Source organism: Pseudomonas sp. SDI (genome assembly GCF_003105155.1).
GTDB lineage: Bacteria > Pseudomonadota > Gammaproteobacteria > Pseudomonadales > Pseudomonadaceae > Aquipseudomonas.
The window spans coordinates 1-102610 of sequence record NZ_QETK01000020.1 but is presented as its reverse complement, the minus strand read 5'-3'; the positions used below and the strand labels follow the sequence as shown (position 1 = coordinate 102610).

Below are 102610 nucleotides of genomic sequence, written 5' to 3'. Positions count from 1 at the left end.
GGAGCGGGCTCGTCCCGCGATAGGAACACCCCCGCCCCCACAGCCAGCCAGATCAGTCTTCCAGCAGCTCTTCGGCAGTACCCAGGATGTTTTCCAGGGTGAAGCCGAATTCTTCGAACAATGCCGAAGCCGGCGCCGACTCACCGTAGGTGGTCATGCCGATGACGCGGCCTTCCAGGCCGACGTACTTGTACCAGAAGTCTGCGTGGGCAGCTTCGATGGCAATCCGCGCGCCAACCTGCAGCGGCAGGACCGACTGCTTGTAGGCGGCGTCCTGGGCATCGAACACGCTGGTGCATGGCATCGACACCACGCGCACCTTGCGGCCTTGCTCGGTCAGCTTGTCGAAGGCGGCAACCGCCAGGCCCACTTCCGAACCGGTGGCGATCAGGATCAGCTCAGGCTCGCCGGCGCAGTCCTTCAGCACATAACCACCGCGGGCGATGTCGGCGATCTGGCCGGCGTCGCGGGTTTGGTGCTGCAGGTTCTGGCGCGAGAAGATCAGCGCCGATGGGCCGTCCTTGCGCTCCAGTGCGTGCTTCCAGCTCACCGCCGATTCAACCGCATCGGCTGGGCGCCAGGTGTCCAGGTTCGGCGTGCTGCGCAGGCTGGTCAGCTGCTCGATTGGCTGGTGCGTCGGGCCGTCTTCGCCCAGGCCGATGGAGTCGTGGGTGTAGACGTGGATGACACGCTGCTTCATCAGCGCCGACATGCGCACGGCATTGCGCGCGTATTCCATGAACATCAGGAAGGTCGCGCCGTACGGCACCAGGCCGCCGTGCAGGGCAACGCCGTTCATGATCGCGGTCATGCCGAACTCGCGCACGCCGTAGAACATGTAGTTGCCGTTGGCGTCTTCGGCGCTGACGCCTTTGCAGCCTTTCCACAGGGTCAGGTTGGAACCGGCAAGGTCGGCCGAACCGCCGAGCAGTTCCGGCAGCAATGGGCCGAAGGCGTTCAGGGTGTTCTGGCTGGCTTTACGGCTGGCGATGGTTTCGCCCTTGGCCGCGACGTCGGCGATGTAGGCCGCAGCCTTCTCGGCGAAATCGGCCGGCAGCTCGCCGCCCAGACGACGGGTCAGTTCGCTGGCCAGTTCAGGGAAGGCTGCGGAGTAGGCCGCGAAGCGCTGGTTCCACTCGGCTTCGAGCGCCTTGCCGGCTTCCTTGGCATCCCATTCGGCATAGATGTCGGCCGGGATTTCGAACGGACCGTGGTTCCAGTTCAGTGCTTCGCGGGCCAGGGCGATCTCTGCGTCGCCCAATGGCGCGCCGTGGCAGTCTTCCTTGCCCTGCTTGTTCGGCGAACCGAAACCGATAATGGTCTTGCAGCAGATCAGGGTCGGCTGCTCGCTCTTGCGGGCAGTCTCGATGGCAGTCTTGATTTCTTCGGCGTCGTGGCCGTCGACGTTGCGGATCACCTGCCAGTTGTAGGCTTCGAAACGCTTCGGCGTGTCGTCGGTGAACCAGCCTTCGACTTCGCCGTCGATGGAGATGCCGTTGTCGTCGTAGAAGGCGATCAGCTTGCCTAGGCCCAGGGTGCCGGCCAGGGAAGCGACTTCATGGGAAATGCCTTCCATCATGCAGCCATCGCCGAGGAACACGTAGGTGTTGTGGTCGACGATGTTGTGGCCTTCGCGGTTGAACTGGGCACCCAGCACTTTTTCCGCAAGGGCGAAGCCGACGGCGTTGGCCAGGCCCTGACCCAGTGGGCCGGTGGTGGTTTCGACGCCTGCGGTGTAGCCGAACTCCGGGTGACCCGGGGTGCGGCTGTGCAGTTGACGGAACGCCTTGAGGTCGTCGATCGACAGGTCGTAGCCAGTCAGGTGCAGCAGCGAATAGATCAACATCGAGCCGTGGCCGTTGGACAGCACGAAGCGGTCGCGGTCGGCGAAATTCGGGTTGGTCGGGTTGTGTTTCAGGTAATCACGCCAAAGAACCTCGGCGATATCCGCCATGCCCATAGGGGCACCGGGGTGGCCGCTGTTGGCCTTTTGCACGGCATCCATGCTGAGGGCACGAATGGCGTTGGCACGCTCACGACGGCTGGGCATCGCTTATCTCCTGGGGCTTGAAAGTAACGGAACAGAAAAAAGGCGGCCATTTTCGCCCAGGCACGTGTCCCGGGGCAATGACGGATGGACGTTGAGTGACGATTTTCCTGTGTTTGAGCGGCGAAACCGGCCATGGGCCGACGAAACAGCCGATTTTGTCGGTGCTGTCGGCAGATTTCGCTCCACTCATCGAGCAATATCAAAACTTTTTGATATTGCTATTGCGACGACCCGGCACCCTGACTAGACTGCGGCCCCATGAACCTGCGCGAACCTTCCCTCGACCACGAGCAAAGCGAGACCCTGGCAGCCCTGTGCAAAGCCAGCGGCGATTCGTTGCGGCTGAACGTTTTGCGCGTGCTGACCAACGATTCGTTCGGCGTACTGGAACTGGCGCAGATCTTCGCCATCGGCCAGTCGGGCATGAGCCACCACCTCAAGGTGCTGGCCCAGGCCGAACTGGTGGCAACACGCCGCGAAGGTAACGCGATCTTTTATCGCCGCGCCCTGCCCGAGCCCACGCGCCTGGGTGGCAAGCTGCATGCGGCGCTGCTCGAAGAAGTCGATGGGCTGACATTGCCGAGCGACGTACAACTGCGTATCGGCCAGGTGCAACAGCGCCGGGCCGCCACCAGCCAGGACTTTTTCGAACGCACCGAAGAGAAATTCCGCGCCCAGCAAGACTTGATCGCCGGGCTCGCGCAATACCGCGAAAGCCTGCTGGCGTTGCTCGACAAGCTCAGTTTCGCCGACACCGCCAGCGCGCTGGAAGTCGGCCCGGGCGATGGCGAATTCCTGCCGGAACTGGCGCGTCGGTTCAGCCAGGTCACCGCGCTGGACAACAGCCCGGCGATGCTCGAACTGGCGCGCCAGGTGTGCCAGCGCGAACGTCTGGCTAACGTTAACCTGCAACTGGCCGATGCACTGCATAGCAGCGAAGTGCAGGCCGACTGTGTGGTGCTGAACATGGTCCTGCACCATTTCAGCGACCCGGCGGCGGCTCTCGGGCGGTTGGCCGAACGCGTCAAACCAGGCGGCAGCCTGTTGGTTACAGAGTTGTGCAGCCACGACCAGAGCTGGGCCCGCGAAGCGTGTGGCGATCTCTGGCTGGGCTTTGAGCAAGACGACCTGGCCCGCTGGGCCAGCGCGGCGGGACTGGTTCCCGAAGATAGTCTTTATGTGGGCTTACGTAATGGTTTCCAGATCCAGGTCCGCCATTTTCAGCGACCGGCTGGCAACACTCACCATCGGTAAATTTTAGGAACCCGTCGAGATGAGCGAATACTCTCTTTTCACCTCCGAGTCCGTGTCTGAAGGGCATCCGGACAAGATCGCCGACCAGATTTCGGATGCGGTGCTGGACGCCATCATCACCCAGGACAAATACGCCCGGGTGGCCTGCGAAACCCTGGTGAAAACCGGTGTCGCCATCATCGCCGGTGAAGTCACCACCTCGGCCTGGGTCGACCTCGAAGAAATCGTCCGCAAGGTGATCGTCGACATCGGCTACAACAGCTCCGACGTCGGCTTCGACGGCGCTACCTGTGCGGTGATGAACATCATCGGCAAGCAGTCCGTGGACATCGCCCAGGGCGTTGACCGCAGCAAGCCGGAAGACCAGGGCGCGGGCGATCAGGGCCTGATGTTCGGCTACGCCAGCAACGAAACCGACGTGCTGATGCCAGCACCGATCTGCTTCTCGCACCGCCTGGTCGAGCGCCAGGCCGAAGCGCGCAAGTCCGGCCTGCTGCCGTGGCTGCGCCCGGATGCCAAGTCGCAGGTAACCTGCCGCTACGAAGGCGGCAAGGTGGTGGCCATCGACGCGGTGGTGCTGTCGACCCAGCACAACCCTGATGTGTCCTACAAAGACCTGCGCGAAGGCGTGATGGAACTGATCGTCAAGCAAGCCCTGCCTACCGAGCTGCTGACCAAGGACACCCAGTTCCACATCAACCCGACCGGCAACTTCATCATTGGTGGCCCGGTGGGTGACTGCGGCCTGACCGGCCGCAAGATCATCGTCGACACCTACGGCGGCATGGCCCGTCACGGCGGTGGCGCGTTCTCCGGCAAGGATCCCTCCAAGGTTGACCGTTCGGCCGCCTACGCCGGTCGTTACGTGGCCAAGAACATCGTCGCCGCTGGCCTGGCCGAGCGTTGCGAGATCCAGGTTTCCTACGCCATCGGGGTTGCCCAACCGACGTCGATCTCGCTGAACACCTTCGGTACCGGCAAGATTTCCGACGACAAGATCATCCAGCTGGTGCGTGAGTGCTTCGACCTGCGTCCGTACGCGATCACCACCATGCTTGACCTGCTGCACCCGATGTACCAGGAAACCGCGGCCTATGGTCACTTCGGCCGTCACCCGCAAGTGAAGACCGTCGGCGACGACACCTTCACCACGTTCACCTGGGAACGTACCGACCGCGTCGACCAACTGCGCGCGGCTGCCGGGCTGTAAAACACATCGCGGGACGAGCCCGCTCCCACAGGAAGTCAGTCGACCGCCTGTGAGAGTGGGCTCGTCCCGCGATGAATCCCCTGCAACATCCCCTGACAAGCTCCCCCCTCCCTATCTGCGCAGCGCTCCTAGGCTTGAAATTCCCCTTCAGCCGAGCAAGGACCGCTCGCCATGCCCATACTCATTCTCCTCCTGCTCTTTCTCTGGCTACCCCAGGCCCAGGCCCAGGCGCAACCCTGCCCGCGGTGGACCGCCAGCCTCGCCCTGGCGGAAATCGACCAGCTCCAGCAACGCCTGGCCCGCTGGGACGACCACTACCACCGCCTTGGTGTCGCGCTGATCGCCGACGAACTCTACGACCAGAGTCGCGCCCGCCTGCAGCGCCTGCGCAGCTGCTTCGCAACAGCCGCCAACGACAACCCGCTGCGCAGCGCCAGCGGCCCGATCCCGCACCCGATCCCGCACACCGGCCTGGACAAGCTCAGCAACGACAGTGCGGTGAAAGCCTGGCTACACGGCAAACAGGAGCTGTGGATTCAACCCAAGGTCGATGGCGTTGCGGTCACCCTGATCTACCGCGACGGCCAACTGCGCCAACTGCTCAGCCGTGGCGACGGCAGCCACGGTCATGACTGGAGTCGCCACCTCCCGGCCCTCGGCCGGCTCAACCAGCGCCTCCCCGACCACCGCGAACTGATCGTTCAGGGCGAACTGTTCTGGCGCCTTGACCAGCACGTTCAAGCCAGCAGCGGCAGCCTCGGCGCCCGCAGCAAGGTCGCCGGCCTGCTCGCCCGCACACAGATCAGCACCGAGCAGGGTGCACAGGTCGGCTTGTTCGTCTGGGACTGGCCGCAGGGTCCGGTCGGCATGCAGGCCCGGCTCGATGGCCTCCACGCCCTCGGTTTCGCCACCAGCAAGGCCTTCAGCCAGCCCATCAGCGGTTTCGCCGACGCCGCGCGCTGGCGCCAGCACTGGTTCAGCCAACCCTTGCCGTTTGCCAGCGACGGCGTGGTCATCCGCCAGGGCCGCCGCCCCGGCCCGGAACGCTGGCAAGCCCGCCCCCCATACTGGGCAGCGGCCTGGAAGTACCCGTTCAAGCAGGCCCTGGCCCAGGTTCGCGGCGTGCACTTCAATGTCGGCCGCACCGGCCGCATCACCCCGCTGGTGCGCATCGAACCGGTGACCCTCGACGACCGGCAGATCCGCCAGGTCAGCGCCGGCTCGCTGCAACGCTGGCGCGAACTGGACATCCGCCCCGGCGATCAGGTGGCCATCAGCCTGGCCGGGCACACCATTCCACGCCTCGACCAGGTGCTGCAACGCGGCCTCCAGCGCCCGCCGGTCGACGCCCCGCTGACCGAGGCCTTCCACCCGTTGAGCTGCTGGCAAGCCAGCCCCGCTTGCCGCAGCCAGTTTCTTGCCCGCCTGGCCTGGCTGGCCGGTAAACAGGGGTTGAACCTGCCCGGTGTCGGCCCCGGCACCTGGGCCGCGCTGCTCGACAGCGGTCGGCTCAATGGCCTGCTCGACTGGCTGACCCTGTCAGCGCACAGCCTGGAACAAGTGCCCGGTATCGGTAAGCGACGCAGTGCACAACTGCTGCAGGCGTTCGCCCAGGCCCGCAACCAGCCCTTCAGCCGCTGGCTGCGCGGCCTCGGTGTACCGGCACCGCCAACGCTGGCGCTGGGCAACTCCTGGGCGGAGCTGAGCGCTCGCGACCGCGCCCGCTGGCAAGCCGAGCCGGGCGTCGGTGAGCGGCGCGCGACACAATTGGTAGCTTTTTTCCAGGACCCGCAGGTCCAGTCCCTGGCGGCCCGGCTGGGTGAACATGCAATAGAGGGTTTCTAAATTTATCGGATCAAGGCAGCATCAGCGGTTCTGCCAGCCCGCGACAACGGAGCCCTTATGAAACTGCTTTCCCCGCTTGCCCTGTTCACCGCCTGTAGCCTGTTGGCCACGCCGCTGCTGGCCACCGAAGCGCAGCCAGGCCTGACCGGTTGTGCAGCGAAGAAGCAAGCCATCAGCGAACAGCTCGAACAGGCCCGCGCCCACGGCAACGCCGAGCAGCAGGCTGGTCTGGAAAAGGCCCTGAGCGAAGTGACTCAGCACTGCACCGACACCGGTTTGCGCAAGGAGCGCGAGCAGAACGTGCTCGACGCCCGCCACGAAGTGACGCAGCGCACCAAGGACCTGGACAAGGCCATGAAGAAAGGCGATGCGGAGAAGATCAACACGCGCAAGGACAAGCTGGCCGAAGCCAAGAAAGAACTGCAGCAGGCACTGGATGAGCTGGAGAAGTAAGACACAAGAATCGTGCTGAACTCATCGCGGGACTCGCCCGCTCCCACAAGGTATGGCATCACGCCGGCCACTGTGGGAGCGCACGAGCCCCACTATAGCGCGCTCAATGATTACGAAACTCGGTATGACACGCCTTGCACGCCGCCTCGACCTTGTCCATCGGCGCGCCCAGGTCGGCCGCGTTCAACGGCTGGCTGCGGGTCACCGCCACCAGTTCGCCGGTCACGCCCTCCAGTTGCCGGGCCAGCTCCTGGAAGCGCGCCTGGCGCTCCCAGACCTCGGCCCGCGCGCTGCTCTCGTCGTTGTCCTTGACCTGCGGAAAGTGTTTCCAGGGTTCATGCGACAGCGCATCGAGTTTCACCGCGCCGTCGGCGAATTTCTGCCCGTCGAACGGCAGCCGGCCACGCAACATGCCGCCCATGTCTTCGCTGGTCTTGAGCATCTGCTTGAAGATCGTCTTGCGTTGCCCCAGCGGCGAATTGGGGTCGACACCGCCACAGGCGGTCAGGGTCAGGCAGGCCAGCGCTACTACAGAAAGTCGCTTGAGCATCATGGTGAAGTCGGCTCACGGTAAAAAAGGCGGCCAGTATCCTCGTCTCGTCCACAAAGACCAATACCCTTATCAATACTACGGTTTGCCCGAACGGCTCTAGCCCAGGCCAACCGCAAGGAACAGCGTTCATGAAAGTTTCCAAGAGCCGCCTCGGCGCCACCCTTTCGATACTGGCCTTGCTCGCCGGCTGCAACGGCAGCGCCCCGGAAAAAAGCAAGCCACACCCGATTGCCACCTACACCCACGCCACCTGGCAAGACCTGCCCAGCGTCAGCGAAGCCGACCTGGTGGCCGGCTTCAACGCCTGGCGCAGCGCCTGCGAGCGGCTCAAGCGCGACCCGGTCTGGGCCAATACCTGCAGCGGCGCGCTGGCGGTGCCGAACGACGCCCGGCAGATCCGCGACTTCCTCGGCAACACCCTTGAGGTGTACAGCCTGCGCTCGGCCGGCAACAACGCCAACGGCCTGATCACCGGCTACTACGAGCCGGTCTACCCCGGCAGCCTGACCCGGACCGCCAAGGCCAGCGTGCCGGTGTATGGTGTGCCGGACGACATGATCGTGGTGGCACTCGACAGCCTCTACCCAGAGCTCAAGGGCAAGCGCCTGCGCGGACGCATCGAAGGGCACACGCTCAAACCCTACGACAGCGCCGAAGTGATCCAGCGCGATGGCGTGAAGGCGCCGGTGCTGGCCTGGCTGACCGACCCGATGGACCTGCAGTTCCTGCAGATCCAGGGCTCCGGGCGCATCCAGCTGGAGAATGGCCGGCAACTGCGCGTCGGTTATGCCGACCAGAACGGCCACCCGTATCGCCCGGTCGGGCGCTGGCTGGTAGAACAGGGTCAGCTGAAGAAGGAAGAGGTGACCATGGGCGCGATCCACGCCTGGGCCGAGGCCAACCCGACGCGGGTGCCGGAGCTGCTGGCGAGCAACCCGAGCTATGTGTTCTTCAGCACCCGCCCGGACAGCAACGAAGGCCCGCGCGGCTCGCTCAATGTGCCGCTGACCGCCGGCTACAGCGTGGCCATCGACCGCAAGGTGATCCCGCTGGGCAGCTTGCTGTGGCTATCGACCACGCGTCCCGACGGTTCGCCGGTGGCGCGCCCGGTGGCGGCGCAGGACACCGGCGGGGCAATTGCCGGCGAAGTGCGCGCCGACCTGTTCTGGGGCACCGGCGCCGCTGCCGGCCAGTTGGCCGGCGACATGAAGCAGCAAGGCCAGATCTGGCTGCTGTGGCCTAAAGGCGCACCGCTACCGGCCGTAGCGGAAGTGACCGACCAGTAATCAGGCCGAGACCACGAAGAAGCTGATGATCAGGCCCAGGCCGGCGAACCACACCAACGAACGCAGCGCCGCCCAGTCGGCCAGGTAGCAGATGATGTAGAGCAGGCGGCTGGTGATGTAGAGCACCGCCAGCACGTCCTGGGTCACCTGTTCGGCGTTGCCGAGGATGTCGGCGATGATCACCGCGGCAGCGAACGCCGGGAACGCTTCGAAACTGTTCAACTGCGCCGCATGGGCGCGGCGCGGCAAGCCTTCGAGCTTGTCGAGGAACGCCCGCGGGTCGTGGTTCTGGCGCAGGCTGAAGCGCCCGCTGCCGAACTTGGCAATGCTGGTGCAGAGGATGGGCAGCAGCAGCGCGATCAGTACGCACCAGAAGGCAACGGTCATGGCTATATCCTTATCAGGGTTGGGTCAGCGTTTCATGATCAGCATGCCGATCAGCAGCAGGGCGGTCGCTACCACGGGCCCGATCCTTGTCAGGGTGCTTTCAGGTCGGGTTGGCCGAGAACGCAGTTTTAACCAGTTGCAACAAAACAGCCAGTACGCGGTCAACGTCGGGTTCAAAAACCCATGTGCCCCGAGCCGGTCGGCAACGCATCCAACGTTGTGCCCGAGCCATTCGGGCATGACATTGGAAGCCACTACAGGACCTGGGATGCTTGAGTTAGTTGCCGCGTTTATCTGTCTGACCACCCTCCTCACGTATGTGAATTACCGCTTTATCGGCCTGCCACCGACCATTGGCGTGATGGTCACCGCCCTGCTGTTCTCGCTGCTGCTGCAAGGCCTGAGCGTGATCGGCTACCCCGGCCTGGAAGAGCGGGTGCAGAGCCTGATGAGCCAGATCGATTTCAACGACCTGCTGATGCACTGGATGCTGTCGTTCCTGCTGTTTGCTGGTGCGCTGCACGTGAACCTGGCCGACCTGCGCAGCTACCGCTGGCCGATCGGCCTGCTGGCGACGGTGGGCGTACTGATTGCCACGGTGCTGATCGGCTACCTGGCGCACTGGATCTTCGCCTTGTTCGGCTGGCAGGTGAGCCTGCTCTACTGCCTGCTGTTCGGCGCGCTGATTTCGCCGACCGACCCGATTGCGGTGCTCGGCGCGCTGCGTACGGCCAATGCGTCGAAGCCGCTGAAAACCACCATCGTTGGCGAATCGCTGTTCAACGACGGCACCGCGGTCGTGGTGTTTACCGTACTGCTGGGCATCGCCCAGCTGGGCGAAACGCCGACGGCGAGCGAAACCGCCGTGCTGTTCGCCCGCGAAGCGCTGGGCGGCGTGGTGTTCGGCGGCCTGATCGGCTACATCACCTACCGCATGATCAAGAGCATCGAGCAATACCAGATCGAGGTCATGCTGACCCTGGCGCTGGTGATCGGTGGTTCGGCGATGGCCTACGAGCTGCACGTCTCGGCGCCGATTGCGATGGTGGTGGCCGGTCTGATCATCGGCAACCTGGGGCGCAACCTGGCGATGAACGACATGACCCGGCGCTACCTGGACGGCTTCTGGGAACTGATCGACGACATGCTCAATGCGCTGCTGTTTGCCCTGATCGGCCTGGAACTGCTGCTGTTGCCGTTTTCCTGGATGCACCTGGCGGCAGCCAGCGTGCTGGCGCTGGCCATCCTGCTGTCGCGCCTGCTGACGGTGGCCCCGGCGATCGTCATGTTGCGCCGCTGGCGCGCAGTGCCGCGTGGCACGGTACGGGTGCTGACCTGGGGTGGTTTGCGCGGCGGTGTTTCAGTGGCGCTGGCGCTGTCGTTGCCACAGGGCAGCGAGCGTGACCTGCTGCTGAGCATCACCTATATCGTGGTGCTGTCGTCGATCCTGTTGCAGGGGCTGACCATCGGGCGGGTGGTGCGCGGGGTTACCGAGCAGCCCTGAGCCCGCTCCCACCAAGGCTTGCCTGGCCGCGGTAGGAGCTGGCTTTGTGGGCTCGTGAACTCACTCCACCGCCGTGTCGAACTGATCCTTGATGTACTTGATCTCGGTCCGCCCGTGCGGCGCCGGCAGGCCATCTTCGCCGAGGTTGACGAAGACCATCTTCTCCACCGTCAACACGCTCTTGCGGGTGATCTTGTTGCGCACTTCGCATTTCAGGGTGATCGAGGTCCGGCCAAACTCGGTCGCGGTAATGCCCAGTTCGATGATGTCGCCCTGGCGCGAGGCGCTGACAAAGTTGATCTCGGAGATGTACTTGGTGACCACTCGCTGGTTACCCAGCTGGACGATGGCGTAGATCGCCGCCTCCTCGTCGATCCAGCGCAGCAGGCTGCCGCCGAACAGGGTGCCGTTGGGGTTGAGGTCTTCAGGCTTTACCCATTTGCGCGTGTGAAAATTCATGCTTTTTCCTGACCGTCTTGCCAATCGATGCCGGTAATGATGGCAGAGCCTGCCGCCAGCCTCCATTTAACATCGACTATGGTCTCGATTAATCGACAGAAAGCCTTGGGCAGTTGCACGCGCGCGGCTATAATCGCCCACGCTTGAAAAACGGTCATCTGCACTTGATACCGTTCCCGCCACCTGTCCGAGGGGCGCTGCAGCAGGTTCGTCCTGTCAGGCTCGGATGGGGCGTTGTCCAGCACGGTTCGCCGGCAGACACTAAACGCACAACGGCGCCCATTCGCACTTAACGAATGGAGGCTCTTCATGAGCGCTGTAAACACGCCTGCTGGTTTTACCGATTTCAAAGTCGCTGACATCTCCCTGGCCGCCTGGGGCCGTCGCGAAACCATCATTGCCGAATCGGAAATGCCTGCACTGATGGGCCTGCGCCGCAAGTACCTGCAAGAGCAACCGCTCAAAGGTGCGAAAATCCTCGGCTGCATCCACATGACCATTCAGACCGCCGTGCTGATCGAAACCTTGGTTGCCCTGGGTGCCGAAGTGCGCTGGTCGTCCTGCAACATCTTCTCCACTCAGGATCAGGCCGCTGCCTCCATCGCCGCTGCCGGTATCCCGGTATTCGCCTGGAAAGGCGAAACCGAAGAAGAGTACGAGTGGTGCCTGGAGCAGACCATCCTCAAGGATGGCCAGCCATGGGACGCCAACATGATCCTCGACGACGGCGGTGACCTGACCGAGCTGCTGCACAAGAAATACCCGGCCGTTCTGGAACGCGTCCACGGCGTCACCGAAGAAACCACCACCGGTGTCCACCGTCTGCTCGACATGCTGGCCAAAGGCGAACTGAAAGTGCCGGCGATCAACGTCAACGACTCGGTCACCAAGAGCAAGAACGACAACAAGTACGGCTGCCGTCACAGCCTGAACGATGCCATCAAGCGCGGCACCGACCACCTGCTGTCGGGCAAGCAAGCACTGGTCATCGGCTACGGCGACGTGGGCAAGGGCTCGGCTCAGTCGCTGCGTCAGGAAGGCATGATCGTCAAGGTCTCCGAAGTTGACCCGATCTGCGCCATGCAAGCCTGCATGGACGGCTTCGAGCTGGTCTCGCCGTTCATCGACGGTATCAACAACGGCACCGAAGCCAGCATCGACAAGGCCCTGCTGGGCAAGATCGACCTGATCGTCACCACCACCGGTAACGTCAACGTCTGCGATGCCAACATGCTCAAGGCGCTGAAAAAGCGTGCCGTAGTGTGCAACATCGGTCACTTCGACAACGAAATCGACACGGCCTTCATGCGCAAGAACTGGGCCTGGGAAGAAGTGAAGCCGCAGGTACACAAGATCCACCGTACCGGCGCTGGCGATTTCGACCCGCAGAACGACGACTACCTGATCCTGCTGGCCGAAGGCCGTCTGGTTAACCTGGGCAACGCCACGGGCCACCCAAGCCGGATCATGGACGGTTCGTTCGCCAACCAGGTGCTGGCGCAGATCTTCCTGTTCGAGCAGAAATACGCCGACCTGTCGCCAGCCCAGAAAGCCGAGCGCCTGACCGTCGAAGTACTGCCGAAGAAACTCGACGAAGAAGTGGCCCTGGAAATGGTCCGCGGCTTCGGCGGCGTGGTCACCCAGCTCACGCCACAGCAGGCCGAATACATCGGCGTGACTGTCGAAGGGCCGTTCAAGCCACACGCCTATCGCTACTGAGAAGCCGCAAGCTTCAAGCTGCAAGCAAAAGCGGTGCACGCCGCTTCTGCTTGCAGCGCCCTGTCAACGCGCTTCCAACTTGCCGCTTGAAGCTTACAGCTTGCGGCTAATAGGCCTTCTATGTCTCAGGAACGTCGTTACAGCTTCGAGTTCTTCCCGACCAAGACCGATGCTGGACATGAAAAACTGCTCGCCACCGCACGCACGCTGGCCAGCTACAACCCGGATTTCTTCTCCTGCACCTACGGCGCCGGCGGCTCGACCCGCGACCGCACGCTGAACACCGTGCTGCAGCTGGAAAGCGAAGTGAAAGTCCCAGCCGCGCCGCACCTATCGTGCGTCGGCGACAGCAAGGCCGACTTGCGGGCCCTGCTGGCCCAGTACAAGGCCGCCGGGATCAAACGCATCGTCGCCCTGCGCGGCGACCTGCCGTCGGGCATGGGCATGGCCAGCGGCGAGCTGCGTCACGCCAATGACCTGGTCGAGTTCATTCGCCAGGAAAGCGGCGACCACTTCCACATCGAAGTGGCTGCCTACCCGGAGATGCACCCGCAAGCGCGCAACTTCGAAGACGACCTGCTGAACTTCGCGCGCAAGGCCAAGGCCGGCGCCGACAGCGCCATCACCCAGTACTTCTTCAACGCCGACAGCTATTTCTACTTCGTCGAGCGCGTGCAGAAACTGGGCGTGGACATCCCGGTGGTACCGGGGATCATGCCGATCACCAACTACAGCAAGCTGGCGCGTTTCTCCGACGCCTGCGGCGCCGAGATCCCACGCTGGATCCGCAAGCAGCTGGAAGCCTATGGCGACGATGTGCAAAGCATCCAGGCCTTCGGCGAGCAGGTGATTACCCAGATGTGCGAGCAACTGCTGCAAGGCGGCGCACCGGGCCTGCACTTCTACACCCTGAACCAGGCCGATCCTAGCCTGGCGATCTGGAACAATCTGAAGCTGCCACGCTGATGATCGGGCGATCTGCTCCGGTTTTGCCGGGGCAGTCGCCCGTTCTGCACGCGAGTACTAGCCTTCGCGCAATGCTCCGTCGTACTCTGCCGCCATGTCCGATTTCTCCCGTCTGTTCGCAGCCCTGCTTCTCACCTGCCTGAGCACGTTCGCGCACGCCGAAAAGCTGCGCATCGTCACCGATGCCTGGCCGCCGTACGTGTACGAAGAGCACGGCGAAGTGAAAGGCATCGACTACGAAGTCACCGCCGAGATCTTCAAGCGCCTGGGGGTCGAGGTGGATTGGCAGCTCCTGCCGTGGAAGCGTTGTCTGGCGATGATCGAGCAGGGCCTGGCCGATGGTGTGCTGGACATCTTCCAGACCGAGCAGCGCGACAGCCAGCTGTATTATCCCAACGAGCCGCTGTCGGAAGTCGAATTCGTGCTGTTCCAGGCCAGTGTCCGGCCGCACCCGGTCAACACCCTGGCCGACCTCAAAGGCCTCAACGTTGGCACTTCGCCCGGCTACACCTATGACCCGGCGTTCAGCGAATCGAGCGCATTTCGTCGCGAACCGGCACCGACCCACGAAGCCAACTTCGGCAAGCTGCTGCTGGGCCGCATCGACCTGCTGATCACCGACCGGCGGGTCGGCCGCTACCTGATCAAGACCCTCAACCTCAAAGGCCAGGTCAACGAGCTACCGCTGGTGGTCAGCCGCCAGGCGCAGTACCTGGCCGTGCGCCGCAATGTCGGCATGGACCTGCTGGCCCAGCGCTTTGCCGCCGAACTCAAGCGTTTCAAGCAGGAACCGGCCTACGCCGAACTGAGTGCACGTTACGCCAATGCCGATATCGTCTTCCCACACACCGTTGAGCAGCAGGAAAGCAGCACGCACTGATTGCTCTGTTATACTCCGGCCTTCCCGCCAGGCTTACGCCCGGACGCTCGGTCTTGCAAAAGGCATCCCAACCGGCAGGAGCGCGTGCCAAGAGCCCGCCCGCCAACACCGGATGCGCATTGAAGACCCAGCTGGACCGGACGCGATAGCATCAGCCGATGCCCGTCGCGCCAGGCAAGATTATCCCATTGGGCACAGCCCCCACTAGAACAGGATTACTCATGTCCTTTGCTTCCCTCGGTCTCTCCGAGGCTCTAGTCCGCGCTATCGAGGCAGCGGGCTATACCCAGCCTACTCCGGTGCAACAGCGGGCCATTCCCGCCGTGTTGCAAGGTCGCGACCTGATGGTCGCGGCACAGACAGGTACTGGTAAAACCGGCGGCTTCGCCTTGCCGATCCTCGAACGCCTGTTCCCCGGTGGCCACCCTGACAAATCCCAACGCCACGGCCCGCGTCAACCACGGGTCCTGGTCCTGACCCCGACCCGCGAGCTGGCCGCCCAGGTGCATGACAGCTTCAAGGTCTACGCCCGTGACCTCAAGTTCGTCAGCGCCTGCATCTTCGGCGGTGTCGGCATGAACCCGCAGGTCCAGGCCATGGCTCGCGGCGTCGATGTGCTGGTGGCCTGCCCGGGTCGCCTGCTCGACCTGGCCGGCCAGGGCAGCGTCGACCTCAGCCACGTCGAAACCCTGGTGCTCGACGAAGCCGACCGCATGCTCGACATGGGCTTCATTCACGATGTGAAGAAAGTCCTCGCCCGCCTGCCGGCCAAGCGTCAGAACCTGCTGTTCTCGGCGACCTTCTCGAAAGACATCACCGACCTCGCCGACAAGCTGCTGCACAACCCCGAGCGCATCGAGGTCACACCGCCGAACACCACGGTGGAGCGCATCGAGCAGCGCGTCTACCGCCTGCCGGCCAGCCACAAGCGCGCGCTGCTGGCGCACCTGATCACGCAGGGCGCATGGGAGCAAGTGCTGGTCTTCACCCGGACCAAGCACGGCGCCAACCGCCTGGCCGAGTACCTGGAAAAACACGGCCTCACCGCCGCTGCGATCCACGGCAACAAGAGCCAGAACGCCCGCACCAAAGCCCTGGCCGACTTCAAGGCCGGCAGCGTGCGGATCATGGTTGCCACCGACATCGCCGCCCGCGGCCTGGACATCGACCAGTTGCCACACGTGGTCAACTTCGAACTGCCGAACGTCGAAGAAGACTACGTGCACCGCATCGGCCGTACCGGCCGTGCCGGTCGCTCGGGTGAAGCCATTTCGCTGGTTGCCCCGGACGAGGAAAAACTGCTCAAGAGCATCGAGCGCGTTACCCGCCAGAAGATCCCGGATGGCGACCTGATGGGCTTCGATGCGTCCTTGGTCGAAGCCGAGAAGCCGGAAACCCGCGAACCGCGTCCACAGAACAACGGCCGTGGCCGTGGCCAGCGCGCCGACGGCAGCAATGCCGGCAGCGGCGGGCGCAAGGACAAAGGCAAAGACAAAGGTAAGGAAAAGGACAAACCGGCAGGCGATAAGTCTTCTGAAAAGGCCGCCAGTGGCCGTCAGGAGCGCAAGCCGCGTGATAAGAAGCCTCGTCAGACCCCGTCCGACCAGAGCGCAACCCCAACTCCAGCCTCGGCCAACCGCGACCCGGAAGAGTTCCTCGACGACGACGTCGATAACTTTGGCAACCGTGCCGACTACGTCAGCCCGTACCAGAACAAAGGTGGCCAAGGCCGCAACCGGCGGCCGGGCGCACCTGCCCAGGCCGGCAGCGGTGGCGCCGCTCAACCGCGTGGCGGCCAGCCGCGTAGCAACGGCGGCGGTCAGCGCAATGGCGCCGGCGGCAGCAACAATGGCGAGAAGCGCGGCGGTGCCCGCAGCGGTGGGGGTGGCGCGCGTGATGGCCAGCCACGTCGTGACGGTGGCGCCAGCAACAACCGCAACCGCCGTCCGGCACGTGACGACTCGTCGCGCCAGGAGCCAGCCGTACGCAACCCGCGCGAAGGCTCGCCACAGCCGAAGATCATGCACAAGGAATCGAAGATCGATCGGTTCCCGACCGCCGAGCAACTCGAGCAACTGCCAACCCGCCCACGCGGCGAGAAGCCGGCACTGCTGACGCGCAACCGCTAAGTGCAGTAACTGTGGCAACAAAAAACCCGGCTCAGGCCGGGTTTTTTGTTGCTACGACCTCGCTGTTACTTGGCTTTCACGCCTTCCAGCGAGATATCCAAGTCCAGCGTTTGCGAGGTAGGGCCTGGGCCTTTGATGCCGAAATCGTTCAGGTTCAGCGTGGTGGTGGCATTGAAGCCAGCACGCTCGCCGCCCCATGGGTCCTTGCCTTCACCGATGAAGGTCGCCTTGAACACCACGGGCTTGGTCACGCCGTGCAGGGTCAGGTCGCCGCTGACGTCAGCGGTTTTCTCGCCGGTCGATTTGACGCTGGTGGAAACGAACTTGGCTTGCGGGTATTTCTTCACGTCGAGGAAGTCGGCGCTGGCGATGTGCTTGTCACGCTCGGCGTGGTTCGACCAGACGCTGGCGGTTTTCAGGTCGACAGCGATCTTGCTGGCTTCCGGCTTGGCCGCATCCCAGCTGAAGGAGCCGTCGAAATCCTTGAAGGTACCGTGGATGAAGCTGTAGCCCAGGTGGCTGATCTTCCAGTCAACGAAGGCGTGCTGGCCTTCCTTGTCGATCTTGTAGTCTGCCGCCATGGCCTGGCCAGCCGAGAGCAGTGCAGTACCGAGCGCCAGAGCGGCAAAAGTCTTTTTCAACATGCGTCTATTCCTTTGGAGTTGAGGTTGAACATCAAGCTTTGCGGCCCAGCATGCGCGTCAGGGTCGCGTCACGGTCGATAACGTGGTGTTTCAGGGCTGCCAGGCCATGCAGGCCGGCGAAGATCACCACCCCCCAGGCCAGGTACAGATGGATCTCACCGGCAACGTCGGCCTGATCGGGCAGGTTGCTGACCAGGGCCGGCACTTCGAACAGGCCGAACACTGGAATACCGACGCCGTCGGCGGTGGAAATCAGGTAACCGGCGATCATCACCGCGAACAGGCCAAGGTAGAGCAGGCCGTGGCCGGCCTTGGCGGCGAGGCGGGTGAAGGCACTGTGGTTGGCCGGCGCTGGCGGCGGCGGGCTGACAAAGCGCCAGAGCAGACGCAGCAACATGATCGCCAGCAGGCTCAGGCCGATGCTCTTGTGCAGGTCGGGGGCGGTATGGCGCCAGGAACTGTAATAGTCCAGACCGACCATCCACAGCCCCAGGCCGAACAGGCCGAACACCACCAGCGCGACACCCCAATGCAGGACGATGCTGACCAGACCATAGCGAGAAGGAGAATTGCGCAGTTGCATTGCCGTGTTTCCCTGTAAGAACTGTGCTCAAGACTATCGAGTTATCTATCGAATTAAAGCGGAAAATTTCGCTTTGAAGCATCGAAAAATATGATGATTAGTGTGTAACGAGCGGGTTAAGGAAACATTAACTGCGTAGGAAGGATTGCTTAGGGCTGCTTTGCAGCCCATCGCGGGACGAGCCCGCTCCCACAGTTGAAAGCATGTGGGAGCGGGCTCGTAACTGACTTACTGTGCCTTGGCCTGGGCGTTGGCTGCCGGCTTTTTAACAGGCTCGGCCTTTGCCGCCGCCTTCTTCGCCGGGGCCGGCTTGTCTGCCACCTTCTTCGCCGGTGCAGCCTTGGCCACCGGCTTCTTCACCGGTTGCGCCTTCACTGGCGCGGGCTTGACCGGCGGCGCCTTGACTGGCTCTTCCTTCGCCACCGGCGCAACCGCTGCTGGCGCTGGCGCAGGGGCCGGCGCTGGAGCAACCGCCGCCTCGGCCGGCTTCACCACGTCCTTGGCCTTCGGCTCTTCGCCACCACCAAACATCCGCGAGAAGAACCCAGGCTTTTTCGCCTCGTCCTGCTTCGCCGCTGCCTTCACCGGCTCGGCTTTCGGCTTGTCAGCCTTGTCCGACGAACCACCGAACAGATTCGAGAAGAACCCGCCCTGCTTCGCCGCCACCGCACCCGCCGCAGCGGCCGCCACTGGCGCCGCCTTGACCGGGTCGAACGATTTGCCCGCCGCCAGCTCCTGCACCTGGGTGGCGGCACGCTGACCGCTGCGCAGGGCACCTTCGAGGGTGCCGGGGAACATCACGTCGGTGTGCTCACCGGCAAAGGCGATACGCTGCACCGGACGCTCCCACAACCGCCAGAACTTGCTGATCTGCCCCGGCCCGTAGGCCAGGTAGGCGCCGCCGGTACCGGCATCGGTGCTGTAGCGGCGCACTTCATAGCCGGTGAAGGCACCGCGCGCCTGTGGATAAAACGCATGCAGACGGATCAGCACCTGATCGACCATCTGCTTGTCGCCAAACGCCTGCAGCAGGCGCGCGTTGTCGCCGGACAGGTTGATCACGACGTTGGCGCCACCCTTGAGTGCAGGTTCGATCCAGAGCATGCCCAGGCCGGTGTTGCTGTAGATCTCGCCAGACATCCGCGCGCGGCTTTCCCATACCGGACTCTTGAACTTCAGCAACAACTGGTCGCGCCAGCCGTAGTTGGTGCCTTTGAGGGCGGCCAGGTGCTGGTTGTCCAGGCCGGGCGTCAGCTGGATCTTCGACAGTGCGCGCAGCGGCACGGCCATGACCAGGTAATCGGCCTGGTAACCGACCGCGCCAACCTTGACGGTAACGCCGTCCTTGTCCTGGCTGATGGCGGTCACCGGCGAGCTGGTCTTGATGGTTTTCAACTGCTTGACGAAGGCCTGGGCCAGCACCGGGCTGCCACCGGGCAGACGGGCAGCACGCAGGTCGCGGTCGTCGATGCCGCGGTAGACGCGCGACTGCTGGGCGAAATACAGCAGTGACAGGCGCGACGGCTCGTCGTAGCGGGTACGGATCTGCTGGTTGACCAGTTGCCGCGCAGTGGCCGGCAGTTGCAGCTTGTCCAGCCAGTTGGAGACGTTGATCTGGTCGAGGGCAAACAGCGTGCTGTTGGCCGCCGGGTTTTCCGGGTCGCTGATCGAGCGAGCCAGGTCGTCGAGGGTTTTCTCGTAGCGTTTGAGTGCCTCGGCAGTGGCTGGCTGCTTGGTGGCCAGGTCGCTGGCGCTGAAGTACTCGCCGTCGATCAGGTAACCGGGTTTACGCACGAACTCCGGCGCTGGCAGGGTCGCCAGCTTGAAGGTGTCGAGGTACTTGTTCAGTACCGGCTGGGTTTTGCTGTTGCCGATCCACTCGCTGGTGGCCAGGCCCGAGCGCCCGCCGATGCCCGGCTTGGCTTCGAGCAGGGTCACCTGCCAGCCCTTGTTCTGCAGCTCGTAGGCGGCCGTGAGGCCGGCCAGGCCGCCACCGATAACGATTGCCGTTGGCGGCTTGGAAGCAGCCATCGCCCCCACGCTGAACAGCCCTATCAAAACCAACGCGCAGGCGCGCAGCCAACCAGCAGACATTCGGCGAACTCCGGATCAAAAAAGGCAGAAAGTGCGGGGAAGAACGCCCCGGAAAGAACTCCGCGAAGGATACGCCAGGCCAGCCGACCTCGCCAGCAACGCGGAGCGCGAGGTCAACGCGTGCCCGGGAAACGCCTGTCGGTGCGTTCGCCGATCGACTTGCGGCACGCTGCGCAGGCCAATCGGCGCCATTCAAGGAGCGATGAACATGTTAAGCAAAATCGAAACCTTCGAAACCTTTCAGGGTCAACCTACCGCACTGGAAACCTTTCTTGTCGGTAAGACCTACCGAACCGAGCAAGGCCTGAGCATTCGCCTGTGGAGCGATGCCGACATCGATGGCGCCGAACCTTCCGGCTTTCGTAAACCCAGTGTTACGCACTATGGCGACGTCGAACTGGTGGTCGGCGACCTGAGCAGCGTGCGAATCGACTTCGGTGTCCCAGTCGAAAAGGTTGAGCTGTATTACTACGTCGCCAGCGACTATACCGAGTCCGACCTGGAGGCCGAGGGCCTGGAGCAGTTGGGTATCGACGTTGACGCGCTGTCCAGCGAAAACTTCCCCGATTTTTTCTCGGTGGCGTTCGTTGCCAAGCCCAACGAACCGTTCAATGCCACGACCCCAACAATTCTCAGCCTGAAACCGGGCGGCCCAACAGCGATAGATCTCACCACCTCGCGCGCCGGCACCGTGCACATTGCCTCGATTGCCTGGGAACCGGCGAGTAACGTCTGAACCCGGCGCGCGGCTTGCGCGCCTATTCCCGTTAGGCGCTGGCAGTGAGTGCTCATCAGCCCGGACATTTGCCGGTTGTCCTGCCACGGGGCTTTGCTTAGGCTTACGCGGGTTATCCGAACCCGCGTCACCAGGAGTAAAGCCAATGGGCCTGAATGATCAGTGGATGCAGCGCGACCTCAAGGTCCTCTGGCACCCCTGCACCCAGATGAAAGACCACGAGCAACTGCCGCTGATCCCGATCAAACGCGGCGAAGGGGTCTGGCTGGAAGATTTCGAAGGCAAACGCTACCTGGACGCGGTCAGCTCCTGGTGGGTGAACGTGTTCGGCCATGCCAACCCACGCATCAACCAGCGCATCAAGGATCAGGTCGATCAGTTGGAGCATGTGATTCTCGCCGGCTTCAGCCACCAGCCGGTGATCGAGCTGTCCGAGCGCCTGGTGAAGCTCACCCCGGACGGCCTAAACCGATGCTTCTACGCCGATAACGGCTCGTCGTGCATCGAAGTAGCGCTGAAAATGAGCTTCCACTATTGGCTGAACAAGGGCCAGCCGAACAAGAAGCGCTTCGTCACCCTGAGCAACAGCTACCACGGCGAAACCATTGCCGCGATGTCGGTCGGCGATGTGCCGCTGTTCACCGAAACCTACAAGGCGTTGCTGCTCGACACCCTCAAGGTACCGAGCCCGGACTGCTACCTGCGCCCGCAAGGGGTGAGCTGGGAAGCGCACTCGCGGACGATGTTCGCCGCCATGGAACAAACCCTGGCCGAGCACCACGACACCCTCGCCGCCGTCATCGTCGAGCCGCTGATCCAGGGCGCCGGCGGCATGCGCATGTATCACCCGGTGTACCTCAAGCTGCTGCGCGAGGCTTGCGACCGCTATGACGTGCACCTGATCCACGACGAGATCGCCGTCGGCTTCGGCCGTACCGGCACGATGTTCGCCTGCGAGCAGGCCGGCATCCGCCCAGACTTCCTCTGCCTGTCGAAGGCCCTGACCGGCGGCTACCTGCCGTTGGCGGCGTGCCTGACCACCGATGAGGTGTACAACGCCTTCTACGACGACTACTCGACCCTGCGCGCCTTCCTCCACTCGCACAGCTACACCGGCAACCCGCTGGCCTGTGCGGCGGCGCTGGCGACGCTGGATATCTTCGAGCAGGACAACGTGGTCGAGAACAACAAGGCCCTGGCGCAACGCATGGCCAGCGCCACGGCGCACCTGGCCGACCACCCGAACGTCGCCGACGTGCGCCAGACCGGCATGGCCCTGGCCATCGAGATGGTGCAGGACAAGGCCAGCAAGACCGCCTACCCCTGGCAGGAGCGGCGCGGGCTGAAGGTCTTCGAGCATGCCCTGAGCCGTGGCGCGTTGCTGCGGCCGCTGGGCAGCGTGGTGTATTTCCTGCCGCCGTATGTGATTACCCCGGAGCAGATCGACTTTCTCGCCGAGGTGGCCAGCGAAGGCATCGATATTGCCACGCGCAACAGCGTGAGCGTGGCGGTGCCGAGCAATTTCCACCCCGATTTTCGCGATCCGGGCTGACAGCTGTTTTGTAGGCGCTGGCTTGCCTGCGCCTACAGGTTTTCACGCCCAACCTGACACAACTTATTCAGAGCGCCCCATGAGACTCTCCCGCTTTTTCATCGACGCCCCGCTGAGCCTCGGCGAGCACGATCTGCCTGAAGCCCAGGCCCATTACATTGGCCGCGTGCTGCGCATGGCGGCCGGCGACGCCGTGCAGTTGTTCGACGGCAGTGGCCAGGAATTCCTTGGCCAGTTGCTTGAAGTCGGCAAGAAAACCGTGCGCGTCAGCCTCACCCAGGCCCTGCCCGGCCAGGCCGAATCGAACCTGCACATCCACCTCGGCCAGGGCCTGTCCCGTGGCGAACGGATGGACTGGGCGATCCAGAAGGCCACCGAACTGGGCGTCAACGCGATCACCCCGATCGTCAGCGAGCGCTGCGAAGTACGCCTCAAGGACGAACGCGCCGACAAACGTCTGGCCCACTGGCGCCAGGTGGCCATCAGTGCCTGCGAACAGTGCGGACGCTCCAGCGTGCCGTTGATCCACCCGCCGCTCACCCTGGCCGAATGGCTCAAGGCTGCCGACGAAACGCTGAAACTGGTGCTGCACCCGGTGGCCGAGCCACTGCTGAGCCATGCCAAGCCGGACAGCCTGGCGTTTCTGATTGGCCCTGAGGGTGGTTTGTCCGACGCCGAAGTGGAACAGGCCAAGGCCGCCGGCTTCCAGGCGGCGCGTCTCGGGCCGCGGGTGCTGCGCACCGAGACCGCGCCGGTGGTGGCGCTGGCGGTGGCTCAGCAGCTGTGGGGTGACTTCTAGATCGCCTCGCAGGCAAGGCCTGCTCCCTGCGCTTGTGTGGGCCGGCCTTGCCAGCGATAGGGCCAGCACACGCCTCAGAGCACGTAGAAAAACACCGCAATAAAGTGCAGCAAACTCCCGGCAATCACGAACAAGTGCCAGATGCCGTGCCAATGGCGAAACCGGCTGTCATAGGCAAAGAAGATGATGCCGATGGTGTAGAACGCACCACCGGCCGCCAGCCAGGCGAAGCCGGCGGTGCCCAGGCTGGCCAGTAACGGCTTGACCGCCACCAGCACGATCCAGCCCATCAGCGCATAGATCACGATCGACAGTACCCGCGCCTCCGAACGCGGCTTGATCTCCTGCAGCATGCCGACCACGGCCAACCCCCAGACCACGCCGAACAGGCTCCAGCCCCACGGCCCGCGCAGGCTGACCAGGCAGAATGGCGTGTAGCTGCCGGCAATCAACAGGTAGATCGACAGGTGATCGAGCTTGCGCATGATCACTTTGGCCCGGCCACGCACGCTGTGGTAGGCGGTCGAGATGCTGTACAGCAACAGCAGGGTGAAACCATAGATCGCCAGGCTGACGATCTTCCAGGGGTCGCCTTCGAAGCTGGCGACCACCAGCAGCCAGACGGCGCCAATGCTCGCCAGCACCGCGCCAACCAGGTGGGTCCAGGCGTTGAAACGTTCACCGTGATACATGCAGCAGGGTCCTCCCGAGAGGTGTTCGGCTACCACCCTACAACAAGGACTGCGTCAAGCGCATTACCCTGTGTGCTCCTGCAGGCTCAGGCGCCAGCCGTCTGCAACAGCTGTTCCAGGCTGACCAGGTCCGGCACCCGCGCCACCTGCTCGCCCACCTGCACCGCCGCCAGCTCCAGCGCATGCAGCGGCACGTCAACGTAATTGAGCTGGCTGTCGAGCTTGCACGAGCGCGGAATGCCCTGCACCAGCATGGCGAAGAAACGCCGCGGCGTGCCACCCAGCGCATTGAGCACAACGATCCGCGCCCGCTCGCCCACCTGCAACTCGCTGCCGCAGGCGGCTTCGAAGGCCAGCAGCGGCAGGCGCTGGCTGCGCCAGTCGATCCAGCCGAGCAGCCACGGCGGCAGCTCCGGCGCCGGGCGGCAGGCTTGATAGCCGATCAGTTCGGCCACCGCCACATTGGGCAGCACCAGGCAGCGGTCGCTCAACGGCAGCAGCAGGCCGGTGAGGCTGCTGCGCCGGCCGAAGCGCGCGGGTTGTTCAAGCATGGGCAGTGCTCCAGCGGGCAATGCTTTCGAGCAACACCGACTCATGGTACGGCTTGCCCAGGTAATCGTTGACGCCAATCGCCATGGCCCGGTCGCGGTGCTTCTGGCCGGTCCGCGAGGTGATCATGATGATCGGCAGTTCATGCAGGCGCGGGTCCTGGCGCACCAGGGTGGCCACTTCGAAGCCGTCCATGCGCGGCATCTCGATATCCAGCAGCATCACATCCGGGCGGTGTTCTTCGAGCACCGCCATGGCGTCGACGCCATCCTTGGCGGTGAGGACGTTCATGCCGTGGCGTTCCAGCAGGCGCCCGGTCACCTTGCGCACCGTCACCGAGTCGTCGACCACCAGCACCAGCAGCGGCCGCGCCGGGCCGCTGCCCTGCACGTCGCTACGCAGACGTGCCGCCTTACCCTGCTGCGACAGGCGCAGGTGCAGGCCGCGCAGTTGCGCCAGCAGGTCGAGAATCAGCACCACGCGACCATCGCCGAGCAGCGTCGCGCCCGCCAACCCATGCACCGCAGCAAACTGCGGGCCGAGGCTCTTGACCACGATTTCGCGGCTGGCGGCCAGGCTGTCGACCTGCACCGCGAAGGCCTGGTCGTGCGCATGCACCAGCAACACCGGCAACGGCAGCGTCTGGCCAAGCAGGCGCGGCTGCGCCTCGCGCTGGAGCATTTCGCCCAGGTAGCGCAGCTCGTAGCGGTGCCCGGCGTATTCGTAACGCGGCGGGTCGAGCTGGTAGCAGGCCTCCAACTCGGCCGGCAGCACCCGCACTACGCCTTCGATGGCATTGAGCGGCACGGCGTATTGTTCATCGGCGTAATGCACCATCAGCGCCCGGTTCACCGACACGGTGAACGGCAGGCGGATCAGGAAGCGTGCGCCCTTGCCGGGCACCGAGTCGATGACCATCGAGCCGCCGAGTTGCTTGACCTCCTCATGGACCACGTCCATGCCCAGCCCGCGCCCGGAAATCTGGGTGATCTTTTCCGCCGTGGAGAAGCCCGGCTGGAGGATGAACTGCATCACTTCGTAGTCGCTGATTTCGCTGGCCGGGTCGAGCAGGCCGCGCTTGATCGCCTTGTTGCGCACCGCTTCGAGCGACACCCCGGCACCGTCGTCGGACATTTCGATGACGATATCGGCCCCCTCATGCAGCAGGTTCAAGGCAATCAGGCCCTGCTCCGGCTTGCCAGCCTGGAGCCGCGCCTCGCGGCTTTCCATGCCGTGGTCGACGGCGTTGCGCAGCATGTGCTCCAGCGGCGCCACCATGCGCTCCAGCACGCTGCGGTCCATCTCGCCCTCGGCGTTGCCAACCACCAGTTCGACCTGCTTGCCCAGCTCGCTGGCCACCTGCCGCACCACCCGCTGCAAGCGCGGCACCAGCCGCTCGAACGGCACCATGCGGGTGCGCATCAGGCCTTCCTGCAACTCGCTGTTCACCCGCGCCTGCTGCTGCAACAGGCTGTGTGCGTCATGGGCACGCACGGTCAGGGTTTCCTTGAGGTCGAGCAGGTCGGACGCCGACTCGAAGAGTGCCCGCGACAGCTGTTGCAGCTGCGAATGGCGGTCCATCTCCAGCGGGTCGAAATCGTCGTAGCCGAGCAGGTCGCCTTCGCTCTGCTGACGGCTGAGGATGCGCCCCTGGGTTTCGGTGTCGAGCCGGCGCAGTTGGTCGCGCATCCGCTCCAGGGTGGTTTCCATCTCGCTCAGTGCGACCTGGGCGTCGTTCACCTGCTGCTCGATACGGCCACGGATGATCGAGTTTTCACCGGCCAGGTTGCCGAGGTCGTCGAGCAGCTCGGCGTTGACCTTGACCATGTCCGCCGGACCGCGCTCCGGGGCCGCTGCCGGGGCTTCGGCGAGCGCCGGTTCGCTGCTCGGCAAGGTGGCGGCGCTGTCGCTGAGCGCCGCACTGCTGAAATTGCGGATGTAGTCGATCAGCGCCGTGGCCGCGTGCAACGGCTGCTGCAAGCGTACCGCGTCGAGCATGTGCGCAAGGCGGTCGTGGCAGTTCTGTAACAGGCTGAACAGCGCCGGACTCGGCTGCAACTGGCCGGCGGCCAGGTGCTCGTAGAGGAATTCGAGCTCGTGGGCCAGGTCGCCAATCGGCGCGATCTCGACCATCCGCGCGCCCCCCTTGAGGGTGTGCAGGTCGCGCAGCAGGTTCTCCACCTCGACCGTGTTGCGCGGCTCGGCCTGCCAGCGGATCAGGGCGGCGCCGGCACTTTCGACAATGTCGAAACCTTCCTCGAGGAAGATCTCCAGCAGTTCCTTGTCGCCTTCCTGGGCCGGCGCGGCGCTGGTTTTTTCCTGCACGCCAGGGGCGGCGGTGTGGCGGAACTCGCGCAACCGCGCCAACTGCTCGACCACCGCCGCCGGCGCTTCGCCCTGCTGCAACTGGCCCAGCATCCGCGCCAACAGCGCATGGCTGCCCTTGAGCAGGCCCGCCAGCGCCGGCGACAGGCTATAGCGCCGGTCGACCAGCCCGGCATAGAGCATTTCCAGCTCCTGGGCCAGCACTTCCACCGGGCCGACCTCGGCCATCTGTGCGCCGCCCTTGAGCGTGTCCAGCTCCTGTTGCAACGAGGACAGCGCCGAGGCGTTGTCAGGCTCTTCGAGCCAGCGTTGCAGGGCCTGATCGGCATTCTCGAGGATATCCACTGCCTCTTCGAGGAACAGCAGTTCCATCTCCCGGTCCGGCGTCGGCTGCTCCAGCTGACGGGTTGCGGCGGCCAGCTCGGTGATGCTCAGCGGCTGTGCGCCCTGGCTGCTCACCAGGCCGACGGCCGACGGATCGAGGCTTTCGTCGAGCAGCTCGCGCAGGGCATGCAGACGCTCCGGGCGCGGGTCGACCTCTTGCCCGGCGGCAATCTGGTCGAGCATGTCGATCAGCGCTTCGTGGGCGTGCTGGGCTTCGAGGAAGAAGCGCTGGTTGACCGCCAGGCTGCTTTCCTCGACCGCGCCGTACAGGTCGAGCAGCGCTTCGCAGAGTTCGTCGACCTGCCACAGGTCGGCCAGGTGGGCGCTCTGGCCGAGGGTGGTCAGTTCATCCAGCAGTGCCGTCAATTCCTGGCGCTCGCCGGGGTGCTCCTGCCAGCGCAGCAACAACGATTCGGCGTCGAGCAGGATGTCCATGCCCTGGGCCAGGAAACTGGCGATCAACTGCGGGTCACGCTTGAGCCGCAGGCCGTGGCTGGGCGCATCGAGCAGCGCCTTGAGCCGGGCCTCGACCACCTGGTCGACCTGTTCGATGAGAATGTCGGCGCCGCCAATCGACGCCAGCGGCGCGCTGCCGAGCTGATCGAGACCGCGGCGCAACAACGGCTCGGCCATTTGCAGCAGGTAGATTTCGTCGAGGTCCAGGCCCAACTGATGCGCCTTGAATTCGCGCGCCAGCAGGTCCAGCGCGCCGGCCAGTTCGGCTATCGGCGTCACCCCGGCCATGGCCGCGCTGCCCTTGAGGGTATGCAGGGCCCGTTGCAGGTTGTCGCTGACCGGCGCCGGCAGGTGCTCTGCGGCGCCCTGCAGGTACTCGTCAAGGGTGGCCAGGTGAGTCAACGCCTCGTTGCGGAAGATCTCCAGCAGTTGCGGGTCGAGTGCTTCGGCAGGGGCTTCACTGCCGTTCGGGTCGTTCATCGCCAGCGCATGCAGGCTGTTGGCCAGGCGCTCGACATCGGCACGCGGCTGCGCCTGCGCCTGCGCCTCGGCGAACGCCAGCAGCAGCGGCGGCAACAGGGCCAGTGCCTGCTCCAGCAGGGCGAACACTTCGCGGCCCGGGCCGACGCGCCCTTCGAGCATGCGGTTGAGCAGGTGCTCGGCGGCCCACGCCAGCTCGGCCAGCACCTGCGCACGGACCATCCGGCCACTGCCCTTGAGCGTGTGGAAGCCACGGCGCAGCTCAACCAGCGCGTCGCGCAGGCGGGTGTCGGCACGCCAGCGCTTCCAGTGTTCTTCCAACTGCTGGAGGACTTCCTCGGCTTCTTCCAGGAAGATCTCGCGCAGTTCGTCGTCCAGCGGCGCATCCTCCAGCGCCAGTACCTGCGGCTCGATCAGCGGCGCCGGCAGGGTCGGGAAACCGAGCGCGCCAAGGGCGTTCTCGGCGCGGCCGAGCAATCCGTCGAGGTCAGCCAGCGGGTCGATGCTCAAGCCCTGCAAGTAACATTCGAGGCTGCAGATGGCGTCGGCGAAATGTTCCAGCGCGGCGGCATCGGGCGAGTCCTCGGCATCCATCAGGTGGCTGCCGGCAAATTCGTTGCAACGCTGCACCAACGCCGCCGGGCGCGGCAGCATGAGCATGGCCAGGGCCCCGCGAATCTGGCTGAACAGCGCCGGCAGCGGTTGCAGGCGCTGGCGGTCCCAGCCGGCCTCCAGGCAATCGGCAATCAGGTCCTTGGCCTGCAACAGCACGCCGTGGCACTCGTCGAGCACCAGTTGGCGGATCTCGGCCAGTTCGGTGCCGGGCAACGGGCTCTGGCCCACCGACTCCATCGAGCCGACCATGCCACCCAACGTGGCTTCGACATACAACAGCGCCCCGGCGACATCCATCAGCAGGGCGTCTTCCGGCGCCTGCTGGCCCTGGGCCAGGCCCTGCAACACCGCCACCTGGTCGATGATCACCCGGCGCGGCTGGGCAAAGCCGAGCACCGCCAGGGCATCGGCGATCTGCCGCAGCGGGGCGATCAGGACGTGGAGTTCTTCGAGCTGGCCACGGTCACCGCGCACGAACAGGTCGAGGCGCTCCTTGATCCGCACCAGGTCGTCGCGCAGCGCCGCCACTACCGAGCGCATCGCATCGCGGTCGGGACCGGCGTGCAACTGGTCGCGCAGGGTGCCCAGCGACAGGTCGAAGTTGGCCAGCTCGGCCGCCGCCGGCGTGCCCTGATCGACAGGCGCGGCATCCAGCAGGCTACGCTGGGCCTCGGCACCACGCGCCGCGCGTAATTGATTGAGCAGCGGCAGCGCCACCAGCGGCAGGTCGCCGCGGGCGCTGCGCAGCCGCTCCAGGTACACCGGCAACTGCTCCAGGCCGCGGAACAATGCGCCCAGCGCCTCGCCACGGGAGCTCGCACGCCCGTCGGCGAGGGCCGCGGCCAGTTGCTGCATTTCCTCGGCAAGCAGTGCCGCGCCCTTGAGCTCAAGCATCTCCAGGCAGCCGAACACCTGATGCAGCCGCTCGCTGAAGCCGCGCAAGGCGGCCTGCTCGCCGGGTTCGCTGGCAAATTGCTCCAGGGCCTGGCGCGCCAGCCCAAGGCTTTCATCGATGGCGCCCTTGACCCAGGCCAGGGCGACAGTGTCGTGCCGGTCAGCCATACCCACTCCAGTAACCATGATGCCTGGGCGCCGAATCAGCGCGCCTCCGGTGTTGATGGCAAGGTGAAGCCCGAAACCGAGCGGCGCATTTCGCTGGCCATCCGCGCCAGGTCGCCGATGCTCTCGGCGGTAGCGGTCGAGCCGGACGAGGTTTGTGCGGTGATCTGCTGGATGACCGACATCGTATGGGAAATCTGTCCGGCCGATGAGGTTTGCAGCTGCGCGGCATCGGAGATGCTATGGATAAGCTCGGCGAGGGTCTGCGACACGCCCTCGATCTCGGCCAGCGCCACCCCGGCATCCTGCGCCAGGCGCGCACCGCGCACCACTTCGGCGGTGGTCTGCTCCATGGAGATGACCGCCTCGTTGGTGTCGGCCTGGATCGCCCGCACCAGCGCCTCGATCTGCCGGGTCGCCGACGACGAGCGTTCCGCCAGGCGTTGTACTTCGTCGGCAACCACGGCAAAACCACGCCCGGCCTCACCGGCCATCGAGGCCTGGATAGCCGCATTGAGGGCAAGGATGTTGGTCTGTTCGGCAATGTCGTCGATCAGGCTGACGATGTCGCCAATCTCCTGCGACGACTCGCCGAGGCGCTTGATGCGCTTGGCGGTGTCCTGGATCTGCTCGCGGATGTTGTCCATGCCATTGATGGTGTTGTGCACCACCTCGTTACCCTTGTTGGCGATGGCCACCGACCGCTCGGCCACCTTGGCCGACTCGTAGGCGTGCGCGGACACCCGGTCGATGGACTCGGCCATGTCGCCGACCGCCATCGAGGCGTCGGCGATCTGTTCGGCCTGATGTTCGGAAGCCTTGGCCAACTGGGCCGCTGCGGCCTGGGTGTCCTGCACGGCCGCGGCGACTTCCTCGGCGCTGTGGTTGATGGTCAGCACCAGGTCGCGCAGTTGGTCGATGGAATAGTTGATCGAGTCGGCAATCGCCCCGGTGAAGTCCTCGGTGACCGAGGCGGTGACGGTGAGGTTGCCATCGGCCAGGTCCTCGATTTCGTCGAGCAGGCGCATGATCGCCTGCTGGTTACGCTCGTGCTTCAACGCGGTTTCGCGCAACTGACGGTTGGTTTCGCGGACCATCACCGAGCCGATCAGGATGATCGACGCCAGCGCCAGCAGGCCGAGCACGTAGCCGCCGACCGTATCCAGGGTGCGCCCGCTGGCAAGGTTTTCAAAACCGTTGGCCAGCCGCGAAGCCTCGTCGAGCAGGGTTTGCGAGAGGTTGAAGATACTCCCGGCCGATTCGCGGACGCGAAACAGCTCGGGTGAGGTTTCGAGAATCTCGTCCACCGAGCCGGCGACGAACTGGAACAGCTCGGCGATTTCCGCCAGACGGGCGCGGGCGTCGGGGTCCTGTACGCGGGTTACCTGAATGCCCGGGTTGCCGCCAAGCATGCCTTCGAGCACCTGGCCGAAGCGGCTGGCATCGCGACCGAAGGCATCGGCGGCGGCCACCGCCGTTTCATCGCCGGCCAGCACGGTATTGACCGCGCCGAGGATGCGTTCGGCCAGCAGCGCCTGGCGCTGGGCCACCGCCACCTGATTGGCCGGCGCGCCGCTCTGCAGCAGGATCTCGACGACCTTTTCGTATTCCACCTGCAACTGCGGCACGGTTTCGGCCAGGGTTGCCGCCACCTGGTGCAGCGACAGCACGGTCTGCTCGCTGGCGAGAATCGCGTCGGCGTTGCTGCGCAGGTTTTCCCAGTCGCGCAGCACCGCGTCCATCTCGTTGCGCACCGCCGCCGGCGCCGGCGGCAGGCCGGTGTTCGGATCGCCCTTCTGCAGGTAGCCCCAGCGTTGCTCGAAGTCGTTGCGCGCTTCGCTCAGCAGTTTGAACGCCCGCGGCTTGCCGGCGGCGGCCTCGGTGGCGTTCTTGGCGATACGTTGCGACAACACGCGCAGTTCGCCGGCATGGCCGATGTACTGCTTGTCGTGATTGGCCTGGGTATTGAGGTAGGCGAAGTTGGCGAACAGCAGCACGATCGACAGGATCAGCACGACGAACAATGCTGCGATCTGCGCGCTGCTGCGCGAGCCATGCACCGAAGTAGCGGTCTTGAGCTTGGTCACAGGTCTGGCATTCCTTTACAGCGCCACATCGAGAAAACCCGGCGCCTGGGCCAGGGCAAACGGACTGAAAATGCCCCAGCAGCGCTCGCGCTGAAAATGCCCCTGAACGAACGGCTGCGATGCCGGCAACAACGGCTCCGGCGGCGACAGTTCGAGGCTGTGCAGGGGGAAGTGCTGCAGACCGACCACTTCGTCGACCAGCAGGCCGGCGAACAACTCGTCGTGGTCGAGCACCAGCACCCGGCGCTGCTTGCGCAGCACCGACAGGCCCAAGCCGAGAAAGCCGCACAGGTCCATCACCGGCAGCAATCGCCCACGCAGGTTGGAAACCCCGGCGACCCACGGCTTGACCCCGGGGATACGGCTCATGCGTGGTTCCTGGAGCACCTCGGCCACTTCGCCCATGGGGGCGACGAACCAGTAGGCACCCATCCGGAAGCCGATGCCGCTCCAGGTTTGCAGGCGGGTTTCCTGCAACGGCAGGTCGGCCGCCAGCAGCCGGCAGCGACGGTCGATGTCCAGCAGCAGCTCGAAGGCCGTCAACGACTCGCCCATGGGCCGGGTGGTCACACCTTGAGGACTTTGTTGAGCACCTGGATCAGGGTGTCTTCATCGACCGGCTTGGTCAGGTAGTCGACCGCGCCCTGGCGCTGGCCCCAGACCTTGTCGGTTTCCTGATCCTTGGTGGTGACGATGATTACCGGGATATGCGCGGTGGTTTCGTCCTTGCTCAGCTGGCGGGTGGCCTGGAAGCCGTTGACCCCGGGCATGACGATGTCCATCAGGACCGCATCGGGTTTTTCATGCCGGGCCAGGGCCACGCCGTCGGCGCCGTTCTCGGCCTTGAGCACCTGGTGCCCGTGTTTTTCGAGCATTCCGGTGAGTTTGTACATCTCGGTCGGCGAGTCGTCGACAATCAGGATTCGGGCCATGCTGTTCCCCATAAAAGGAAAGACGCCGCGCTCGATGGCGCCGCGTCAGGGTGCGTGTTGTTCTTCTGCGGCGAAACCCGGCACATGGGCGCGGATTGCATCGAGCAGTTCTTCCTTGCTGAAAGGCTTGGTCAGAAATTGATCAGAGCCGGCGATGCGCCCGCGAGCCTTGTCGAACAGGCCGTCGCGCGACGACAGCATGATCACCGGAGTGTCCTTGAAGGCGCTGTTCTGCTTGACCAGGGCGCAGGTCTGGTAGCCGTCGAGGCGCGGCATCAGCACATCGACAAAGATGATGCTGGGGCGCTGGTCGACGATCTTGGCCAGCGCATCGAAACCGTCGATGGCCGTGATGACCTCGCACCCCGCTTCGCTGAGGAGCATTTCGGCAGTGCGACGAATCGTCTTGGAGTCGTCGATGACCATCACCTTCAGTGCCGTGTCGGGCTGTCCCATGATTGCTCCACCATCGCCTGTGAATAGCGCCGTGCAGGCCACGTGCCCGGCCTTTTTAGCATACTCCGGGGGCTGCGTTCCATCGGCCTGCGCGCAGCCCTGGCCGGGCCGCGTTTTTCCCTTGACCGGCGGCGCCGCGAGCGCCACCCTGACGCCACTTTTCATTCGAGCCACTGCGGCCCCCGCGCCGCCGAGAGGATATACCCCATGAGCGTTCGCCTCGGGATTGTCATGGACCCCATCGCGTCCATCTCCTACAAGAAGGACAGCTCGCTGGCCATGTTGCTGGCAGCGCAGGAACGCGGCTGGTCGCTGTTCTACATGGAACAGCAGGACCTGTACCAGAACGCCGGTGAGGCCCGGGCCAGGATGCGCCCGCTGAACGTCTTCGCCGACCCGGCCAAATGGTTCGAACTGGACGCCGAGACCGACGCGCCGCTGAGCGACCTCGACGTGATCCTGATGCGCAAGGATCCGCCGTTCGACATGGAGTTCGTCTACACCACCTACCTGCTGGAACAGGCCGAAGCCGCCGGGGTGCTGGTGGTCAACCGGCCGCAAAGCCTGCGCGACTGCAACGAAAAGCTGTTCGCCACGCTGTTCCCGCAGTGCACCCCGCCGACCCTGGTGAGCCGTCGCCCGGACATTATCCGCGCGTTCGCCGCGCAGCATGGCGACGTGATCCTCAAACCGCTGGATGGCATGGGCGGCACCTCGATCTTCCGCCACCGAGTGGGCGACCCGAACCTGTCGGTGATCCTCGAGACGCTGACCGCCCTGGGCACCCAGCAGATCATGGCCCAGGCCTACCTGCCGGCGATCAAGGACGGCGACAAGCGCATCCTGATGATCGACGGCGAGCCGGTGCCGTACTGCCTGGCGCGCATCCCGGCCAGCGGCGAAACCCGTGGCAACCTGGCCGCCGGCGGCCGTGGCGAAGCCCGCGAGCTGAGCGAGCGCGACCGCTGGATTGCCGCCCAGGTCGGCCCGACCTTGCGCGAGAAGGGCCTGCTGTTCGTCGGCCTGGACGTGATCGGCGAGCACCTGACCGAAATCAACGTGACCAGCCCGACCTGCATCCGCGAGATCGACAATGCCTACGGCACGCGGATTGGCGTGCAACTGATGGACGCCATTGATCGCAAGCTCAAGGCACGCTGACCGCCGACGCGGGGAAACCGCGCAGAGTGGGTTATCATGCCGGTCCTTTTTGAACCGGGCGCCCTGCTCTGCCGGTGTTCGCCGGCTGCTGGATAATCGATGACGCTTCCTGCCGACATTCCTGCCGACTTTTCCCCGCCCCGCGTCCGCCCGGCGGACCGGCTGGGCTTCACCTTGTTCATGGCGGCGCTGGTGCACCTGGCGCTGATCCTCGGGGTGGGCTTTACCTTCGCCAAGCCGGAGGAAATCCGCCGGACCATGGAAATCACCCTGGCCACCTTCAAGAGCGACAGCGCGCCGAAGAAGGCCGATTACCTGGCCCAGGACAACCAGCAGGGCAGCGGCACGCTGGAGAAGAAGGCGCTGCCCAAGACCACCGAGGTCGCGCCGTTCCAGGACAACAAGATCAACAAGGTCACGCCTCCGCCGGCCGCCCGACAGGAGGTGCCGCCGCAGCCGGCCCCGCCCAAGGCGGCGATTGCCACCCAGGCGCCGAAGGCCCAGAAGGTCGAGACCCGCCCGAAAGAAGTCAAGCCGCAGGAAAAACCCAAGGCCGCCACCCCGGACTTCGACAGCTCGCAGCTGTCGAGCCAGATCGCCAGCCTTGAGGCGGAGCTGTCGCATGAACAGCAGATGTACGCCAAACGCCCGCGCATCCACCGTTTGAGCGCGGCCTCGACCATGCGCGACAAGGGCGCCTGGTACAAGGACGAGTGGCGCAAGAAGGTCGAGCGGATCGGTAACCTGAACTACCCGGACGAAGCGCGGCGCCAGCAGATCTACGGCAACCTGCGCCTGCTGGTGTCGATCAACAGCGATGGCTCGCTGTATGAGGTACTGGTGCTGGAATCGTCCGGGCAGCCGGTGCTGGATCAGGCGGCGCAGCGTATCGTGCGCCTGGCAGCGCCCTTTGCACCGTTTACCGGGGACCTGGCCGATGTCGACCGGCTGGAGATCATCCGCACCTGGCGCTTTGCGCGGGGTGACCGGCTGTCGAGTAACTGAGTACAACTAGGAACTGCACGGTTTCTGTAGGCGCTGGCTTGCCAGCCCAGCGCCTCACCGCCACACTACAAACCATGAAAAACCTCAGTCCGAGTTACCTCAAGCATCAGTTCCTGATCGCCATGCCGCACATGGCCGACCCGAACTTCGCGCATACCCTTACCTACATCGTCGAGCACAACGCCAACGGTGCCATGGGGCTGGTGGTCAATCGCCCCCAGGAGCTGAACCTGGCGGATATCCTCGAACAACTGCGCCCCGACGTCGAACCGCCGGCCAGCTGCCTGCAGGTCCCGATCTACCTGGGCGGCCCGGTGCAGACCGACCGCGGCTTCGTCCTGCACACCAGTGAGAAAACCTACCAGGCCACCGTCGCCCTCGACGGCCTGTCGCTGTCCACCTCGCAGGACATCCTGTTTGCCATCGCCGACGGCGTCGGCCCGGAAAAAAGCCTGATCACCCTCGGCTACGCCGGCTGGGAAGCCGGCCAACTGGAAGCGGAACTGGCCGACAACGCCTGGCTCAACTGCCCGTTCGACCCGGAGATCATCTTTGGCATGGCCAGCGACAAACGCCTCAACGAAGCGGCGAAGATCCTCAAGATCGACCTGAGCCTGCTCACCAGCCAGGCGGGGCACGCCTGATGGCCGGGATCCGCTTGTTACTGGGCTTCGACTACGGCAGCCGGCAGATCGGCGTCGCCGTCGGCCAGGTCATCACCGGCCAGGCCCGCGAGCTGTGCACGCTGAAAGCACAGAATGGCAGCCCCGATTGGGCGCAAATGGAAAAGCTCATCAAGGAATGGAAGCCCGACGCCCTGGTCGTCGGCCTGCCGCTGAACATGGACGGCACGCCCAGCGAAATGAGCGAGCGCGCCGAGAAGTTCGCGCGCCGCCTGAACGGCCGCTTCAACCTGCCGGTACACACCCACGACGAACGCCTGACCACCTTCGAAGCCAAGGGCGAGCGCATGGCCCGCGGCGGTCAGCGCGGCAGTTACCGCGACAACCCGGTCGATGCGATCGCCGCCGCCCTGCTCCTGCAAGGCTGGCTGGAGGCCAATGCCGGGCAGTTGCAATCCTGATCACCGGTTTTACCGCCGGGTCAGCCCCGGCGCTTTGAGGAGCAAGCATGAGCCTACCCAATCCCGCCGAACTGATCCGGCAGATGGCTGTCGACCTTCGCGCCCATCTCGCGCGCCGCCAGATCGACCAACCGCGCTTCATCGGCATCCGCACCGGCGGTGTCTGGGTCGCCCAGGCGCTGCTGGCCGAGCTCGGCAGCGACACGCCGCTGGGCACCCTCGATGTGTCGTTCTACCGCGACGATTTCAGCCAGAACGGCCTGCACCCGCAAGTGCGCCCGTCGGAACTGCCGTTCGAGATCGAAGGCCAGCACCTGGTGCTGATCGACGACGTGCTGATGAGCGGCCGAACCATCCGCGCGGCCCTCAACGAACTGTTCGACTATGGCCGCCCGGCCAGCGTGACCCTGGTCTGCCTGCTCGACCTGGACGCCGGCGAATTGCCGATCCGGCCGAATGTGGTCGGTGCCACCCTGTCGCTGGCCGCCCATGAACGGGTAAAATTGCTCGGCCCCGCCCCGCTCGCCCTCGAGCGCCAGGACCTCGCTTCCGCTTCCGCCCTTTAAGAGTCCCCCGCGATGACGCCACTCGACGCCAAGCGCCCGCTGCAGCTCAATGATCAGGGCCAGCTGCGCCACTTCCTCTCGCTCGACGGTTTGCCCCGCGAGCTGTTGACCGAAATCCTCGACACCGCCGACTCGTTCCTCGAAGTCGGCGCGCGGGCCGTAAAGAAGGTGCCATTGCTGCGCGGTAAAACCGTGTGCAACGTGTTCTTCGAAAACTCCACCCGCACCCGCACCACCTTCGAACTGGCCGCCCAGCGGCTGTCGGCCGATGTGATCACGCTGAACGTGTCGACCTCCTCGACGAGCAAGGGCGAGACCCTGTTCGACACCCTGCGCAACCTCGAAGCCATGGCCGCCGACATGTTCGTGGTACGCCACGGCGACTCGGGCGCCGCGCACTTCATCGCCGAGCACGTGTGCCCGGAGGTGGCAATCATCAACGGCGGCGACGGCCGTCATGCCCACCCGACCCAGGGCATGCTCGACATGCTCACCATTCGTCGGCACAAGGGCGGCTTCGAAAACCTTTCGGTGGCCATTGTCGGCGACATCCTGCACTCGCGGGTGGCGCGCTCGAACATGCTCGCGCTGAAAACCCTGGGCTGCCCGGATATCCGTGTGATCGGCCCGAAAACCCTGCTGCCGATCGGTATCGAGCAGTACGGGGTCAAGGTCTACACCGACCTCGAACAAGGCCTGAAGGACGTCGACGTGGTGATCATGCTGCGCCTGCAGCGTGAACGCATGGCCGGCGGCCTGCTGCCGAGCGAAGGCGAGTTCTACCGCCTGTTCGGCCTGACCACCGCACGCCTGGCCGGGGCCAAGCCGGATGCCATCGTGATGCACCCGGGGCCGATCAACCGTGGCGTCGAGATCGAGTCGGCGGTTGCCGACGGCGCCCAGTCGGTGATCCTCAACCAGGTTACCTACGGCATCGCCGTGCGCATGGCGGTGCTGTCGATGGCCATGAGCGGGCAGACCGCCCAACGTCAATTCGAGCAGGAGAACGCCCAGTGACCCTCAGTATCCTCGGCGCCCGGGTCATCGATCCGACGTCTGGCCTGGACCAGCTCAGCGACCTGCATATCGACGCCGGCAAGATCGTTGCCATCGGCGCCGCGCCGGCCGGCTTCAAGGCCGCGCGCACGCTGGAGGCCAATGGCCTGGTCGCTGCGCCCGGTCTGGTCGACCTGAGCGTCGCCCTGCGCGAGCCGGGCTACAGCCGCAAAGGCAGCATTGCCAGCGAAACCCGCGCCGCCGCAGCCGGTGGCGTCACCAGCCTGTGCTGCCCACCGCACACCAAACCGGTCCTGGACGTGTCGGCGGTGGCCGAGCTGATCCTCGACCGCGCCCGCGAAGCCGGGCACAGCAAGGTGTTTCCGATCGGTGCCCTGAGCAAAGGCCTGGAAGGCGAGCAACTGGCCGAGCTGATCGCCCTGCGCGACGCCGGCTGCGTGGCCTTCGGCAACGGCCTGAAGAGCTTCGGCAACACCCGTACGCTGTGCCGGGCGCTGGAATATGCGGCCACCTTCGACCTGACGGTGATCTTCCATTCCCAGGACCGCGACCTGGCCCAGGGCGGTCTCGCCCACGAAGGCGCGATGGCCAGCTTCCTCGGCTTGCCGGGCATTCCGGAAACCGCCGAAACCGTGGCCCTGGCCCGCGACCTGCTGCTGGTCGAGCAAACCGGTGTGCGCGCACACTTCAGCCAGCTGACCAGCGCCCGTGGCGCCGAGCTGATCGAGCAGGCCCAGGCCCGCGGCCTGCCGGTCACCGCCGATGTGGCGCTGTACCAGTTGATCCTGACCGATCAGGCCCTGGCCGACTTCTCCAGCCTGTACCACGTGCAGCCGCCGCTGCGCACCCAGGCCGACCGCGACGGTTTGCGCGCGGCGCTGAAGTCCGGGGTGATCCAGGCGATTTCCAGCCATCACCAGCCGCATGAGCGCGATGCCAAGCTGGCGCCGTTCGGTGCCACCGAGCCGGGCATCAGCAGCGTCGAGCTGTTGCTGCCGCTGGCCATGACCCTGGTGGAAGACGGCCTGCTCGACCTGACGACTTTGTTGCAACGTTTGTCGACAGGCCCGGCGCAGGCGCTGCGTCTGCCAGCCGGTGAGCTGAAGGTGGGCGGCGCGGCAGACCTGGTGCTGTTCGACCCGCAAGCCTCGACGGTGGCGGGGGAGACCTGGCGTTCGAAGGGTGAAAACTGCCCGTTCATCGGCCACTGCCTGCCCAGTGCGGTGCGTTATACCTTGGTCGATGGGCATATCAGCCACGAGGGGTGATTGCCTACTGGCCTCATCGCGGGACGACTCGTCCCGCGATGAGGCCTACACTGGCAACCACTCATCTCCCACAGTTGAAATCCTTCCCCGCACCCCCATATGAGTCTGCATCGGCATTTTCGCCCCGCTGCGTGGAGACTCTCCCTTGACCACCATCGTTTCAGTTCGCCGCCACGGCAAAGTCGTCATGGGCGGCGACGGCCAGGTTTCCCTCGGCAACACCGTGATGAAAGGCAACGCCAAAAAGGTTCGTCGCCTGTACCACGGCCAGGTCATTGCTGGCTTCGCCGGTGCCACTGCCGACGCCTTCACCCTGTTCGAACGTTTTGAAGGGCAACTGGAAAAACACCAGGGCCACCTGATTCGCGCCGCCGTCGAGCTGGCCAAGGAATGGCGTACCGACCGCTCGCTGAGCCGCCTGGAAGCCATGCTGGCCGTCGCCAACAAGGATGCATCGCTGATCATCACCGGCAACGGTGACGTGGTCGAGCCGGAAGACGGCCTGATCGCCATGGGCTCCGGTGGCGCCTACGCCCAGGCCGCCGCGCGCGCCCTGCTGCAGAAAACCGACCTGTCGGCGCGTGAAATCGCCGAAACCGCCCTGAACATTGCCGGCGATATCTGCGTGTTCACCAACCACAACCTGACCATCGAGGAGCAGGACCTGGCCGAGTAATCAGCTGTTCTGGCGCCCAACCCCGGCGGTTGGGCTTTTCCACGCTGAATTACCGCGCCACAGGACCGACATCACCATGTCTATGACCCCCCGCGAAATCGTCCACGAGCTCAACCGCCACATCATCGGCCAGGACGACGCCAAGCGCGCCGTCGCCATCGCCCTGCGCAACCGCTGGCGGCGCATGCAACTGCCAGCCGAACTGCGCGTCGAAGTCACCCCGAAGAACATCCTGATGATCGGCCCGACCGGCGTCGGCAAAACCGAAATCGCCCGCCGCCTGGCGAAGTTGGCCAACGCCCCGTTCATCAAGGTCGAAGCGACCAAGTTTACCGAAGTCGGCTATGTCGGCCGTGATGTCGAATCGATCATCCGTGATCTGGCCGACGCCGCCATCAAGCTGCTCCGCGAGCAGGAGATGACCCGCGTCCAGCACCGCGCCGAAGACGCCGCCGAAGAGCGCATCCTCGACGCCCTGCTGCCACCGGCACGCACCGGCTTCAACGAAGACCAGGTCACCAGCCAGGATTCCAACACCCGCCAGCTGTTCCGCAAGCGCCTGCGCGAAGGCCAACTGGACGACAAGGAAATCGAAATCGAAGTGGCCGATGCCGTCGGCGTCGATATTTCCGCGCCGCCTGGCATGGAAGAGATGACCAACCAGCTGCAGAACCTGTTCGCCAACATGGGCAAGGGCAAGCGCAAGAACCGCAAGCTCAAGGTCAAGGAAGCGCTCAAGCTGGTGCGCGACGAAGAAGCCGGGCGCCTGGTCAACGAGGAAGAGCTCAAGGCCAAGGCCCTGGAAGCGGTCGAACAGCACGGCATCGTGTTCATCGACGAAATCGACAAGGTGGCCAAGCGCGGCAACGTCGGCGGCGCCGATGTCTCCCGTGAAGGCGTGCAGCGCGACCTGCTGCCGCTGATCGAAGGCTGCACGGTGAACACCAAGCTGGGCATGGTCAAGACCGACCACATCCTGTTCATTGCCTCCGGTGCCTTCCACCTGAGCAAGCCGAGCGACCTGGTGCCCGAACTGCAAGGCCGTCTGCCGATCCGCGTGGAACTCAAGGCACTGAGCCCGGAAGACTTCGAGCGCATCCTCAGCGAGCCGCACGCGTCGCTGACCGAACAGTACCGCGAACTGCTGAAAACCGAAGGCCTGAACATCGAGTTCGCCGCCGACGGCATCAAGCGCCTGGCCGAGATCGCCTGGCAGGTCAACGAGAAGACCGAGAACATCGGTGCCCGGCGCCTGCACACCCTGCTTGAGCGTCTGCTCGAAGAGGTCTCGTTCAGCGCCGGCGACCTGGCCAGCGCACATCAGGAAGCGCCGATCCGCATCGACGCCGACTACGTCAACAGCCACCTCGGCGAATTGGCGCAGAACGAAGACCTGTCCCGCTACATTCTGTAAGCGGCAAGCTACAAGCCTCAAGCTGCAAGCTGGACATACTCGTCTTGCAGCTTGTAGCTTGAAGCTTGTAGCCCAAGAAGCCCTCAAAAATGTCCCGACTCCCCAGCGCCATCAATCTGCACAAAGCCTCGAAAACCCTGAGCCTGACCTACGGGCCCGACGAGGTCTATCAACTGCCGGCAGAATTCCTGCGCGTGCACTCCCCTTCCGCCGAGGTCCAGGGCCACGGCAACCCGATCCTGCAAGTCGGCAAACTGGGCGTCGGCCTGACCCGAATCGAGCCGGCCGGCCAGTACGCACTGAAACTGACCTTCGACGACGGCCACGACAGCGGCCTGTTCACCTGGGACTACCTTGAACAGCTGTGCCTGCGCCAGCAGGCGCTCTGGGCCGATTACCTCGACGCGCTGGCCAAGGCCGGCAAATCCCGCGATCCGTCCGAGTCTGTCATCAAGCTGATGCTCTAGCTCACTAGTCTTCCTGTTTAGAGCGCATTTTCTAACGCTATCTGCTTGAATGCCTCTGGCAACGGCCAACGATTGGCCGGCTTGCGTAATACAGGAAAGTCGGGTAACCAATGGATCTGGCAAGCTCCCTGCATCGTCATCGGGCAGGGTCTGGCCGGTATGTAGAGGTCGCGAGCGAAAGCAGGCTGTCTTCACACGCAGAACACTCTGGCCCGTAATCAGGGCAACGCTCATCGTCGTTTGCATCCGGCCGCAGGACCGCAGTTCGTTATCACTGGTCACCCGAGCAGCAGTACCGGGCCTACGTCTGTGTCACGCTCACAGCACTCGCCGGTACTCGTCTCAGGACAACGGAGCGTCGTAGATGAGTAACAAGAATAACGATGACCTGCAGCGCCAAGCCTCGGAGAACACACTGGGCCTGAACCCGGTGATCGGCTTGCGCCGCAAGGATTTGCTGACTTCTGCTCGAATGGTGCTGCGTCAGGCCATCCGGCAACCGCTGCACAGTGCCAAGCATGTCGCGCATTTCGGCATGGAACTCAAGGATGTGATCTTCGGCAAATCCGGCCTACAGCCGGAGGGTGACGACCGCCGTTTCAGCGACCCGGCCTGGAGCCAGAACCCGCTGTATCGCCGCTACCTGCAAACCTACCTGGCCTGGCGCAAGGAACTGCACGACTGGATTGGGCAATCCAACCTGTCCGACCAGGACATCAGCCGCGGCCACTTCGTCATCAACCTGATGACCGAGGCCATGGCCCCGACTAACACCGCCGCCAACCCGGCAGCGGTCAAACGCTTCTTCGAAACCGGTGGCAAAAGCCTGCTCGACGGCCTGTCGAACCTGGCCAAGGACATGGTGCACAACGGCGGCATGCCCAGCCAGGTGAACATGGAGGCCTTCGAGGTTGGCAAGAACCTCGGCACCAGCGAAGGCTCGGTGGTGTTTCGCAACGACGTGCTGGAACTGATCCAGTACCGGCCGATCACCGAGCAGGTGCACGAACGCCCGCTGCTGGTGGTGCCGCCGCAGATCAACAAGTTCTATGTATTCGACCTCAGCCCGGAAAAGAGCCTGGCGCGCTTCTGCCTGCGTTCCACCGTGCAGACCTTCATCGTCAGCTGGCGCAACCCGACCAAGGCGCAGCGCGAGTGGGGCTTGTCGACCTATATCGACGCGCTCAAGGAAGCCGTCGACGTGGTACTGGCGATCACCGGCAGCAAAGACCTGAACATGCTCGGCGCCTGCTCCGGCGGCATCACCTGCACCGCGCTGGTGGGCCATTACGCAGCGCTGGGCGAAACCAAGGTCAACGCCCTGACCTTGCTGGTCAGCGTGCTCGACACCACCCTGGATACACAGGTGGCGCTGTTCGTCGACGAGCAGACCCTGGAGGCGGCCAAGCGCCATTCCTACCAGGCCGGTGTGCTCGAAGGCCGCGACATGGCCAAGGTGTTTGCCTGGATGCGCCCCAACGACCTGATCTGGAACTACTGGGTGAACAACTACCTGCTCGGCAACGAGCCGCCGGTGTTCGACATCCTGTTCTGGAACAACGACACCACGCGCCTGCCGGCCGCCTTCCATGGCGACCTGATCGAAATGTTCAAAAACAACCCACTGACCCGCAGCGATGCACTGGAAGTGTGCGGCACGCCAATCGACCTGAAGAAAGTCACCGCCGACATCTTCAGTGTGGCCGGCACCAACGACCACATCACGCCGTGGATGTCCTGCTACAAGTCGGCCCAACTGTTCGGTGGCAAGGTCGAGTTCCTGCTGTCCAACAGCGGGCATATCCAGAGCATCCTCAACCCGCCCGGCAACCCCAAGGCGCGTTACATGACCAGCACCGAAATGCCGGCGCTGGCCACCGACTGGCAGGAAAACTCGACCAAGCACACCGATTCCTGGTGGCTGTACTGGCAAACCTGGCTGGAAGAACGCTCGGGCAAACTGAAAAAAGCCCCTGCCAGCCTCGGCAACAAGGCCTACCCGGCCGGCGAAGCCGCACCGGGCACCTACGTTCACGAACGCTGACATCGGCGCCCCGTGGCCTGATCGCAGGCCACGGCGCTTCACTGACCACAGGGCACGCGCATGCCGCAACCGTACATCTTTCGAACCGTCGACCTGGATGGCCAGACCCTCCGCACCGCGGTTCGCCCCGGCAAGCCGCACCTGACGCCCTTGCTGATCTTCAATGGCATCGGCGCCAACCTGGAGCTGGTGTTCCCGTTTATCCAGGCCCTGGACCCGGACCTGGAGGTGATTGCCTTCGACGTGCCGGGCGTTGGCGGCTCGTCGACGCCGCGTCACCCATACCGCTTCCCGGGTCTGGCCAAGCTGACCGCGCGCATGCTCGACTACCTGGACTATGGCCAGGTCAACGTCATCGGCGTGTCCTGGGGGGGGGCCCTGGCCCAGCAGTTCGCCCACGATTACCCGGAGCGCTGCAAGAAACTGGTGCTGGCCGCCACCGCCGCCGGTGCGGTGATGGTGCCAGGCAAACCCAAGGTGCTCTGGCTGATGGCCAGCCCGCGCCGCTACGTCCAGCCGTCGCATGTGATCCGCATTGCCCCGGAGATCTACGGCGGTGCCTTCCGACGCAACCCGGACCTGGCCTTGTCGCACGCAGCCAAGGTGCGCTCCGGCGGCAAGATGGGCTACTACTGGCAGCTGTTCGCCGGCCTCGGCTGGACCAGCATCCACTGGTTGCACAAGATCCAGCAGCCGACCCTGGTGCTGGCCGGCGACGACGACCCGCTGATCCCGCTGATCAATATGCGCCTGCTGGCCTGGCGAATTCCCAATGCCCAGCTACACATAATCGACGATGGTCACTTGTTCCTGATTACCCGGGCCGAAGCCGTGGCGCCGATCATCATGAAATTCCTGCAGCAGGAGCGTCAACGCGCCGTCATGCATCCACGGCCCGCCCCGAGCGCCTGACCCCACCGCCCAGCACCCACCCCCCGACAGGATCGCCGGGTATGCAGGTACGCCAGCTGGGCTTGGTGTCGCTCTTGCATTGAATTGTTTGTTGATGGCTCGACGACGGAGTGTTGCCTGATGAAAGACAAACCTGCGAAGGGCGTGGCTGCAGCCCCCGCCAGCTATATCGATGTACAGAGTGCTATCACCGGCCTGCGTGGCCGCGACCTGGTTTCGACCGTGCGCAGCGTCAGCCGTCACAGCCTGCGCCACCCGTTGCACACCGCCAAGCACCTGCTGGCGTTCGGCGGCCAGCTCGGCCGGGTCCTGCTCGGCGACACCCCGCACCAGCCGAGTGAGCGCGACAACCGCTTCAGCGACCCGGCCTGGGCGCACAACCCGTTCTACCGGCGCGGCTTGCAGGCCTACCTGAGCTGGCAGAAGCAGACCCGCCGCTGGATCGACGAAAGCCAGATGAACGCCGACGACCGCGCGCGGGCACACTTCCTGTTCTCGCTGCTCAACGATGCCGTGGCGCCGAGCAATACCCTGCTCAACCCGCTGGCGCTCAAGGAGCTGTTCAACTCCGGCGGCCTGAGCCTGGTGCGCGGGCTGAATCATCTGCTCGACGATCTGCGGCACAACGAGGGCCTGCCGCGACAGGTTGACGAGAAAGCCTTCGAGGTCGGCCGCAACCTGGCCAGTACGCCGGGCGCGGTGGTGTTTCGCAACGAACTGCTGGAGCTGATCCAGTACAAGCCGATGAGCGAAAAGCAGTATGCACGGCCGTTGCTGGTGGTGCCGCCACAGATCAACAAGTTCTACATCTTCGACCTCAGCCCGCAGAACAGCATGGTTCAGTACATGCTCAAGAACGGCCTGCAGACGTTCATGATCAGTTGGCGTAACCCCGACCCGCGGCATCGCGAGTGGGGCCTGTCGAGTTACGTGGCGGCGGTGGAAGAAGCCATGAACGTGTGCCGCTCGATCACCGGCAGCCGCGACGTCAACCTGCTCGGCGCCTGCGCCGGCGGCCTGACCATGGCCGCGCTGCAGGGGCATTTGCAGGCCAAGCGCCAGCTGCGCCGGGTGCACAGCGCCACCTACCTGGTGAGCCTGCTCGACAGCCAGTTGGACAGCCCGGCCACGCTGTTTGCCGACGAGCAGACACTGGAGGCGGCCAAGCGCCGCTCCTATCAGCGCGGGGTGCTGGAGGGGCGCGAGATGTCCAAGGTGTTTGCCTGGATGCGGCCCAACGACCTGATCTGGAACTACTTCGTCAACAACTACCTGCTGGGTAAGGCGCCGCCGGCGTTCGACATCCTCTACTGGAACAACGACAACAGCCGCCTGCCGGCCGCGCTGCACGGCGACCTGCTGGACTTCTTCAAGTACAACCCGTTGGCGCATGCGGCGGGGCTAGAGGTGTGCGGCACGCCGATCGATCTGCAGAAGGTCACGGTGGACAGCTTCAGCGTGGCCGGCAGCAACGACCACATCACCCCGTGGGACGCGGTGTACCGCTCGACGCTGCTGCTGGGCGGCGACCGACGTTTCCTGCTGTCGAATGCCGGGCATGTGCAGAGCATCCTCAACCCGCCGGGCAACGCCAAGGCCCACTACATCGACAACCCCAAGCTGAGCAGCGACCCACGAGCCTGGTACTACGATGGCAAGCAGGTCGAAGGCAGCTGGTGGCCGCAGTGGTTGAGCTGGATTCAGGAGCGTTCGGGTGTGCAGCGCGACACCGACGCGACATTGGGTAGCGCCAGTTACCCGCCCATGGACCCCGCACCCGGGCAGTACGTTCTGGTGCGCTGAACAAGAAGTAACGGATGAAGACCCGCGACCGTATTCTCGAATGCGCCCTGCAGCTGTTCAACCAGCAGGGCGAGCCGAATGTCTCGACGCTCGAAATCGCCAATGAAATGGGCATCAGCCCAGGCAACCTGTACTACCACTTCCATGGCAAGGAGCCGTTGGTATTGGGCCTGTTCGAGCGCTTCGAGGACGAGCTGACACCGCTGCTCGACCCGCCGCTGGAGCTGCGTCTGGAGGCCGAGGATTACTGGCTGTTCCTGCACCTGATCGTCGAGCGCATGGCGCAGTACCGGTTTCTGTTCCAGGACCTGTCGAACCTGACCGGACGGCTGCCGAAGCTGGCGCGGGGCATGCGCAACCTGATCAATGCGCTCAAGCGCACGCTGGCATCGTTGCTGGCCAGCCTCAAGGCACAGGGCCAAGTGACCAGCGGCACCCAGGCGCTGGGACAACTGGTAGAACAGATCACCCTGACCTTGCTGTTCTCGCTGGATTATCAGCGGGTGCTGGCCAAGGATGGCGAGGTGGGGATCGTGGTGTACCAGGTGATGATGCTGGTGGCGCCGCATCTGGAGAACGGCTCGCGGCAGGCGGCGGAGCAACTGGCGTTGCGCTATCTGGAGGGCTGAAAAGCATCGCGGGACGAGTCGTCCCGCGATACGGCCCTGAAGATCAGGCCTGGCTGCTTGGGCTTGCTGCCACCGAGGTCGCTGGCGCTGCCGGTGCCGCCGAAGCGGTCGGTGCGGCGGCTGCCGCTGCTGGCTTGGCTGGGGCCTTCTTCACTGCAGGTTTTTTCGCCGCAGCAGGTTTGGCTGCCGGTTTGGCCGCTGCGGTTTTCGCTGCAGCAGGCTTGGCCGCTGGCTTGGCTGCTGCCGGTTTAGCTGCCGCTTTCGGCGCGGCCTTGGCCAGTGGCTTGGCAACGGTCTTGCTCGCTGCCGGCTTGGCCGAAACCGGCTTGACCGAAGCACCGGTCAGTTTCTCGATCTGCTTGGTCAGGGTGTCGACCTGCTGATGCAGCGCCTTGACCTCATTGCGGCTCGGCACGCCGAGACGCGAAATAGCGCTGTTCAAACGCTTGTCGAACGCCTCTTCCAGCTCGCTCCACTTGCCCAGCGCGCGGTCTTTGACATCGCCAACCCGCGACTTCGCCGACTTGGCAGAGGACTTCGCCGAATCTACCGTCTCGTCGACGGTGGACTTGGCCTGCTTCTCGGCCTTTTCGCCATCCTTGACCAGGGTGTCGAACAGCTTGGTGCCGTCGTTGCTGATCTTGGAGTATGCCCCCAGGCCTGCCAGCCAGATCTGACGCGAATATTTCTCGACCTCGCCGACCCAGGAGCTGCCTTCTTTCTCAACTTTCTTCTTGCCAGCCATCCTGCTCTCCTTATTGTTTGCGTGCGACACGTTCGAGCAACGCCGTCAGCTCTTCGAGCTTGGCAGAAAGTGCCTCCACGTCATGTTTAGACGGAATGCCGATGCGATTCAAGGCGCTGGCGACCCGAGTGTCGAAAGCCTTTTCGATTTTATCGAGTTGAACTTCGACCTTGCCCTTCACGCTGGTCAGTTCGCTCTTCACCGAATCGATCTCGCTGTTGGCGGCATCGAGTTCGGCATCGAGGCGTTTCTTGCCACGTTTTTCTACCGACTCACCAGCCTTGACCAGCTCTTTGAGGTAGTCGGCGCCTTCCTGACCGACGCGGGCGTAAGCGCCCAGGCCTGCCAGCCAGATCTTGCGGGCGTAGCCGCGCACTTCGCCAAGCGTCGTGCTGGCGACATCGTCTTTTTTCTTCAGGGTCACTTTGGCCATGCTCTGCTCCTCACACGCTGAATGGGAAGTAGGAACTGCCCTCGGATTCGGGGACTGAGCACAGGGTAGGGAGGAAAATTAGAATTCTCACCCTAGAGGGTAATTTGTGAGGTCCGCATCGCAGGTGCAGGCGCTGGCTTGCCTGCGACCGACTGCACAGCAGTCGTAAACCTGACCGCGCAGAGCATCAGGCAGATTGCAATCGCAGGTTTTGCTGCCGCTTCGTCCGCACGCGGCGCGGCCAGATCGCAGGCGAGCCGGCCCCTACAGGTACGGTGTAATCAGACCAGCGCCTTGTCCAGCGCCCGTTCGATCTCGGCCTTGATCGTGCCGCCCATCATCGACAGCATCATGCCGAGCTTCAGCTCGACACGGATCACATCCTCGCCAATCTGAATGCTGCCATTGGCGCCACTGCGCTTGATCTCGACCCGGTCGCCGTCCCAGCGCGCCTTCAGGTCATATTCACGCGCCAGCTTGTCCACCAGCGCTTCGGCTTTCTGCCGGGCAGCGTCGCGGCCCAGGCTGTGTTTACGTTCGACGCTGATCTGGGTCATTCAATCAATCCTGGCTTGAGGGGCATACTGCCTATTATGCCCATGCCCCAGCCGCGACACACCCCGCCAAGACAAATGCGGCCGTACGCCCTAGAATGGCGAGTAATTTTTTCCGGTGAAGCGATATGAACGACCAGCGCAAAGGCGACCACGCCGAACCCACCACTCACTTCGGTTACAAGAACGTCCCGGAAAGCCAGAAGGCCGAGAAAGTCGCCGAGGTTTTCCACTCCGTCGCGGCCAAGTACGACCTGATGAACGACGTGCTCTCCGGCGGCATGCACCGCCTGTGGAAACGTTTTGCCATCGAGCTGTCCGGCGTGCGTAGCGGCAACCGCGTGCTCGACATCGCCGGTGGCACGGGCGATCTGGCGGCCAAGTTCTCGCACCTGGTCGGCCCGACCGGTCAGGTCGTGCTCGCCGACATCAACGCCTCGATGCTCAAGGTCGGTCGCGACCGCCTGCTCGACCGCGGTGTGGCCGGTAACATCGAATTCGTCCAGGCCGACGCCGAAAAGCTGCCGTTCCCGGACAACCACTTCGATTGCGTGACCATCGCCTTCGGCCTGCGCAACGTTACCCACAAGGACGATGCCATCCGCTCGATGCTGCGAGTGCTCAAGCCGGGCGGGCGCCTGCTGGTGCTGGAGTTCTCCAAGCCGACCAACGCGCTGATGTCCAAGGTCTACGACGCTTACTCGTTCGCCTTCATGCCGCTGGCCGGCAAGCTGATCACCAACGACGCGGAAAGCTACCGCTACCTGGCCGAATCGATCCGCATGCACCCGGACCAGGAAACCCTCAAGGCCATGATGGTCGACGCCGGCTTCGACCGCGTCACCTACCACAACATGACCAGCGGTATCGTTGCCCTGCACCGCGGTATCAAGCCCTGATGCTGCTGGCCGGCCTTCTCGCCAGCGTCGAACACGGCCTCAACCGGGTTCTGCGCATGGACAGCACGGCGTTGCCGCGCCTGGCCGCGCTCGACGGCAAGGTGATTGCCATCGACTGCCGCCAGCCCGCGCTGCAGCTGTTCATCCTGCCCAGCGACGAAGGCCTGCTGCTGGCCAGCCAATGGGGCACGGCGGCCGACTGTACCCTGCGTGCACCGGCCGCCAGCCTCATGCAACTAGCCTTGCGCAAGGACAAGAGCGCGGTACTGCACAGCCCAGACGTCGACCTCGAAGGCGACAGCGCAGCGCTGCTCGACCTGGTCGCGGTGCTGCAGGACCTGGAGCTGGACTGGGAGTACGAACTCTCGCGCTGGCTCGGTCCGGTCGCCACCCAGCTGATCGGCGGGCACCTGAAAAGCCGCGCCCGCTGGACCCGCGAAGGCTTCGCCAGCCTCAACCGCAACCTGTCCGAATACCTCGCCGAAGAAGCCCGAACCCTGGTTGGCCAACGCGAAGCGGAAGCCCGCTTCAGCGAGCTCGACGCGCTCAAGGTCGACCTGGAACGCCTGGAGGCGCGCATCGAGCGCCTCGCCCGCACTTTTGATACCAGCGATAACGCATGAAGCTGCTTGCCGTCCGCCGTCTGTTGCGCATCCAGCGCGTCGTGATCCGCTACCGTCTCGATGACCTGCTGTTCGCCCTGCCCCTGCCCTGGTGGCTGATGAGCCTGCGTTACGCCATGCCCTGGCGCTGGCTGCCGCGCAAGCCGCTGGCGCTGAGCCGGGGCGCGCGCCTGCGGCTGGCCTTGCAGGACCTGGGGCCGATCTTCATCAAGTTCGGCCAGTTGCTGTCGACCCGCCGCGACCTGCTGCCAGCCGACATCGCCGACGAGCTGATGCTGCTGCAGGATCGCGTACCGCCGTTCGACCCGCAAAAAGCCATTGCCCTGATCGAAGCGCAACTCGGCGCCAGGATCGACGAAGTGTTCAGCCGTTTCGACGTCGAGCCGTTGGCCTCGGCCTCGGTGGCCCAGGTGCACGCGGCCAAGCTCAAGAGCGGCGAAGACGTGGTGGTCAAGGTGGTGCGTCCGGGCCTCAAGCCGATCATCGCCCAGGACCTGGCCTGGCTGTTCCTGATCGCCCGCGGCGCCGAGCGGGTGTCGGCCGACGCCCGCCTGCTGCACCCGGTCGAGGTGGTCAACGACTACGAAAAAACCATCTACGACGAACTCGACCTGCTCCGCGAAGCGGCCAACGCCAGCCAGCTCAAGCGCAACTTCGAAGGCTCGGAGATGATGTACGTGCCCCAGGTGTACTGGGACTGGTGCCGGCCGAAAGTGCTGGTGATGGAGCGCATCTACGGTATCCAGGTCACCGACCTGGCGACCCTCGCCGACCAGCGCACCGACATGAAGATGCTCGCCGAGCGCGGCGTGGAAATATTCTTCACCCAGGTGTTCCGCGACAGCTTCTTCCACGCCGACATGCACCCGGGCAACATCTTCGTCAGCACCGTCAAACCGTGGAGCCCGCAGTACATTGCGATCGACTGCGGCATCGTCGGCAGCCTGACCCCGGAAGACCAGGACTACCTGGCACGCAACCTGTTCGCCTTCTTCAAGCGCGACTACCGCCGCGTAGCCCAGTTGCACATCGATTCCGGCTGGGTGCCGGCGCACACCAAGCTCAACGAGTTCGAAGCGGCGATCCGTACCGTCTGCGAACCGATCTTCGAGAAGCCGCTCAAGGACATCTCCTTCGGCCAGGTGCTGATGCGCCTGTTCCAGACTGCCCGACGCTTCAACATGGAAGTGCAGCCACAGTTGGTGCTGTTGCAGAAAACCCTGCTGAACATCGAAGGCCTGGGCCGCCAGCTGTACCCGGACCTCGACCTGTGGAGCACCGCGCAGCCGTTCCTCGAACGCTGGATGCGCGAGCGGGTCAGCCCCAAGACCCTGCTGCAGAACCTGCACAGCCAGGTCGAACAAGTGCCGCCCTTGGCGAACATGACCCGTGATCTGCTGGAGCGCCTGTCGCAACCGCACCTGAACGATCCGCCAGCGCCATGGAAACAGGGCGATGGCTGGGCCCTGCGCCTGCTCGGCGCCGGCCTGCTCGGCGGTGGCGCAACCCTTGCCGCCGGCGCCGTCAGCCTCAGCGCCGTGGCGGCCTGGCCGGCCTGGCTGATGCTCGCGGCCGGGCTCTACCTGGTGGTGCGCCGATAGCCAGCGGCAATTGCGGCTGGCACACTAGCGCGCGGCATCGGCGCGGGACCGTGGGCATTTTTGGAGTCGAACATGAAAGACTGGCTGGACGAGATCAACTGGAACAGCGATGGCCTGGTACCGGCTATCGCCCAGGACCATAAAACCGGGCGCGTGCTGATGATGGCCTGGATGAACCGCGAGGCCCTGAGCCTGACCGCCGCCGAGCAGCGCGCCATCTACTGGTCACGTTCGCGTGGCAAACTGTGGCGCAAGGGCGAAGAATCCGGGCATGTGCAGAAACTCCACGAAATGCGCCTGGACTGCGACGCCGACGTGATCATCCTGATGGTCGAGCAACTCGGGCACATTGCCTGCCATACCGGCCGGGAAAGCTGCTTTTATCGTGTCTACGAGAACGGCGAATGGAAAACCGTCGATCCGGTACTCAAGGACCCGCATGCCATCTACAGCGCAGGACACTGACATGAGCGATACCCTGACCCGCCTGGCCGAAGTACTGGAGGCCCGTAAAGGCGCGGCCCCGGACAGTTCCTACGTTGCCAGCCTGTATCACAAGGGCCTGAACAAGATTCTGGAAAAGGTCGGCGAAGAGTCGGTCGAAACCATCATCGCCGCCAAGGACGCCGCGCACAGCGGCGATTACAGCGATGTCATCTACGAAACCGCCGATTTGTGGTTCCATAGCCTGGTCATGCTCAGTGCCCTGGGCCAGCATCCACAGGCCGTGCTCGATGAACTGGACCGTCGTTTCGGCCTCTCTGGCCACGACGAAAAGGCGGCGCGCCAGCCATCGGCGTAACTGAATTCATTCGAGGAAGTGCACCATGGGTATTTTTGACTGGAAACACTGGATTGTCCTGCTGGTCGTGGTGGTGCTGGTGTTCGGCACCAAGAAGCTGAAAAACTTCGGCAGCGACCTGGGCGAATCGATCAAGGGCTTCAAGAAAGCCATGAACGAGGAAGAAGACAAGCCTGCCGCCCCCGACGTGCAGCCTGCGCCATCGGTGCAGCCGCACGCCAGCGCGCCGCTGAACCAGCCGCAGACGTTCGAAGGCCAGGCCCACAAGGTCGAAGAGCCGGCCAGGAAAGAGTAACCACATGTTCGGGATCAGCTTCAGTGAGTTGCTGCTCGTCGGCCTGGTCGCGCTGCTCGTGCTCGGCCCCGAGCGCCTGCCGGGCGCCGCGCGTACCGCCGGGCTGTGGATCGGCCGGCTGAAGCGCAGCTTCAACGCGATCAAGCAGGAAGTGGAACGCGAAATCGGCGCCGACGACATCCGCCGCCAACTGCACAACGAGCACATCCTGTCCATGGAGCAGGAGGCGCGGCGCATCCTCAACCCGCAAGGGGTGGAACCGCAGCCTTCGACCACACCGGGTAGCGCGCCAGCCGCTGCCAGCGGCGTGCCCGAGGCCAGCGTCAGCGCCGCCCCCGCGGTGTCCCCAGCCGTCGAGCCGAGCCCCGCCGCCCCGACCTCCACCGAACCGACACAACCGCCGCGAGCCCCATGAGCGAAATCCCGGAACACGACCAGCCGATGCCGCTGGTTTCGCACCTCACCGAGTTGCGCACACGCCTGTTGCGCTGTGTCGCGGTCATCTTCCTGATCTTCGCCGGGCTGTTCTCCTTCGCGCAGCAGATCTACACCCTGGTCTCGGCGCCACTGCGCGCGCACTTGCCGGCCAACGCAACGATGATCGCCACCGACGTGGCCTCGCCGTTCCTCACGCCGTTCAAACTGACCATGATCGTCTCGCTGTTCCTGGCGATCCCGGTGATCCTGCATCAGATCTGGGGCTTTATCGCGCCGGGCCTGTACCGCCATGAAAAGCGCATCGCCGTGCCGCTGCTGGTGTCCAGCATCATCCTGTTCTATGCCGGCATGGCCTTCGCCTACTTCCTGGTGTTCCCGCTGATCTTCGGCTTCTTCGCCAGCGCCACCCCTGAAGGCGTGTCGATGATGACCGATATCGCCAGCTACCTCGATTTCGTCATGACCCTGTTCTTCGCCTTCGGCGTAGCCTTCGAGATCCCGGTGGCGGTGGTGCTGCTGGTATGGATCGGCGTGGTCGACGTGGTCTACCTGCGCAAGATCCGCCCTTACGTGATCATCGGCTGCTTCGTGGTCGGCATGATCCTGACCCCGCCGGACATCTTCTCGCAGACCCTGCTGGCGGTACCGATGTGGTTGCTGTTCGAGATCGGCGTGCTGTTTGGCGGGCTGATCCGCAAACGCAGCGAGCACCGCGAACACCCCGCGGATGAGCCAGACGACCAGCCGCCAGCGACCCAACCGTGAACCTGCTGTTACTGGAAGAGGCCGACTTCGTCGCGGCCGACCGTGTGGTGCTGGGTGACCGACGCTTTACCCACATGCAGGAGATCCACCGGGTGGCGGTGGGCGACACCCTGCGCGTGGGCCGTATCGGCGCGCTGATGGGCCAGGCCACGGTGCTGCGCCTGGAAGGCCACGAGGCCGAGCTGAGCGTCGGCTTCGACCAGCCGCCACCGGCCAAGCTGCCGTTGACCCTGGTGCTGGCCCTGCCGCGACCGAAAATGCTCCGGCGGGTGTTCCAGACCGTCGCCACCATGGGCGTGGCGAAGGTCATCCTGGTGAACAGCTACCGGGTGGAAAAGAGCTTCTGGCAAACCCCGTTCCTCGACCCGGCGGCCATTCGCGAAAACCTGATCCTGGGCCTGGAGCAGGCCCGCGACACGGTACTGCCGGACATCCTCATCGAGAAGCGCTTCAAACCCTTTGTCGAAGACCGCCTGCCGGCCATCGCCAGCGGCACCCTGGGCCTGGTCGGCCACCCCGGCAACCACCCGCCCTGCCCGCGCGGGCTCGATCAGCCGGTCACTTTGGCCATCGGCCCGGAAGGCGGCTGGATCCCCTACGAAGTCGATCTGCTCGGCAAGGCCGGGCTGGCCCCGGTACAACTCGGCGAGCGCATCCTGCGCGTGGAAACTGCCGTCACTGCGCTGCTCGCGCGCCTGTTCTAGGGCTTCAGTTTCGCCAGGCGGCGCCGATGCAGATGGCATCAAAATAAAAACCATCTGCCTCAACCGATCGCTATGGAGTGCCACCATGTACCGTTGGTTAGCCCAGCACCTGGGTAATGTGAGCGTCAACCTCAAACTCGGCATCGGTTTCAGCCTGGTCCTGCTGCTTACCCTGACCATCACCCTCACCGGGTGGCAGGGCTTGAACGGCATCACCGAGCGTGGCGATACCCTTGGCGAGATTTCCATGGTCCATGAGGCCTCGCAGGACCTGCGTATCGCCCGCCAGCTCTATGAGCGCAACCGCGACAGCGATTCGGCCGCCAAGCTTGAGCAGGCGCTGGCCATGCTTGAGCAACGCCAGCAAGCCGTGCAGCAGCGCATGGGCAAGCACGTCCCGGAGCTGCAACAGCAGGAAGAGGCGATCCGCGCTTATCAACGCATCTACGCGGACCTGAAACAGGCTGCGCAGGCCCGTGAAGGTGCTCGCGAGAACCTCGGCAACACTGCCGACCGCGCCGCTGCGCTGATCGCCAAGGTCGATGAGCAACTGGAACAGGGCGGCGACATCGGCCAGTTTGCCAGCGCCGTCGAAGTCTCGGCACTGCTGCAACAGGCGCGCTTCCAGGTGCGCGGCTACACCTACAGCGGCAAGGCGGAATTCCAGCAGACCGCGCTCGACGCCATCGACAAGGCGACCGGCCTGCTCAAGGCGTTGCCGGCCAAGGTGCCGGCCGAGCACGCTGCGGCGCTGGACGATGCGGCACAGGCGCTGGACGGCTATCGCGCGGCGGTGGTCGCCTTCGCTCAGGCCCAGCGCGCCGCCGAGCAGGCCCTGCAAGGCATGAGCGACCAGGGCAGCACCCTGCTGAAACTGAGCCAGCGCCTGACCGTTGCGCAAACCGTGGTGCGCGACGAAGAATCGGCGCATGCCAAATCCATGCTCGCCCTGGCCACCGGTCTGGCCTTGCTGGTCGGCATGATCGCCGCCTGGGCCATTACCCGGCAGATCGTCATCCCGCTGCGCCAGACCCTCAATGCCGTCGAGCGCGTCGCCAGCGGTGACCTGCGCCACGACCTCAAGAGCGAGCGCCGCGACGAACTGGGCCAACTGCAACGCGGCCTGCAACGCATGACCAACAGCCTGCGCGAGTTGATCGGCGGCATCGGCGACGGGGTCACGCAGATTGCCAGCGCCGCCGAAGAGCTGTCGGCAGTGACCGAGCAGACCAGCGCCGGGGTCAACAATCAAAAGGTCGAGACCGACCAGGTGGCCACCGCGATGAACGAGATGGCCGCGACCGTGCAGGAAGTCGCGCGCAGCGCCGAGGAAGCCTCGGAAGCCGCCGTGATGGCCGACCAGCAGGCGCGCGAAGGCGACCGGGTGGTGGGCGAGGCCATCGCCCAGATTGAGCGTCTGGCCGCCGAGGTAGAGCACTCCAGCGAGGCCATGGGCCAGCTGAAATCGGAAAGCGACAAGATCGGCAGCGTGCTCGACGTGATCAAGTCGGTGGCCCAGCAGACCAACCTGCTGGCACTCAACGCCGCCATCGAAGCGGCCCGTGCCGGCGAAGCCGGGCGCGGTTTTGCCGTGGTGGCCGATGAAGTGCGTAGCCTGGCCCAGCGCACCCAGCAGTCCACCGAGGAAATCGAGGAACTGATTGCCGGCCTGCAAAGCGGCACCCAGCAGGTGGCGAACGTCATGGACAACAGCCGCAGCCTGACCGGCAGCAGCGTCGAGCTGACGCGCCGGGCCGGCACCTCGCTGGAAACCATCACCCGCACGGTGTCGTCGATTCAGGCGATGAACCAGCAGATTGCCGCTGCGGCCGAACAGCAGAGTGCGGTGGCCGAGGAGATCAATCGCAGCGTGATGAACGTGCGCGATGTGTCCGACCAGACCAGCGCCGCCAGCGAAGAAACCGCCGCCTCCAGCGTTGAGCTGGCGCGCCTGGGCACCCACCTGCAATCGCTGGTGGGCAAATTCTCGCTGTAAGCAAACATCCCGTCTAAGCCCCTCCCCCCAGAGGCGCTGGCGTCGAAGCGTATAACCCGATTCGATGCCAGCGCGGTCTGACAGAAAGCACCAAAAGCACTCATTTTTCCCTCAAGATCCAGCGAATTTTCCTACTACAGATACAGGTCCAGCTTGGCGGTTTGCGGCCGATGGCACTCAAAGCCGCGCCTGGCTTGTGCTCGGCGCTACCGTCCTCACCTTGCAGGAGAACCGCCGTGTTCGGACCCTTAACTCGAATGCTGGGCAACATCAGTGTCCGGCTCAAACTCACCCTGGGCTTCGCTGTCGTACTGCTATTGACGCTGGCCACCGCCATCGGTGGGCGCGAGGCACTCAATCAGTCGATCGAGCGCGCGCAGAAGATTTCCGAGATTGCCGCACTCAACGACTTCGCCAAGGACCTGCGCGCCGAGCGCATCACCTACCGGGTGCTGGCCGATACGCAAAGCCATGACCTGGTCCTGCTGGCCCTGAGCAACCTCGACACGGTACTGCGCAGCATGCAAAAGCACTTTCTGCTGGCCGGTGATCTTGAGGTACTCAGCGACAACCAGGAGCGGGTGCAGCGGTACCGCCGCGAGTTCGCCGACTTGCAGGAAACCGTTGCGGTACGTCAGCAACGCCTCGACGGCCTGCACCAGCAGGAACGCCAGACCATTGCCGCCATCGAGGCGCTGGAGACCGGCATGGTCCGCAGCGACACGCTGGACAGCGAGCGCCAGGGTCGCGCCCTCGGCTTGCTGATGCAACTGGGTCGCGCGATCGAACTGGCCAGCCAGCAAGTCAAGACGCCGGCCTACACCCTGGCAAGCTTGACCGACTTCGAGCAGCAAGGCAGCAAGCCGCTGGCGGTGGCCGAGCAGGCCCTGGGGCAGCTTGGACCGTTGCTGGGCACGGTGCTGAGCAGCGAGCAACGCGGGCTGAAGATGATGTTCGACAGCTACCGCGAAACGATTGCGCAGTACCGCACCGTCGCCATCGAGGCCGAGCAGCGCCAGGCCAGCCTGGAGGCTATCGGCATCCAACTGCGCGACAGTAGCCGCGGGCTCAGCGATCACCAGATCGCCAAGCGCGACGAGGAAGCAACCCAGGCAATTACTGTGTTGTCCGCGCTGACCGTGGCCGCGATGGTGATCGGCATGCTGGCGGCCTGGCTGATTACCCAGCAGATCACCGCCCCGCTACAGGAAACCCTGCTCGCCGCACGGCGGATCACCCAGGGTGACCTGCGCAGCAGCGTGTGCCCGACACGCAAGGACGAGCTGGGCGAGCTGCAACGCAGCATGCACGAGATGACCCTGGGGCTGCGCGAGCTGATCGGCGGCATCGGCCAGGGCACCTCGCAGTTGGCCACTGCCGTGGACCAGCTGACCACGGTGGCCGAGCAGACCCAGTCGGTACTGGGCAACCAGCGCGACGAAACCGACCAGGTGGCCACGGCGATGAACCAGATGGCCGCGACCGTGCAGGAAGTGGCGCGCAATGCCGAGATGGCCTCCGAGGCGGCGACTACCGCCGACTTGCAGGCGCGCGAAGGCGACAAGGTGGTGAACGCGGCGATTTCGCAGATCGAGGAGTTGTCCGGGCAGGTCGACAGTTCGATACAGGCGATGCAGCAACTGGCGCTGGAGAGCGAGCGGATTGGCAGCATTCTCGATGTGATCAAGTCGGTGTCGGAGCAGACCAACCTGCTGGCCTTGAATGCAGCCATCGAGGCGGCGCGCGCCGGCGAGGCCGGGCGCGGTTTTGCCGTGGTGGCCGACGAGGTCCGTGGGCTGGCGCAGCGTACGCAGCAGTCGACCGAGGAGATCGAGGAACTGATCGGCAACCTGCATGGCGGAACGGCACAGGTGGTGCGCCTGCTCGATAGCAGCCGGACATTGAGCCGGGACAGTGTGGCATTGAGCTTACGCGCCGGTGAGGCGCTGGGGCAGATCACCGGGACGGTGTCGGCGATTCAGGGGATGAACCAGCAGATCGCCACGGCGAGTGAGGAGCAGAGTTCGGTGGCCGAAGAGATCAACCGCAATGTGATGAATGTACGGGATATCTCCGATCAGACGGCAACGGCGAGCAACCAGACCACCACGTCGAGTACCGAGCTGGCGCGACTGGGTGAGCACTTGCGGGGGTTGGTGGGGCGGTTCAGCCTCTAGGGCCTCATCGCGGGCCAAGCCCGCTTGCTCCCACAAGGTCACTGCTGATCCCTGTGGGAGTGGGCTTGTCCCACGAGGCGATCTTGACTAGAGCACCTGCCGCAAGAACGCCTGCGCACGCGGATCTTTCGGTGCAGTAAAGAACGCTTCCGGCGGCGCATCTTCCAGCAACTTGCCATGGTCGAAGAACAACACCCGGTCCGCCACTTCCCGGGCAAAGCCCATCTCATGGGTAACGCAGACCATGGTCATGCCCTCAAGCGCCAACGTCTTCATCACGTCGAGCACCTCGCCGACCATCTCCGGGTCGAGCGCCGAGGTCGGCTCGTCGAACAGCATCACCTTCGGCTCCATCGCCAGCGCCCGGGCAATCGCCACCCGCTGCTGCTGACCACCCGACAGGCGCGACGGGTACTCGTTGGCCTTCTGCGCAATCCCGACCTTCTCCAGCAACGCCCGCGCCTTGGCCTCACGCTCGGCCTTGCCACGCTTGCGCACCACCTTCTGCGCCAGGCACAGGTTCTCCAGCACGGTCATGTGCGGGAACAAGTTGAAGTGCTGGAATACCATGCCGACTTCACGCCGGTACGCATTCACGTCGGTCTTCGGGTCGGCCAGTTGCAGACCATCGATGGCCACCGTGCCTTCGTCGAACGACTCCAGGCCGTTCAGGCACCGCAGGAACGTCGACTTGCCCGAACCCGAAGGACCGAGCACCACCAGCACTTCGCCCTTGGCCACGTTGGTGCTGACATGGTCCACCGCCCGCACCACTTGACCACGGGTGTCGAAGACTTTTACCAGATCACGGACTTCAATCACTTTGTGCAAGCCTCCGCTCGAGCCGGCTGGCGAAATGCGACAGCGGCAGGTTGATCACCAGGTACAAGCCGGCCACGCAGAACCAGATCTCGAAGGTCGAGAACGAGGTGGTAATGGCCTCGCGACCACTCTTGGTCAGTTCGGTAATGGCAATCACCGACACCAGCGAGGTGTCCTTGACCAGGCTGATGAACTGCCCGGCCAAGGGCGGCAGCACGCGCTTGAACGCCTGCGGCAGGACCACGTGACGCATCGACTGACCGGCACTCAGGCCCAGCGACCGCGCCGCCTCGCCCTGCCCCTTGGCAATCGACTGCACACCGGCGCGAACGATCTCGGCCACATAGGCGCCGGTGAACAGCGCCAGTGCCGCGACCCCGGCAAACTCGCGCGAAAGGTTGAGCACGGTGCCGATGAAGAAGTAGAAGATGAAGATCTGCACCAGCAACGGCGTGCCACGCACCAGCTCGACATACACCGTCGACAGGTCGCGCAGGGTCGGGTTACTCGACAGCCGGCACAGCCCGGCAAACAGACCGACCACCAGGCCAAGCACACCGGACACCAGCGAAATCCAGATGGTGGTCCACAGGCCCCAGGCCAGCGGGCCCGCCGCCCAATGCCGGGTCACGCCGATCAGGTCGCCTTCGGCGACGTCGTCGCCCTTGGCCAGGCTCAGGCTGTTGCGGGCAACCTCCAGCACCTGCTGGTCGCCGTCCTCGCCACGCAAGGTGACACGGGCCATGTCGCCCTGCTCGGCAACGTTCTCGACGGTACCAAAGGCTGCCGCGCGCTGCGGCTCTTCGGCCTGGTAGGCGAAATACTGCGGTACCCGGTTCCAGTGCCACTCGTACGCCATCATCGAGGTGGCGAAATACAGGCTCACGGCCAGGCCGACCAGCACCAGGGCAGTCAGCCCGTGCCAGGGCCATTGGGCTTTCTTGTGTTTGATCACGTTGAGGGTACTTCCGTAAAAGCGAACGCGCAGGGCCAGCCTGCGCGTCGGGTTTCAAGCCTGGCGTGGTGCCTGGGCCTTATTCCATTTCCTTCAGCCAGTCGGTCTTCTTGAACCACTTGTCGTGGATTCGATCGTAGGTGCCGTCGTGCTTGATCTGGTGCAGGAAGTTGTTGATGAAGTTGATGCTGTCGTAGTCGCCCTTCTTCAGGCCAAAGGCCAGCGGCTCGAAGGTGAAGGGTTGGTCGAGGAACAGCAGCTTGCCGGCGCCGGCCTTGGTCACCGCCACAACGTTGTACGGGGCGTCGTAAACGAAGGCGTCGGCCTTGCCGTTGACCACATCCATGACCCCTTCCTGCTCGTTGTCATAGCCGTGGTACTGGGCTTTACCGATCAGTTTCTTGGCAACCAGTTCGCCGGTGGTGCCGAGCTTGGAGGTCAGGCGGTATTCGGCGCTGTTCAGGTCTTTGTAGGATTTGACCTTGTCGGCCAGCTCCTTGCGAATCAGCAGGGTTTGTCCGACGACGATGAACGGTTCGCTGAAGTTGAGCTTCAGGTTGCGTTCCTGGGTCAGGGTCATGCCGCTGCCGATCATGTCGAACTTGTTGGTCATCAACGCCGGGATGATGCCGTCGTAAGCCGTGGAGACGGTTTCGAGCTTGACGCCCATGGACTTGGCCATGGCCTTGAGGATGTCGACTTCGAAGCCGATGATCTCGCCACGCTTGTTGGTCATCTGGAACGGCATGTAGGTAGGGTCCATGCCGACCCGCAGGGTGCCGCGTTTGACTGCGTCGTCAATCGCGCCCGCCTGGGCAGTAGCTACGCCAACCATGGCAGCGACGCCAACCATCAGCATCGACAGGTACTTCTTCATCATCACCAAGTCCCCTAGCAAGAAAAGCTGCGAATTTTATTCTGGGCGCGTGAATGGTCTGTAGGACCAGCGCAGGATTCGGGGAGGGATGCTAACGCATGAACGGCGTGGCCCCTATAGTCCAAACCGACTTTGTTACGTATTCGCGGCAGAAAAAGCATCGCCGGCAAGGCCGGCTCCCACAGAGTTTTGTCTATACAACCAACCCTGTGGGAGCCGGCGTTGCCGGCGATTGCCTTACTCCGATGCAGCGATCAGGCGCTGACCAGCGCCGGCTGCCCGGCATGCTCCGGGTGCAGCGGCAGCAGCGGCGAGTGCGGGTCGTTGGCCTTGGAGGCGCGCCAGACACTCAGCCAGGCGTCGTTTTGCTGCGCCCAGACCTGGTCGTGCAGACGGCTCAGCGCCACCGGATCACTCAGCAGGGCCAGGCGGGTGTTGCCGTCCAGGCCCTGCGGCCCGACCTCCAGCGCCTTGGCGATGCGCTCGGCGCGCAGGGCCTCGATCGGTGCCGCGACGCCGTGCCGGGCAGTCGCCAGGGCACAGGCCAGGGCGTTCTGCTGCGGGTCGACCACCGCCCGGACAAAGCCGTCGTTCAGCGCATGCCAGCGGTTCTCGTGGGTGTACTGGTCGGTCGCCAGCAGCTCCTGCGGCGTAGCGTATTCCTCGGGAATCAGGAACAGGCGCTCGTCCTTGGCGCGCAGGCCGAGGTTGGTGCGGCTGGAAATCACCGACACCGGAATCGACAGCATCAGCGAGCCGACAATCGGCACCAGCCACCACAGGAAGCTCGGGTTCAACCACCACACCAGCAACGCCCAGCACACCCCCAGCAGGGTTTGCGGGCCATGCCGGCGAACCGCTTCGCTCCACGGCGTGGAGTCGTCGTCACGTTGCGGCGAGTTCCAGGTCGCGGCCCAGCCAAGGAACGCGGCGAGGACGAAACGGGTGTGGAAAATCATCCGCACCGGCGCCAACAGCATGGAGAAGAGCATCTCCAGCAACATCGACACGGTCACCTTGAAGCGCCCACCAAACGCTTTGGCGCCCTTGGCCCAGATCAGCACAATGCTCAGCAGCTTGGGCAGGAACAGCAGCACGATGGTGGTGGAGAACAGCGCGATGGCTTTTTCCGGGTGCCATTGTGGCCACAACGGGTAAAGCTGCCGCGGTTCGAGGAAGTATTGCGGCTCCATCAGCGTGTTGGTCGCCAGCAGCGCCGTCGACAGCACCAGGAAGAAGAACCACAGCGGCGCCGACAAGTACGACATGACCCCGGTAAGGAACACGGCGCGGTGCACCGGGTGCATGCCCTTGACCAGGAACAGGCGGAAGTTCATCAGGTTGCCGTGGCACCAGCGGCGGTCGCGCTTGAGCTCGTCGAGCAGGTTCGGCGGCAGCTCTTCGTAGCTGCCCGGCAGGTCGTAGGCAATCCACACGCCCCAGCCGGCACGGCGCATCAGTGCCGCTTCGACGAAGTCGTGGGAGAGAATCGCCCCGGCGAACGCACCCTTGCCCGGCAACGGCGCCAGGGCGCAGTGCTCGATGAAGGGTTTCATCCGGATGATCGCGTTGTGCCCCCAGTAGTGCGACTCACCAAGCTGCCAGAAGTGCAGGCCGGCGGTGAACAGCGGGCCGTAGACACGGGTGGCGAACTGCTGCATGCGCGCATACAGGGTGTCCATGCCCGAGGCTTTAGGCGCGGTCTGGATAATACCGGCGTCCGGGTTGGCCTCCATCAGGCGCACCAGGCTGGTCAGGCATTCGCCGCTCATCACGCTGTCGGCGTCGAGCACCACCATGTAGCGGTAGTCGCCACCCCAGCGACGGCAGAAGTCGTCGAGGTTGCCGCTCTTGCGCTTGACCCGACGGCGGCGGCGCCGATAGAAGATCCGGCCGAAGCCTTTGGCTTCACGGCAGACGTCCAGCCAGGCCTGTTGCTCGGCCACGGCGATGTCGGTGTCGTTGGTGTCGCTGAGCACGAAGAAGTCGAAGCGATCGAGATCGCCGGTGGCCGCCACCGACTCGAAGGTGGCGCGCAAACCGGCGAACACCCGGGCGACGTCTTCGTTGCAGATCGGCATGACCAGGGCGGTTCGCGCTCCGGCTTCGATCGGTTCGTTGCCGGCACTGCTGCCGGAAATCCGGTACTTGTCACGCCCGGTGAGCAGTTCGAGGAAGCCCATCAGCGCGGTCCAGAAACCGGCCGAAACCCAGCAGAAGAGGATACCGAAGAGAATCAGGATGCTGGTCTGCAGCGCATACGGCCAGACCTGCGCGGCCGTTTGCAGCAGCGGCTGGTGCATGACTTCGTCGAGGTCGACGAATGACCAGCCCTGGTACGGCAGGATGCCTTTCATGTACCAGCCGGCCACGATGGTCTGACCGATCATCAGCGCCAGCAGGATGTACCGGCGCATCGAACCGACCCAGCGCCAGCGGGCCTTGGGCAGCTCGCGTTTTTCCGGGGGCGGCGCGTTGGTGCGGCCGGTGATCCGACGCCAGGCGCGGACCAGGATGTTGGTACGCCACGGCTCCGGGATCACCCGGGTCCGGCGGATCGGCGGGGTGGCCTTCAGGCACACCCGGCCGCTGGCGTCGAGGCCGAGCATTTCGGCCTCTTCCAGTGCGGCGGCGCTGTCCAGGGTCAACCGGCTGCCCACCGAACCCTGGGCGGATTCGGTGTCGGCAGCCAGCGGCTGGGCAGACAGACGCTGGTGCAACTCGCTGAACGAGGAGCAGTTGGCGAGGTCCGCACGCTGCTCGTCGCTCAGGGGTAGATGGGCCAGGTATTCGCCAAGCGATTCTGGCCGTTCTGAAGAGTTACTCATCGGCAGGCAACTGGTAGCTCCAGGTCTCGGTCAATACCTGTTCGGTCTTGGCCGGTTCCCCGGTGGTGGAGGCCGCTTCGGCGGCGGGTTGCTCGGCAGGTTTTTCCTGCTTGGCGTGCTTGGCGGCTGCTTTGGCCGGTTTCTCGGCTTTTTCCTGCTTGGCCGGCTCGACCGGTACATCGCGGACCAGCGCAGCGCGCATTTCTACCGCTTTGCTCGGGTCCTTGACCTTCAACCGCAGGGTCAGGCGCCAGCCTTTGGTTTCCGGGTTGTAGCGCAGGTTGTTCTCAACCAGCTCGCCGTTGTCGCCCATGCTGACCTGGGTGCGGATCGCGGTATCTTCCGGCAGGGCCTTGAGCACCGGGCCCTCGAAGTCGATCAGGAAGGCCACGCTGCCGTCCGGTTGACGGATCAGGTTGGACTGCTTGACGTCGCCAGTGGAGCGCAGGGTCTGCTTGACCCAGCCCAGGTTCGGCGAATGCAACGCGGATTCGTCGATGGTCCAGTGCAGACGATAGGCGTACTCGAACGGGGTTCCTGGCTCAGGCAGTTTTTCCGGGCTCCAGAAGGCAACGATGTTGTCGTTGGTTTCGTCAGCAGTAGGAATCTCGACCAGGTCGACGGTGCCTTTGCCCCAGTCGCCTTTCGGCTCGATCCAGGCGCTTGGACGCTTCTGGTAGTTGTCGTCGAGGTCTTCGAACTGGCTGAAGTCGCGGTTACGCTGCAGCAGGCCGAAACCACGCGGGTTCTCCACGCTGAAGTTACTCACGGCCAGGTGTTTCGGGTTGTTCAGCGGGCGCCACAGCCACTCGCCGTTGCCGGCATGAATCGACAGGCCTTCGGAGTCGTGCAGGGCCGGACGGTAGTTGAGCACCTTGGACGGCTGGTTGCCGCCGAACAGGAACATGCTGGTCAGCGGGGCAATGCCCAGGCGGCTGACGTGGTCACGCAGGAATACCTTGGACTGCACGTCGACAATGGTGTCGCTGCCCGGACGCAGGGTCAGGCGGTAGGCGCCGGTGGAACGCGGCGAGTCGAGCAGCGCGTAGATCACCAGGTGCTTGTCGGTCGGTTTCGGGCGCTCGACCCAGAACTCGGTGAAACGCGGGAATTCTTCGCCGGACGGCAGCGCGGTGTCGATGGCCAGGCCACGGGCAGACAGACCGTAGACATGCCCCTTGCCGACGACGCGGAAGTAGCTCGCGCCGAGCAGGGTCATGATCTCGTCCTGCTTGTCGGCCTTGTTGATCGGGTACAGCACACGGAAGCCGGCGTAGCCGAGCTTCTCGGTGGCTTTAGGATCGAACTGGACATCGCCGAAGTCGAAGCGGCTTGGGTCGTACTTGATCTCGTCGACCGAAGTAGCGGTGACTTCGTTGATTTTCACCGGGGTGTCGAAGTGCATGCCCTGGTGGTAGAAGGACAGCTTGAACGGCGTCTTGTCCTTGGCCCACTCGGCTTTGTCTTCGCGGAAGCGGATCTTCTGGTAGTCGGCGAACTTCATGTCGCGGAACACCGCCGGAAGGTTGCTCTTCGGTGCTTCGTACTTCTGCCCGGCCAGATCCTTTGCCTTGGCGGCTACATCGTCAAGGTTGAACGCCCAGAGCTGGCCGGCGCTGAGCAGGCAGACCAGTGCCGAACCTGCCAACAGGGCCTTGCGCAGCCGATTGCCGGGCATTCTTGGTGCATTACAGGGACTTACAATCACGAGCAACCCTCGCCGAAAAACAGATCAAAGAACCAACGGCCAGCGACATATGCCGGGTTGGCGAGCACTGTTCGGACTCCGCAGGGGCGAAATGATTCCCCAAACGGTTCCAGTCAATGCTCAAGTCAGAGTGAAACAGACCAACGAACGCTGGCCTACATAGCGCGCGATTATCCAGCAGGCTGCGTTACAACGCATCAGGCCGAACCAACTATTTATGCTACAAAACCACTTGTTTTCGCGCAAACAAGGGTTTTTTGACCTCAGATTTGTAACATAAATGTTACGGGGCCATCATTCACCAGGTGCACCTGCATATCGGCACCGAACCGACCGCTGGCGACGCTCGGGTGTTTGAGTCGTGCCTGGGCCAGCAGGTAGTCGAACAGCTCAGCGCCGAGCGCCGGTGGCGCCGCGCTGGAAAAACTCGGACGCAGGCCACTTTGGGTGTCGGCGGCCAGGGTGAATTGCGAAACCAGCAGCAAACCGCCGCCGATATCCTTGAGCGACAGGTTCATCTTGCCGTCGGCGTCGCTGAACACCCGATAGTTAAGCAGCTTGTGCAGCAGTTTGTCGGCATGCGCCGGGGTGTCGCCGGGTTCGACCGCCACCAGCACCAGCAGGCCCTGGTCGATCGCCCCGACGGTTTGCCCCTCTACCTCGACCCGCGCGCCACGCACACGTTGCAGCAGCCCCTTCATGCTTCTTCCAGTGGCAGGTCGAGCAGGCGTCGGGCCATTTGGTCGGCGGCGCGTACCAGGGCGTCGGTGATGCCCGGCTCGGAGGCGGCGTGACCAGCGTCGCGGATCACTTTCAGCTCACTGTTCGGCCAGGCCTGGTGCAGCTCCCAGGCGTTGTCCAGCGGGCAGATCACATCGTAGCGGCCATGCACGATGACCGCCGGCAGGTGGGCGATCTTCGGCATGTCGCGAATCAGCTGGTTTGGTTCCAGGAACGCGTTGTTGGTGAAGTAGTGGCATTCGATACGAGCAATCGACAGCGCGCGTTGCGGCTCGGAGAAGCGGTCGACCACCAGCGGGTTCGGCCGCAGCGTGGCGGTGCGCCCTTCCCAGGTCGACCAGGCCTTGGCCGCGTGCATCTGGGCGATCTGGTCGTTGCCGGTGAGGCGCTTGTGGAAGGCGGCGACCAGGTCGTCGCGCTCATCGGCCGGGATCGGCGCAATGTAGTCCTGCCAGTAGTCGGGGAACAGGCGGCTGGCGCCGGCCTGGTAGAACCATTCGATTTCCTGCGGACGGCACAGGAAGATACCGCGCAGGATCAGCCCGTGTACACGCTCGGGGTGTTTCTGCGCATAGGCCAGGGCCAGGGTCGAGCCCCAGGAGCCGCCGAACAGCACCCACTTGTCGATGCCCAGGTGCTGGCGGATGCGCTCCATGTCTTCGACCAGGTGCCAGGTGCTGTTGTTTTCCAGACTGGCATGCGGGATGGAGCGGCCGCAGCCGCGCTGGTCGAAGGTAACGATGCGATACAGGTTGGGATCGAAGTAGCAGCGGCTTTGTGCGTCGCAGCCGGCACCGGGACCACCGTGGATGAACAGTACCGGCAGACCCTGCGGCGAACCGCTTTCATCGACATACAGTACATGCGGTGTTTCCACGGCCAGATCGTGCCGGGCGTAGGGTTTGATCTGCGGGTACAAGGTCTGCATTACGCACTCCGTGTGGGGAATTATTCTGCCGTTGGGCATCATAAACCTGAATTGCGCTTTGAGCATGTACCTGTGTCAGCTTCTGCGGCCCTATCGCGGGACCAGCTCGCCCACCGTGAGTTAGGGTGCTCTTGTGGGGGCGGGCTTGTCCCGCGATGAGGAGCTCAGGCCGGGTAGCGCTCGCGTCCCCACGCCAGCACTTCGCCGAGCAACCGCTCCAGCACCTGCTGGGTTGGCTGTGCCAGGTCTTCGCGGTAGGTGAACGGCTCGACCTCTTCCATATAGGTGCTCTGCGCCAGCTCCAGCTGCACCGCATGGATGTGCCTGGCCGGGTCGCCATAGTGCCGAGTGATATGCCCGCCCTTGAAGCGCCCGTTCAGCACGTGGCTATAGCCCTCGGCCTGGGCACACACGGCTTCCAGGCGGGCCGCCAGTTGCGGGTCGCAACTGGCGCCATTGAAGGTGCCGAGGTTGAAGTCCGGCAGCTTGCCGTCGAACAGGTGCGGAACGTGCGAGCGGATCGAGTGCGCATCCCACAACAGCGCATAGCCAAAAGTCTCGCGCAAGCGCTCCAGCTCTTGGCGGATGGTTTGGTGGTACGGCCGCCAGATGGTTTCCAGGTACTCCGCGCGCTCTTCCGGCGACGGCTCCTTGCCGGCCTTGAACAGCGGCTCGCCGTTGAACAGCGTGGCCGGGTACAGACCGGTCGTTGCACCTTTATATAGCGGCTGGTCGTCGTCCGGACGGTTCTGGTCGATGACGAAGCGCGAATACTCCGCCACCACCACGCTGGCGCCCAGGCCGCGGGCGAAGTCGTACAACCGCGGAATATGCCAGTCGGTGTCCGGCAGGCTCTGCGCCTGCTCCACCAGCCCAGCCTTGACCACCGGGGTCAGGCGCAGGCCGGCATGCGGGATGCTGATCAGCAGCGGCAGCGTGCCCTGATGAAAACTCAGTACCTTGTCCATAAAGCCTCGCTTCAATCGCTCAATTCAATGCCGTGGCGCACCACCCGCTTGTGCAGGTCGCCACCCAACCAATACGCCAGGTCGGCCGGGCGCTCGATGTCCCAGGCGACAAAGTCGGCCACCTTACCCACTTCCAGCGAGCCATGGCTATGGCCCAGACCGAGCGCCGTGGCGGCGTGCAGGGTGACCCCGGCCAAGGCTTCCTCCGGTGTCATGCGCAACAGCGTGCAGGCCATGTTCAGCATCAGGCGCAGCGACAACGCCGGCGAGGTGCCAGGGTTGAGGTCGCTGGCGATGGCGATTTTCACGCCATGCTTGCGCAGCGCGTCCATGGGCGGCAGCTGGGTTTCACGCAGGAAGTAGAACGCCCCCGGCAGCAACACGGCAACGGTACCGGCCTCGGCCATGGCGATGGCGTCGGCCTCGTCCATGAACTCCAGGTGATCGGCCGACAGCGCCTGATAGCGCGCGGCCAGGCTCGAACCGTGCAGCGACGACAGCTGTTCGGCATGCAGCTTGACCGGCAGGCCCAGCTCACGCGCCGTGAGGAACACCCGCTCGACCTGCGCCGGGGAAAACGCCAGGTATTCGCAGAAGGCGTCGACCGCATCCACCAGCCCCTCGGCGGCCAGCGCCGGGAGCAGTTCGTCGCAGATATGCTCGATGTAATCGTCGGCGCGCCCGGCGTATTCCGGTGGCAACGCGTGCGCCGCCAGGCAGGTGGCGCGCACGGTCAGCGGCAGTTGCTCGCCGAGGCGGCGGATCACCCTGAGCAGCTTGCGCTCGCTGGCCAGGTCCAGGCCGTAGCCGGACTTGATTTCCAGGGTGGTCACGCCATCGCGCATCAACGCCTGTACCCGCCGTAAAGCGCTGGCGTACAACGCGTCTTCGCTGGCCGCGCGGGTCGCGCGCACAGTGCTGGCGATACCGCCGCCGGCGGCGGCGATCTCGGCATAGCTGACGCCTTGCAGGCGCTGTTCGAACTCGCCGCTACGGTTGCCGCCGAACACCGTGTGGGTGTGACAATCGATCAGCCCCGGGGTGACCCAGGCGCCGCCCAGGTCCACCGTGTGCTCGACGGCGATGGCGCCCAGCGCCTGCCGTGGACCGATCCACTCGATACGGCTGGCGGAGGTGACAATGGCCGCGTCCTCGATGATCGAGTAGGCGCCTTGCGCCATGCTGGCCACGTGGCAATGCTGCCAGAGGGTTTTCATCCACGGTCTCCGTGATTAGTTGGAGGTCGATACCACCGCCGCTGCACACGCACGAGGCTTGCACCACAGGCGATAGGCAGCAACCAGGAACAGCACCCAGACCACACCGACGATCAACGCCGCCTGCGTATCCGGGAAGTAGCCAAGCACACCGAACACGAACAGCATGAACACGATGGCCGCCAGCGGGCCATAGGGCCAGAACGGTACCGGGAACTTCAGTTCGGCGATTGCTTCGCGGCTCAGCTGGCGACGCATAGCCACCTGGGTCACCAGAATCATCAACCACACCCACACGGTCGCAAAGGTGGCGATCGAGGCAATCAGCAGGAACACGTTCTCCGGGATCAGGTAGTTCAGCAGCACACCGCCGAGCAACGCCGCGCCCATGACCATCACGGTCATCCACGGCACCCCGTGCCGGGAGATCTTCGCGAAGCCCTTCGGCGCCTGCCCCTGCTGGGCCAGGCCATACATCATGCGGCCGGCGCCGAAGATGTCGCTGTTGATCGCCGAGACGGCCGCCGAAATCACCACAATATTCAACACCGTTGCGGCCGAGCCAATCCCCAGGTTGCTGAAGATCTGCACGAACGGGCTACCCTGGGTGCCGATCTGCGGCCACGGGTACAGGCACATCAGCACGAACAGGGTCAGCACGTAGAACAGCAGGATCCGCAGCGGCACGGCATTGATCGCCTTGGGAAGGACCCGCTGCGGGTCCTTCGCCTCGCCGGCCGTGATGCCGATGATTTCGATGCCGCCGAAGGCAAACATCACCACCGCCAGGGAGGCGATCAACCCGCCGACACCGTTGGGCATGAAGCCGCCATGGGCAGTGAGGTTGGCCAGGCCGCTGGCGGTTTCGCCCGTCACGTTGCCCAGGCCGAAGGCCATGATGCCGAAGCCGGCCAGGATCATCGCGATGATCGCCGCCACCTTGAGCAGCGACAGCCAGAACTCCATCTCGCCGAATACCTTGACGTTGCACAGGTTCAGGCCGCCGATCAGGAAGACGATGCCCAGCACCCAGATCCAGCGCGGCACCTCGGGGAACCAGAAGCTCATGTAGATGCCGAACGCCGTCACGTCGGCCAGACAGACGATGATCATTTCAAAGGCGTAGGTCCAACCCAGGACAAAGCCGGCCATCGGCCCCAGGTAGGTGCTGGCATACGCGCCGAACGAACCGGAGACCGGGTTGTGCACGGCCATTTCACCCAGCGCGCGCATCACCATGAACACCGCAGCGCCGCCGATCAGATAGGCTAGCAGCACCGCTGGCCCAGCCATCTGGATGGCCGCAGCCGAGCCGTAGAACAGCCCGGTACCGATGGCGGAACCAAGCGCCATAAAACGAATATGTCGTGCGGTGAGCCCGCGCGAAAGTCCTTGTGCTTGAGATTGCATTTCGCGTTCCTGATTCTTGTTGTAGGCGAAAAGCAGCGCGAACCCGGCGAGGGGTTCGCACGGCAAGAGGCCGGCCTTTGCGGCCGGCCTGATGGATCACAGGCTCGGCAGTACGCCGGCCGGTAGCAGGCTGGTCAGGCTGCCGGCAGCCAACAGCGCAATGGCCGCCTCGATGTCCGGCGCGAAGAAACGGTCCTTGTCATAGAACGCCACTTCGGCGCGCAAGGCCTGACGGGCCTGCTCCAGCTTGGCCGAGGTTTTCAGGCCCTCGCGCAGGTCCAGCCCCTGACAGGCCGCCAGCCATTCCACCGCGAGCACGCCGCGGGTGTTTTCGGCCATTTCCCACAGACGCTTGCCGGCGGCCGGCGCCATCGACACATGATCTTCCTGGTTCGCCGAGGTCGGCAGGCTATCGACACTGTGCGGGTGGGCCAGGGCCTTGTTCTCGCTGGCCAGGGCCGCGGCCGTGACCTGGGCGATCATGAAGCCGGAGTTGACCCCGCCATTGCCCACCAGGAACGGCGGCAGCTGCGACATGTGCTTGTCCATCATCAGCGAGATACGGCGCTCGCTCAGCGAACCGATTTCGGCAATCGCCAGGGCCATGTTGTCGGCGGCCATGGCCACCGGCTCGGCGTGGAAGTTGCCGCCCGAGATCACATCGCCCTCTTTGGCGAACACCAGTGGGTTATCGGACACCGCGTTGGCCTCGATCACCAGCACCTCGGCCGCCTGGCGCAGTTGGGTCAGGCAAGCGCCCATGACCTGCGGCTGGCAACGCAACGAATACGGGTCCTGCACCTTGCCGCAGTGCTCGTGGGAGGCCGACACTTCGCTGCCATCACCCAGCAGGTCGCGGTAGCACGCCGCCGCGTCGATCTGCCCACGCTGACCGCGGGCCAGGTGGATCCGCGCATCGAACGGCGAGCGCGAGCCAAGCACCGCTTCTACCGTCAGCGCGCCACAGGACATCGCCGCCGCGAACAGGTCTTCACCTTCGAACAGGCCACGCAGCGCGTAGGCAGTAGACGCCTGGGTGCCGTTGAGCAGCGCCAGACCTTCCTTGGCGGCCAGGGTCAGCGGCTCCAGGCCGGCCACCGCCAGTGCTTCGCTAGCCGACAGCCACTGGCCCTTGTGCCGGGCCTTGCCTTCACCCAGCAGTACCAGCGACATATGCGCCAGCGGCGCCAGGTCGCCGGACGCGCCGACCGAGCCCTTGAGCGGGATGTGCGGATAAACTTCGGCGTTGATCAGGGCGATCAGCGCGTTGATCACTTTGCGCCGGATCCCGGAGAAGCCACGGCTCAGGCTGTTGACCTTGAGCACCATGATCAGGCGCACCAGGGCGTCGCTGATCGGCTCGCCAACACCGGCTGCGTGCGACAACACCAGCGAACGCTGCAGGTTTTCCAGGTCGTGGCTGGCAATGCGCGTCGAGGCCAGTAGCCCGAAGCCGGTGTTGATGCCGTACGCGGTGCGGTTCTCGGCCAGAATCTGCTCGACACAGGCGACGCTGTCGTCGATCTGCTGGTCGGCGCTGCTGTCGAGCTTCAGCGTCAGCGGCTGCTGATAGATCGCGCGCAGCTGGGCCAGGGTCAGGGTGCCGGGTTTGAGGGTCAATTCAGTCACGTTGTTGCTCCATCCTTTAGGCGCAATGGCCTGCATGTATTCAGTATCAACCATTGGCCGCGGATCAGCCGGTAATCATTGGCAGGTTCAGGCCCTGCTCCTTGGCGCAATCGATGGCGATCTGGTAGCCGGCATCGGCGTGGCGCATCACGCCAGTGCCCGGGTCGTTGGTCAGCACGCGGGCGATACGCTCGGCGGCTTCGTCGGTCCCGTCACAGACAATCACCATGCCCGAATGCTGCGAGAAGCCCATGCCGACGCCGCCACCGTGGTGCAGCGAGACCCAGGTGGCACCGCTGGCGGTGTTGAGCAGGGCGTTGAGCAGCGGCCAGTCGGAGACGGCGTCGGAGCCATCCTGCATGGATTCGGTTTCGCGGTTCGGGCTGGACACCGAGCCGGAGTCGAGGTGGTCGCGGCCGATCACGATCGGTGCCGACAGCTCGCCGCTGCGAACCATTTCGTTGAACGCCAGGCCAAGCTTGGCGCGCTGGCCCAGACCGACCCAGCAGATCCGCGCTGGCAGGCCCTGGAAGCTGATGCGCTCGCGGGCCATGTCCAGCCAGTTGTGCAGGTGGGCATCGTCGGCGATCAGTTCCTTGACCTTGGCGTCGGTCTTGTAGATGTCTTCGGCGTTACCCGACAGCGCCGCCCAACGGAACGGACCGATGCCACGGCAGAACAGGGGGCGGATGTAGGCCGGCACGAAGCCGGGGAAGTCGAAGGCATGGGTGACGCCTTCTTCCTTGGCCATCTGGCGGATGTTGTTGCCGTAGTCGAAGGTCGGGATGCCCTGTTTCTGGAAGTCGAGCATGGCCTGCACGTGCACGGCCATCGATTGCTTGGCGGCTTTCACCACGGCGGCCGGCTCGGTTTGTGCGCGGTCGCGGTACTGCTCCCAGGTCCAGCCGGCGGGCAGGTAGCCGTTCAGCGGGTCGTGGGCGCTGGTCTGGTCGGTGACCATGTCCGGGCGTACACCGCGCTTGACCAGTTCCGGGAGGATTTCGGCGGCGTTGCCCAGCAGGGCGATGGAGATGGCCTTGCCTTCGGCGGTGTACTGGGCGATGCGTGCCAGGGCGTCGTCGAGGTCGCGGGCCTGCTCGTCGACGTAGCGGCTGCTCAGGCGGAAGTCGATGCGGCTCTGCTGGCATTCGATGTTCAGCGAGCAGGCGCCCGCCAGGGTGGCCGCCAGTGGCTGGGCGCCGCCCATGCCGCCGAGGCCGGCAGTCAGTACCCATTTGCCCTTGAGGCTGCCGTTGTAGTGCTGACGGCCGGCTTCGACGAAGGTTTCGTAGGTGCCTTGCACGATGCCCTGGCTACCGATGTAGATCCAGCTGCCGGCGGTCATCTGGCCGTACATGGCCAGGCCCTTGGCATCCAGTTCGTTGAAGTGCTCCCAGTTGGCCCAGTGCGGCACCAGGTTGGAGTTGGCGATCAGTACGCGTGGGGCGTTGCTGTGGGTCTTGAACACGCCGACCGGCTTGCCGGATTGCACCAGCAGGGTCTCGTCGTCATTCAGGTTGGTCAGGCTTTCGACGATCTTGTCGTAGCACGCCCAGTTGCGCGCCGCGCGGCCGATACCACCGTACACCACCAGTTCCTTGGGGTTTTCCGCCACTTCCGGGTCGAGGTTGTTCATCAGCATGCGCAGCGGCGCTTCGGTCAGCCAGCTTTTCGCGGTCAGCTTGGTGCCACGCGGGGCGCGGATCTCGACATCACGGAATTTGTTCAGGTTGTTGTCAGTCACGAAAAGGGCTCCTCAAGCGATCTATCCAAACCCGGCCCGATAGGCGGGCCAGTGGGTGGTTTCAACAGCGCAGAAGGGACGGCCTATCCACTCATACGCATACGTCTTTACTTGTACATACAAGCATATGCAATTGAGCGGCCAAGGCGCAAGCAGCGGTTTGGAAAAAAACGCGGAAACGGCTACAAGCCTTACGGCGCGCGGCGCGAGGCTTGTAAGAGAAGTCTGAAGGGGGTGGGGCCGGGACGTTCAAACCAAGGCAGCATTGCGCCACCTTGGGGTATTCGGTAACAACCTGTGCGGTTTGACGGCGTTACTCGGAAACGCCAGTCAGCTCAATGACGCAGCAGCGTCCGCTTGTTTCCAGTTGCAGCAGGTGCGTGTTGCCGTTCAGTTGCAGGCAGTCGTACAGGCCCAGGTGCTGCGTCGGATGGCCGCCGAGGCTGAGCGCCAGCGCATCCTCGGCACTGAACACCAGCAGCGTGCTCGCAGCACTGAACAGCTTGGTGGCGCCGTCGAACCATTGCAGGCGCGCCCGGTAACGCTGCGGCGCATAGATCAGGTTGAAGTCGCGGATCGGCCCACCGAGCAGGCGGCAGGCCACCTGGCTTTCGCCGCTGAAGGCAAACGCATCGAACGGCAGCAGCGGCCGGCTCGGCTGGTCGTCGACCTGCAACTGCATGCCCTCGCCCTGCAACACAGTGATGATCCGCTGATACCCGGCAAAGCTGGAGAAGCCGCCCGACTCGGCGATATCGGCAATCGACAGGCGCCAGCCAAAGCCGTCCAGCCCAGCGCCGCCGTCGCGGGTGATCTCTTCGGTGCTGCCGCCGCCGTTCTTCCAGGGCATACGGGGGTAATCGGCGGCGCGTAACAGGGTCAGCTGGCTCATTTACTGAAGCGTCCTTCCAAACGATGACGGGAACCGGGGTGGATCAGGCGGGCGGCCGTTACCGGCTGGCGGCCGGACCAGGTGCGCCGGCGAATCAGCAGGCACGGCTCGCCGGCTTCGATCTGCAGCAGCGCGCATTCGTCGGCATCGGCCAGGATGGCCTCGACCACGTGCTCGCCTTCGGTCAGCGGTGCCACCTGGGACAGGTAGGCGTAGGGCGTTTGCCGGGTGAAATCCTGATTGAGGTAGTCCGGGGCAATCTGCGCGTTGACGAAACGGTCTTCGATCTGCACCGGCACGCCGTTCTCGAAATGCACGATCAACGAATGGAACACCCGCTGACCTTCGCGCATGTCCAGCGCCAGGGCGCGCTCGGAGCCAGCCGTTTCCTCGGCCAGGGTAATGACCTGGCAGCTGTGCTGATGCCCGCGGGCAGCAATTTCGTCGGCGATGTTGTTGACTTCGAACAGCGCGGAACGGGTCTTGGGCTCGGCGACAAACGTACCTACCCCCTGCATCCGCACCAACAACCCTTCGGCGGTCAATTCGCGCAGCGCACGGTTGATGGTCATGCGGCTGAAACCCAGTTCGCTGACCAGCTCGCTCTCCGACGGCACCCGGTGGTGCGGGGGCCAGCTACCGTTCTGGATCTGTTGGGCGATCATCTGCTTGACCCGCGCGTACAGCGGCGCCGGCCCCTCGCCCATCTGGGCGACCAGCGTGGAGACAGGTGATGTCGGCACGGCGAAAATCCTTGAGTTCGATTGAATGAACGGTAGCTTGCCGGAGTTTACCCAGCAGGCAAACGTCTGTATATGTATATACAAATAATCCTGATGAGGTGTCTTGTCGATGTCCGTCTTTTTTGCCGAACGTGCGTTGCTACCTGATGGCTGGGCCAAGAATGTCCGCATCGAGGTCGGCGCCGATGGCCGGCTGGCCCGGATCGAAGCCAATGCCTCGGCAGAAGGCGCGCAGCACCTGGCCGGTCCGTTGCTGCCAGGCATGCCCAACCTGCACTCGCACGCCTTCCAGCGGGCGATGGCCGGGTTGGCGGAAGTGGCCGGCAACCCCAACGACAGTTTCTGGACCTGGCGTGAGCTGATGTACCGCCTGGTCGGCAAGATCGACCCGGAACAGTTACAGGTCATCGCCCGCCAGCTGTACATCGAAATGCTCAAGGCCGGTTACACCTCGGTTGCCGAATTCCACTACGTCCACCACGACCAGCAGGGCCAGGCCTATGCCGACCCGGCCGAGCTGTCGTTACGCATCAGCGCCGCAGCCCGTAGCAGTGGCATCGGCCTCACCCTGCTGCCGGTGCTCTACAGCCACGCCGGCTTCGGCGGCCAGGCGCCGAACGACGGCCAGCGACGCTTCATCAACAGCAGCGAAAACTACCTGAAGCTGCAACAGCAACTGGCCCCGCGCCTGGCGCAACAGCCGGCGCAGCAACTGGGCTTGTGCTTCCATTCCCTGCGCGCGGTGACCCCGCAGCAAATCGCCGACGTGCTGGCCGCCAGCGACCAGCACTGCCCGGTGCATATCCATATTGCCGAGCAGCAGAAGGAAGTCGACGACTGCCTGGCCTGGAGCGGGCGCCGGCCGCTGCAGTGGCTGTACGAAAATACCGAGGTCGACCGCCGCTGGTGCCTGGTCCACGCCACCCATGCCGAGCCCGACGAAGTGGCGAGCATGGCCCGTAGCGGCGCCGTGGCCGGGTTATGCCTGACCACCGAAGCGAACCTGGGCGACGGGATCTTCCCGGCGGTGGATTACCTGGCGCAGGGCGGGCGGTTAGGGATCGGCTCCGACAGCCATGTGTCGCTGAGTGTGGTCGAGGAACTGCGCTGGCTGGAGTACGGCCAACGCCTGCGCGACCAGCGCCGCAACCGCTTGCATGGCGCCGACCAGCCGATGGTCGGGCGCACCCTGTTCGATGCCGCGCTCAGCGGTGGCGCGCAGGCGCTGGGGCAGCCGATTGGCGCACTGGCGGTGGGCAAGCGGGCGGACTGGATTGTGCTCGACGGGCTCGACCCGTACCTGGCGACGGCCAGTGGCGATGGCATTCTCAACCGCTGGCTGTTTGCCGGCGGCGATCGCCAGGTGCGCGATGTGATGGTCAACGGTCAGTGGGTGGTGCAGCAGGGGCGGCATGCCGATGAGGAGCAGAGCGCTCGGGCGTTTGCGGCAGTCTTGCGGTCTGTGTTGAATTGAAAAGCATCGCGGGACGAGTCGTCCCGCGATGAGGCCTTTAAGGCTTGCCCGCGATATCCCGATCAGCCACCCGCCAGATCAGCCGCGAGGTGTCATAGCCCTGCTGCCGTGCCTTGGCCAGCAGGCTCTCGCGCGCCAGCGCCGGGATCGTCGGCGTGCGCGACAGAATCCACAAGTACTTGCGATTCGGGTTGCCGACCAGCGCCGTCTGGTACTCGCTGTCGACATACAACACCCAGTAATCGCCCTTCGCCACACCCGGCAACAGCGTCGAGAACCAGTTGTCGAATTCCACCCAGAGCTTGTCGGTCTTGCCCGGTACCTGCGCGGTCGCCGTCCCGGTCGCTTCCTGCCACTCGCCCTGCAACGTTCGGCAACGGTTCAGCACACCGACATTGCCATCCGCCTGCAGCGTGTAATGCGCCTCGGACTGCGCACAATCGCGCTGAAAGAACATCGGCAGACGCGCCAGCTCATACCAGGTGCCCTGGTAGCGCCTGAGATCGACATTGCCGGCGGTCTTCGGGTCCATTGGGTTGCTGCTGCCGGAGGTCGCGCAAGCGCTCAGCAGCAGGCCGGCACACACACCAAGCAGCACGCGAAGTGCGTTCATTTCAGGCCCTGCCCTGAATACATCAGCACCTTGTCGGCCGCGTACTGCACGCTGATGAACGACTGCTCGTCGCCCCAGGTACAACTGGACATGCCCAGCGCGCCGGAACACTCGGCCGGGCTGCCAAGCAACTGCTCGACGTCGGCCTTGCTCATGCCGGTCTTGAGGTGTGAATAGTTTTCCTGGTTGATCTTGTTACACGCGGTCAGAAACACGCACAACGACAACAGGGCGAGGGAACGCAACGACATGAAAGGTCACTCCTGGACAGGGGGGGCGCACGGCACGGAAGCCTGCGACGAGTTTAGAAGGAAAAAACCGGTTCCGGTTCCCCTGCCCGCGGATTTACTTGCTCTCAGCCTTTGGTCGCATACCTGCAAAAACGATTAATCTTTTGTCCGGCACGGACGACACAGGTAGGCGCTGCGACTATTGGTCGCGCCTCCCCGTAGACCCGCCTTGTGCAGACACCGTAATGACAAAAAACCTGAAGTTCAGCCACAAGATCCTGCTGGCCGCCGCCCTCGTGGTGGCGGTGGCGTTTACCTGTTTCATCCTGTTCAACGACTACCGCCAACGCCAGTCGTTGCGCAGTAACACCGAAGCCTCCATGCAGGCGCTGGGCGCACTGACCAGCGGCAACATTCAGACCTGGCTGGAAAGCCGTATCCAGCTGCTGCAATCGTTCGCCCAGCAAGTGGCCGTGGACGGCCCGGGCAAGGCCAGCCTGAACCGCAGCCTGGCCCTGCCGGTCTATGGCAGCAACTTCGCCCTCACGTATTTCGGCGGCCAGGACGGCGCCATGCAATCGGTGCCGGTCGGCAACCGTGCGCCAGACTACGACCCGCGCGTGCGCGGCTGGTACAAAGCCGCCAGCGCCGCCGGTAAAACCATCGTCACCGAGCCCTACGTCTCGGCATCCATGGGCAAGCTGGTGATCACCATTGCCTCGCCCGTGCAGCAGGCCGGCCAACTGATCGGCGTCAGCGGCGCCGACACCAGCCTGGACACCATCAGCCAGATCATCAACTCACTGAACTTCGACGGCCATGGCCAGGCCTTCATCGTCAACGGCGACGGCAAGATCCTGATCCACCCGGATAGCCAGCTGGCGCTCAAGAGCCTGGTCGACGTCTACGGCAGCAGCGCGCCGCAGATCGGTGCCGGGCTCAAGGAAATCAGCCTCGACGGTCGTCAGCAGTTCATCACCTTCACCCGCGTCAACGGCGTGCCGTCGGCCGACTGGTACGTGGCGCTGGTGCTCGATCAGGACGCGGCATTCGCCATGCTCAGCGACTTCCGTACCTCGGCCATCGTTGCCACGGTAATTGCGGTACTGATCATCATCGGTCTGCTCGGCCTGCTGATTCGCGTGCTGATGGAGCCGCTGCACCTGATGGGCCGCGCCATGCACGACATCGCCGAAGGCGAAGGCGACCTGACCAAGCGCCTGCGCATTCACGCGCATGATGAATTCGGTGCCCTGGCCACCTCATTCAACCGCTTTGTCGAGCGCATCCACGAGTCGATCCGCGAAGTGTCCTCGGCCACCGGCCAGGTCAACGAAGTGGCGCTGCGCGTGGTCAGTGCTTCGAACGCTTCGATCCACAACTCCGACCAGCAATCGAGCCGCACCAGCAGCGTGGCGGCGGCGATCAACCAGCTCGGCGCCGCCGCTCAGGAGATTGCCCAGAACGCCGCCCTCGCCTCGCAGCATTCCAGCGAGGCCCGCAACCTGGCCGAAGACGGCCAGCAGGTGGTCGACCAGACCATCAGCGTGATGCATCAGTTGTCGGCGAAGATCAGCGATTCGTGCGGCAACATCGAAACCCTGAACGCCAATACGGTGAACATCGGGCAGATTCTCGAAGTGATCAGCGGGATCTCGCAGCAGACCAACCTGCTGGCGCTGAACGCGGCCATCGAGGCCGCTCGTGCGGGCGAGGCCGGGCGCGGCTTTGCCGTGGTAGCCGACGAAGTGCGCAACCTGGCCCACCGCACACAGGATTCGGCGCAGCAGGTGCAGAAGATCATCGAGGAGCTACAGGCCGGTGCGCGGGTGGCCGTCAGCACCATGGTCGAAAGCCAGAGCCAGAGCGAGCACAGCGTCGGGATTGCCAACCAGGCCGGCGAGCGCCTGGGCAGCGTTACCCAGCGGATCGGCGAAATCGACGGGATGAACCAGTCGGTGGCCACCGCGACCGAAGAGCAGACGGCCGTGGTCGAGTCGATCAATGTCGACATTACCGAGATCAATACGCTGAATCAGGAAGGGCTGGAAAACCTGCAGGCGACGTTGCGCGCCTGCAACGACCTGGAGAGTCAGGTCGAGCGCTTGAAGCATCTGGTGGGCAGTTTCAGGATCTGAGGCAAACCCTATCGCGGGACGAGTCGGAGTGGCGATCCGGCTCGTCCCGCGATGAGGCCCTCGGCGTCAGAACCTGGACCCAGGCTCCAGCAGAAAGTCCAGCTCCTCGTCGGTACTCGGCCGCCCCAGCACCAGGTTGCGATGCGGGAACCGACCGAACCGCGCAATCACCCGCTGGTGCTGCTCGGCGTAGTCGAGGAAACCTTCGAACAGGCGGCGATCCGCTTCCGGTTGCGCGCCCAGCAACAGCTGGTAGCGCTCGACGCAGATGTTCTGCCAATCCAGCACTTCGGCATGCTCCAGCACCAGCAGGATGAACACCCGCTGGATCGGCAGCAGCTGATAATCCCAGGCCTTGTCCAGGCCCTGCATCACCAACACCTGCGCGCGCCGGTCGCCATCGAAGGCGCGCGGCGTGTCGCGGTGGATCATGCGCGGCAACTGATCGAGCAGCAGCACCAGCCCCAGCCAGCCCTGAGGGCTTTGCAGCCACTCATCGAGACCGCCGGCCAGCGCCTGCTCCATCAACTCGCCAAAGTACGCCTCGGCTTCGGCATCGTGATGCTTGCCGAACCAGAGGGTGCTCTTCTCGTCAGCGACCTGCTGGGGACTGGTGCCCCAACCGAACCACCACTCCAGCAACGGCTGCCAAGGTGCGAGCATGATTTACTCCTGGTGATAACCGGTAACGCGCTCGACTTCCTGCTTCGAGCCGAGGAACACCGCGACGCGCTGGTGCAGGCTCTCCGGCTGGATGTCGAGGATACGCTGACGACCGTCGGTGGACGCACCGCCGGCCTGCTCGATGATGAACGACATCGGGTTGGCTTCGTACATCAGGCGCAGCTTGCCCGGCTTGGAAGGCTCGCGGGCATCGCGTGGGTACATGAACAGGCCGCCACGGGTCAGGATGCGGTGCACATCGGCAACCATCGAGGCAATCCAGCGCATGTTGTAGTTCTTTTTCAGCGGGCCGGTTTCGCCGGCCAGCAGTTCGCCGACATAACGGGTAACCGGTGCTTCCCAGTGACGCTGGTTCGACATGTTGATGGCGAACTCGGCGGTGGTTTCCGGTACCTGGATGTTCTCGTGGGTCAGCACGAAGCTGCCCAGCTCGCGGTCCAGGGTAAAGCCCTTGACGCCATTGCCCAGGGTCAGGATCAGCATGGTCTGCGGGCCATAGATGGCGTAACCGGCCGCTACCTGCTTGGTGCCTGGCTGCAGGAAGGCCTGCTCGTTCAGGCTTTCGTTCTGGCTCAGGTACTCGTTAGGGCAACGCAGTACCGAGAAGATGGTGCCGACCGAGACGTTGACGTCGATGTTCGACGAACCGTCCAGCGGGTCGAAGACCAGCAGGTAGGCGCCTTTCGGGTACTTGCCCGGGATCTGGTAGGCGTTGTCCATTTCTTCGGAGGCCATGCCGGCCAGGTGACCGCCCCACTCGTTGGCTTCGAGCAGGATGTCGTTGGAAATCACGTCCAGCTTCTTCTGGACTTCGCCTTGCACGTTTTCGGTGCCCATGCTGCCCAGGACGCCACCCAGTGCGCCTTTGGAGACGTTATGGCTGATTTCCTTGCACGCACGCGCCACCACTTCGATCAGGAAGCGCAGATCGGCAGGGGTGCTGTTGCTACGGGTCTGCTCAATCAAATAGCGACTCAGGGTAACGCGGGACATGTAAGGCTCCGAAGAAGGGGAAGTAAAAACCCACGCAGTTTACAGGGAGAGCGCTGCGCGGGCGAGCAGTAGGACACGCCTGTCCGATCAGACGACACATCGACCCGAAGGTTCACGCCCACGGGCCGCGCGCCGTTGCTCAGTCCAGAGCCTTCCAGATCTCCCTGGCGTATTCGCGGATGGTCCGATCGGAGGAGAACCAGCCCATCCGCGCGGTATTCAAAACCGCCGAGCGCCACCACAGTTTAGGCTCATGCCAGAGTTCGTCGACCCGCCGCTGGGCCTCCCAGTAGGCATCGAAGTCGGCGCAGAGCAGGAAGCGGTCGTAGGCCACCAGCGAGTCGATCAGGCCCACATAGCGTGCCGGATCGTCCGGCGAGAACACCCCGCCGCGAATCGCCTGAAGCACGTCGTTGAGCCGGTGCGAAGCGGCAATCGCCGCGCCCGCGCCGAAGTCGCCACTGCGCTTGCGGGCTTCCACCTGCTGGGCGGTCAGGCCGAAGATGAACATATGCTCGGCGCCCAGGTGCTCGGACATCTCGACGTTGGCGCCGTCGAGGGTACCGATGGTCAGTGCGCCGTTGAGGCCGAACTTCATGTTGCTGGTGCCCGAGGCTTCGTAGCCGGCCGTGGAAATCTGCTCGGACAAGTCCGCCGCCGGGATGATGCTCTCGGCCAGGCTGACGTTGTAGTTGGGCAGGAACACCACTTTCAGCAGGCCGCGCACGGTCGGGTCGTTGTTCACCACCTTGGCGATGTCGTTGGTCAGCTTGATGATCAGCTTGGCCTGGTGATAGCTGGCCGCGGCCTTGCCGGCAAAGATCTTCACCCGCGGCACCCAATGGGTACTCGGCTCGGCGCGGATCGCCTGGTACAGCGCCACCGTGTGCAACAGGTTGAGCAACTGGCGCTTGTACTCGTGGATGCGCTTGACCTGCACATCGAACAGCGCCTCGGGGTTCACCGTGATCCCCAGGCGCTCCTGAATGATCGTCGCCAACGCCCGCTTGCTGTGCAGGCGCTGCTCGGCGAACTGCTTGCGAAAGCTCGCCTTCTCGGCAAACGGTTCCAGTGCCTTGAGGCCGGTTTCGGTGTTGTCGAGAATCTCCGCGCCCAACGCCTCGACCAGCATCGCCGTGAGCGGCGGGTTGGACTGGAACAGCCAGCGACGGAAGGTGATGCCATTGGTCTTGTTGTTGATCCGCTCCGGGTACAGCTTGTGCAGCTCGGCGAACACCGTGCTGCGCATCAGCTTGGTGTGCAGCCCGGACACGCCGTTGACGCTGTGCGAGCCGAGGAACGCCAGGTTACCCATGCGCACCCGGCGGCCGTTGTCTTCTTCGATCAGCGACACCGCGCGCAGCACGTCGAAGTCGTGGATGCCCTTGGCCCGTAGCGCGTCGATATGGAACGCATTGATCAGGTAGATGATCTGCATGTGCCGCGGCAGCATGCGTTCCATCAGGCCCACCGCCCAGGTTTCCAGGGCCTCCGGCAGCAGCGTGTGATTGGTGTAGGCGAGCGTGTCGACGGTCAGCTGCCAGGCGGTGTCCCATGGTACTTCGTGCTGGTCGACCAGCAGCCGCATCAGTTCGGCCACGGCAATCGAGGGATGGGTATCGTTGAGCTGGATGGCCACCGACTCGTGCAGGTTGAGCAGCGTGTCATGCATGTTCAGGTGGCGACGCAGCAGGTCCTGCAGCGACGCCGAGACGAAGAAGTATTCCTGACGCAGGCGCAACTCCTGCCCCGCTTCGGTGCTGTCGGCCGGGTACAGCACCCGCGAAATGCTTTCGGCCCTGGCCACTTCGGCGACGGCGCCGAGGTGATCACCGGCATTGAAGCGCTCCAGGTGCAGCTCTTCCAGGGCCCGCGCGCGCCACAGGCGCAGGGTATTCACACTGGCACCGCGCCAGCCCACCACCGGGGTGTCGTAGGCCACCGCGCGCACGGTTTCCGCTGGCCACCAGACCTGCCGTGGCTGGCCGGCGCCATCGTGCACGGTTTCGACGCTGCCGCCGAAACTGATCGGGTAGATCACCTCGGCGCGCTCGAACTCCCAGGGGTTGCCGAAATCCAGCCAGTTCTCGGTCTGCTCCTGCTGCCAGCCATCCACCACCGCCTGGCGGAACAACCCGTGCTCGTAGCGGATGCCATAGCCGTGGGCGGCGATGCCGAGGGTCGACATGCTTTCCATGAAGCACGCGGCCAGCCGGCCAAGGCCGCCGTTGCCCAGCGCCGCGTCCGGCTCCAGCAGGCGGATCCGCTCAAGGTCGACGTCGAGCCCTGTCAGCGCCTCGCGGGCGATGTCGAGCAGGCCGAGGTTGCTCAGGCTGTCGTAGAGCAGGCGACCGATAAGGAATTCGAGGGAGAGGTAATACACCCGCTTCTGGCTGCTGCGGTAGATCTGCCGGGTGTGGTCCATCCAGTGATCGACCATGTGATCGCGTGCGGCCAGGGCAATGGCTTCGAACCAGTCGTGCTCGAAGGCGTGTTCCGGGTCCTTGCCGACCGCGTAGGTCAGTTTATCCAGTACAGCGGTGCGAAAAGCGGCCACCTCTGCGTCACGTGCGAGTGGTTCCTGAGACATGCGATGTCCTCGGGCAAGTTGACGAATGCGGATGGAGACTCCTCAGCCTAGACGCTTCGACACAGAGCGAAAGCGCTGGTTCAGGTGTTTCTGTGCAAAAGCGGTACCTGTTATGCGCGCAACCGGGCAAATGGCTGTTCACATTTTGATCAACTCCGGTATGATCGCGCGCCCACCAGAACATCTAAACACCTGAGCCCGATGAAACCGACCCTGATTGCCGCCGCCGAAGTCGACCGCCTGGATACCTGGCAAAGGTATTCCAGCCATATGTGCGGGGGCTGCAACTCCACGTGCTGCACCTTGCCGGTGGAGGTCAAGTTGAAAGACTTGATCCGCATTGGCGTGGTGGACGAGTTCGAGAAAGACGAGCCACCGAAGAACGTTGCCAAGCGTTTGCAAAAGGAAGGGATTATCGAGCGCTTCAACCAGAAGTCGGGCATCTTCACCCTGACGCGGATGAGCAACGACGATTGCCTGTATCTGGACCGCAAGAGCCGCCTGTGCACCATTTATGACAAGCGTCCGGACACCTGCCGCAACCACCCGAAGATCGGGCCGCGGCCGGGGTATTGCGCGTACAAGCCCAAGCCGCTGGCGCGCTGAGTAAAGCATCGCGGGACAAGCCCGCGCCCACAAAGAGCACTGCAGCACCCTGTGGGAGCGGGCTCGTCGCGCGATAGCCGGCAACACATTTCCCCCAGACAAACAAAAACGCCCCCGGCCTTTCGACCGGGGGCGTTTTCGTTCAGCCAGACTTAGTTAGCTTTGGCTTTCTTGGCAGCGCGGGTACGCTCGCCTTCGTCGAGGATCTTCTTGCGAAGACGGATCGACTTAGGCGTGACTTCGCACAGCTCGTCGTCCTGGATGAACTCCAGAGCCTGTTCCAGGGTGAAGCGAACCGGCGGCACCAGCGCGATGGTTTCGTCTTTACCCGAAGCACGCATGTTGTCGAGCTTCTTGCCCTTGGTTGGGTTGACACCCAGGTCGTTGTCACGGCTGTTCAGACCGATGATTTGACCGTTGTAGATGTCCTGGCCGTGTTCGATGAACAGCTTGCCACGCGCCTGCAGGGTTTCCAGCGAGTAGGTCAGTGCCTTGCCGGTTTCAACCGAAACCAGAACGCCGTTCTGACGGCCCGACATGTGACCCGACTTCATGGTGTCGTAACGATCGAAGATCGAGGTCAGGATGCCTGCACCGTTGGTCAGGGTCAGGAACTGGTTACGGAAACCGATCAGACCACGGGCTGGAATGTTGTATTCCAGACGTACACGGCCCTTGCCATCCGGCACCATATTGGTCAGGTCGCCTTTACGCAGGCCCATTTCTTCCATGACCTTGCCCTGCGAATCTTCAGGGATGTCGATGGTGACGTTCTCGAACGGCTCCTGCTTGGTACCGTCGACTTCGCGGATGATCACTTCCGGACGGCCTACCGCCATCTCGAAGCCTTCACGACGCATGGTTTCGATCAGAACCGACAGGTGCAGCTCACCACGGCCGGAAACCTTGAACTTGTCAGCCGAGTCGCCTTCTTCAACGCGCAGTGCAACGTTGTACAGCAGCTCTTTGTCCAGACGCTCTTTGATGTTACGGCTGGTGACGAACTTGCCTTCCTTACCGCAGAACGGCGAGTCGTTGACCTGGAAGGTCATCGAAACGGTTGGCTCGTCGACGGTCAGCGGCTTCATCGCTTCGACTGCGTCCGGGGAGCACAGGGTGTCGGAGATGAACAGCTCTTCGAAACCGCTGATGCAGACGATGTCGCCAGCCTGGGCTTCTTCAACGTCGATGCGGTGCAGACCGTGGTGGCCCATCAGCTTCAGGATACGGCCGTTGCGCTTCTTGCCGTCGGCGTCGATAGCGACAACCGGGGTGTTCGGCTTGACGCGACCACGGGCGATACGGCCAACGCCGATAACACCGAGGAAGCTGTTGTAGTCCAGTGCGGAGATCTGCATCTGGAACGGACCGTCACGGTCAACCGCCGGCGCCGGTACGTTGTCGATGATCGACTGGTACAGCGGGGTCATGTCTTCAGCCATGTCGGTGTGGTCCAGACCGGCAATGCCGTTCAGAGCCGAGGCGTAGACGACTTTGAAGTCCAGCTGTTCTTCGGTAGCACCGAGGTTGTCGAACAGGTCGAAGATCTGGTCCAGAACCCAGTCAGGACGCGCGCCCGGACGGTCGACCTTGTTGATCACCACGATTGGACGCAGGCCGGCTTCGAACGCCTTCTTGGTCACGAAACGGGTTTGCGGCATAGGGCCGTCTTGAGCGTCAACCAGCAGCAGCACGGAGTCGACCATCGACATTACGCGCTCTACTTCACCACCGAAGTCGGCGTGGCCCGGGGTGTCCACGATGTTGATGTGGTAGCCGTTCCAGTTGATGGCGGTGTTTTTCGCCAGAATGGTAATGCCGCGCTCTTTTTCCTGGTCGTTGGAGTCCATCACGCGCTCGTCGTTGAGCTCGTTGCGCTCCAGGGTGCCCGACTGACGCAGGAGTTTGTCGACGAGGGTGGTTTTACCATGGTCAACGTGGGCGATGATGGCGATGTTGCGTAGATTTTCGATCACTTGTGTATCTCGATCAGAGGATTCGGGTTGCCGCTATTTTAAGCGGCGAATATGAATGAACGGCGCTCAGACTGCCCGGCGGTCGGGAGGGCGATGGCGGATGCTTCCGCCATACAGCCCCGGCGTCTTATGCCGGACGATAAACACGCACATTGGCATGTCCCTCGCTCAGCAGGTGGTGGGCATGCAGCCGACTCATCACGCCCTTGTCGCAATACAGCAGGTACTGGCGCGCTGGGTCCAGTTCCTTGAAGCGGCTGTTGATCGCATAGAACGGCATGACTTTGACTTCGATGCCTTCCAGTTCCAGCGGTTCGTCTTCCTGGGCATCCGGGTGCCGGATGTCGATCACCACCTGCCCGGCCAGCGCCTGGTCGACTTCTTCGACCTGGATGTCCTGGCTCAACTCGTCGATCACGTGGTCGATGGAGATCAGGCGGGCGCGCTCCAGGGCGCGCTCGAGCACGGCCATGTCGAACTGCTTCTCTTCATGTTCCATGCGGTGACGCTTGGCGTGGGTGGTCGGGTTAACCGAAATCACCCCACAGTACTCAGGCATGTGCTTGGCGAAGTCGGCGGTGCCGATTTCCACGGCCTGGTCGATGATGTCCTGCTTGTGGCTGGCCAGCAGCGGGCGCAATACCAGCTTGCTGGTGGCCGAATCGATGATCGACAGGTTCGGCAGGGTCTGGCTCGATACCTGGGAAATCGCCTCGCCCGTTACCAGTGCGTCGATCTCCAGGCGGTCGGCCAGTTTCTCTGCCGCACGCAGCATCATGCGCTTGAGCGTTACGCCCATATAGCTGTTGTCGACCTTGCCGAGAATCTCGCCGACCACTTCTTCGAACGGCACACTGATGAACAGCACGCGCTGGCTGCTGCCGTATTTCTTCCACAGGTAGTGCGCGACTTCCATCACGCCCAGTTCGTGGGCACGGCCACCGAGGTTGAAGAAGCAGAAGTGGGTCATCAGGCCGCGGCGCATCATCTGGTAGGCGGCCACGGTGGAGTCGAAACCACCGGACATCAGCACCAGGGTCTGCTCCAGCGCGCCCAGCGGGTAGCCGCCGATGCCCTTGTGCTGGTTGTGGATCACGTAGAGGCGCTTGTCGCGCACTTCGATACGCACTTCCACTTCCGGCGTGCGCAGGTCGATACCGGCGGCGCCGCACTGCTGGCGCAGTTGGCTACCGACGTAACGGTCGACGTCCATCGAGGTGAAATCATGGTGGCCGCCACGCTTGCAGCGCACGGCGAAGCGCTTGCCGGCCAGCAGCGGGCCGAAGTGCGCCTTGCACTTGGCAACGATATCGTCAAAGTCGCCCAGCGGGTACTCGTCAACCTGCAGGAAGTGGGCAATGCCCGGGGTGCAGGTCAGGCGTTCGGTCATCTCGCGCAGGACTTTCTCGTCCTCGATGCGGGTCACCACTTCGAGGTTATCCCAGACACCATTCACCACGAGCGCAGGATCGAGATCCTTGAGCACGTTGCGGATGTTGCGGGCCAGTTGACGGATGAAACGCTTGCGAACCGGCCGGCTCTTGATGGTGATTTCTGGGAAGACTTTTACGATTAGTTTCATGAAAACAGCGCGCGGACGGCCAGCCGAAAAAGAGGGGGCGCGGATTATAGCGGAAATTGCTCACGGTTTGAGCAACTTTTGTACAGAAGGTTTTCAATGCCCTATATTGGTGCGATTTACTCATAAAGCGCCTCCAAAGGGTGCAATAAAAATCCGGTTTAACCGCCTGGCGCCCGAAAACGCTTGGGATTGGGGCAGAAATCCCAGTTCGGGGCACTGGCATGCAATTTGCTCCCTTGTGAGGCAGGTTGCCTTGGCCGATATTCGCGCCCGGCATCACCCAAATTCAAGGGCTGCACAGGCACGCTCTATCCCCCCGGAGGACACCATGTCGAAGTCGGTTCAACTCATCAAAGATCATGACGTTAAATGGATTGATCTGCGCTTCACTGACACCAAGGGCACCCAGCACCACGTGACCATGCCAGCCCGTGACGGCCTGGACGAAGACTTCTTTGAAACCGGCAAGATGTTCGATGGCTCCTCCATCGCTGGCTGGAAAGGCATCGAAGCGTCCGACATGATCCTGCTGCCGGACGACTCCACCGCCGTGCTCGACCCGTTCACCGAAGAGCCGACCCTGATCCTGACCTGCGACATCATCGACCCGGCCAGCATGCAGGGCTACGATCGTGACCCGCGTGCGATCGCCCGTCGCGCCGAAGAGCACCTGAAAAGCACCCTGATCGGCGACACCGTTTACGCTGGCCCAGAGCCTGAGTTCTTCATCTTCGACGAAGTGAAGTTCAAGTCCGACATCTCCGGCTCGATGTTCAAGATCTACTCCGAGCAAGCCTCGTGGATGTCCGACCAGGACGTGGAAGGCGGCAACAAGGGCCACCGTCCAGGCGTGAAGGGTGGCTACTTCCCGGTTCCGCCGTTCGACCACGACCACGAAATCCGTACTGCCATGTGCAACGCACTGGAAGAAATGGGTCAGACCGTCGAAGTTCACCACCACGAAGTGGCGACCGCCGGCCAGAACGAAATCGGCGTCAAGTTCAACACCCTGGTGAAGAAGGCCGACGAAGTACAAGCCCTGAAATACGTTGTGCACAACGTTGCCGACGCCTACGGCCGCACCGCTACCTTCATGCCTAAGCCACTGTACGGCGACAACGGCTCGGGCATGCACGTGCACATGTCGATCTGGAAAGACGGCAAGAACACCTTCGCTGGCGAAGGCTATGCCGGCCTGTCCGATACCGCCCTGTACTTCATCGGCGGCATCATCAAGCACGGTAAGGCCCTGAACGGCTTCACCAACCCGGCCACCAACTCCTACAAGCGTCTGGTCCCAGGCTTCGAAGCGCCGGTCATGCTGGCCTACTCGGCCCGTAACCGTTCCGCATCGATCCGTATTCCTTACGTGTCGAGCCCGAAAGCCCGCCGTATCGAAGCGCGCTTCCCGGACCCGGCGGCCAACCCATACCTGTGCTTCGCGGCACTGCTGATGGCTGGCCTGGACGGCATCCAGAACAAGATCCACCCAGGCGATGCCGCCGACAAGAACCTGTACGACCTGCCGCCTGAAGAGGCGAAAGAGATTCCACAGGTGTGCGGCAGCCTGAAAGAAGCCCTGGAAGAGCTGGACAAGGGCCGTGCGTTCCTGACCAAGGGCGGCGTGTTCTCCGACGACTTCATCGATGCCTACATCGAGCTGAAGAGCGAAGAAGAAATCAAGGTCCGCACCTTCGTACACCCACTGGAATACGAGCTGTACTACAGCTGCTAATGCCGTGTGAATGAAAGAGGCCTCCTTCGGGAGGCCTTTTTTTTCCCTTTCCCGAAGTGCTCTATAGTGGTGCGCAAGGCAGCGCTACCCAAAGACCAGCAGCCCATTTTGGTTCAAAAAGTATCGCACCCCGCGCAGGCCAGTCATTTTTTGGGCACACAACGCCCGTATTCAGGCGTCTCCGCTTCTTTTCGGAGCCTTGGTTTGGTTCTTGCATTTTCTTCGCACACGCAGATCAACAGAGGTCGCCACGCCCCATGACCATCAGCGATGCACTGCACCGTCTGCTCCTGGACAACCTGACCACTGCCACCATCCTGCTCAACGCCGACCTGCGCCTTGAGTACATGAACCCGGCAGCGGAAATGCTCCTGGCCATCAGTGGCCAGCGCAGCCACGGCCAATTCATCAGTGAATTGTTCACCGAGTCGGCCGAAGCCCTCAATTCACTGCGCCAGGCAGTCGACCACGCGCACCCGTTCACCAAGCGCGAAGCCCTGCTCACGGCCCTCACCGGGCAGACCCTGACCGTCGACTACGCCGTCACCCCGATCCTCAGCCAGGGCCAGACCCTGTTGCTGCTCGAAGTGCACCCGCGCGACCGCCTGCTGCGCATCACCAAGGAAGAAGCGCAGCTGTCCAAGCAGGAAACCACCAAGATGCTCGTACGCGGCCTGGCCCACGAGATCAAGAACCCGCTCGGCGGCATCCGTGGCGCCGCACAGTTGCTGGCCCGCGAGTTGCCCGAAGAGAGCCTCAAGGACTACACCAACGTCATCATCGAAGAGGCCGACCGCCTGCGGAACCTGGTCGACCGCATGCTGGGCTCGAACAAGCTGCCGTCGCTGGCGATGACCAACATCCACGAAGTGCTCGAACGCGTCTGCAGCCTGGTCGAGGCGGAAAGCCAGGGCGGCATCACCCTGGTGCGCGACTACGACCCGAGCCTGCCGGACGTGCTGATCGACCGCGAACAGATGATCCAGGCCGTGCTCAACATCGTGCGCAACGCCATGCAGGCGATCAGCGGCCAGAACGAATTGCGCCTGGGCCGCATCAGCCTGCGCAGCCGGGCCATGCGCCAGTTCACCATCGGCCATACCCGCCATCGCCTGGTGGCCAAGATCGAGATCATCGACAACGGTCCGGGCATCCCGGCCGAACTCCAGGACACCCTCTTCTATCCCATGGTCAGTGGCCGCCCGGACGGTACCGGGCTGGGCCTGGCCATTACCCAGAACATCATCAGCCAGCACCAGGGCCTGATCGAATGTGACAGCCACCCCGGCCACACCACCTTTTCGATCTTCCTGCCGCTGGAACAAGGAGCCCCGTCCTCATGAGCCGTAGTGAAACTGTCTGGATCGTCGACGACGACCGCTCCATCCGCTGGGTCCTGGAAAAAGCCTTGCAACAGGAAGGCATGACCACGCAAAGCTTCGACAGTGCCGATGGCGTCATGAGCCGGCTGGCCCGGCAGCAGCCGGACGTGATCATTTCCGATATCCGCATGCCCGGCGCCAGCGGCCTGGACCTGCTCGCGCAGATCCGCGAGCAGCACCCGCGCCTGCCGGTGATCATCATGACCGCGCATTCCGACCTGGACAGCGCCGTCGCCTCGTACCAGGGCGGGGCCTTCGAGTACCTGCCCAAGCCGTTCGACGTCGACGAAGCGGTATCGCTGGTCAAACGCGCCAATCAGCATGCCCAGGAACAGCAAGGCCTCGACGTCGTTCCAGCCCTGGCCCGCACCCCGGAAATCATCGGCGAGGCGCCGGCGATGCAGGAGGTGTTCCGCGCCATCGGTCGCCTGAGCCACTCCAATATCACCGTGCTGATCAATGGTGAATCGGGTACCGGCAAAGAGCTGGTCGCGCATGCCCTGCACCGCCACAGCCCACGCGCGGCCTCACCGTTCATCGCCCTGAACATGGCGGCGATCCCGAAAGACCTGATGGAATCGGAGTTGTTCGGCCACGAAAAAGGCGCCTTCACCGGCGCGGCCAACCTGCGCCGCGGACGGTTCGAGCAGGCCGACGGTGGCACGCTGTTTCTCGACGAGATCGGCGATATGCCGGCCGACACCCAGACCCGCCTGTTGCGGGTACTGGCCGACGGTGAGTTCTACCGGGTCGGCGGCCATGTGCCAGTAAAGGTCGATGTGCGGATCATCGCCGCCACCCACCAGAACCTGGAAACCCTGGTGCAGGCCGGCAAGTTTCGCGAAGACCTGTTCCACCGCCTGAACGTGATCCGCATTCATATCCCGCGCCTGTCCGATCGTCGCGAGGACATCCCGACCCTGGCCCGACACTTCCTCGGCCGTGCTGCGCAGGAGCTGGCCGTTGAGCCGAAGCTGCTCAAGCCGGAAACCGAAGCGTTCATGCGCAACTTGCCGTGGCCAGGCAACGTGCGTCAGCTGGAAAACACCTGCCGCTGGATCACCGTGATGGCGTCCGGGCGCGAAGTGCATATCGGCGACTTGCCGCCGGAACTGCTGAACCTGCCGCAGGATGCCGCACCGGTCACCAACTGGGAGCAGGCGCTGCGCCAGTGGGCCGATCAGGCCCTGGCGCGTGGCCAGTCGAGCCTGCTCGACAGCGCGGTGCCGAGCTTCGAGCGGATCATGATCGAAACCGCGCTCAAGCACACCGCTGGCCGCCGCCGCGATGCTGCGCTACTGCTGGGCTGGGGGCGCAACACGCTGACGCGCAAGATCAAGGAACTGGGAATGAAGGTCGCGGGTGGCGATGAGGACGGCGACGACGAGGCGTGATCTTGCCGCCCAGGGCATTGTGGCCACCCTTTAGTGCAAGCACCCTGTTGCGTGCACGGCAATAAGGCAAAAAGCCGCCCGTTCATCCGCCGAAACCCTTGTACTAAAGCCTTTGCGCCCCTAAACACAAGGTTTTCGGCCATTCCCCGGCACTGCAACAAAACTGGCACACCCCCTGCATATCATGGTTACAACCCAGTTTTGGGGACCTTGGTACAGGCAGGCCGGGGAATCCCCTCTTTTATTCTTCGTGCAGCCGCACCTGCACCCGCCAGCGCCCCTGCGCCGCGTCGCCGACCCAGTCGCCGCGCAGCGCGCGGGCTGCCACCAGCGTCACCAGCAGGCCCTTGTCGCTGTGCTGCACGCGCCAGGTAACCGGCTTCCCCGCCAACTGCAACTGCCCCTTCTGCGTTTTCCCCTCGGCATCGAACAGCAAGGCCAGGGTACCGTCGACCTGCTCGCCGTGCAGTTGCGGTGCTTCGTTGAACCACAGGTTCAAGCCCGCCTCGACCACCTCCACCTGCTCCAGCACCCGCGGCTCGGGGGCGGTCAGGCGACCGATCATCATGCCGACCAACAGCCCGAACAGGGCCAAAGAAAACAGCACGCGCGGCCATGATTTCGAACGCGGGTCCGGTTCGGGGGTAGAATGCTCACCGTCTTTATGCTCGGAGCCGTGCATGTTTCACGTCATCCTTTTTCAACCAGAAATTCCGCCGAATACCGGCAACATCATCAGGCTCTGCGCCAACAGCGGCTGCCACCTGCACCTGATCGAGCCTATCGGCTTCGAACTGGATGACAAGCGCCTGCGCCGCGCCGGCCTGGACTACCACGAGTATGCCACCCTCAAGCGCCACACCGACCTGGCCAGCTGTATGGCAAGCCTCGGCCAGCCACGCCTGTTCGCCTTCACCACCAAGGCCTCGCACCCGTACCACGAAGTCGCCTACCAACCCGGCGACGCCTTCCTGTTCGGCCCGGAAAGCCGTGGCCTGCCGGCCGAAGTGCTCGACAGCCTGCCGGCCGAACAGCGCCTGCGCCTGCCGATGCAGCCGGGCTGTCGCAGCCTGAACCTGTCGAACACCGTGGCGGTGACGGTCTACGAGGCCTGGCGCCAGCAAGGCTTTGCCTGACCCATGAAAAAAGCGCCCCGTGGGGCGCTTTTTACTGACTGACCGAGGCTTATTGCAGCGACGGCGCTTCGCCAGCTTCCTGCATGCGTTGCATTTCCTGGGCATACAGGGCGTCGAAGTTGACCGGCGACAGCATCAGCGCCGGGAACGAACCACGGGTCACCAGGCTGTCCAGCGCTTCACGGGCGTACGGGAACAGGATGTTCGGGCAGAAGGCACCCAGGGTGTGGCTCATCGAAGCCGCATCCAGGTTCTTGATCAGGAAGATACCGGCCTGCTGCACTTCAGCGATGAAGGCCACTTCTTCACCGTTCTTGACGGTTACCGACAGGGTCAGCACGACCTCGTGGAAGTCGCCTTCCAGGGACTTCTGCTTGGTGTTCAGGTCCAGTGCGACGCTCGGCTCCCACTGCTGACGGAAGATCGCCGGGCTTTTCGGCGCTTCGAACGACAGGTCGCGCACGTAGATGCGCTGCAGGGAGAACTGAGGAGCGCTTTCGTCGGCTGCCGCAGCGCCGTTGTTCTGTTGTTCAGTCATGACAGATCCTTCTTGGCAGGGTCGTGTAGAGGGGTTGGGAATCAAGCGTTGAGCAGGGCGTCCAGCTTGCCGGCACGCTCCAGGGCATACAGGTCGTCGCAACCACCGACGTGGGTGCTGCCGATCCAGATTTGCGGCACCGAGGTGCGCCCGGCCTTCTGGCTCATTTCGGCGCGCACTTGCGGCTTGCCATCGACCTTGATCTCTTCGAACGCCACACCTTTGCTGTCGAGCAGGTGCTTGGCACGCGAGCAGTAAGGGCAGTAGTCGCTGGAGTAGACGATGACGTTGGCCATATCACTTCACCAGCGGCAGGTTGTCGGCTTTCCAGCTCGACACGCCGCCAGACAGCTTGGCCGCGTTGTAGCCGTCCTTGAGCAGTTCGCGGGCGATGGTGCCGGCGTGCTGACCATTGGCGTCGACGATGATCAGGGTCTTGCTCGCCTTGTGCTTGGCCAATTCGCCAGTACGGGCAGCGAACTTGTCCTGCGGGATGTTCAGGGCGCCGACGATGTGACCGGCGGAGAAGTCCTTGGTCGAGCGAATGTCGATGACCAGGCCTTTGTCGCTGTTCACCAGTGCGGTCAGCTCGCCGGTGCTCAGGCTACGGCCGCCCTTGCGCGCTTCGGTGACGATCAGCAAAACCAGCAGAACGACGAAGATAGCAACCAGCAGATAGTGATTTGTTGCGAATTCAATCAGGTGAGCAACCATCGGAGGGTGTTCCAGGCCATTAAAAATGTTGGCCAGTATACACAGCAGCCAAGGTCGGCCAAAGCCCGCTGCGGGCGCTTATCGACAGTAGTTCTCATCTATGCGCTACTGCCCGTCGGACGGCAGCTGCCGGCGCACAAGGTAAATTCGTCAGCGATGGCCAATTTGCCCTAAAATGCGTGCCTTTATCATCTGAACAACCGTGAGTTCTATTGATGACAAACCCGCCAAAACCCTTGGTCCTGATCATCCTGGATGGTTTCGGTCACAGCGAAAGCCATGAATACAATGCCATCTATTCGGCCAACACGCCGGTCTACGATCGCCTTCGCGCTACCCAGCCGCATGGCTTGATCTCCGGCTCCGGCATGGACGTCGGCCTGCCGGACGGACAGATGGGCAACTCCGAAGTCGGCCACATGAACCTCGGCGCTGGCCGGGTGGTGTACCAGGACTTCACCCGCGTGACCAAAGCCATCAAGGACGGCGCGTTCTTCGCCAACCCGGTGCTGTGCGACGCGGTGGACAAGGCGGCGGGTGCCGGCAAGGCGGTACACATCCTCGGTCTGCTCTCCGACGGCGGCGTGCACAGCCACCAGGACCACCTGGTCGCCATGGCCGAGCTGGCCGCCCAGCGTGGCGCCGAGAAAATCTACCTGCACGCCTTCCTCGACGGCCGCGACACCCCGCCGAAAAGCGCGCAGTCGTCGATCCAGTTGCTCGACGACGCCTTCGCCAAGCTCGGCAAGGGGCGCATCGCCAGCCTGATCGGCCGCTACTTCGCGATGGACCGCGACAACCGCTGGGACCGCGTCAGCACGGCCTACAACCTGATCGTCGACAGTGTTGCCGAGTTCACCGCCGACACCGCCCAGGCCGGCCTCGAAGCAGCGTATGCCCGCGGCGAGAGCGACGAGTTCGTCAAAGCCACGCGCATCGGCGCAGCGGTCAAGGTCGAAGATGGCGATGCTGTCATCTTCATGAACTTCCGCGCCGACCGCGCCCGCGAGCTGTCGAGGGTGTTCGTCGAGCCGGCGTTCAACGAATTCCCACGGGCGCGCCTGCCGAAACTGGCCGCCTACATCGGCCTGACCCAGTACTCGGCAAAAATCCCCGCGCCAGCCGCGTTTGCCCCGGGCAGCCTGAACAACGTGCTCGGCGAGTACCTGGCGAAAAACGGCAAGACCCAGCTGCGCATTGCCGAAACCGAGAAGTACGCCCACGTCACCTTCTTCTTCTCCGGCGGCCGCGAAGAGCCGTTCGAGGGCGAAGAGCGCATCCTCATTCCGTCGCCGAAAGTCGCCACCTACGACCTGCAGCCGGAAATGAGCGCACCCGAGGTCACCGACCGTATCGTCGAAGCCATCGAGCAGCAGCGCTACGACGTTATCGTGGTCAACTACGCCAACGGCGACATGGTCGGCCACAGCGGCGTATTCGAAGCTGCGGTCAAGGCCGTCGAAGCCCTCGACCTGTGCGTCGGGCGCATCGTCGAGGCACTGGACAAGGTCGGCGGCGAAGCGCTGATCACCGCCGACCACGGCAACGTCGAGCAGATGGAAGACGCGTGCACCGGCCAGGCGCACACCGCGCACACTACCGAGCCGGTGCCGTTCATCTATGTCGGCAAGCGCAACGTGCACGTCCGCGCAGGCGGCGTGCTGGCCGACGTGGCACCGACCATGCTCAAGCTGCTCGGCCTGGAAAAACCTGCAGAAATGACCGGCACCTCGATTCTGATCGACGGCTGATCGGTGGAATCCGGCCGCAATGGTCGGATTTCCGGACAAACGCCCCAATGCAGTTGCCTTGGGGCGTTTTTTTTGCCGCCCATGGCGGGCATACTAGGCCAGTCTCCATCCTGGTTATCGCCTACCCCATGCTTCGCGCCCTGATCCTACTCGCCCTGACTTGCCTGTTCGCCCCGGCCTTCGCCGACGAACGCGCGCAAACACAGCAACAACTGGACGCCACGCGCCAGGACATTGCCGAGCTGAAGAAGCTGCTGGGCCAGTTGCAGCAGGAAAAATCCGGCGCGCAGAAAGAACTGCGCACGACAGAAACCGACATCGGCAAGCTGGAGAAGCAGGTGGAGGCCCTGCGACAGGAACTAAAAAAGAGCGAGGGCGAGCTGGAGCGCCTTGATCACGAGAAAAAAAAACTCCAGAGCGCCCGCGTTGAACAACAACGGTTGATTGCCATCCAGGCCCGCTCGGCTTACCAGAACAACGGTCGCGAGGAATACCTCAAGCTGCTGCTCAACCAGCAGAACCCGGAAAAATTCGCCCGCACCCTGACCTACTACGACTACCTCAGCCAGGCCCGCCTGGCTCAACTGCGCCAGTTCAACGACACCCTGCGCCAACTGGCCAATGTCGAACAGGACATCGCCAACCAGCAGTCCGAACTGCTGGCCCAGCAGAACGACCTCGACACCCAGCGCCAGGCCCTGGAAAAAATCCGCGCCGAGCGCCAGGAGGTACTCGCCAAGCTCAGCAGCGACCTCAAGGCACGCGACCAGAAGCTGGCCGCCCGCGAACAGGACCAGGCCGACCTTACCCGCGTGCTGAAAACCATCGAGGAAACCCTCGCCCGCCAGGCCCGCGAAGCCGAGGAAGCCCGGCAGAAAGCCCTGCTGGCCGCGCAGGAAGCAGAAAAACAGCGCCAGCGCGAAGCCCTCGCTGCGCGCAACAGCGCCAGCGAAGAGGACGCCCCGAAAAAGCCCAAGGCACTGCCCGGCGCGCTGGTTTCCAGCGACGGCGCCACTTACGGCGGGGCTTTTTCTGCGGCCCGGGGAAAACTTCCATGGCCGGTCAATGGTCGACTGCTGGCGCGCTTCGGCGAAACCCGTGGCGACGATGCCCGGGCCAAATGGGACGGGGTGATGATCAGTGCCTCGGCCGGCAGCCAGGTGCACGCCGTGCACGGCGGGCGGGTGGTCTTCGCCGACTGGTTGCGCGGCGCGGGACTTCTGGTCATTCTCGACCACGGTAACGGTTACCTGAGCCTATACGGGCATAACCAGACCCTGCTCAAGAGTGCCGGCGACATCGTCAAGCCCGGCGAGGCGATCTCCACCGTTGGCAACAGCGGCGGCCAGGACACCTCGGCGCTGTACTTCGCCATTCGCCAGCAGGGCCGCCCGAGCGATCCGTCGCAATGGTGCCGTGCACAAGGATAGGCATTACCCCCTTATTTCACGTACCCGCCTAGTTGTGCCGGGTACGATGCTCCACACGGGGCAAAACCAGGATCAGGAGTTCGTTCGACATGCTGCATTCGCCTCGCCTTACCTCGCTGGCCCTGACCATTGCCCTGGTCACCGGTGCGACCCTGGCCCACGCGGCCGAGCCGACCCCAGCGGCGGTGGCACCGACCACGGTAACCGCCAAGGCGCCGCTGCCGCTCGATGAGCTGCGCACCTTTGCCGAGGTCATGGACCGTATCAAGGCCGCCTATGTCGAGCCGGTCGACGACAAGACCCTGCTGGAAAACGCCATCAAGGGCATGCTCAGCAACCTTGACCCACACTCCGCCTACCTGGGCCCGGAAGACTTCAAGGAGCTGCAGGAAAGCACCAGCGGCGAATTCGGCGGCCTGGGCATCGAAGTGGGCATGGAAGACGGCTTCGTCAAAGTGGTCTCGCCGATCGACGACACCCCGGCCTCGCGTGCCGGCATCGAAGCCGGCGACCTGATCGTGAAGATCGACGGTGCGCCGACCCGTGGCCAGACCATGACCGAAGCCGTCGACAAGATGCGCGGCAAGATCGGCCAGAAAATCACCCTGACCCTGGTCCGCGACGGCGGCACGCCGTTCGACGTGACCCTGGCGCGCGCGGTGATTCAGGTGAAGAGCGTCAAGGCGCAGATGCTCGAAGACGGCTACGGCTATATCCGCATCACCCAGTTCCAGGTAAAAACCGGCGACGAAGTCGGCAAGGCCCTGGCCAAGCTGCGCAAGGACAACGGCAAGAAGCTGCGTGGCCTGGTGCTCGACCTGCGCAACAACCCCGGCGGCGTGCTGCAATCGGCCGTGGAAGTGGCCGATCACTTCCTGACCAGGGGCCTGATCGTCTACACCAAGGGCCGTATCGCCAACTCCGAACTGCGCTTCAGCGCCGACGCCGCCGACGCCAGCGAAGGCGTGCCGCTGGTGGTGCTGATCAACGGGGGCAGCGCCTCGGCTTCGGAAATTGTCGCCGGCGCCCTGCAAGACCAGAAGCGCGGCGTACTGATGGGCACCGACAGCTTCGGCAAGGGCTCGGTACAGACCGTGCTGCCGCTGAACAACGACCGCGCGCTGAAGATCACCACCGCCCTGTACTTCACCCCGAACGGCCGCTCGATCCAGGCCCAGGGCATCGTCCCGGACATCGAGGTGCGCCAGGCCAAGATCACCAGCGAGCAGGATGCCGAGAACTTCAAGGAAGCCGACTTGCAGGGTCACCTGGGCAACGGCAACGGCGGCGCCGACCGGCCGACCGCCAAGGGCGCCAGCAAGAAGACCCGGCCGCAGGACGACGACTTCCAGCTGAGCCAGGCGCTGAGCCTGCTCAAAGGCCTGAGCATCACCCGCGACAAGTGATGCGCCGTCTGCTGCTTGCCCTGCTCTGCCTGTTGGCCGGCGCTGCTCCTGCGGCGCCGGTCGGCAAAGCCTACCTGACCCTGATTATCGACGACCTCGGCCAGAACCCGGCGCGCGATGCCCGCACGCTGGCGCTGCCCGGCCCGGTCACCTTGGCGATAATGCCCGACACCCCGCACGCCACTGACTTCGCCCGGCAAGCCCATCGCGCCGGCAAAACGGTGATCCTGCACATGCCGATGGACCCGGCCACCGGCCCCTATGCCTGGCACCCCGGCACACCGCTGCCGGAGCTGGAACGCCGGCTCGACGCGGCGCTGGCCAAAGTGCCATTCGCCAGCGGGCTCAACAACCACATGGGCAGCCGCATGACTGCCGAGCCGCAGGCGATGGCCTGGCTGATGGCCGCGCTGCAGCGCCATCACCTGTTCTTTGTCGACAGCCGCACCAGCGCCGCCACCGTGGCCGCCGCCAAGGCGCAGGCGCAGGGGCTGGCGAGCCTGTCGCGGGATGTGTTCCTGGATGACGTGCGCACCCCCGAGGCGATTGCCGGGCAGTTGCAACTGGCGATCGAACTGGCACGCAAACAGGGTTCGGCAGTGCTGATCGGGCACCCTTATCCACAGACTCTCGAGGTACTCGAACGCGAGCTGCCCCGGCTCAAGGCCCAAGGTATCGAGTGGATCGAGATTCACCAGATGATCGCCGAACGCAGCAACCGGGCGATGCCCGGCCACGGCAAGCACGGGACTTACAGGTAGCGGGCGAATGTTGCGTCGACGAAGCCGTCGCTGCGCATCTGCTCCAAGGCGTCCTGCAGCGCCTTGACCACCGCATCGGGCACTTGCTTGTTCAGTGCCAGGAACAGCTCGGCGCCGTGGAAGCGCAATACCGTGCGCAGCTCGCCGATGCCCACCTGCCGCGCCAGATAGCGCCCGGCCGGGTCACCGGTGGCCCACAGGTCGATCTCGCCGTTGACCAGCTTGCGCGCGTTGTCCTGGTCGCGCAGCACCAGCGCCGGGCGCAAGCCCTGCTTGCTCAGGTGCTGGGCGATGGCGTCGCCTTTGTAGGCGCCGATCTTCAAGCCACGGGCGTCGTTCAGGCTGTCCAGGGTGAGCTTGCTGTCCTTGCGCGCGAGCAGAATCCAGTCGTCCGGGCCAATCGGGCCGACCCATTTGAACAGGGTTTCGCGGTCGGGCTGGCGAGCGGTGACGAACAGGCCATAGCCAGGGGTTTCCAGCGCCTGCTTGTAGATGCGTTCCCAGGGGAAGCGCAGGGTCATGCTGTAGGGGATCTGCGCGCGCCTGAACATCTCGCGGACGATCTCGGCGGCGATGCCCTGGATGTTGTCTTCGCGGGCAAAGCTCTTGCCATCAGCCGACATGTTGTAGGGCGGGAAATTCTCGGTGAGCAACACCAGCGGTTCGGCAGCACGGGCGGTGCCGGCGAGGACCAGGGCGCTGAAGAGTACGACAAGCAAGCGACTTATCATGGGTAGGACTCCTTGTCGGCGGTGAATCTATCGCGGGACCAGCCCGCTCCCACACATTCTGTGGGAGC

The 102610-nt window shown here is 64.0% G+C and carries 93 protein-coding genes, 2 pseudogenes and 1 riboswitch; of the genes and pseudogenes, 51 read left to right on the top strand and 44 right to left on the bottom strand.

Annotated elements, in window-relative coordinates:
• Window positions 1-52 precede the first annotated feature (52 nt).
• Window positions 53-2050, bottom strand: a complete 1998-nt coding sequence (gene tkt / locus DCO48_RS14895) for a transketolase (RefSeq protein ID WP_116551374.1) — start codon at window positions 2048-2050, stop codon at window positions 53-55.
• A 258-nt stretch (window positions 2051-2308) separates the two neighbouring features.
• On the opposite strand from tkt, the gene DCO48_RS14890 reads away from it, so the two are divergent.
• From DCO48_RS14890 to DCO48_RS14875, 4 genes are all read left to right on the top strand, one after another.
• On the top strand, window positions 2309-3304 hold the full coding sequence (locus DCO48_RS14890) for a metalloregulator ArsR/SmtB family transcription factor (protein WP_116551373.1): 996 nt from the start codon (window positions 2309-2311) through the stop codon (window positions 3302-3304).
• A 19-nt stretch (window positions 3305-3323) separates the two neighbouring features.
• The gene (gene metK, locus DCO48_RS14885) at window positions 3324-4514 is read left to right on the top strand and encodes a methionine adenosyltransferase (RefSeq protein WP_116551372.1); all 1191 of its coding nucleotides are present in this window, start codon (window positions 3324-3326) and stop codon (window positions 4512-4514) included.
• Between the two features lie 171 nt (window positions 4515-4685).
• The gene (gene ligB, locus DCO48_RS14880) at window positions 4686-6359 is read left to right on the top strand and encodes an NAD-dependent DNA ligase LigB (protein WP_116551371.1); all 1674 of its coding nucleotides are present in this window, start codon (window positions 4686-4688) and stop codon (window positions 6357-6359) included.
• 57 nt (window positions 6360-6416) lie between these two features.
• On the top strand, window positions 6417-6812 hold the full coding sequence (locus tag DCO48_RS14875; RefSeq protein ID WP_116551370.1) for a DUF1090 domain-containing protein: 396 nt from the start codon (window positions 6417-6419) through the stop codon (window positions 6810-6812).
• A 103-nt stretch (window positions 6813-6915) separates the two neighbouring features.
• Here DCO48_RS14875 and DCO48_RS14870 read toward each other — a convergent pair whose 3' ends face one another.
• The gene (locus DCO48_RS14870) at window positions 6916-7362 is read right to left on the bottom strand and encodes a cytochrome c (RefSeq protein WP_116551381.1); all 447 of its coding nucleotides are present in this window, start codon (window positions 7360-7362) and stop codon (window positions 6916-6918) included.
• A gap of 131 nt (window positions 7363-7493) precedes the next feature.
• Between DCO48_RS14870 and DCO48_RS14865 the strand changes: the two genes are divergently transcribed.
• Window positions 7494-8651, top strand: coding sequence for a murein transglycosylase A (locus tag DCO48_RS14865; RefSeq protein WP_116551369.1), 1158 nt, complete (start codon window positions 7494-7496; stop codon window positions 8649-8651).
• Here DCO48_RS14865 and DCO48_RS14860 read toward each other — a convergent pair whose 3' ends face one another.
• Entirely contained in the window at window positions 8652-9038 is a 387-nt protein-coding gene (locus DCO48_RS14860) for an MAPEG family protein (RefSeq protein ID WP_116551368.1), read from the bottom strand.
• Between the two features lie 268 nt (window positions 9039-9306).
• Here DCO48_RS14860 and DCO48_RS14855 point away from each other — a divergent pair, with 268 nt between their 5' ends.
• A complete protein-coding gene (locus tag DCO48_RS14855) occupies window positions 9307-10542 on the top strand; it encodes a sodium:proton antiporter (RefSeq protein ID WP_116551367.1) in 1236 nt (411 codons plus the stop codon).
• Window positions 10543-10602: 60 nt separating this feature from the next.
• Here DCO48_RS14855 and DCO48_RS14850 read toward each other — a convergent pair whose 3' ends face one another.
• Together DCO48_RS14850 and DCO48_RS22740 are read right to left on the bottom strand one after the other, a co-directional pair.
• Window positions 10603-11001, bottom strand: a complete 399-nt coding sequence (locus DCO48_RS14850; RefSeq protein WP_116551366.1) for an acyl-CoA thioesterase — start codon at window positions 10999-11001, stop codon at window positions 10603-10605.
• Window positions 10998-11165 carry a hypothetical protein gene (locus DCO48_RS22740; RefSeq protein WP_165840777.1) on the bottom strand — a complete coding sequence of 56 codons (168 nt, stop codon included), beginning with the start codon at window positions 11163-11165 and terminating at the stop codon, window positions 10998-11000. The genes DCO48_RS14850 and DCO48_RS22740 overlap by 4 nt, the downstream gene beginning before the upstream one ends.
• A gap of 19 nt (window positions 11166-11184) precedes the next feature.
• Window positions 11185-11289, top strand: a riboswitch (S-adenosyl-L-homocysteine riboswitch).
• Between the two features lie 21 nt (window positions 11290-11310).
• On the opposite strand from DCO48_RS22740, the gene ahcY reads away from it, so the two are divergent.
• The 4 genes from ahcY (at window position 11311) to DCO48_RS14830 (ending at window position 16695) form a co-directional block, all read left to right on the top strand.
• Entirely contained in the window at window positions 11311-12720 is a 1410-nt protein-coding gene (gene ahcY, locus DCO48_RS14845; RefSeq protein WP_116551365.1) for an adenosylhomocysteinase, read from the top strand.
• 120 nt (window positions 12721-12840) lie between these two features.
• Window positions 12841-13686: a methylenetetrahydrofolate reductase [NAD(P)H] gene (gene metF / locus DCO48_RS14840; RefSeq protein WP_116551364.1), complete on the top strand. Its 846-nt coding sequence runs from the start codon at window positions 12841-12843 to the stop codon at window positions 13684-13686.
• Between the two features lie 94 nt (window positions 13687-13780).
• On the top strand, window positions 13781-14566 hold the full coding sequence (locus tag DCO48_RS14835; RefSeq protein WP_116551363.1) for an ABC transporter substrate-binding protein: 786 nt from the start codon (window positions 13781-13783) through the stop codon (window positions 14564-14566).
• Between the two features lie 221 nt (window positions 14567-14787).
• Window positions 14788-16695, top strand: coding sequence for a DEAD/DEAH box helicase (locus DCO48_RS14830; RefSeq protein ID WP_116551362.1), 1908 nt, complete (start codon window positions 14788-14790; stop codon window positions 16693-16695).
• Between the two features lie 65 nt (window positions 16696-16760).
• Here the strand turns inward: DCO48_RS14830 and DCO48_RS14825 are convergent, their stop codons facing one another.
• The 3 genes from DCO48_RS14825 to DCO48_RS14815 all read right to left on the bottom strand — a co-directional run bounded on the left by DCO48_RS14825 (window position 16761) and on the right by DCO48_RS14815 (window position 20016).
• Complete coding sequence (locus DCO48_RS14825) at window positions 16761-17339, bottom strand: YceI family protein (RefSeq protein ID WP_116551361.1); 579 nt, start codon at window positions 17337-17339, stop codon at window positions 16761-16763.
• 31 nt (window positions 17340-17370) lie between these two features.
• Window positions 17371-17922 (bottom strand): cytochrome b, encoded by a 552-nt coding sequence (locus DCO48_RS14820; RefSeq protein ID WP_116551360.1) that lies wholly within the window; start codon window positions 17920-17922, stop codon window positions 17371-17373.
• A gap of 228 nt (window positions 17923-18150) precedes the next feature.
• Complete coding sequence (locus tag DCO48_RS14815; RefSeq protein ID WP_116551359.1) at window positions 18151-20016, bottom strand: flavin monoamine oxidase family protein; 1866 nt, start codon at window positions 20014-20016, stop codon at window positions 18151-18153.
• 208 nt (window positions 20017-20224) lie between these two features.
• Here DCO48_RS14815 and DCO48_RS14810 point away from each other — a divergent pair, with 208 nt between their 5' ends.
• The 3 genes from DCO48_RS14810 (at window position 20225) to DCO48_RS14800 (ending at window position 23103) form a co-directional block, all read left to right on the top strand.
• A complete protein-coding gene (locus DCO48_RS14810; protein WP_116551358.1) occupies window positions 20225-20752 on the top strand; it encodes a hypothetical protein in 528 nt (175 codons plus the stop codon).
• Window positions 20753-20897: 145 nt separating this feature from the next.
• Window positions 20898-22304 (top strand): adenosylmethionine--8-amino-7-oxononanoate transaminase, encoded by a 1407-nt coding sequence (locus DCO48_RS14805; RefSeq protein ID WP_116551357.1) that lies wholly within the window; start codon window positions 20898-20900, stop codon window positions 22302-22304.
• Between the two features lie 79 nt (window positions 22305-22383).
• Complete coding sequence (locus DCO48_RS14800; protein ID WP_116551356.1) at window positions 22384-23103, top strand: 16S rRNA (uracil(1498)-N(3))-methyltransferase; 720 nt, start codon at window positions 22384-22386, stop codon at window positions 23101-23103.
• Window positions 23104-23177: 74 nt separating this feature from the next.
• On the opposite strand, the gene DCO48_RS14795 is transcribed toward DCO48_RS14800, so the two are convergent.
• The 7 genes from DCO48_RS14795 to pilG form a co-directional block, all read right to left on the bottom strand.
• Window positions 23178-23795, bottom strand: coding sequence for a hemolysin III family protein (locus tag DCO48_RS14795; protein WP_116551355.1), 618 nt, complete (start codon window positions 23793-23795; stop codon window positions 23178-23180).
• An 86-nt stretch (window positions 23796-23881) separates the two neighbouring features.
• Entirely contained in the window at window positions 23882-24346 is a 465-nt protein-coding gene (locus DCO48_RS14790) for a chemotaxis protein CheW (protein WP_116551354.1), read from the bottom strand.
• Window positions 24339-29666, bottom strand: coding sequence for an Hpt domain-containing protein (locus DCO48_RS14785; protein WP_116551353.1), 5328 nt, complete (start codon window positions 29664-29666; stop codon window positions 24339-24341). The genes DCO48_RS14790 and DCO48_RS14785 overlap by 8 nt, the downstream gene beginning before the upstream one ends.
• Before the next feature lie 35 nt (window positions 29667-29701).
• Window positions 29702-31750, bottom strand: a complete 2049-nt coding sequence (locus tag DCO48_RS14780; protein ID WP_116551352.1) for a methyl-accepting chemotaxis protein — start codon at window positions 31748-31750, stop codon at window positions 29702-29704.
• Window positions 31751-31765: 15 nt separating this feature from the next.
• A complete protein-coding gene (locus DCO48_RS14775) occupies window positions 31766-32320 on the bottom strand; it encodes a chemotaxis protein CheW (protein WP_116551351.1) in 555 nt (184 codons plus the stop codon).
• Window positions 32317-32682 carry a twitching motility response regulator PilH gene (gene pilH, locus DCO48_RS14770; protein WP_116551380.1) on the bottom strand — a complete coding sequence of 122 codons (366 nt, stop codon included), beginning with the start codon at window positions 32680-32682 and terminating at the stop codon, window positions 32317-32319. The genes DCO48_RS14775 and pilH overlap by 4 nt, the downstream gene beginning before the upstream one ends.
• Before the next feature lie 45 nt (window positions 32683-32727).
• Window positions 32728-33138, bottom strand: coding sequence for a twitching motility response regulator PilG (pilG, locus tag DCO48_RS14765; RefSeq protein ID WP_116551350.1), 411 nt, complete (start codon window positions 33136-33138; stop codon window positions 32728-32730).
• A gap of 207 nt (window positions 33139-33345) precedes the next feature.
• Here pilG and gshB point away from each other — a divergent pair, with 207 nt between their 5' ends.
• From gshB to DCO48_RS14695, 14 genes are all read left to right on the top strand, one after another.
• Complete coding sequence (gene gshB, locus DCO48_RS14760; protein ID WP_116551349.1) at window positions 33346-34299, top strand: glutathione synthase; 954 nt, start codon at window positions 33346-33348, stop codon at window positions 34297-34299.
• 99 nt (window positions 34300-34398) lie between these two features.
• Window positions 34399-35304 carry an energy transducer TonB gene (locus DCO48_RS14755; protein WP_116551348.1) on the top strand — a complete coding sequence of 302 codons (906 nt, stop codon included), beginning with the start codon at window positions 34399-34401 and terminating at the stop codon, window positions 35302-35304.
• 74 nt (window positions 35305-35378) lie between these two features.
• A complete protein-coding gene (locus DCO48_RS14750; protein WP_116551379.1) occupies window positions 35379-35948 on the top strand; it encodes a YqgE/AlgH family protein in 570 nt (189 codons plus the stop codon).
• The gene (gene ruvX / locus DCO48_RS14745; RefSeq protein ID WP_116551347.1) at window positions 35948-36388 is read left to right on the top strand and encodes a Holliday junction resolvase RuvX; all 441 of its coding nucleotides are present in this window, start codon (window positions 35948-35950) and stop codon (window positions 36386-36388) included. Before DCO48_RS14750 ends, ruvX begins: the two co-directional genes overlap by 1 nt.
• 47 nt (window positions 36389-36435) lie before the next feature.
• Window positions 36436-36954: a bifunctional pyr operon transcriptional regulator/uracil phosphoribosyltransferase PyrR gene (gene pyrR, locus DCO48_RS14740; RefSeq protein WP_116551346.1), complete on the top strand. Its 519-nt coding sequence runs from the start codon at window positions 36436-36438 to the stop codon at window positions 36952-36954.
• A gap of 12 nt (window positions 36955-36966) precedes the next feature.
• On the top strand, window positions 36967-37971 hold the full coding sequence (locus DCO48_RS14735) for an aspartate carbamoyltransferase catalytic subunit (protein WP_116551345.1): 1005 nt from the start codon (window positions 36967-36969) through the stop codon (window positions 37969-37971).
• Window positions 37968-39239, top strand: a complete 1272-nt coding sequence (locus tag DCO48_RS14730) for a dihydroorotase (RefSeq protein ID WP_116551344.1) — start codon at window positions 37968-37970, stop codon at window positions 39237-39239. Before DCO48_RS14735 ends, DCO48_RS14730 begins: the two co-directional genes overlap by 4 nt.
• A gap of 145 nt (window positions 39240-39384) precedes the next feature.
• The gene (gene hslV, locus DCO48_RS14725; protein ID WP_028945572.1) at window positions 39385-39915 is read left to right on the top strand and encodes an ATP-dependent protease subunit HslV; all 531 of its coding nucleotides are present in this window, start codon (window positions 39385-39387) and stop codon (window positions 39913-39915) included.
• 76 nt (window positions 39916-39991) lie between these two features.
• Window positions 39992-41329 (top strand): ATP-dependent protease ATPase subunit HslU, encoded by a 1338-nt coding sequence (gene hslU, locus DCO48_RS14720; RefSeq protein ID WP_116551343.1) that lies wholly within the window; start codon window positions 39992-39994, stop codon window positions 41327-41329.
• 89 nt (window positions 41330-41418) lie between these two features.
• Window positions 41419-41796 carry a gamma-butyrobetaine hydroxylase-like domain-containing protein gene (locus tag DCO48_RS14715; RefSeq protein ID WP_116551342.1) on the top strand — a complete coding sequence of 126 codons (378 nt, stop codon included), beginning with the start codon at window positions 41419-41421 and terminating at the stop codon, window positions 41794-41796.
• Between the two features lie 364 nt (window positions 41797-42160).
• On the top strand, window positions 42161-43840 hold the full coding sequence (gene phaC / locus DCO48_RS14710; RefSeq protein WP_116551341.1) for a class II poly(R)-hydroxyalkanoic acid synthase: 1680 nt from the start codon (window positions 42161-42163) through the stop codon (window positions 43838-43840).
• A 60-nt stretch (window positions 43841-43900) separates the two neighbouring features.
• The gene (gene phaZ / locus DCO48_RS14705; RefSeq protein ID WP_116551340.1) at window positions 43901-44752 is read left to right on the top strand and encodes a poly(3-hydroxyalkanoate) depolymerase; all 852 of its coding nucleotides are present in this window, start codon (window positions 43901-43903) and stop codon (window positions 44750-44752) included.
• Between the two features lie 120 nt (window positions 44753-44872).
• A complete protein-coding gene (gene phaC, locus DCO48_RS14700) occupies window positions 44873-46555 on the top strand; it encodes a class II poly(R)-hydroxyalkanoic acid synthase (protein ID WP_116551339.1) in 1683 nt (560 codons plus the stop codon).
• Between the two features lie 14 nt (window positions 46556-46569).
• Complete coding sequence (locus DCO48_RS14695; RefSeq protein WP_116551338.1) at window positions 46570-47184, top strand: TetR/AcrR family transcriptional regulator; 615 nt, start codon at window positions 46570-46572, stop codon at window positions 47182-47184.
• A gap of 43 nt (window positions 47185-47227) precedes the next feature.
• Here DCO48_RS14695 and DCO48_RS14690 read toward each other — a convergent pair whose 3' ends face one another.
• From DCO48_RS14690 to DCO48_RS14680, 3 genes are all read right to left on the bottom strand, one after another.
• Window positions 47228-47929: a phasin family protein gene (locus DCO48_RS14690; RefSeq protein WP_116551337.1), complete on the bottom strand. Its 702-nt coding sequence runs from the start codon at window positions 47927-47929 to the stop codon at window positions 47228-47230.
• Window positions 47930-47939: 10 nt separating this feature from the next.
• Complete coding sequence (locus DCO48_RS14685; protein ID WP_116551336.1) at window positions 47940-48362, bottom strand: phasin family protein; 423 nt, start codon at window positions 48360-48362, stop codon at window positions 47940-47942.
• A 281-nt stretch (window positions 48363-48643) separates the two neighbouring features.
• A complete protein-coding gene (locus DCO48_RS14680; RefSeq protein ID WP_116551335.1) occupies window positions 48644-48919 on the bottom strand; it encodes a polyhydroxyalkanoic acid system family protein in 276 nt (91 codons plus the stop codon).
• A 125-nt stretch (window positions 48920-49044) separates the two neighbouring features.
• On the opposite strand from DCO48_RS14680, the gene ubiE reads away from it, so the two are divergent.
• The 12 genes and pseudogenes from ubiE to DCO48_RS14625 all read left to right on the top strand — a co-directional run bounded on the left by ubiE (window position 49045) and on the right by DCO48_RS14625 (window position 59216).
• Window positions 49045-49815, top strand: coding sequence for a bifunctional demethylmenaquinone methyltransferase/2-methoxy-6-polyprenyl-1,4-benzoquinol methylase UbiE (gene ubiE / locus DCO48_RS14675; RefSeq protein ID WP_116551334.1), 771 nt, complete (start codon window positions 49045-49047; stop codon window positions 49813-49815).
• Window positions 49815-50438, top strand: a complete 624-nt coding sequence (locus tag DCO48_RS14670; RefSeq protein ID WP_116551333.1) for an SCP2 domain-containing protein — start codon at window positions 49815-49817, stop codon at window positions 50436-50438. Before ubiE ends, DCO48_RS14670 begins: the two co-directional genes overlap by 1 nt.
• A complete protein-coding gene (gene ubiB, locus DCO48_RS14665; protein ID WP_116551332.1) occupies window positions 50435-52039 on the top strand; it encodes a ubiquinone biosynthesis regulatory protein kinase UbiB in 1605 nt (534 codons plus the stop codon). The genes DCO48_RS14670 and ubiB overlap by 4 nt, the downstream gene beginning before the upstream one ends.
• Window positions 52040-52111: 72 nt before the next feature.
• A complete protein-coding gene (hisI, locus tag DCO48_RS14660; protein WP_116551331.1) occupies window positions 52112-52504 on the top strand; it encodes a phosphoribosyl-AMP cyclohydrolase in 393 nt (130 codons plus the stop codon).
• Window position 52505: 1 nt separating this feature from the next.
• A complete protein-coding gene (locus DCO48_RS14655; RefSeq protein ID WP_116551330.1) occupies window positions 52506-52841 on the top strand; it encodes a phosphoribosyl-ATP diphosphatase in 336 nt (111 codons plus the stop codon).
• A gap of 25 nt (window positions 52842-52866) precedes the next feature.
• Window positions 52867-53136: a twin-arginine translocase TatA/TatE family subunit gene (locus tag DCO48_RS14650; RefSeq protein WP_116551329.1), complete on the top strand. Its 270-nt coding sequence runs from the start codon at window positions 52867-52869 to the stop codon at window positions 53134-53136.
• 4 nt (window positions 53137-53140) lie between these two features.
• Entirely contained in the window at window positions 53141-53551 is a 411-nt protein-coding gene (gene tatB / locus DCO48_RS14645; protein WP_116551328.1) for a Sec-independent protein translocase protein TatB, read from the top strand.
• On the top strand, window positions 53548-54339 hold the full coding sequence (tatC, locus tag DCO48_RS14640; protein WP_116551327.1) for a twin-arginine translocase subunit TatC: 792 nt from the start codon (window positions 53548-53550) through the stop codon (window positions 54337-54339). Before tatB ends, tatC begins: the two co-directional genes overlap by 4 nt.
• Window positions 54336-55043 (top strand): 16S rRNA (uracil(1498)-N(3))-methyltransferase, encoded by a 708-nt coding sequence (locus DCO48_RS14635; RefSeq protein WP_116551326.1) that lies wholly within the window; start codon window positions 54336-54338, stop codon window positions 55041-55043. The genes tatC and DCO48_RS14635 overlap by 4 nt, the downstream gene beginning before the upstream one ends.
• An 85-nt stretch (window positions 55044-55128) precedes the next feature.
• Window positions 55129-56184 (top strand): annotated as a pseudogene (locus tag DCO48_RS23280) (methyl-accepting chemotaxis protein); the annotation flags it as partial.
• Window positions 56176-57039, top strand: a complete 864-nt coding sequence (locus DCO48_RS23275) for a methyl-accepting chemotaxis protein (RefSeq protein WP_371919513.1) — start codon at window positions 56176-56178, stop codon at window positions 57037-57039. The pseudogene DCO48_RS23280 and the gene DCO48_RS23275, both read left to right, overlap by 9 nt.
• Before the next feature lie 236 nt (window positions 57040-57275).
• Entirely contained in the window at window positions 57276-59216 is a 1941-nt protein-coding gene (locus DCO48_RS14625; RefSeq protein ID WP_116551324.1) for a methyl-accepting chemotaxis protein, read from the top strand.
• 87 nt (window positions 59217-59303) lie between these two features.
• Here DCO48_RS14625 and DCO48_RS14620 read toward each other — a convergent pair whose 3' ends face one another.
• From DCO48_RS14620 to hutC, 14 genes are all read right to left on the bottom strand, one after another.
• Window positions 59304-60038: an amino acid ABC transporter ATP-binding protein gene (locus DCO48_RS14620; protein ID WP_116551378.1), complete on the bottom strand. Its 735-nt coding sequence runs from the start codon at window positions 60036-60038 to the stop codon at window positions 59304-59306.
• Window positions 60031-60993 (bottom strand): amino acid ABC transporter permease, encoded by a 963-nt coding sequence (locus tag DCO48_RS14615; protein WP_116551323.1) that lies wholly within the window; start codon window positions 60991-60993, stop codon window positions 60031-60033. The genes DCO48_RS14620 and DCO48_RS14615 overlap by 8 nt, the downstream gene beginning before the upstream one ends.
• Before the next feature lie 79 nt (window positions 60994-61072).
• Complete coding sequence (locus DCO48_RS14610) at window positions 61073-61870, bottom strand: transporter substrate-binding domain-containing protein (protein WP_116551377.1); 798 nt, start codon at window positions 61868-61870, stop codon at window positions 61073-61075.
• Window positions 61871-62124: 254 nt separating this feature from the next.
• Window positions 62125-64698 carry a glucans biosynthesis glucosyltransferase MdoH gene (mdoH, locus tag DCO48_RS14605; protein ID WP_116551322.1) on the bottom strand — a complete coding sequence of 858 codons (2574 nt, stop codon included), beginning with the start codon at window positions 64696-64698 and terminating at the stop codon, window positions 62125-62127.
• Window positions 64691-66406, bottom strand: coding sequence for a glucan biosynthesis protein G (locus tag DCO48_RS14600; RefSeq protein WP_116551376.1), 1716 nt, complete (start codon window positions 66404-66406; stop codon window positions 64691-64693). The genes mdoH and DCO48_RS14600 overlap by 8 nt, the downstream gene beginning before the upstream one ends.
• A gap of 263 nt (window positions 66407-66669) precedes the next feature.
• A complete protein-coding gene (gene dtd / locus DCO48_RS14595) occupies window positions 66670-67107 on the bottom strand; it encodes a D-aminoacyl-tRNA deacylase (RefSeq protein ID WP_116551321.1) in 438 nt (145 codons plus the stop codon).
• Complete coding sequence (gene pip / locus DCO48_RS14590) at window positions 67104-68075, bottom strand: prolyl aminopeptidase (RefSeq protein ID WP_116551320.1); 972 nt, start codon at window positions 68073-68075, stop codon at window positions 67104-67106. Before pip ends, dtd begins: the two co-directional genes overlap by 4 nt.
• 164 nt (window positions 68076-68239) lie before the next feature.
• The gene (gene hutG, locus DCO48_RS14585) at window positions 68240-69043 is read right to left on the bottom strand and encodes an N-formylglutamate deformylase (RefSeq protein ID WP_116551319.1); all 804 of its coding nucleotides are present in this window, start codon (window positions 69041-69043) and stop codon (window positions 68240-68242) included.
• Window positions 69044-69054: 11 nt separating this feature from the next.
• On the bottom strand, window positions 69055-70260 hold the full coding sequence (gene hutI, locus DCO48_RS14580) for an imidazolonepropionase (protein ID WP_116551318.1): 1206 nt from the start codon (window positions 70258-70260) through the stop codon (window positions 69055-69057).
• Between the two features lie 15 nt (window positions 70261-70275).
• Window positions 70276-71670 carry an amino acid permease gene (locus DCO48_RS14575; RefSeq protein WP_116551375.1) on the bottom strand — a complete coding sequence of 465 codons (1395 nt, stop codon included), beginning with the start codon at window positions 71668-71670 and terminating at the stop codon, window positions 70276-70278.
• Between the two features lie 96 nt (window positions 71671-71766).
• Window positions 71767-73335: a histidine ammonia-lyase gene (hutH, locus tag DCO48_RS14570; protein WP_177410618.1), complete on the bottom strand. Its 1569-nt coding sequence runs from the start codon at window positions 73333-73335 to the stop codon at window positions 71767-71769.
• Window positions 73336-73363: 28 nt separating this feature from the next.
• The gene (gene hutU, locus DCO48_RS14565; RefSeq protein WP_116551316.1) at window positions 73364-75043 is read right to left on the bottom strand and encodes a urocanate hydratase; all 1680 of its coding nucleotides are present in this window, start codon (window positions 75041-75043) and stop codon (window positions 73364-73366) included.
• A gap of 313 nt (window positions 75044-75356) precedes the next feature.
• Entirely contained in the window at window positions 75357-75935 is a 579-nt protein-coding gene (locus DCO48_RS14560; RefSeq protein WP_116551315.1) for a HutD family protein, read from the bottom strand.
• Complete coding sequence (gene hutC, locus DCO48_RS14555; RefSeq protein ID WP_165840778.1) at window positions 75932-76642, bottom strand: histidine utilization repressor; 711 nt, start codon at window positions 76640-76642, stop codon at window positions 75932-75934. Before hutC ends, DCO48_RS14560 begins: the two co-directional genes overlap by 4 nt.
• A 145-nt stretch (window positions 76643-76787) precedes the next feature.
• On the opposite strand from hutC, the gene DCO48_RS14550 reads away from it, so the two are divergent.
• Complete coding sequence (locus tag DCO48_RS14550) at window positions 76788-78152, top strand: formimidoylglutamate deiminase (RefSeq protein WP_116551313.1); 1365 nt, start codon at window positions 76788-76790, stop codon at window positions 78150-78152.
• Window positions 78153-78189: 37 nt separating this feature from the next.
• Here the strand turns inward: DCO48_RS14550 and DCO48_RS14545 are convergent, their stop codons facing one another.
• Window positions 78190-78765, bottom strand: coding sequence for a lipocalin family protein (locus tag DCO48_RS14545; RefSeq protein WP_116551312.1), 576 nt, complete (start codon window positions 78763-78765; stop codon window positions 78190-78192).
• Window positions 78762-79016 carry an outer membrane protein assembly factor BamE gene (bamE, locus tag DCO48_RS14540; RefSeq protein ID WP_116551311.1) on the bottom strand — a complete coding sequence of 85 codons (255 nt, stop codon included), beginning with the start codon at window positions 79014-79016 and terminating at the stop codon, window positions 78762-78764. The genes DCO48_RS14545 and bamE overlap by 4 nt, the downstream gene beginning before the upstream one ends.
• A gap of 224 nt (window positions 79017-79240) precedes the next feature.
• Here bamE and DCO48_RS23270 point away from each other — a divergent pair.
• Window positions 79241-80278: pseudogene (locus DCO48_RS23270) on the top strand (cache domain-containing protein); the annotation flags it as partial.
• Window positions 80279-80302: 24 nt separating this feature from the next.
• Window positions 80303-81133 (top strand): methyl-accepting chemotaxis protein, encoded by an 831-nt coding sequence (locus tag DCO48_RS23265; protein ID WP_371919512.1) that lies wholly within the window; start codon window positions 80303-80305, stop codon window positions 81131-81133.
• A gap of 66 nt (window positions 81134-81199) precedes the next feature.
• On the opposite strand, the gene DCO48_RS14530 is transcribed toward DCO48_RS23265, so the two are convergent.
• The 3 genes from DCO48_RS14530 to DCO48_RS14520 form a co-directional block, all read right to left on the bottom strand.
• Complete coding sequence (locus DCO48_RS14530) at window positions 81200-81796, bottom strand: DUF924 family protein (protein ID WP_116551309.1); 597 nt, start codon at window positions 81794-81796, stop codon at window positions 81200-81202.
• A 3-nt stretch (window positions 81797-81799) separates the two neighbouring features.
• Window positions 81800-82810: a class 1 fructose-bisphosphatase gene (locus DCO48_RS14525; RefSeq protein ID WP_043862187.1), complete on the bottom strand. Its 1011-nt coding sequence runs from the start codon at window positions 82808-82810 to the stop codon at window positions 81800-81802.
• Between the two features lie 139 nt (window positions 82811-82949).
• Window positions 82950-85400: a glycogen/starch/alpha-glucan phosphorylase gene (locus DCO48_RS14520; protein ID WP_116551308.1), complete on the bottom strand. Its 2451-nt coding sequence runs from the start codon at window positions 85398-85400 to the stop codon at window positions 82950-82952.
• A 201-nt stretch (window positions 85401-85601) separates the two neighbouring features.
• Here DCO48_RS14520 and DCO48_RS14515 point away from each other — a divergent pair, with 201 nt between their 5' ends.
• A complete protein-coding gene (locus tag DCO48_RS14515; protein ID WP_116551307.1) occupies window positions 85602-86006 on the top strand; it encodes a YkgJ family cysteine cluster protein in 405 nt (134 codons plus the stop codon).
• A 152-nt stretch (window positions 86007-86158) separates the two neighbouring features.
• On the opposite strand, the gene typA is transcribed toward DCO48_RS14515, so the two are convergent.
• Together typA and thiI are read right to left on the bottom strand one after the other, a co-directional pair.
• Entirely contained in the window at window positions 86159-87982 is a 1824-nt protein-coding gene (gene typA, locus DCO48_RS14510) for a translational GTPase TypA (RefSeq protein ID WP_116551306.1), read from the bottom strand.
• 127 nt (window positions 87983-88109) lie between these two features.
• The gene (gene thiI, locus DCO48_RS14505) at window positions 88110-89564 is read right to left on the bottom strand and encodes a tRNA uracil 4-sulfurtransferase ThiI (protein WP_116551305.1); all 1455 of its coding nucleotides are present in this window, start codon (window positions 89562-89564) and stop codon (window positions 88110-88112) included.
• Window positions 89565-89892: 328 nt separating this feature from the next.
• On the opposite strand from thiI, the gene glnA reads away from it, so the two are divergent.
• From glnA to ntrC, 3 genes are all read left to right on the top strand, one after another.
• The gene (glnA, locus tag DCO48_RS14500) at window positions 89893-91299 is read left to right on the top strand and encodes a type I glutamate--ammonia ligase (protein WP_116551304.1); all 1407 of its coding nucleotides are present in this window, start codon (window positions 89893-89895) and stop codon (window positions 91297-91299) included.
• Window positions 91300-91556: 257 nt separating this feature from the next.
• Complete coding sequence (gene glnL, locus DCO48_RS14495; protein ID WP_116551303.1) at window positions 91557-92642, top strand: nitrogen regulation protein NR(II); 1086 nt, start codon at window positions 91557-91559, stop codon at window positions 92640-92642.
• On the top strand, window positions 92639-94075 hold the full coding sequence (gene ntrC, locus DCO48_RS14490; protein ID WP_116551302.1) for a nitrogen regulation protein NR(I): 1437 nt from the start codon (window positions 92639-92641) through the stop codon (window positions 94073-94075). Before glnL ends, ntrC begins: the two co-directional genes overlap by 4 nt.
• 241 nt (window positions 94076-94316) lie before the next feature.
• Here ntrC and DCO48_RS14485 read toward each other — a convergent pair whose 3' ends face one another.
• On the bottom strand, window positions 94317-94757 hold the full coding sequence (locus tag DCO48_RS14485; protein WP_116551301.1) for a hypothetical protein: 441 nt from the start codon (window positions 94755-94757) through the stop codon (window positions 94317-94319).
• Here DCO48_RS14485 and DCO48_RS14480 point away from each other — a divergent pair.
• Window positions 94756-95211 carry a tRNA (cytidine(34)-2'-O)-methyltransferase gene (locus tag DCO48_RS14480; RefSeq protein ID WP_116551300.1) on the top strand — a complete coding sequence of 152 codons (456 nt, stop codon included), beginning with the start codon at window positions 94756-94758 and terminating at the stop codon, window positions 95209-95211. The genes DCO48_RS14485 and DCO48_RS14480 overlap by 2 nt on opposite strands.
• A gap of 49 nt (window positions 95212-95260) precedes the next feature.
• Here DCO48_RS14480 and secB read toward each other — a convergent pair whose 3' ends face one another.
• Genes secB through DCO48_RS14465 form a run of 3 tightly spaced genes read right to left on the bottom strand, consistent with a single transcriptional unit; the run spans window position 95261 to window position 96463 of the window.
• Window positions 95261-95749, bottom strand: a complete 489-nt coding sequence (gene secB / locus DCO48_RS14475) for a protein-export chaperone SecB (protein ID WP_116551299.1) — start codon at window positions 95747-95749, stop codon at window positions 95261-95263.
• Between the two features lie 41 nt (window positions 95750-95790).
• Window positions 95791-96045, bottom strand: coding sequence for a glutaredoxin 3 (gene grxC, locus DCO48_RS14470; protein ID WP_116551298.1), 255 nt, complete (start codon window positions 96043-96045; stop codon window positions 95791-95793).
• Window position 96046: 1 nt separating this feature from the next.
• The gene (locus DCO48_RS14465) at window positions 96047-96463 is read right to left on the bottom strand and encodes a rhodanese-like domain-containing protein (protein ID WP_116551297.1); all 417 of its coding nucleotides are present in this window, start codon (window positions 96461-96463) and stop codon (window positions 96047-96049) included.
• 215 nt (window positions 96464-96678) lie between these two features.
• On the opposite strand from DCO48_RS14465, the gene gpmI reads away from it, so the two are divergent.
• The 4 genes from gpmI to DCO48_RS14445 all read left to right on the top strand — a co-directional run bounded on the left by gpmI (window position 96679) and on the right by DCO48_RS14445 (window position 101811).
• Window positions 96679-98214 (top strand): 2,3-bisphosphoglycerate-independent phosphoglycerate mutase, encoded by a 1536-nt coding sequence (gene gpmI / locus DCO48_RS14460; RefSeq protein WP_116551296.1) that lies wholly within the window; start codon window positions 96679-96681, stop codon window positions 98212-98214.
• A 128-nt stretch (window positions 98215-98342) separates the two neighbouring features.
• Window positions 98343-99644: a murein hydrolase activator EnvC gene (locus DCO48_RS14455; RefSeq protein ID WP_218276128.1), complete on the top strand. Its 1302-nt coding sequence runs from the start codon at window positions 98343-98345 to the stop codon at window positions 99642-99644.
• An 89-nt stretch (window positions 99645-99733) separates the two neighbouring features.
• Entirely contained in the window at window positions 99734-101050 is a 1317-nt protein-coding gene (locus DCO48_RS14450) for a S41 family peptidase (protein WP_116551294.1), read from the top strand.
• Window positions 101050-101811 carry a divergent polysaccharide deacetylase family protein gene (locus DCO48_RS14445; protein WP_116551293.1) on the top strand — a complete coding sequence of 254 codons (762 nt, stop codon included), beginning with the start codon at window positions 101050-101052 and terminating at the stop codon, window positions 101809-101811. The genes DCO48_RS14450 and DCO48_RS14445 overlap by 1 nt, the downstream gene beginning before the upstream one ends.
• Here the strand turns inward: DCO48_RS14445 and DCO48_RS14440 are convergent.
• Window positions 101802-102542 (bottom strand): ABC transporter substrate-binding protein, encoded by a 741-nt coding sequence (locus DCO48_RS14440; RefSeq protein WP_116551292.1) that lies wholly within the window; start codon window positions 102540-102542, stop codon window positions 101802-101804. The genes DCO48_RS14445 and DCO48_RS14440 overlap by 10 nt on opposite strands.
• Between the last annotated feature and the right edge of the window lie 68 nt (window positions 102543-102610).

Excerpts from the sequence above, each read along its gene's own strand:
- tkt (WP_116551374.1), bottom strand. The coding sequence starts at position 2,050 with ATGCCCAGCCGTCGTGAGCGTGCCAACGCCATTCGTGCCCTCAGCATG.
- DCO48_RS14890 (WP_116551373.1), top strand. The coding sequence starts at position 2,309 with ATGAACCTGCGCGAACCTTCCCTCGACCACGAGCAAAGCGAGACCCTG.
- metK (WP_116551372.1), top strand. The coding sequence starts at position 3,324 with ATGAGCGAATACTCTCTTTTCACCTCCGAGTCCGTGTCTGAAGGGCAT.
- ligB (WP_116551371.1), top strand. The coding sequence starts at position 4,686 with ATGCCCATACTCATTCTCCTCCTGCTCTTTCTCTGGCTACCCCAGGCC.
- DCO48_RS14875 (WP_116551370.1), top strand. The coding sequence starts at position 6,417 with ATGAAACTGCTTTCCCCGCTTGCCCTGTTCACCGCCTGTAGCCTGTTG.
- DCO48_RS14870 (WP_116551381.1), bottom strand. The coding sequence starts at position 7,362 with ATGCTCAAGCGACTTTCTGTAGTAGCGCTGGCCTGCCTGACCCTGACC.
- DCO48_RS14865 (WP_116551369.1), top strand. The coding sequence starts at position 7,494 with ATGAAAGTTTCCAAGAGCCGCCTCGGCGCCACCCTTTCGATACTGGCC.
- DCO48_RS14860 (WP_116551368.1), bottom strand. The coding sequence starts at position 9,038 with ATGACCGTTGCCTTCTGGTGCGTACTGATCGCGCTGCTGCTGCCCATC.
- DCO48_RS14855 (WP_116551367.1), top strand. The coding sequence starts at position 9,307 with ATGCTTGAGTTAGTTGCCGCGTTTATCTGTCTGACCACCCTCCTCACG.
- DCO48_RS14850 (WP_116551366.1), bottom strand. The coding sequence starts at position 11,001 with ATGAATTTTCACACGCGCAAATGGGTAAAGCCTGAAGACCTCAACCCC.
- ahcY (WP_116551365.1), top strand. The coding sequence starts at position 11,311 with ATGAGCGCTGTAAACACGCCTGCTGGTTTTACCGATTTCAAAGTCGCT.
- metF (WP_116551364.1), top strand. The coding sequence starts at position 12,841 with ATGTCTCAGGAACGTCGTTACAGCTTCGAGTTCTTCCCGACCAAGACC.
- DCO48_RS14835 (WP_116551363.1), top strand. The coding sequence starts at position 13,781 with ATGTCCGATTTCTCCCGTCTGTTCGCAGCCCTGCTTCTCACCTGCCTG.
- DCO48_RS14830 (WP_116551362.1), top strand. The coding sequence starts at position 14,788 with ATGTCCTTTGCTTCCCTCGGTCTCTCCGAGGCTCTAGTCCGCGCTATC.
- DCO48_RS14825 (WP_116551361.1), bottom strand. The coding sequence starts at position 17,339 with ATGTTGAAAAAGACTTTTGCCGCTCTGGCGCTCGGTACTGCACTGCTC.
- DCO48_RS14820 (WP_116551360.1), bottom strand. The coding sequence starts at position 17,922 with ATGCAACTGCGCAATTCTCCTTCTCGCTATGGTCTGGTCAGCATCGTC.
- DCO48_RS14815 (WP_116551359.1), bottom strand. The coding sequence starts at position 20,016 with ATGTCTGCTGGTTGGCTGCGCGCCTGCGCGTTGGTTTTGATAGGGCTG.
- DCO48_RS14810 (WP_116551358.1), top strand. The coding sequence starts at position 20,225 with ATGTTAAGCAAAATCGAAACCTTCGAAACCTTTCAGGGTCAACCTACC.
- DCO48_RS14805 (WP_116551357.1), top strand. The coding sequence starts at position 20,898 with ATGGGCCTGAATGATCAGTGGATGCAGCGCGACCTCAAGGTCCTCTGG.
- DCO48_RS14800 (WP_116551356.1), top strand. The coding sequence starts at position 22,384 with ATGAGACTCTCCCGCTTTTTCATCGACGCCCCGCTGAGCCTCGGCGAG.
- DCO48_RS14795 (WP_116551355.1), bottom strand. The coding sequence starts at position 23,795 with ATGTATCACGGTGAACGTTTCAACGCCTGGACCCACCTGGTTGGCGCG.
- DCO48_RS14790 (WP_116551354.1), bottom strand. The coding sequence starts at position 24,346 with ATGCTTGAACAACCCGCGCGCTTCGGCCGGCGCAGCAGCCTCACCGGC.
- DCO48_RS14785 (WP_116551353.1), bottom strand. The coding sequence starts at position 29,666 with ATGGCTGACCGGCACGACACTGTCGCCCTGGCCTGGGTCAAGGGCGCC.
- pilH (WP_116551380.1), bottom strand. The coding sequence starts at position 32,682 with ATGGCCCGAATCCTGATTGTCGACGACTCGCCGACCGAGATGTACAAA.
- pilG (WP_116551350.1), bottom strand. The coding sequence starts at position 33,138 with ATGGGACAGCCCGACACGGCACTGAAGGTGATGGTCATCGACGACTCC.
- gshB (WP_116551349.1), top strand. The coding sequence starts at position 33,346 with ATGAGCGTTCGCCTCGGGATTGTCATGGACCCCATCGCGTCCATCTCC.
- DCO48_RS14755 (WP_116551348.1), top strand. The coding sequence starts at position 34,399 with ATGACGCTTCCTGCCGACATTCCTGCCGACTTTTCCCCGCCCCGCGTC.
- DCO48_RS14750 (WP_116551379.1), top strand. The coding sequence starts at position 35,379 with ATGAAAAACCTCAGTCCGAGTTACCTCAAGCATCAGTTCCTGATCGCC.
- ruvX (WP_116551347.1), top strand. The coding sequence starts at position 35,948 with ATGGCCGGGATCCGCTTGTTACTGGGCTTCGACTACGGCAGCCGGCAG.
- pyrR (WP_116551346.1), top strand. The coding sequence starts at position 36,436 with ATGAGCCTACCCAATCCCGCCGAACTGATCCGGCAGATGGCTGTCGAC.
- DCO48_RS14735 (WP_116551345.1), top strand. The coding sequence starts at position 36,967 with ATGACGCCACTCGACGCCAAGCGCCCGCTGCAGCTCAATGATCAGGGC.
- hslU (WP_116551343.1), top strand. The coding sequence starts at position 39,992 with ATGTCTATGACCCCCCGCGAAATCGTCCACGAGCTCAACCGCCACATC.
- DCO48_RS14715 (WP_116551342.1), top strand. The coding sequence starts at position 41,419 with ATGTCCCGACTCCCCAGCGCCATCAATCTGCACAAAGCCTCGAAAACC.
- phaC (WP_116551341.1), top strand. The coding sequence starts at position 42,161 with ATGAGTAACAAGAATAACGATGACCTGCAGCGCCAAGCCTCGGAGAAC.
- phaZ (WP_116551340.1), top strand. The coding sequence starts at position 43,901 with ATGCCGCAACCGTACATCTTTCGAACCGTCGACCTGGATGGCCAGACC.
- phaC (WP_116551339.1), top strand. The coding sequence starts at position 44,873 with ATGAAAGACAAACCTGCGAAGGGCGTGGCTGCAGCCCCCGCCAGCTAT.
- DCO48_RS14695 (WP_116551338.1), top strand. The coding sequence starts at position 46,570 with ATGAAGACCCGCGACCGTATTCTCGAATGCGCCCTGCAGCTGTTCAAC.
- DCO48_RS14690 (WP_116551337.1), bottom strand. The coding sequence starts at position 47,929 with ATGGCTGGCAAGAAGAAAGTTGAGAAAGAAGGCAGCTCCTGGGTCGGC.
- DCO48_RS14685 (WP_116551336.1), bottom strand. The coding sequence starts at position 48,362 with ATGGCCAAAGTGACCCTGAAGAAAAAAGACGATGTCGCCAGCACGACG.
- DCO48_RS14680 (WP_116551335.1), bottom strand. The coding sequence starts at position 48,919 with ATGACCCAGATCAGCGTCGAACGTAAACACAGCCTGGGCCGCGACGCT.
- ubiE (WP_116551334.1), top strand. The coding sequence starts at position 49,045 with ATGAACGACCAGCGCAAAGGCGACCACGCCGAACCCACCACTCACTTC.
- DCO48_RS14670 (WP_116551333.1), top strand. The coding sequence starts at position 49,815 with ATGCTGCTGGCCGGCCTTCTCGCCAGCGTCGAACACGGCCTCAACCGG.
- ubiB (WP_116551332.1), top strand. The coding sequence starts at position 50,435 with ATGAAGCTGCTTGCCGTCCGCCGTCTGTTGCGCATCCAGCGCGTCGTG.
- hisI (WP_116551331.1), top strand. The coding sequence starts at position 52,112 with ATGAAAGACTGGCTGGACGAGATCAACTGGAACAGCGATGGCCTGGTA.
- DCO48_RS14655 (WP_116551330.1), top strand. The coding sequence starts at position 52,506 with ATGAGCGATACCCTGACCCGCCTGGCCGAAGTACTGGAGGCCCGTAAA.
- DCO48_RS14650 (WP_116551329.1), top strand. The coding sequence starts at position 52,867 with ATGGGTATTTTTGACTGGAAACACTGGATTGTCCTGCTGGTCGTGGTG.
- tatB (WP_116551328.1), top strand. The coding sequence starts at position 53,141 with ATGTTCGGGATCAGCTTCAGTGAGTTGCTGCTCGTCGGCCTGGTCGCG.
- tatC (WP_116551327.1), top strand. The coding sequence starts at position 53,548 with ATGAGCGAAATCCCGGAACACGACCAGCCGATGCCGCTGGTTTCGCAC.
- DCO48_RS23275 (WP_371919513.1), top strand. The coding sequence starts at position 56,176 with ATGACCAACAGCCTGCGCGAGTTGATCGGCGGCATCGGCGACGGGGTC.
- DCO48_RS14610 (WP_116551377.1), bottom strand. The coding sequence starts at position 61,870 with ATGAAGAAGTACCTGTCGATGCTGATGGTTGGCGTCGCTGCCATGGTT.
- mdoH (WP_116551322.1), bottom strand. The coding sequence starts at position 64,698 with ATGAGTAACTCTTCAGAACGGCCAGAATCGCTTGGCGAATACCTGGCC.
- dtd (WP_116551321.1), bottom strand. The coding sequence starts at position 67,107 with ATGAAGGGGCTGCTGCAACGTGTGCGTGGCGCGCGGGTCGAGGTAGAG.
- pip (WP_116551320.1), bottom strand. The coding sequence starts at position 68,075 with ATGCAGACCTTGTACCCGCAGATCAAACCCTACGCCCGGCACGATCTG.
- hutG (WP_116551319.1), bottom strand. The coding sequence starts at position 69,043 with ATGGACAAGGTACTGAGTTTTCATCAGGGCACGCTGCCGCTGCTGATC.
- hutI (WP_116551318.1), bottom strand. The coding sequence starts at position 70,260 with ATGAAAACCCTCTGGCAGCATTGCCACGTGGCCAGCATGGCGCAAGGC.
- DCO48_RS14575 (WP_116551375.1), bottom strand. The coding sequence starts at position 71,670 with ATGCAATCTCAAGCACAAGGACTTTCGCGCGGGCTCACCGCACGACAT.
- hutH (WP_177410618.1), bottom strand. The coding sequence starts at position 73,335 with ATGCAGGCCATTGCGCCTAAAGGATGGAGCAACAACGTGACTGAATTG.
- DCO48_RS14560 (WP_116551315.1), bottom strand. The coding sequence starts at position 75,935 with ATGAGCCAGCTGACCCTGTTACGCGCCGCCGATTACCCCCGTATGCCC.
- hutC (WP_165840778.1), bottom strand. The coding sequence starts at position 76,642 with ATGGGCGAGGGGCCGGCGCCGCTGTACGCGCGGGTCAAGCAGATGATC.
- DCO48_RS14550 (WP_116551313.1), top strand. The coding sequence starts at position 76,788 with ATGTCCGTCTTTTTTGCCGAACGTGCGTTGCTACCTGATGGCTGGGCC.
- DCO48_RS14545 (WP_116551312.1), bottom strand. The coding sequence starts at position 78,765 with ATGAACGCACTTCGCGTGCTGCTTGGTGTGTGTGCCGGCCTGCTGCTG.
- bamE (WP_116551311.1), bottom strand. The coding sequence starts at position 79,016 with ATGTCGTTGCGTTCCCTCGCCCTGTTGTCGTTGTGCGTGTTTCTGACC.
- DCO48_RS14530 (WP_116551309.1), bottom strand. The coding sequence starts at position 81,796 with ATGCTCGCACCTTGGCAGCCGTTGCTGGAGTGGTGGTTCGGTTGGGGC.
- DCO48_RS14525 (WP_043862187.1), bottom strand. The coding sequence starts at position 82,810 with ATGTCCCGCGTTACCCTGAGTCGCTATTTGATTGAGCAGACCCGTAGC.
- DCO48_RS14520 (WP_116551308.1), bottom strand. The coding sequence starts at position 85,400 with ATGTCTCAGGAACCACTCGCACGTGACGCAGAGGTGGCCGCTTTTCGC.
- DCO48_RS14515 (WP_116551307.1), top strand. The coding sequence starts at position 85,602 with ATGAAACCGACCCTGATTGCCGCCGCCGAAGTCGACCGCCTGGATACC.
- thiI (WP_116551305.1), bottom strand. The coding sequence starts at position 89,564 with ATGAAACTAATCGTAAAAGTCTTCCCAGAAATCACCATCAAGAGCCGG.
- glnA (WP_116551304.1), top strand. The coding sequence starts at position 89,893 with ATGTCGAAGTCGGTTCAACTCATCAAAGATCATGACGTTAAATGGATT.
- glnL (WP_116551303.1), top strand. The coding sequence starts at position 91,557 with ATGACCATCAGCGATGCACTGCACCGTCTGCTCCTGGACAACCTGACC.
- ntrC (WP_116551302.1), top strand. The coding sequence starts at position 92,639 with ATGAGCCGTAGTGAAACTGTCTGGATCGTCGACGACGACCGCTCCATC.
- DCO48_RS14480 (WP_116551300.1), top strand. The coding sequence starts at position 94,756 with ATGTTTCACGTCATCCTTTTTCAACCAGAAATTCCGCCGAATACCGGC.
- DCO48_RS14485 (WP_116551301.1), bottom strand. The coding sequence starts at position 94,757 with ATGCACGGCTCCGAGCATAAAGACGGTGAGCATTCTACCCCCGAACCG.
- secB (WP_116551299.1), bottom strand. The coding sequence starts at position 95,749 with ATGACTGAACAACAGAACAACGGCGCTGCGGCAGCCGACGAAAGCGCT.
- grxC (WP_116551298.1), bottom strand. The coding sequence starts at position 96,045 with ATGGCCAACGTCATCGTCTACTCCAGCGACTACTGCCCTTACTGCTCG.
- DCO48_RS14465 (WP_116551297.1), bottom strand. The coding sequence starts at position 96,463 with ATGGTTGCTCACCTGATTGAATTCGCAACAAATCACTATCTGCTGGTT.
- gpmI (WP_116551296.1), top strand. The coding sequence starts at position 96,679 with ATGACAAACCCGCCAAAACCCTTGGTCCTGATCATCCTGGATGGTTTC.
- DCO48_RS14455 (WP_218276128.1), top strand. The coding sequence starts at position 98,343 with ATGCTTCGCGCCCTGATCCTACTCGCCCTGACTTGCCTGTTCGCCCCG.
- DCO48_RS14450 (WP_116551294.1), top strand. The coding sequence starts at position 99,734 with ATGCTGCATTCGCCTCGCCTTACCTCGCTGGCCCTGACCATTGCCCTG.
- DCO48_RS14445 (WP_116551293.1), top strand. The coding sequence starts at position 101,050 with ATGCGCCGTCTGCTGCTTGCCCTGCTCTGCCTGTTGGCCGGCGCTGCT.
- DCO48_RS14440 (WP_116551292.1), bottom strand. The coding sequence starts at position 102,542 with ATGATAAGTCGCTTGCTTGTCGTACTCTTCAGCGCCCTGGTCCTCGCC.